The organism is Erythrobacter sp. (genome assembly GCF_011765465.1).
Classification (GTDB): domain Bacteria; phylum Pseudomonadota; class Alphaproteobacteria; order Sphingomonadales; family Sphingomonadaceae; genus Erythrobacter.
The window spans coordinates 1,294,759-1,410,101 of sequence record NZ_CP050265.1; the positions used below are offsets into that span (position 1 = coordinate 1,294,759).

Here is a 115,343-nt window from a genome sequence, read left to right on the forward strand (position 1 = left end):
CCTTCTTGCCGCGATAGAAGAAGCCGTCGCAGGTCGCGCAGGCCGATACGCCCTTGCCGCCCAGTTCCTGTTCGCCCGGAACGCCGAGCCATTTCGCCTGTGCGCCGGTGCAGATCACGAGCGTGTCGCCGATATATTCATCGCCCGAATCGCCAATCGCGCGGAAGGGCGGGCCGTTCTCGAGATCGACCGAGACGATCGTGTCCCACATCATCCGCGCGCCGACGTGCTCGGCCTGGGCCTGCATTTCCTCCATCAGCCACGGACCCTGGATGACCTCGCGAAAACCGGGATAGTTCTCGACGTCAGTGGTGATGGTAAGCTGCCCACCGGGCTGGAGGCCCTGCACCACCATCGGCTCGAGCATGGCGCGCGCAGCATAGATCGCGCAGGAATAGCCCGCGGGGCCGGAGCCGATGATGAGCATCTTGGTGCGGTGGGTAGCCATTTTGCGTCTCTTTCAATCGTGTTCGCGCGGCATATGGGATGGCCTGCGCTTTTTGTCACGCCAGCAAGCGTTCGCGCAGCAGCGCCTTCTTCTTGTGATCCACGCCAAGCGTCAGCGACAGGTAGGTGTCGAGCGATCCCGAAATGCGTTCCACCTCGCGGAAATAGGTCTCGATATAGTCGGGCAGCACGCCCATCAGGTTCGCCATCGCTTCAGGCGCTATGCTGGCATAATGCTTTTCCATGCGCGGGAGCGATTGGCGCTCCAGCACTTCGCGGGTCGGCGCGTCATTGGTGCGAAGATATTCGCCCACCACGTCGTCGCGATGCGCGCCGAGGACATGGAGCAGCAGGCTCGCGGCGATTCCCGTGCGGTCCTTGCCGGCGAAACAATGGACGAGGCTCGCCCCGTCGCGGGTCGCGAGCGCATCGAAATAGCGCGTGAAGATGTCGATCATCGCGGGGTTGACCGGCATCCTCGTGTAGACCGCCAGCATCCGTTCACGCGCGGTTTCGGCAGTCATGTCGATCGCGCCTCCGCCCCCTTCGTGCGGGGGGGAATTGCTCGTCTCCCCGTCATAGGCGATCACGTGCGCGTCGAACTGGGCGTGGCGGCGACAGGGAAAGCGGCTGCGCTCCGACGTGCCGCGCAGGTCGATCACGGTGCGGATGCCGAGCCGCTGGATCGTTTCGAGGTCGCTGTCGGAAGCCTCCATATGCTGGCCCGAACGAAACAGCACCCCGCGCTTCACGCGCGCGCCGTCGGCTGCGCTGTAGCCGCCATAGTCGCGCAGATTGTGGATGCCTTCGGTCGGCAGGAACGGGTCATCGGGGGGAGTTTGCATGGGTTCGCGAATCATTGCCCGCGCAAGGTGGCAGGCGCGCGCAGGCGCGGCAAGCCGGGTGCAGCTTGAGATGGAATTGGGCGCTTCCGGTCGCCATGCACAGGCGCGCCAGGGCGCCGCAAAAAGGGGCGGGCCTACGTATTTGCGCTAGGGGCCGACCAAGGCTTCGCTTTGGCGCAGTGGGATTAGAAGCTCTCGCCTCACGCGGATCACACCTTTGCAGAGGCCCCGATTGGCTCACATCCTCATCGCCGACGACGACGACCTGGTGACGACGATCCTGGCCGAGGCGTTCGCCGAAGCGGGCCATCCCAGTCATGCCGTCGCCAGTGCCGAGGCGGCATGGGAAAGCGTCCATGCGCGGCGTCCCGATCTTCTCCTGCTCGACCGCGATATGCCGGGGATGCCCGGTCTCGCGCTGCTCGCCAAGCTGCGCGCCTCGCCGCTGTTCTACGACCTGCCGGTGGTGATCCTCACCGCCCTGCGCGACGAGCTGGACGAGGACGCGGCGATTAGGGCGGGCGCGCAGGATTTCCTGCGCAAGCCGTTCGATCCCGATGCCCTGGTCGCCCGCGTCGAGACAGCCCTCGCGCGGAAGGTGGAAGCACGCCCCTTCTCCGGCGCATATGCCGAAATCGCGGAGGAAGGCGATTTTCCGGCGAGCGCCGCCTACTGGCAGCGCTACCTGCCCTCGCCGCGCCGGGCCTGATGAAGCGGGCTCAGCCCGCGGCGAGATCCCGGCAGAAGCGCGCGGTCCATGCCTGGACATTGTCGTCGCGCACGGTCCCGATCATCGCCTCGTAGCGGGCCTTGCGCTCCTCGAGTGGCATATCGAGCGCTTTCCCGATTGCGCTCGCCAGCGCATCGGGGCTGTGCGGGTTGACCAGCACGGCACCACGCGCAACGCCGTCATCGTCCTCGCATCCGAGTTGCAGCGCTGCGCCGGCGAATTCGGACAGGATCAGGACGCCGGGATCCTCCGGGTCCTGGGCTGCGACGTATTCCTTGGCGACAAGATTCATCCCGTCGCGCAAGGGAGTGACGAGCCCGATCTTGGCCGCGCGGAAGAAGCCGTAAAGTTCGGCGTGGCTGTAGCCGCGGTTGACGTAGCGGATGGGGACGATGTCGACCTCGCTCCTCGCCCCGTTGATCTGCCCGGTCTTCTGTTCGAGCACTTCGCGGATCTGCTGGTAGCTTTTCACGTCCTCGCGGCTCGGCGGGGCGATCTGGATGAAGACGAGGTCGCGCGTGCGTTCCGGGTGCTGGTCGAAGAAGCGGCCGATCCCGTCGATGCGCTCGGGCAGGCCCTTGGAATAGTCGAGCCGGTCGACCCCGATCATGCCAGTGCGGTGACGGGTGGACGACAGGAAGCGCTGTTCGGCCTGTCGCGCCTCGCCCGTCTCACCCTGCGCCTGGAAGTGGTCCCAGTCGATCCCGATGGGGTAGTCCCGCGCGATCACCTCGCGCCCCTCGAAACGGATCGCGCCCGTCGCGCGGTCGAATTCGGCGCCGAGTTCGGTCTCGCAGTAATGGACAAAGCTCGAAAGCCATTCGCGCGTCTGGAAGCCGATCAGGTCATAGGCCAGCATCGTGCGCACCAGCCGCTCGTGATAGGGCAGCGAGGTGAGCAGGCGCGTCGGCGGCCACGGGGTGTGGAGAAAGAAGCCCATCCGGTTTTTCACGCCGTGGCGGCGCAGCCGGTCGCCCAGCGGGATGAGGTGGTAGTCGTGAACCCAGACAAGGTCGCCCTCGTCGATCAGCGGGGTGACGCAATCGGCGAAACGCTCGTTGACGCGCTCATAGCCCTCCCCCGTGCGCTGTTCGAAGCGGGCGAGGTCGATGCGGTAATGGAACAGCGGCCACAGCGTCTCGTTGGCGTAGCCGTTGTAATATTCGTCGAGCTCGCGGTGGGTGAGATCGATCGTCGCGGTCGTAACCCCGCCTGCCTCGTGGATATGGACGGTCTCGCCCGGATTGTCGTCGACTTCGCCCGACCAGCCGAACCACACGCCGCCGCGATCCTTGAGCGCGGAATTGAGCGCGCCCGCCAGCCCGCCCTGCGCTCCGGCCGCGCCGCGCGCCTTGGGCACCGCGACGCGGTTGGATATGACGACCAGGCGCTGTCCGTCCTCGCTCACCTCACCTCGCTCCAGGGTTTCGAGAGAAGCCCCGCACAATTGATCACCCCTACCAGCGAGTAGGTCTGCGGGAAGTTCCCCCACAATTCGTGCGTTTCGTAGTCGATATCCTCGCTCAGCAGGCCCGATTTGGTGGTGTGGCTGAGCATGGTGCAGAACAGGGTGCGCGCCTCTTCGCGGCGGCCCGCGACCTCGAGCGCCTCGATCAGCCAGAACGTGCACACGTTGAAAGCCGTCTCCGGCGATCCGAAATCGTCCTCCGCATCATAGCGTAGCATATGATCGCCGCGGCGCAGGTGTTTCTCGATCGCGGCGAAGGTGTCCTTGAACCGCTGGTTGTCGGGCGAGAGGAAACGCAGCTCGAGCATCTGCAAGAGGCTCGCGTCGAGATAGTCGCTCTCGAAGCTAGCGCCGTAATGGCTGACGCCGAACTGGCTTTCGCCGTCCTCCTTCCAGGCCCTCTCCTCGATCGCGGTGCGGATGGCGTCGGCCCTCTCGCGCCAGACCTCGGCGCGGTCTTCCTTACCCAGGTGCGCCGCGACATTCGCGAGCCGGTCGCACGCCGCCCAGCACATCACGGCGGAATAGGTGTGGACCTCCGTTCGCGTGCGGAATTCCCACAGGCCGGCGTCCGGCTGGTCGTGCATCGCCCAGGCCATCTTGCCGACCTGTTCGAGATTCTCGAAATCGTGCTCGCTCGCCGGACGCAGCAGGCGATGGTCGAAAAAGCCCTGCGCGATCGGCAGGACGATCTGGCCGTAGCAATCGTGCTGGACCTGCGTGTAGGCCGCATTGCCGCGCCGCACCGGCCCCATGCCGCGATAGCCTTCGAGATGCTGCGCCGTGCTTTCCTCCAGCGCGCTTTCGCCCATCACCGAATAGAGCGGCTGGATCTGCCCCCCGCGCGAGGCATCGACGATATTGCGCAGGTAGCGCAGGTATTTCTCCATGACATCGAGCGCGCCCAGCCGGTTGAGCGCTTGCACTGTGTAATAGGAATCGCGGATCCAGCAGTAGCGGTAGTCCCAGTTACGCTCCGAATGGGGCGCTTCGGGGATCGAGGTGGTCAGCGCGGCCACGATCGCACCGGTTTCCTCGTGCTGGCACAGCTTGAGCGTGATTGCGCAGCGGATCACCTCCTGCTGCCATTCGAGCGGGAGCGCGAGCATACGGGTCCAGCGTTGCCAGTATTTCCGGCTGCGCTGCTCCATCGCGCGCACGTCCTCGCGCAGATTGCCGCCGAACGGCTCGTCGGGCCCGAGGAAGAAATGCGTGTCCTCCTCGATCCGGAAGGTGCGCCCTTCGAGGATGTAGCCGACCGGCGCGTCGGTGGAGAGGCGTAGCGCCTGGTCGCCGAAGAGGTAGCGGATGTGGTTAGTCCCGTTGGTCGTGTCGGCAAGCCGGGCGCCGTAGTCACGCATCGGCTTCAGCACCACGCGCACGCGGGGATTCCCCCGGATGGGACGGACGATGCGGACCCAGGCGACCGGCCGATACATCCGGCCCGAGCGTTCGTAGCGCGGGCAGAAGTCGAGGACCTCGATAGCGTCGCCATCACGCGACTCAAGTGTCGTGACGAGATGCGGCGTGTTGCGGATATATTCCTGCCGCGCAGCGCATTGCCCTTCAAGCTCGAAGCGCCAGATGCCTTCGTCACGCTCCTTCCCGTCGAGCAGCGAACAGAAAATCGGATCGCCATCGACCCGCGGTACGCAACCCCACACGAGCGCGCCGGTTTCGTCGATCAGGCCGGAAACCTGGCAATTGCCGATGGGCCAGAGCTGGAGATTGGGTTCGTCCATGGTCGTCACAGCCCCAGCCAGGAATGGACCTCGGCAACGCCGTCGAGGCGATAGGTCGCCGCCGTCGGCTCGCGCATCCCGACGATGATGCCCGCCCCGCCCATCGCCTCGCACGCCTCGAAGCCGGCCTCGTCGGTCAGGTCGTCGCCGATGAAGAAGGGCCGCGCGCCCGCGAAAGGACCGGAGGCCATAAAGATCTCGACCGCCCCGCCCTTGCTCGCGCCGCGCGCGACGAGTTCGACCACGTCCTTGCCCCCCTGCACCTGCCAGCCATGCTCATCGGCGAGGCTGCGAGCAAAGGCATTGGCCGCCGCACCGCGCTCGGGCGTGGCGCGGTAATGGAGCGCGCCGCCATGGGGCTTCGCCTCGTAGGCCAGCCCTTCGCGCGCGGCGTAGCCTTCGAGTGCGGTCGAAATCGCTTCGGGCAGGCCCGCCGGACCATCGCCCAACGGTTCTCCGTCGGCCGCACGAATATCGGTCCCGTGGGAACCCGCGGCGGCGATATCGAGCGATCCGATGTGGCGCTCGATATCGGCGATCGCGCGCCCGCTGATAACCGCGAGCCGCCCGTCGAGCCGCCCCGCCAGCGCGTGCAGCGCCCCGGCCAGACCTTCGCGCGGGGCGATCGCGTCGGGACCGGGGGCGATCTCCACCAGCGTCCCGTCGAAATCGAGGAAGAGCGCGGTCGGGCCTTCGTCCAGCAGGTCGGCGAGCCGTGGCGGAGAGCGCTGTGCGAGACCGGAATCCATGGGAAGCGTCCATAAAGACCTCACCCCCGCGGTCAACAAGGCGCGCGCCTAGGCGCTTTGCCGGGCAGGCTCCCTCGCGCGCGGTGCGGCCTGCGCGGAGAGCAACCCGCGCGCGATCACCTGCGCCTGGATTTCGGCGGCGCCTTCGAAGATGTTGAGGATGCGCGCATCGCACAGCACCCGGCTGATCGGGTATTCGAGCGCATAGCCGTTGCCGCCATGGACCTGCACCGCGTTGTCGGCGGCGGACCATGCGGTGCGCGCGGCGAGCAGCTTCGCCATTCCCGCCTCGATGTCGCAGCGCGCGCCGCGATCCTTCGCGCGGGCGGCGTAATAGGTGAGTTCGCGGCTCATCACGGTTTCCGCCGCCATCATCGCGATCTTGTCGGCGACGCGCGGGAAGGCGGTGAGCGGTTCGCCGAACTGCTTGCGCCCCATGGCATAGTCGAGCGCGAGGTCGAAGGCGTTCCACGCAACGCCGACGGCGCGCGCGGCGGTCTGGATGCGCGCGCCTTCGAAAGTCCGCATCAATTGCTTGAAGCCCTGCCCCTCGGCCCCGCCGAGCAGGCCGTCTTCGGCTATTGCAAACCCGTCGAAGCCGAGCGCGTATTCCTTCATGCCGCGATAGCCGAGCACCTCGATCTCGCTCCCGTCGATGCCTTCATCGGGGAACGGGTCGGCGTCGGTCCCGCGCGTCTTGGCGGCGAGGAACATGGAAAGGCCCTTGTATCCCGGCGCGTCCGGATCGGTGCGGGCGATAAGCGTCATCAGGTCCGCGCGCGCGGCGTGGGTGATCCACGTCTTCGCCCCGTCCACGCGCCAGCTGCCGTCCGCCTGCCGCCGCGCGCGCGTGCGCACGCTGGCAAGGTCGGAGCCGGTGTCGGGCTCGGTGAAGACCGCGGTGGGCAGGACCGACCCGTCCGCGATGCGCGGGAGCCAGTGCGCCTTCTGCGCCTCGGTCCCGTTCTCGCCGATCAGCTCGCCCGCGATCTCCGAGCGTGTCCCGAGCGATCCGGCGCAGATCCAGCCGCGCGAAAGCTCTTCCGAAACCACCGACATGGCGAGCTTGCCGAGGCCGAGGCCGCCGTATTTCTCGTCGATACACACGCCGAACACGCCGAGCTCGGCCATTTCGGCGATCACCTCGGCGGGGATCAGCGCGTCGGCGAGATGCCACTGATGCGCGCGGGGCGTGATGCGGTCGGCGGTGAAGGCGCGGAACTGCGCGCGAACGAGGTCGAGCGTTTCGTCGCCCAGCCCCTCGTCGGGCCGCGCGCCTTCGGCCAGCAGCGCGGCGAAGCGCGCACGGGTGTCGGGAGTGTTGCCATCGGCAAGGAACCGCGCGACTGCCGGATCTTGCGCCAGCGCCGCCGCTTCGCTCGCAGTGCCAAGCGCGTGGGGCCGTACGATCTCGCCCGCGCTCATCGGCACGCCGAAGGCAAGCTGGGCACAGTATTCGCCGAAACCGATGCGCAGCGCGAGTTCTTCGACCGGGCCGAAATGGCCGCTAGCTGCAGCCCGAGCGCCCCAGTCGGCCGTGGCCCCGAGCGCTGCGGTCGTGGCGGCGATCCAGGCGAAACCGTGGAGTGCGTGCTGCTCCCGCTGGGCGAGCGCGGCGTCGACCTTACCGCCGTCCGCAACTCTCGCGGCGAGTGCCGCCTGCACGGCACCGCAATATCCCCTCGCCGCCGCTGCGGCATTTCTCGCGTCGTCGATCCAGTCGCTCATCGCCGCCGCGCTAGCAGAGCGGGCAGGCACTTGGCACTCCCTTTTGCGCGAATTATTCGACCATGAAGCGCACGCTCAGGGTGAAGGTTTCGCCGCCTGCGAAAGCGCCGCCGGGACGAACCCGGAAATCGGTGATGCCGCTGTCGCAGCCCTCCCCGTCCGCGCTCGGCACATAGCCCCAGGAACCCCCGTCATCGGCCGAGAATTCAAGATCGTCGCTCGCCTGGGCCAGCCCGGCAAAGCTGTAGGTGAGCCCCGATGCCCCACCGGTATCGGCAAAGATCACCGGCCCGCCCGACCGATCGAGCAGGCACATCTTGGCATCGGAAGGACCATTGTCGATCACCACCACGCTGTCGGTATCGGCCGCGTCGGTTCCGGTGTTCGTCACGGTGATGAGGTATTCGACCAACGCGCCGGGAATCGCCTTGGGATTGGCAGTGCCGTTGACCGGGTCCGAGATCACCGAACTCACCTTGCTCACGACCAGCCGGGCGAAGGGATTGCACACGGTGATGTCGTGCACGGCAATCGCCTGCTGGCCGGGATTGGTCGGAGCCGTGGCGGCGTTGCCGTAACGAATGACGATCGTATCGATCGCCTGGGTGAAGGTCACGACCGCATTACCGAGCGCCTCGTCGGTGTCGGACCCGCCATCGCCCGTTATCACGTTCCCGCTCACGAAATTGACATTGCCATTGGTGAGCGTGGGCAGGACGGTCGCGCCGCCCAGCGTGCCGGTCACCTCGACATTGTCGGCGAACTGCCCGCCGAAGAAATCGATGTCGAAGATCGAGAACTGGACCCCGCTGAAAGCGCGCGGCAGCGTGATGACGAGTTCGACCACGCCCGCCCGGCTCGACTGGTCGGCAAGCATGACGAGGCTGTCCTCGGGTATCGACAGCCCGCCGAGGAACGCGTCGTCGACGGTCGGCGACTGACCGCCGAAGGTGGGGTTGCTGAGATAGGCCCCGTCATTGCTGAGCGAGAAACCGATATTGCCGAAACCGGCGAAGGCATAGGCGTTGTTCTCGCTTCCCGGTGTCCAGCCTGCGATCATGTCCCAGTCGAACACCGCGGAGCCGGCGGGACAGGACAGGCTCGGAGGAATACCCGGCGCGCGCCCGCTCTGGACCGTAAAGCTCGAGGCGGCGTAATCATCCTCCGAGACGATTGCATTGCCGGGCGTCGAATCGATGTCAGGTAGCGAACTGGCGATGATTTCGGCGGTGTTGGTGACAACTGTCCCGGCCCCGGAGGTGATCGTGCCGGAAATGGTCAGCACCGCGCTTTGCCCGGGAGCGAGCGTGCCCACCGCCCAGTCTCCGGTCGCCGCGTTGAAACTGCCGTCCCCGCTCGCGCCGACGAAGGAAAAACCGCCGGGCAGGTTGTCCCGCACCACGATCCCGTTCGCGGTGGCGGTCGATGCGGCCGTGTTCGTCACGGTCAACCGCCACGTGGCCGTGCCTCCCGAGACCGCCGGCGCGCCGAGAAGCGACTTGGTCAGCGAGAGATCCGCGAAATTGCTCGGCAGGGAAGTCAGGCGCAGTTCGGCGAAGCGAAACCGGCCATCGTCCGCGCTCGGGAAGATGTCGCACACTTCCATCCGCCACGTGCCCGCACTCGCCACGCCGAAGAATGCGGCAAGCGGCGAATTGGGGCGAAAGGTGTTGGCGAACGGCGGCGGGCTGCCGGTCGGCTGGTTGCCGTTGGGGTCGACCGAATTGACCTCGACCGCCGCATCGTCGTCCAGCAGGGCATTGAGGTTGTTGCCGCTGGTGCTGGTCGCATCCCCATCGACCAACTGGACGCGGGTTCCATCGGGCGCCTGCAAGGTTATGCGCATATCCCCGCGCCAGGAATGCGTCGCGTAGAAGCCGAAATCGACATCGGCGACGGTGAAGCTGTCGGTAACGGTAAAATTGCGCACCAGCGGCGATCCGCAAGGCGTGCCGTCGTCGATATTGCCGTCATTGGTGACGGAATAGCTGAAGACGGCCTGGCCCAGCGCCGGTTGCGCGAACGCGAGGCAGAGCACGGCAAAGGCGAGCCTGGCTGCCGCCTGCACCGCCCCGCTCGCGCCTCTTGCCAGCCTTTCCCATGCCATGCCCCGGCGATAGGCCAACATGGTAAACGCGCGGTTTACCGCGATTCTGCCGACCCGGCCCGTCATCGCCGCCGCCCGATCCCGAGAGCATTGCCGAGCGAGGCGAAAAGGTCGTTGTCGAACTTCATCCGCACCGCCGCGAAAACGCCCTTGTCGGTGTTGCGCACGGCGGCGAAATCGCCGTCGCGGAAGCCCTCGACATTATAGCCCACGGTAAGCAGCATCCCCTCGACCGGGCTGAAGCCGATGGTCGGGCCGTAGGCGAAATCGGTCACCTCGTCCTCGATATTGGTGCGGACGCTAGCACTCGCGCCGAGCTCGAAATCCTCGCCGATCCCAATTCGCGCATCGATCCCCGCGATGAGGGTCGTGCCGGCGAACTCGGTGCCTTCGAAGCGGTCGAAATTGTAGCGCGCGCCGACGAACAGGCTGTATTCGTCGCGCCGGACCTGCTGCTTCAGGCCGCTGTCGTCGAAAGTCCAGCCGCGCGGCGACCAGTTGGTGGACAGGCTCCCGACGAGGCGGCGCGTCACGGCGTCCCCGTCAACCGTGAGCGCGGTCCGTCCCGCCGCACCGGGCTGCCCGGCCACGGCATCCTCGATCCGGTCGCTGCGGAATTCGAGCTTGCCGAGCATCGCGACCTCGGAGGCGTCGGGGCGGTGGGCGAATGCGATGCTCGCATCGAAGATCTCGCTCGCCGCGCCGCCGCGGGTTTCCGCCCTCGTCCAGGTCGCACCGGAGCCGACGATGCTGCCTTCGCCGAGCTGGCGGATCGCCCCGAACGTCGCGCCCATGCGGTCGGCCTGTTCGCCGTCGCGATATTCGCCGCGCGCGACGATGCTCCAGCGATCCTTGCGCCAGGCCCCGCCGAGTGTGACCGCTGTGAAATCCTCGAATTGCTGGCCGCCGGTGAGTTGCCCGCCGCTTGCCGCCGGCTGGAGCGGGTTGACGAGATCGCTGGTATCGGGCGCGCCGTTCAGCGTGCGGTTCCCGTCGATCGTCGCATCAAGCGTGAATTCGCTCGACAGCTGGAGCGTCTGCGACAGCCCGAAGGCGGCGAAGGATCGCACGCCCAGTTCGCCGATGGTCTGCTGCCCGATCGAAGTCACGACCTGACCACCCCGCCACGGGTTCGTCTCGATCCCGCCGAGAAGCTGGCGCGAGCTGATATTCGCGCCGTCGGCAATCTCATAAGTCCCCACGAGGCGCACGTCCTCGGTCACGGCATAGCGCACGCCGACACGGTGGCGCGCAGGCAGGTCGATGCTTTCCGCCTCGTCGAGTGCGATCGCGGTCGCGGCGGACAGTTCGAGCCGGTTTTCCAGAAGCCGCTGCGTCGCGCCCGCTTCGAGCACCGTCGAGGTGTTGGTCGAGCCATCGGCGAGGCGGTCGTCGAAATGGACGATGCCGACGCGCAGGTCGGTCGAGCGCCGCGTGAGGTTGACCTGCGCCTGCGCGGCCCGGCGGCGGCTGGGGTCGACGAGGCTGTCATCCTGCCACAGGCTGGTAAGCAGGCTGAGATCTTCGGCGAGCCGCACGCGCCCGTCGAGCCCGAACTTGCGGCGACCGACCTCGGCCCCGTTCTGCTGGCCGATGCCGTAATCCGCCTCGACCTCGCGAGCATAGGCGAGCAGGTCGAGGTCGCCGGTCTGGTGCTGCGCTTCGACCAGCCAGCCCGTCGCGCTCTCACCGTCGCGCCGGCTGATGCCCAGTTCCGCGCGCAGTTCCGTCCCCGTCCCGATCCGCGCAAGCACGTCGAGCGCGCCGATGTCGGTCCGTGCCTCGCCCGTGCCGCCGGACCCTGCATCGCTGATCGCGCTCGCACCGATCCGCACACGCCCGTCGGCGCTCGTCCAGTCGGCGCGAAGACCCGCATTGAAGCGCGCCTCGCCCGCGCCGCCGGTTTCGTACTCGATGATGATGAATTGCGGATTGAGGTTCTCGTCCCGGCTCAGGATCGGCTCGCGAAAAGTGATCGTGCCCGAAAGAAGATCGATGTCGTAATCGATAAAGCGCGACAATTCCGTCTCGGAAACAATCAGTTCGGAGCGGAACCTGTCACGCACTTGCAAGATCAAGCGCTCGGAATTGGGCAGGATGCGGCGGCTCCCGATCTCGTAAGGCCCCGTGATGCCCTGGCCCTGGATTTCCTCGCGGCGCAGGCGGGTCGCGGTTTCGGCGGCGAAGCCCTGGGCCTTGAACTGGCCGATCCGTGCTTCGCCCTTCACGCCGGTTGCGGTGCGATTGTAGCGGGCGAGCCGGGTCTGGTCGAAGGCGGTCTGGAAATCGCCGTAGAGGGCGTAGAACGTCGCCGTCTCGACCCTCACATAAAGCTTCTCGCGGCTCGCCGCATCGAACCGGCGGGCGGAGGCATCGGCGAAGACGGTGTAATAGGCTTGCGGGTCGAGCGTGCCGAGCAGGCGCTGGTCCTCGCGCTGCTTGGCGCTGTCGTAGGCGAGCGTGAGCAGGTATTTGCCGAGCACCCGCCCCTTTGCATAAAGCGCGACGCGGGCGTTGTTGCCCAGGTCGCTGTCGAAACGCCCGCTGCGCTCCATGTTGTCCGCGACCGAGCGCGCGCCGGCAGTGCCTTCGGCAAGCCCGATGATGGTCCATTCGATATCGCCCGGCTCGATCCACGCCTCGAGTTCCTGCCGCCGCACGATCTCGCCGTCGTCGAAAGTGAAATCGAGCCGCAGCGACCCGCTGACCATCGTCGGTGCGAGTTCGATGCGCGCGATTCCGTCGTCGCCCTCGACCACCCAGCGCGCCTGGCCCGGCGCGATGCCGGTGAGCTGGTTCAACTGCTGGCGGTCGAGCTGGTCGGCGCTTTCATAAGGCGCGTTGAGCGTGAAATTGCCCGAAACGCCTTCGCGCAAGGGGCGATTGTTGCGGTCGAGCACGCGCACCGCCACGACCGGCCGGGTGCGCCCGTCGGCGACAAGATGGGACTGGCCGGGCACAAGCTCGACCCGCGCGGGGCGCGTGGTGAAAAAGACTTCGCGCGTGAAGCTTTTCGAAGGCATTCCGAACGAGTTGATGATCTGCGCCTCCAGGACAGTGCGCTCGTTCACCAGGGGGACGCCGCGCCAGAGGCTAACCGCGAACTTGCCGCGCTCGGGCGTTTCGGTCCCGTCGAAGGACAGCGGATCCACTTCCTTGCCGTCGACTTTCAGCACCACCTTCTGCCCGCGCCTGTGCCGCACCGCGACGCGGATCGCGGGCGCGCGCGGGTTGGCATCGACGGCAGGGGCGAGAAAGCCGTCCTCGCCATCGCCGAGCGCGAGCCACTTCTCGCCCGGCTCTTGAGGCATGGATGTCGGGGCGGTTACATCCTGCGCGCCCCGAGCTGTCGTCGCGCCGCTTTCCTCTCGCACTTCGGCGCGCAGCTGCACCGGCGGAGCCGGCTCTTCGATCGCGCCGGGCGGCAGAACGGCGTGGAAATCCGCCACCACAAGGCTGCCGCCCTGCCCGATCGCGAAGCGCGAGGAGGCGCTTCCGGCGTTACGGGTCGAGCGGCTGCAATCGACCAGTTCGGCGCCTTCAGGCAGCGTCATGCGCGAGACGGCGACGACGTGGGTGCCGGGCACGACGCCTTCGAAATGATAGCGCCCGTCGGCGTCCGTCACGGCGAAACTTCCGTCCTCGAGCATCACGCGAACGCCCGGGATCCCGCGCCTTTCGCGGTCCGGCACGGTGCAGTCGCCCGCGGTCACCCGTCCGATCACCGTCATTCGGTCGGCGATGGTTTCGCGCTCGATATCGACCGTCGCGCTCGCGCGTGCGCTGCGGCCGAGCGCGTCCTCGACCCGCGCCGCGTTGACGGCCCGTCCCGGTGGAGCATCGGGCCTGACGCTCACGGCATAGGTGACACGCGCCGACGCGCCGCCGGGAAGATCGCCGAGAGCGATCGTCAGGGTGCTGCCGTCGGGGGCGAAGCGGACCGCGTCCGGCCTTTCCTCGCCGTTCACACGCACGCTGTCGGGGCGCAGGCGGAGCCAGCGCGACGGGGTGTCGGTCACGACAACATCGCGCTTCACCCGCGCCGGATCGGCATTGCGCACGCCGAGAGTGTAGAACACCACGTCGCCCGGCATCGCCCTCTGGCGCGAGGCGGTCTTGGACAAGGCGAGTTCGAGGCTCGGCGCGTCGAGCGGAATGTCGACTTCGATCGGGATAGGATCGTCGAGCACGAAAGGCGCCCCGTAGGACGCATCGCTCACGACGAAAGCCCGCCCGTCGGGCCGCGCGAGACGCGCGATGAGCTCCGGCGGAACCGCCGAGGGCGCCGAGTAGCGATCGGGCGGCTCGACGACGAGGCGGTAGCGACCGAGGCTGGTGAGCGGGAACCAGTATTCGCCCGGCCCCATCGGCGTCACCTGCCCCGCCCCGTCTGTGACGGGCGCACCCGACACGACGCTGGAAGGCCAGGGCGTGACCCCGTCGGGCCCTAAGACCGTAGCTGGCTGCCCGGTCGCGTCATCGACCAGCGTGACTCTCGCCCCGTCGACCGCCTCCCCGGTCTCGCTGTCGAAAACGATGCCGAAGGGGTCGGCGAGCACCTGCAGGCTGGTCCGAATCATTACGGTTTCGGAGCCCTCGAGCATGGCCGCGATCTCGATCTCGCTTCCGTCGTCGATCGACAGGCGGCAGTCGCCTGCGACCGGCTGCGGGGGCATCCGCCTGGTCGGGATGCTGCCCACGAAGACCCCCGTGTCGGGGCCGGTCTCGAAAAGCGTCTGGCGCTCCATGTCGCCGCTCGAGGAGCTGAGACGCACATCGAGCCGCTCGATCTGGGCGGAATCGGTATTGGCCGCCATTGCCCGGACTTCGAAGAACAGGTCCTGGCCTGCGCGCAGCAGGCTCGTTTGTTCCACATCCGCGCTGAGCGGCGCGGCACTGGCGCTGGCGGACTGCCCGGCCTGGTCGAGGCCGGCTGTGCCCTGGGCCGTCGAAAGAGCGCAAGCGGGCGCCCTGAAGGTCAATTGGAGACCGCTGCCCGAGGAAAGGCGGAAAGCGCGGATCGCAGGCGGCGGAAGGGCGACGTCGAACGACACCTGGTTGCTGCGTGTCTCGGCCCGGACGCCGCGAACGCGCCATGCGGCTTCGGCAATATTGGTAATGGTGCGAACCGTCTCGGCAGGATTGCCGTCGCCGCTTTCCTGCGCGCGCGCCCCCTCCCCGGGCACGATGAATGGCAGCAGCACCAACGAAAGTGCTGCTGCCATTCGCCTCAGGGAGGGAACAACACGCAAGGTCTAGTTCCGGATCGGGATCAGTCGATCGTGACCCGGAAATAGAGCGAGCGCGTCTCGCCCGCGGCGATGTCGCTCAGCGAGCCGGTGACCTGGTCGAGCCCGCCCGGACCCGCCCCGGCGCCGAACGAACCGCCCGACGTGCCGTTTTCGCAGTTGGCATCGCCGTCGATGAAGGTCGATCCGGTGACGTAGGTGACATCCGCCGGGAGGTCGTCGATCACGTCGACATCGGTGGCGGTCGCAGCGCCCGCCGCGTTTGCGACAGTGATGCAGTATTCGATGGTCGCCCCCGGGATCGCCTTGGGATTGGTGGTCCCGTTCACCGGATCGGAAACGACAGTACTCGACTTGGCGACCGTCACCAGCGCGCCGGCGACCTCGTAGGTGCCGAGCGCCGAGAAGGCGCCGTCATTGGCCGCGTCGGTCTCGCCCGCGCCGTCGAACAGAACGGTGTCGATGCCCGCGGTATTCGCGCCGCCCGTGGCGACGAGCGGGTTGCCCGAATCGTCGGTCGCATCGGCCGTCAGGACGACATCGAACAGGTCGCCGTTGGCCGCACCAAGGCCGACATCCGCCACGACGAGCACCGCGACCGTCTGGTCCTCGGCCACGTCGTCGAGCATGGTGATCGCGCCTGCGGTCACTTCGGCCGCGTCGAGCACGCCGTTATCATTGCTGTCGAGATAGATTTCGAAGCTGCCGATATTGCCCGCCGTTCCGCCGGCGAGCGCGGTCGAAAGGTCGAGGTCGACTTCGTCGTTCGAGAGGTTGGTGACATCGAAGGCCAGCACGGCGTTCTCTTCGCCGGGGGTGACCGATGTATTGCCCGTGCCGGTGAAGGCCACCGTGACATTGACCCGGCGGTCGACGGTGAAGGTGTCGGAAGCCGTCTCGTCGGTCTGCTGGACGCCGCCGACCTGGTACTGGACGGTGACGTTGTTGGTGATATCGACGCCTGCCGATGTGCCGGCGGCGATTGCCGGAGCGCTGGTCATCGCGACAAGCGCAAGCGCGCTCACCGCCCCCAGCAATTGGGTGGTGGGTTTCATTTTCCTGGTCCTTTGCGTGTGCCCCGCGTCGATTTTGCCGCCCGCAAGGCTTGGCGGCTAATCTCCGCCCGGATGGACGGAGAATCTCGTTCTCCCCCCTGTCAGCGGATGATCGCCGGATATTCGAGCCGCCCGGTCTCGCCCGGCGCGATGCTCTCGATCGTCCAGCGCACGTGGGTCACGTCGGCGTGGGTCGCGGGCCGCGTCGCACCATCCTCGCCAAGCGCAGTAAGTTCGGAAAGCGTGCCCCAGGTCTTTCCGCCATCGACCGAAACGACGAGGTCCGGGTCGGCGTCCGGCGCGAGGCGGACGGCGGCGGGCACCGGGTTGGTGACCACAAAATCCGACACGGTCTCGCTGCCGGTGTTGGCATAATCCGTGCCGAAGACCAGCCGATCGCCGGGCACGATGACCTCGGGCTCGACCAGTTCGACCGTCTCCACACCTTCAGCGTCGGTCACGGTCTTGACCGCCTTCACGTCCCCGGCAAGCGTTACCGGGCTGCCCGCGCCGGGAGCGCTTTCCTGCGCCGCGACGGGCGCCGGGACAGCCGAGAAGGCGGCCAGTATCGCGACAATTTTTCCAAGCCATTTCATGGTCTCAAGTCCCTATCCTGCAAAACTGCTTCAATTGACGATGACATCGAAGGTGATCGATCTGCTGGTTCCCGCGGCGACCGTCCCGAGATCGACGCTGATGCCGTCCGCATCCGAGGCGCTGCCCGCATCGGCATCCGCCGTATCCGACAGGGTCGCCCCATCGAGCGCGAGCGTGCCGGCGGCATAGGACGTGCCTTCCGGTATCGCGTCGCTCACGACGAGCTCGTCGACCGCGCCGCTGCCCGAAACATTCGCGGTGATTGTGAAAGTGGCGATGGAACCGGGAACGGCGCTGGACCCGCCGAACGGGTCGGCAAGACTGACCGTCTTGGTCAATTCCACGCTGGCAACGCCGACCCGCACCTGCGCGAGGGCGAGCGCCGAAGCGCCGGTGGTCCCGACGATCGCATCACCCCCGCCGTCGCCTGCGCCCGCAAAAAGCGTCCCCGGCGCGCCGGTACCGGTGGTGGCATTGGCGGTCAGTTCGACATCGCTCTCGCTGCCGTCGGCAACCCCTGCCGGAACGGTGGCGAGCACGAAAACGGTCAGGGCCTCCCCCGGTGCGAGCACGCGGGTCGTCTCGGGCGCAGGAAAGATCTCGTCGACACCGCGCTCATAGGTGCCATTGCCGTTCGTATCGAAAGCAAGCCCGTCGATGACGAGGTCGAAATCATTGCCGGCAACCGCCGCATTGGCGATCAATCCGAAGCTTTCGGGACCATTGCCCTGGTTGGTCAGCTCGAAGGCGAAAACCGCATCGCCCGGCCCGGCGTCGAGCGCGCCGGAGTCGAGCGAGGTAAGGGTCACATCGAGCAATTCGTCGACGCGCACGGTGACCGTGTTCGAGCTTACCGTGCGCTGGCCGGATGCATCCTCGTAGGTGGCCTGGGCAGTGTTCTCGATCAGCGTGCCAGCATTGACCCCCTAGGCCATGACAGGCGACGCAAGTCCGAGCGCGACAACCACAGGTGCCGCGAGAGAGGCTGCGAGGACCGAGCGAAAGGCATCCTTGGTATCCATACTTAAGCACGGCTACCTAGAAATGGTTAGCATCCCGTTAGCCAACGCTCGGAAGCCGCGGAATTACGGGTGTTTCGACCAAAGCATTGAGGCTTACGCCTTTGGTTAATCTTCGTTTTTACCGGACAGACGCGAACGCAACGCAAGCGAAGAAAAGCCCTGCGCGGCAAGAGCCGTGCAGGGCATTTTCGAGATCGGCCGGGGTATTACCCCTATTTTGCAATTCTTATCCGCCCGCAACGCTCGGCGTTTCCCAGGGCAGATGCCGGTGCTCCAGCACGACGAGGTTTTCCGGGCGGATGATCTCGCCGCTGGTCTGATAGCCGAGCAGCTTGTCGGCGGGCATATCCTGGTTGTTGATCATCACCCGCGTCTCGTCCGAGGTGAAGTCGGACAGACCGCGCGCGAGCTCGTTGCCTTCGTCGTCATAAATGTGGAGCACGTCGCCGCGCGTGAAATCGCCGTCCATCTCGACCACGTCCTCGCGCCTGATCGGCTCTTCCCGATCGATCCGCGCGGCGGCTTGCTCGGTAATGACGAGCACGCCCGCGCGCTGCAGGCGGTCGGCGAGCCAGGTTTCCCAGAGCGAATCCGGCTGCGAATTGGCGATGCACTTGGTGCAGCGCCGCTCTCCGTGCATGACCGAGGTGATCGGATAATCCGCCTCGCCATTGGCGATGAAGGTGGTGCAGCCCGCGTTCTGCGCCATGTTGGCGGCCTGCAGCTTGGTCAGCATCCCGCCGGAACCCAGCTCGCTGATACCCGAGGCCGCCTCGAGATATTCGTTCACGTCGGTCAGTTCCTCGACGAGGTTCGCGCCCTCTTCGGACGGGTCGCGGTCGTAAAGCCCGTCGACGCTGGTGAGCATGATGAAATAATCCGCCTCGACCATCTGCGCGATCTTGGCCGCGAGCCTGTCATTGTCGCCGACCCGGATTTCCTCGGTCGTGATGGTGTCGTTCTCGTTCACGATCGGCATGATCCGCGACTTGAGCAGGCGGTTGACCGTGTTGCGCGTGTTGAGGAAGCGGCGGTGATCCTCGAAATCCCCCAGTGTCAGCAGGATCTGCGCGATCTCGAGCCCGTATTCGTGGCCGACCTGCTTGTAGGCGTTGAGCAGCAGCGGCATCCCGCAGGCGGCGGCGGCCTGCTTGTCGCTGACCCCGGCATTGGCCCGCGCGACCCCGACCGTGTTGAGCCCTAGCGCGACCGCGCCCGAGGAGGTGAGGATCACGTCATAGCCCTCGTCGCGCAGGCGGGCGATGTCCTCGAGCAGGCGCTGCATGAAACCGAAGCGCGGCGTCAGCCGGTCCTCGTTCGCAAGCAGGCTCGATCCGACCTTGACGACAACTCTCTTTCTTCCTGACACGAATGCCCTCATTTTTGCTTGAAAATCTGCTGTGCCCATCTAGTTACTAATTGTGCAGTGCACAACCTGCCATGCAAAACAATTTTGCAACAGCAGTTTCGGCAAGCGCATTAGACAGGATTTTTTACGAAGCCGTTACCAGCGACTTTTTTCGATGCGGATCGTAAAATTTTCAGACGAATAAAGAGAGGACAGAAAGAACCGTGAATATTTTACTTGTGGGATGCGGAAAGATGGGCGGCGCGCTGCTCGAGAACTGGAAGCGCGGGGACGAGGCTTTCGCCATCGTCGACCCCTTCCTGGAACGCGCCCCGCAAGGCGTCGCGCTGCACTCCGCGCGCGAGGAGATCGAAGGCCGCCGCTTCGATGTCATAGTCGCTGCGATCAAGCCGCAGATGATCGACGAAGTGATGCCCGACTATTCCGAAATGTTCACCGATGACGGCTACCTCCTTTCCATCGCCGCGGGCTGCTCCATCGCGCGGCTGAAGAAAGTCTCCGGCGGCAAGCCCGTCATCCGCGTGATGCCGAACCTCCCCGCTGCGATCGGCGCAGGCGTCAGCGCGATCTGCGCGAGCGAGGATGCGAGCGAGGCCCAGCTCGCCCACGCCCGCGCGATGATGGAGCGCACCGGGACGGTCATCACCGTCGAGGACGAGGACAGGATCGACCGCTTCACCGCGGTCGCGGGCTCCGGACCCGGCTACGTCTTCGAACTCGCCCGCGCCTACACCGAAGCGGCGATGGCGCTCGGCTTCGACGAGGGCGAGGCGCGCGCCATGGTGCTAGGCACGCTGCAGGGCACGGTGGCGATGGCGGCGGGCAGCGACCAGCCTCTCGAAACCCTGCGCGATTCGGTGACGAGCAAGGGCGGCACGACCGCTGCCGGGCTCGATGCCCTCAATGGCAAGGGCGAGCTGTCCGCCCTCCTTTCCGCAACTCTCGAAGCGGCCTATGATCGCGCAGTCGAACTGCGCTGACGACACAAGGCCGCCCCACCCCCGATTGAAGATACAAGGACACACAAGAATGACCGGCCAGGATCTCGACCCCCGCATCCACATCACCCAGCTCGGCCACAACGCACAGGCCGCATCGCGCCAGCTGCGCGCCGCATCGACCGAAGCGAAGAACACCGCCCTGCGCGAGGCCGCGAAGGCTCTGCGCGAAGCGTCGGCAGAGCTGATCGAGGCCAACGCCAAGGACGTCGAAAGCGTGCGCGGCAAAAAGCCCGACAGCTTCATCGACCGACTGATGCTCGACGAAGACCGCATTGCCGGCATGGCGAAAGCGCTCGAGGAAATCGCTGACCTTCCCGATCCCGTGGGCCGCGTTCTCGCCACCTTCGAGCGCCCCAACGGCCTCCATATCGAGCGCGTTGCCGTGCCCATCGGCGTCATCGGCATGATCTACGAATCGCGCCCCAATGTCGGCGCCGATGCCAGCGCCCTGTGCCTCAAGTCGGGCAATGCGGTGATTCTGCGCGGCGGGTCGGAAAGCCGCCATTCCACCCGCAAGATCGTCGCGTGTATGCAGGCCGGGCTCGAAGCGGCGGGGCTACCGGTCGAGGCGGTGCAGACCGTCCAGACGACCTCACGCGAAGCGGTGGCCGAATTGCTGCGCGCGGTCGGGCTCGTCGATCTCGTCATCCCGCGTGGCGGGCGCGGTCTCGTTGAACTGGTGCGCGACCAGGCGAAGGTGCCGACGCTCCTCCATCTCGACGGAAACTGCCATACTTACATACACTCATCCGCCGATCTTGAGAAAGCGGTCGAAGTCACGAAGAACGCCAAGCTGCGTCGCACCGGCATCTGCGGCGCGACGGAAAGCGTGGTGGTCGACGAAGCGGTGGCGGCAAAGGCGATCCCCGCTCTGCTCGACGCCATGCCCGCTTGCGAATTCCGCGGCGACGAGGCCGCGGTGGCAATCGATGCCCGCGTGAAGCCCGCGAGCGAGGAGGATTTCGACACCGAGTATCTCGACCAGATCGCCTCGCTCAAGGTCGTCTCCGGCCTTGAGGAAGGAATCGAATGGGTCGCCTCGCACACCTCGGGCCACACCGACGCGATCATGACCGAGGACGAGGGCGCGGCGCGCGCCTTCCTCACCGCGATCGACAGCGCGGTGGTCATGCACAACGCCTCGACCCAGTTCTCCGACGGCGGGGAATTCGGCATGGGCGCGGAAATCGGCATCGCCACAGGCAAAATGCACGCGCGCGGGCCTGTCGGGCTCGAACAGCTGTGCAGCTTCAAATATATCGTGCGCGGAGACGGCCAGACGCGGCCTTAATCCCCACGCTCGAACGCCTCGAACACCGCCGCAAGGCCCGGCGTCGCCCCCTCGCGGCGCAGGCTTTCGAGCGCTTCGTCTATCGCTATGTCGAATTCGGCAACCTCGCCGCTGCGGTTCGTGACGTGCCCGCCGAGCAAGCGGGTGAGCCGGATCGCCCCGGCATTCTCGGGCAGGATCGAGACCGCGAGCGTCTCAAGCCCCTCGCGCCTGCAATCGTGCAGAAGGGTCGCGGTCAGCAGGCGCGCAAGGCCAAGCCCGTGATAGTCGTCGATGACCGCGACCGAGAATTCAGCGCGGCTCGGGCGCTCGTTATCGCGGAAGGCATGGACGACACCGAGCGCGGGCTTCTCGACGAGGTCGGTGCGGATCGCGCCCCAGGCGATGTGGTCGTGCCCGTCGACATCGAGCAGCGCGTCGATCACTCCCTGCGGCGGCTCGCGCATCCCGGAAAAGAATCGCAGGTAGCGCGATTGCGGCGAAAGGCGGGCGATCCCGGCGCGCAGCCGCGCTTCGTCGTCGCGCCGGACCGAGCGGATGCAGACCGGCGTGCCGTCATTGAGGTGCGTATCGATGATCACCGCGTGCCCAGCCTCCTGCAGGAGCTTGGCGAAGATGCCGCCGCCATGCGCCGGGTTCAAGCGCCGGGGCCGCAGCTAGACGCTGACCCCGAAAAGCGAACCGACCGCGGCGGTCACCGCCATCGCGATCACGCCCCACACCACGACCCGCAGCACGCCGGGCAGGATCGGCGCGCCCCCGGCCCGCGCACCGAATGCGCCGAGCAGGGCGAGAGCGAGCACCGAGACACCGAGCACCACCGCAAGTATGGCATCCGACGGGGCGAGCCAGGCGGCGGCCAGCGGCAGGGCCGCAGCCGAACTGAAGGTGAGGCCGGAGGCAAAGGCGGCCTGCAGCGGACGTGCGCTGAGCGCCTCGGTCAGCCCGAGCTCGTCCCTCAGGTGCGCATCGAGCGCGTCGTGTTCGGTCAGCTCGCGCGCGACAAGGTCGGCGGTTTCCGGCGAGAGGCCGCGCTCTTCGTAGATCGCGCGCAGTTCGGCCAGTTCCTCTTCGGGCATTTTCTTCAGCGCCATTTTCTCGCGCCGGATGTCGGCCTTTTCGAGGTCGGCTTGCGAGGAAACGGAGATATATTCGCCCGCTGCCATCGACAGCGCTCCCGCGACGAGCCCGGCGACCCCGGCGACCAGCACCGCCTCGCGCGCAGGCGAAGCGGCAGCGACCCCGACGATCAGCGAGGCGACCGAGACGATCCCGTCGTTCGCCCCCAGCACGGCGGCGCGCAGCCAGCCGGTTCGGGTGACGAAATGCGGATCGTCGGGATGGCTGCTGACATCGGTCATTGTGTCGCCTCGCGTAGCACGAAGCCGCGCGCTAGAGGAGCCATTCGATCGGCAGCAGGCCGAGCGCGCGCATGAAGGCGCGCTGGGCAAGGCTGCTGTCCGGGTCGGCGTAATGGACCTCGCCCGTCTGCGGGTCTTCCCACACCATCCGCTCCCTTTCGTCGAGCGAGACGCGGTAGGCGATCCGGGTGTATTCCTCTGCCAGCACCCGCTCGATCTCCCGCGCGATGCGCTCGCTTTCGATCACGAGGCCCATCTCCGTGTTGAGCCAGACCGAGCGCGGGTCGAAGTTGAACGAACCGATGAAAACCGTGCGCCCGTCGGCGGCGAACGTCTTGGCATGGAGGCTCGACCCGCTCGACCCCATCGTGCCGGCATCCGAGCGGCGCGCGGGCGGGGAGGAACGCGCCTTGAGCTCGTACAACTCGATCCCGCCTTCGAGCAGGCGGCGGCGATACTTGCGATAGCCGGCGTGGACCAGCGGCACGTCGAAGGCGGCCAGCGAATTGGTCAGCACCCGCACCCGCACACCGCGCCCGGCAAGCCGCAGGAATTCCGCCGTCCCGCGCCTGCCGGGCACGAAATAGGGCGAGACTAGGTCAAAGCTTTGCTCCACTTCGTCGAGCAGGTCGGCGAGCTTGCCCACCAGCAAATGCCCCGCCAGCACGCTGCCCAGCGTCTTATCGGGCACGTCGCTGACCAGCTGCGTGCGCGCCGGTTCGAGGCGCAGCTCGCCTTCACTGATCGCACGGATCGCCGGGTCGCTTTCGAAAGCGCGCGAATATTCTCGGTATTCCTCGGTGTCGCAGACCTGCGCCAGCGCCCGGTCGAGCGCGCCCTGTTGGCGGCGTTCGCCCGGCACCACCCGCTCCAGCCGGAAAGCCGAGCGCGAGGCCCAGTAGGCCGCGAAGTCGTCAGCCACCGCCTCGGCCGCCTCGCCCGCCGCGATCGCGTCGAGATCGACGAAGGCGGGTTCGTCCCCCGTGTCGAAATATTCGTCCCCGATATTGCGCCCGCCGGTGATCGTGACCGCCCGGTCGAACGTCATCGCCTTGTTGTGCATCCGCCGGTTCAGCCGGACGAAATCGAACAGGTAATTGACCGCCAGCGGCCAGCGCAGGCCGAAGGGATTGTAGAGCCGCACCTCGATATTCGGATGCGCGTTCAGCTCGGCGAGGATCGCATCGAGGTCCGACACGCCGAGATCGTCGAGCAGCAGGCGGACCGCCACCCCCCGATCCGCAGCCGCGCGCAACCGCTCGAGCGTGAGCAGGCCGGTGAGGTCGCGATGCCAGATGTAATATTGCACGTCGATCGAACGCTCGGCCCGGTCGATCAGCATCAACCGCGCGGCGAACGCGATCTTGCCTTCGCGCAGCGGCTGGATCGCCGAGCCGTGCATATCGTCGCAGGGGCCGACAAGCCGGTGGAGCGCACCATCCGGATCGCCCGCCGCGCCGGGCCGGGGTGTCTCGGCAGGCCGCTGCGGCAGGCGATAGGCGAGGCGCAGCACGAGGATGCCGACCACGATCGCGCCACCGATGATCGCGAACTTGCCGAGCACGCCTCTCCGTTCCCTTTCCGAGCGGCACGTTACCGCCGCGCAGGTGCTGGTAGACCCTTCGCCGCCCTCCCGCCAGAGGTCCGGCGCAGGCCGGATGCGCGCTGCCTGCCGATGTGCTAGCGCGATGCGAGGGGAGTTCCCTTCGAGGAGAGCCGATGAGCGTCAGGGTGGCGAGCTACAATATCAGGAAGGCCGTCGGCCTCGACCGCCGCCGTGACCCGCTGCGCATCCTGCGTGTGCTGGAGGAAATCGACGCCGACGTGGTCGCTCTGCAGGAGGCCGACCGCCGCTTCGGCACGCGCGAAAGCGTGCTGCCGCAGGTGCTGCTGGAGAACCACACCGACTACGAAGCCGTCCCGCTCGACGTGCAGGTCGATTCGATGGGCTGGCACGGCAACGCGATCCTCGTCAAAAAGGGAATCGCGCTCGAAGAGCACGACATCATCCACATTCCCTGCCTCGAACCGCGCGGCGTGGTGACGGCGAGGCTGTCGGTTCGCGGCCGGAGGCTTTCCGTCTTCGGAATGCATCTCGACCTGTCGGGCCTGTGGCGCACCCGGCAGGCGCGCGCGATCGCCGACCTCGCCGCCGCCGCGAGCGAAAGCCACGCGACCGTGCTGATGGGCGATCTCAACGAATGGCGCGCGCGCGCGGGCACTTTCCGCGAGTTCGCAAAGCACTTTTCGATCCTCGATCCCGGCCCGAGCTTCCACGCGGCGCGGCCCGTGGGACGGCTCGACCGGATCATGCATTGCGAAAGGCTCGCCGCGCGCGACTGCGGAGTTCACCGCAGCGCCCTCGCCGCGCGGGCCTCGGACCACCTGCCGGTCTGGGCCGATTTCGACTTCGCCTAAAGGCTTGCCAGACCCTGTTCGAGATCGGCGAGTATGTCGTCGACGTGCTCGATCCCGACCGAGATACGCACCACGTCCGGCCCCGCGCCCGCCGCGACCAGTTCAGCTTCGCCCAGCTGGCTGTGCGTGGTCGATGCCGGGTGGATGATGAGCGAACGCGTGTCGCCGATATTGGCGAGGTGGCTGAACATCTCGACATTCGAGACGAGCTTCACGCCTGCCTCGTATCCGCCCTTCACGCCGAAAGTGAAGACCGCCCCGCCCTTCCCGCCGAGATACTTGTCGGCGAGCGGCTTGTAGGGGTTGTCGTCGAGCCCGGCATAGGAAACCCACTCGATCTTGTCGTGGGCCTGAAGCCATTTCGCCACGGCGAGCGCGTTGGCGCAGTGCCGCTCCATGCGCAGCGCGAGCGTCTCCATGCCGGTCAGCGCGAGCCAGGCGTTCTGCGGGGCCATCGCCGGGCCGAGGTCGCGCAGGCCGAGCACGCGGCAGGCGGTGATGAAGGCGATCGGGCCGATGGGCTCCAGAGCATCGACCAGCACCGCGCCGTGATAGGAGCCGTTGGGCTCGGTCAGGCTGGGGAATTTCGACCCTTGTGCCTTCCAGTCGAACTTGCCGGAATCGACGATCACCCCGCCGACCGCGTTTCCGTGACCGTTCAGGAACTTGGTGGTCGAATGGGTGACGATGTCCGCGCCGTGCTCGAAGGGGCGGCACAGGATCGGGGTCGCCATGGTGTTGTCGACGATCAGCGGCACGCCGCCTTCGTGCGCGACATCCGCGATGGCGCGGATGTCTGTCACGACCCCGCCCGGATTGGCGAGGCTTTCGACAAAGACGCAGCGGGTATTCTCGTCCATCGCCGCGCGCACGTTTTCGGGATCGTCGGCATCGACGAAGCGCGTCTCCCAGCCGAACTTGCGGAACGCCTCGCCCATCTGGTTGAGCGAGCCGCCATAGAGCTTCTTCGCCGCGACGATGTTGCAGCCCGGCTCCATCAACGTGTGGAACGCAACCAATTGGGCGGCGTGGCCGCTGGCGAGGCCGAGCGCGCCGACGCCCCCTTCCATCGCCGCGATCTTCTTCTCAAGCGCGTCGTTGGTCGGGTTCATGATCCGCGAATAGATGTTGCCGAACTGCTTCAATGCGAACAGGTCGGCAGCGTGTTCGGCATCGTCGAAGACATAGCTCGCGGTCTGGTAGATCGGGGTAATCCGCGCATTGGTCGCAGGGTCGGGCGCGGTGCCGCCGTGGACGGCGAGCGATTCGAGCTTCATGTCGGTCATGATCGGTCCTTCGGTCGAGGGGAAAGCCGCACGCGTTCAAACACGACCGCGCGCTGCACGTAAATCCCAAAAGAAAGGAGGGGACCGGTCGCCCGGCCCCCTCACTCATCACCCGGAGCGAGAGCGCCCCTAGAAGCTCGCGCCGACCGCAACGCCGTAGCGCCGGGGATCGAGCGTGAAGATATTGGTGAACAGCCCCGAACTCGCATCGGTCACGTAAAGGCCCGTGGTCGAGTTGCTGTCGAAGATGTTCTGGATGAACCCGCGCACGAACCAGCCGTCCTCGGAATTGAGCTGGACCTGCGCGTTCGCCTGGACGAAAGGCGCGATGCGGTTGACCCGGCCGTTGAAGACGTTGCCGAACTGCTCGCCCGTCAGCGCCACGTCGAAACGCGGCACGAGGTTGTAGCCGTCGCCGAATTCGGCGGTGTACTGGACCCCCGCCGAGGCCTTGATCGTCGGCGCCTGCGGTAGAGTGTTGCCGCGAAGGTTGACCTCGACGCCGGGGCTCAGCACCTCAACCCCGCCGAAAGCCCCCGCAGCGGGCGAGGCGGCATAGCCCTGCAGCACCTCGCAAATGCTGAACGCACCCGAGGAAGCGATCCCGCCATCGGCCGGAAATTCCGTCGTCCCCTGCAGCGGCGCGGTGGCCGGGGCCGAAAGGCCGGGCACATTGCCCGCGTTGAGCTCGGAATTGACGAAATTGACGAAGCCGTCCGGCCCGCCGGGGGCCTGCCCGGTCACGGCGCACAGCGCGCCGTTGGTGATGTCCTTGACGATGACCGCGTTCTCGTCCCCGCCGCCCGGATCGCGCGGATTGGAGAAGAACTGGTCGCCCGCGACCTCGGCCTTGAGGTAGCTGAAGTTCATGTTGATCAGCCAGTTCGGGGACGGACGGATGATGCTTTCCAGTTCGAGCCCGTAGATATCGGCATCGATCGTGTCGTTGACCGAGGTGCGCGCGATGATGCGGCTGAGCTGCAGGTCTTTGTACTTGTAGTAGAAAGCCGTGGCATTCAGCTGCAACGCCCCGTTCGCGAAGGTGTTCTTGGTCCCGATCTCGAAGGCGTCGATCGTCTCCGGCCCGAAGCTTTCGGGCACGTTGAAGATCGGCTGCAGCGGCGGGTTGATCCCGCCCGACTTGTAGCCGCGCGAATAGGACGCATAGACGAGGTTGTCGGGCGTGATCTGGAAATCGAGCACGGCGCGGCCCGTGATCTCGTTGAAGCTGACCGAACGGTCCTGCGACAGCTGGTTGCCCGGAATACCCGGGTCGGCATCATACAGCCCGACGAAAGGCGAAGTGAACGGGTCGCCGTCGTTCGAGTAGGGGTTGAGGAAGCTCGCCAGCGTCGAGCGTGCGGTGATCGACTTGGAATCGTCGTTGTAGCGCAGGCCGCCAGTGAATTTCAGCCGGTCGGTGATGTCGAAATAGACTTCGCCGAAAATGCCCCAGCTTTCGAGCTGGTAGTCCAGTGTGTTGTTGTGGAAGAACGAGGTTGCCAGGTAGGACGGCGGCAGGCCCGCCGAAAGCGAATTGAACGAGCCCAAAACGCCCGTGATGTAGTCGATCGCGAAGGCATTCACGAAATAGCTGTTGTTGCGGGTGTTGAGATCGGCATAGATCCCGCCCAGCAGAAAGTTGAAGGGCCCGTCGAAATCCGATGAGACGATAGCCTCGACCGACCAGGCTCGGTCTTCCTGCGCCGAACGGTCGAACTGCTGGCCCGCGGGCGAGCAGACCGCGAAACCCTCGAAAGCGCCGCGGTTGTCGAGCCGGGTGTCGGAGGTGCACAATTCGCCTCCCGGTCCATTGGGAATGATCGCATCGACGATCGGCTGGAAATAGGCCGCAGTTGCCGGCCCCACGGCTGCCGGGTTGGCGAAGGTGGAAAGCTGGGCGAGCGCGGGCGCATAGAACGCCGGATCGTTGATCCCGAGGTTGTAGTCCTGCGCCGAATCGACCGAGCTTTCCTGATAGGTCCCGGTCACGCTCAGCGCGATGTCGCCGAAGGACTGCTCCAGATGCGCCTGGAGCTGCAACTCGTCGGCGTAGTATTCGGGCGTGAATTGGGTGCGCACCTGGCGAACGTCATTGGGCTCGTTGAAATTGGCATAGCCGTCCGGGCCATACAGGCTGTTGAGCCCGAAACCGGGCGGCAGGCCGTTGAGCTGGAGAAATTCTTCCGAGCCAAGCGTGCCGGTGAAGGTCGCATTGGCGTTGAGCTGGTCGAAATCGCGCCGGTTGTTGAGGCAGCCGAGCACGCCCGTCGGATCGCGCTGGCACAGCTGCTTCTGGATACGCAAGCGGTCGTCGTCCTCCTCGAAGTAATAGGCCATCAGGTCGAGCGTGGTGTCCGGCCCCGGCTCCCAGCGCAGCGAGCCGCGGATCGCGAATTGTTCGCGCCCGTCGATGTCGTCCCCGTTGAACAGGTTTTCGGTGAAGCCGTCGCGCTTCAGGAAGAACCCCGCCACGCGCGCGCCCAGCGTGTCGCCGATCGGCACGTTCAGCATGGCCTGCGCGCGGATGCTGTCGAAATTGCCGTATTCGAACTGGGCGCTGCCGCCGAAGGCATTGAGATCGGGCTTGGCGGTGACGATGTTCACCACGCCCGAGGTCGCGTTGCGACCGAACAGCGTGCCCTGCGGCCCGCGCAGCACCTCGATCCGTTCAAGGTCGAAATATTCGGTCTCGAACAGGCGGGTATTGAACAGCGGTGCGGAATTGAGCGCGATGCCGGTCGCGCTGTCGCAGCTCACGCCGACGCACAGGTCGCCGATGCCGCGGATGGTGAAGCTGGAGCCTGTGAAATTGCCCTTGGTGAAGGAGACGTTCGGCAGCGTCAGCTGAAGATCGCTCGCGTTCTCGATCTGCTGCGCCTGCAGCGTTTCGGCATCGAAGGCGGTCACCGCAAGCGGGACTTCCTGCAGGCTCTGCGCCTGGCGCTGCGCGGTGACGATGATGACATTGGCCTCGGGCGGGACTTCCGGCAGGTCCGGCATATCCTCGTCAGTCGTTTGAGAAAATGCCGGCGTTGCAATCGACGCAAGGCAGGCACCAGCCATCAGAAAGGTTTTCACCCTCATTTCTCTCTCCCCCATATACTCGGCCGCTTCGGCGGCTCTGGGGCAAGAATATAACGCATTGCGGCGCCAGGCGTAAGAAAAATGTCAAATTGCCTGTGGGTTGCTTGGCATCGGGTCGGCTAACGCCGCGCTGCCACCACCGCCTCCCTCTCACAATCGCCATTGCGGGCAGTCGGCGCGGAGCTTAAGCCTTTATCCCGGAGAGAGGACGGGAATTGCAGAATTTTCCAGACCATGCGGACGCGGTGACGGCCGAGTGGGTGACGCAGCGCCTGCGAGAAAACGGGCTTCTGGGCGAGGACGAAGGCGCGGTCACTTCGGTTACGTGGGAAGCGATCGGGACCGGGCAGGTCGGCGACTCGGTGCGTTTCCATCTTGCCTATTCCAGCGAAGGCGCAGGCCCCGCGACGCTCGCGGCCAAGTTCAGCGCGGCCGATGAGACCAGCCGCGGCACGGCGGCTCTGATGGGGCTTTATGCCAAGGAGGTGTGCTTCTACCGCGAAGCCGCCCCCCTGCTGGGCGTGCGCGTGCCCGATGTGCTCGCCGCCCATGTCAGCGAGGACGGGGCTCGGCAGGTCATCCTGTTCGAGGATCTCGCCCCCGCGCGCGGCGGAGACCAGATCGCGGGCTGCGGGATAGAAGACGCGCGCGCCGCGATCCGCCAGGCCGCCGCGATCCACGCCGGGAGCTGGCAGCGCCGCGACCTTCTCGAAGCCCGCTGGATCGCACCACAACCGGAACTCTCCGCCCGCATCGCCGCGATGTATCCGCAGGCGCAGGCGGTGTTCCGCGAACGCTACGCGGGCACGCTCGAGCCCGAATTCATGGCGCTGTGCGAGGAGCTTGCCACTACGCCCGCCTTCTTCGAGCGCGACAATTCCAATCCCCAATGCCTGGTCCACGGTGACTTCCGGCTCGACAATATGCTGTTCGACATCAAGGGCGGCGCAGAGCCCATCGCCGTGCTCGATTGGCAGACCGTCACCACCGGCAAGGCGATGACCGATGTCGCCTATTTCCTCGGCTGCGGGATCGGGAATGAATTGCGCCGGGCGCACGAGGAGGAACTGCTGGACCTGTGGCTGGCCGAAATGGCCGCGCACGGCGTGGAGCTTTCTCGCGGCGAGATCGAGCGCGACTATCGCATCGGCGCGCTCCATGGCGTCTCGACCGCGGTGTTCAGCGCGGCCTTCGTCGAGCGCACCGAACGCGGCGACGCCAATTTCCTGTCCATGGCGCGCGGGGCGTGCGGCCTCGCGCTCGAACGCGGCAGTATCGCCGCCCTCAAGGAGACCGCCTGACATGGTGCTTACCCGCGGCGACGACTATCCGATTCACCAGACCAGCGAGCCGGTCGCCTATGCCGGCACGGACCGGAATTTCTACGACCGCTATTTCTTCAACGGCTATGCGCCCGACGGGAGCGGGTTCTTCGCCGCCGCCTTTGGGGTCTATCCCCATCTCGACGTGGCGGATGCGCATTTCAGCTTCATCCGCGGCGGCGTGCAGCATTGCCTCCATGCCTCTTGCGAACTCGGCGCCGAGCGCATGGCGATGCGGGTCGGGCCGATCGCGATCGAGGTGCTGGAGCCTCTCCACCGCCTCAAAGTCACGATCGAGGAGACCGAGGGGCTGGCGGGCGAGTTCACCTTCACCGCGCGCGCCGCGCCGATCGAGGAGCCGCGCTTCATCCACCGCACGGGCACGCGCGCCTTCATGGATTACACGCGCATGACCCAGAACGGGCATTACGAAGGCTGGATCGAAGCCGACGGCGTGCGCGAGGAGATGGCAACCGGCACGGTCGGAACGCGCGACCGCAGCTGGGGCGTGCGGCCGGTCGGCGCGCGCGACGCCCAGCCGGTTCCGGGCGCGCCGCTGCCCTCCTTCTTCTGGCAATGGACCCCGATCAACCTTGCGGACGGTTCGCTGTTCTTCCACGTCAACGCCGATCCCAAGGGGCGCGCCTGGAACACGCGGGCGGCCTATGCTCCCGATGGCTGCGGGCAGGAGGCGGTGGCGGAGGGCTTCGGCACGCTTGCAGCCCGGCTCGAACCCGGCACGCGCTGGCCTTCGGGCGGAACGCTGTCGCTCGACGTGCCGGGCGCGCCCGCCGCGCTCGAACTCGAAGCGCTCGCCCGGTTCCAGATGAAGGGCATCGGCTATACCCATCCCGAATGGGGCCACGGCCTTCATCACGGTCCCTTGCGCGTCGCGCGCGAGGACCTTGCGCTCGCCGAACTCGACCCGGCGGCGATGGACAATCTCCACGTCCAGATGCTCTGCCGCGTGACGGGCGAGGCGCAAGGCATGGGCGTGTTCGAACAGCTCGCGATCGGCCCCCACGCCCCGCTCGGCCTTGCGGGACTGACCGACCCCGCCTGAGCCGCCGGCGGACCCGCCCGCCGGAACGGCGGCGGGCCCCCTTGCGTTGAATCAACCAGGATGGCGCGCCGCATTGCGAGCGCGCGCGACAGGAACAACGACCAGGAGGACCGCCATGGCAACCCCGCACGAAAAACCCGAAACCAGCCGCTCGAAATGGCTCTGGCCGCTCGTCATCGTCGGGCTCGGCGTCCTGCTGCTGATCGTCTTCTTCAATCCCTCGGGCGACCGTGACGGCGATGTCGACACCCCGATCGAGGTCGAAGACGTGACCCCCGACGATACGACCGACACTGCTGCGACCCCGGCCCCGGCACCGGAACCCTTTGCGCCCGGCGGGGAATAGGCGCTAGGACAGTGTGCTGGCGGGGCAGTGCCCCGCCCCCGGCCGCACGAGGTGAGGACATTGGCGACGCGCTCCCCGATCCAGCAGAACCCCGACATCCGTTTCCTCGGAAAGCTGCTCGGCGACGTGATCCGCGAACACGGCGGCACGCGCCTGTTCGAGCGCACCGAGGACATCCGCCGCGCCAGCATCTCGCGCCACCGGGGGGAGGACGTGGCCGATCTCGGGCTCGACCGGCTCGACCTCGACGAAACGCTCGCTTTCGTGCGCGGTTTCGGGCTGTTCTCGATGCTCGCCAATCTCGCCGAGGACCGCGCCGCGCCCGTTGCCGAGGGAGCGAGCGACCTGAAAGCGGCCCTGAGAGAACTCGAAGCGGACGGCATCACCCGCGATGAGGTCGCCCGGCTGCTCGAGAAAGCGCTGGTCGCCCCCGTGCTCACCGCTCACCCGACCGAGGTGCGGCGCAAGAGCGTGCTCGACCACCGCGCGCATATCGCCCGGCTGATGCGGGAACGCGACACGGCCATCGCCGCGGGCGCGGAAACGGGACGCATCGAGGCGGCGATCGCGCGCCAGATCGCGTTGCTGTGGCACACCCGCACCCTGCGGCGCGACCGGCTCTATGTCACCGACGAGGTCGACAATGCGATCGACGTTATGGGCGCGGTCTTCCTTCCCGTCCTCCCGGCCCTGTTCGAGCGCTGGGAGGAGGCACTGGGTCGCACCGTCCCCGGTTTCCTGAGGCTCGGCAGCTGGATCGGCGGCGACCGCGACGGCAACCCGCACGTGACCGCCGCCTCGCTCGACTACGCCCTGTCGCGCGGGGCGCGTCTGGTCATCGGAGCCTGTCTCGAGGCGGTCCACGAACTCGGCGCGGAGCTTTCGATCTCCAGCGAACTCGCGCCCGTCGATCCCGCGCTCGAAGCGCTGGCCGACGCTAGCGGCGACACCTCCGCGCATCGCAGGGACGAGCCGTTCCGCCGCGCGCTCACCGGTATCTACGCCCGGCTTGCCGCGACCTATCGCACCCTTGCCGGAGCCGAGCCGCCCCGCGCGCCGGTGGCCGAGCGGCCGGCCTATGGCTCGCCGGAAGAATTCCTCACCGATCTCGAAACCATCTCCGCGGCGCTCGAAAAGCTGGAGGGCGCGGGGCTTGCCAGCGGGGACGCACTCTCTCGCCTCATCCGCACCGTGCGCCTGTTCGGGTTCCACATGGCGACGCTCGACTTGCGCCAGAACAGCGCGGTGCACGAACGGGTCGTCGCCGAACTGCTCGCCGCCGCCGGGGTCGAGGCGGACTACGCCGCGCTAGGCGAGGAGGAGCGCATCGCCGTGCTGCGCGCCGAGCTCGCAGGAGCCCGCCCGCTGCGCATCGCGTGGCACGAATATTCGGAAGAAACCACTGGCGAACTCGCGATCATCGACGCGGTCGCCCGCGCCCACCGCAGCTATGGCCCGGCATCGGTCACGCAATATGTCGTGTCGATGGCGACGAGCGTATCCGACCTGCTCGAAGTCCTGCTGGTCCTGCGCGAGGCGGGCCTCTACCGCGCCGGGGATACGCCCGAATGCCCGGTCATGCCGGTCCCGCTGTTCGAGACGATCGGCGACCTCGAAGCCGCGCCCGCGATCATGGAGCGTGCCCTCGCCCTACCCGAATTCGCCGCGCTCGCCCGCGCGCGAGGCTTTCAGGAAGTGATGCTGGGCTATTCGGATTCGAACAAGGACGGGGGCTATCTCACCTCCTCCTGGCACCTCGCCCGCGCGAGCGAGGCGCTGGCCGAAGTCTTCGCCGAGGCGGGCGTCACCATGCAGCTCTTCCACGGCCGCGGCGGCTCGGTCGGGCGCGGCGGGGGATCCGCCTTCGAGGCGATCCGCGGCCAGCCGCGCGGCACGGTCAACGCGCGCATCCGCATCACCGAACAAGGAGAGGTGATCGCGGCGAAATACGGCAGCCGCGACAATGCCGCGCGCAATCTAGAGGCGATGGCGAGCGCGACCCTGCTCGCAACGCTCGAACCCGAACGCATCGCACCCGCCGACGCGGCGCGTTTCGCCGCCGCGATGGAGGAGATCTCCGCCTCCGCTTTCGCCGCCTATCGCGCGCTGGTCTACGAAACCGAGGGGTTTGCCGACCTGTTCCGCCAGATGACCCCGATTGCCGAAATCGCCGGGCTCAAGATCGGCAGTCGGCCGGCGAGCCGAAAGGGCGGCGGGCGGATCGAGGACCTGCGCGCGATTCCGTGGGTGTTTTCGTGGAGCCAGGCGCGGGTCATGCTGCCCGGCTGGTACGGGGTCGGCCATGCGCTTTCCGCCTTCGAGGACAAGGGCCTGCTGCGCGCAATGGCGCGCGAATGGCCGTTCTTCCGCAACGCACTCGCCAATATGGAAATGGTGCTGGCGAAATCCGACATGGGCGTCGCGCGGCGCTATGCCCAGCTGGCCGAAGACGAAGCGCTTGCAGGCCGGATCTTCCCGCGGATCGAGGAAGGCTGGCATCTCGCCCACGACACGCTTCTTGAAGCGACGGGACAGTCCTACCTGCTCGAGAACTCGCCCCGCCTAGACGCGTCGATCCGTCTGCGCCTGCCCTATATCGAACCGCTGAACCTGCTCCAGGTCGAACTCCTGCGCCGCCACCGCAGCGGAGAGGACGATCCGCGCATCGCGGAAGGCATCCAGCTTTCGATCAACGCGATCGCGACAGCGCTCCGCAACAGCGGCTAGAGCCCGAGCGCGCCGGGATTGATAATGCCGTCCGGATCGAGCTCGCGCTTCAATGCCCGCACCAGCGCGAGATGCGCCGGATCGTGGTCCTCGAGATAGGGATAGGACCGCCCGATCTGGTAATGCACGCCGCCGTGTTCGTGCATCAGCGCAACGACCTCACGCTTCATTTGGTTGACCAGCGCCTCTGCCTCGGGGGCGGGATCGTAAGTCGGAAGGCCCATGAGGTGATCGGGCTCCACGGTCCGCTCGTGATAGGCATTGCGCGCATCGGGCCAGTAGAAGGTCGGCTCGTAGATGAAGACGCTTGTTCCAACCGCCATGAACATCCCGCCGGTGTAGATGCCGTGCGCGTCCATCTGGGTGCGGCGGGACGCCCAGTAGTCCTGTAGTGCGGCGTGAAACGGCCGCGCGGCAGAATGGGGAAGCTGGGCGTGCATCGGCAGCCAGCGCTCGCCTTTGGGCCCCACGACATTGTTGAGCGGCGCAAACGGCATGGCGCGCACGACCTCGGGCACGCTTGGTGCGATTTCCCGGCCGTGTTCGCCCGCGATCCGCCTTATCTCGGCGATGCGGTGCTGCGCGTCCTTGTCGTCGAAGCCCTCGGCGATGAAGTGGCCCGCGAACTTGGCCTTGGCGATGCCTTTCGAGCCAGCGAGCGCCATTTTCGCGACCGTCGTCGCACCTTTCGCGAGCGAGGAGGCATTCTTCATCACCGCGCCCGCCATGTCGATCTTGTCGCTGAGGTCAGCCTCGCCGATTTGTCCCTGCTGCAGCGCTTCGTCGAGGCCAAAATTCTCTTCCGCAAGCCCGCTCGCCGCCACCCGGCGGAGCGCTTCGTGAAGCGCCTCGAAACTCGCGAAATCGAACGAGGCAGCGCCATGTGCCGCTCCCAAGCGTTCGAGCGCGAGCGTGATCGCCACCTTGATGCCGAGAGCGCCGCAATCGCCGGTGAAGATCCCCGTCATATCCGGGCCGTAATGGCGCGAGAACGGCAGCGCCGGGCGCGAGAGCGCGCTTCCGGTGACGATCGTCTCGCCCGTGCCCGTCACCACTTCGATCGACACCGAGCTGTCGGCGGCCGTGCCCTGTCCGTGGCTGATCGCATTCATCGAAACGCCGCCAGCGACCGTCGCTTGAAGGCCCGAATAGCTCCCCCAGAAGCGTGTCTTGAGCCCGCGCGCGGCAAGCGCCTCGCGCAGCTCGGCCCAGGTCACGCCCGGCTCGACCGTGACGAGCGCGTTGTCCTCGTCGATGGAGATCGCCTTCATGCGCGCGAAATCGAGCGTCACCCCGCCAGGCCGCTCGTGCGCATAGGCATCGGTGTAGCTCGCCCCGCCGCCGCGCATGACAAGAGGCATGGAATGCGCACGCGCATGGCGCACGATGTCCGCGATTTCGCGCGCGCTCGCGGGACGCACCACCGCAAGCGGCAGTTCGCAGCGGCGAAACACGTCGGTCGCATAGAATTCGAGCGTGTCGGCATCGGTCAGGACATTGTCGGGTCCGACGATCGCGGCAAGGCCGGCAAGCGCGTCCTTACCATCGCTGATTGCAGTGGCCATGCGGGTGATCCTAGCCCGGCCGCGGCGAAAGCGTAGCGTCGTCGCGGCCCTCTCCGCCCCTCGGATATTCGCTGCCGCCGGCCGATTGCGCTCCTTCCCCCGGCGAAACCGGGCTGGACTCGCCACAGGCCGGTGATAGCTTTCGCACCGGACTGCGGGGGAGACGAAGGGTGCCGACATGGGCGAAATTCGCGGGCGCAGGCGTCGGCGTGCTCGCGCTCGGCCTGTTTGCGGCCTGGGCCAGCGCGCCCGATCCGACCCATAATCCCGCCAGTTTCGAAAACGCGCCGCTTGACCCAGCGATCCTGCCGCTGTCGCAGGGCGTAACGCTCGCCCGGTTCGTAGGCGAGGACGGCGCGGGCGCGACCATGATCGTCCTTTCGAGCGACGGCGAAAGCGTGACCGGCATCGACCTGCGCGAACTCGGCGCGCAGAATGGAAAGGATCCCTTCACCGCGCTTGCCGAGGCAGACCTTGCGCCGCTGCTCGCGGGCGAGCGCGATCGCATTCCCACCGTCACGCGGACGATGGGCGACCTTCTGCCGAGCGCCCCGGCGGGCACGCGCCATATCGGAACCGGCACGAATTTCCCCGAACACGCCGAAGAAGCGAACAGCGCCTCGGTCTTCCAGTTCCCCAAGTTCGGCGGTGCAAGCCCGGCGCGCACCACGGTCCGGGCCCAGCCGGGCATATTGCTCGATTACGAAGTCGAGCTGTGCGTCCGTTTCGACCGCGACATCGCCAGCCTCGCCGATTTCGACGCTGCGGTGAAAGGCTTTTTCCTGTGCGGCGATTTCACGAACCGCAACGCGCTGGTGAACCTCGCCGACCCGGACAACCTCGATTCCGGCAGGGGCTTCAGCGATGCCAAGAGCGGGCCCGATTTCTTTCCTACGGGACCGTTTCTCGTCGTGCCCGGCGACTGGAGGGCGTTCACGCAGGACTTGCGGATGACGACCGAGCTGAACGGCGAACCGCGTCAGGACGCACGCGGAGGGGAAATGACGCTCGATTTCCGCGCGCTCGCGGAAAAGGCGCTCGGCGACATGGACGCGCCCCGGTTCGTGTACGGGGACGCGATGTATCGCCTTTCGCCAGGGGGCAGGATCGAGCCTTCGATGACGCTGATGTCGGGGACCGCCGAGGGGACGATCTTCACCCCGCCGACCCGAGCGGACATGATCGAGGCCGTGCTTGCCTATCTTGCCGGGGGCGGGCCGCTGGGCAGCCGCGACTTCATGACCGCCGCGCGCGCGGAATTCATCGCCAGCGAACTGGAAGGCGGGCATTTCCTGAAAGCGGGCGACGTGGTGCGCCACGGCTCCAACCACCTCGGCGACATCGAGGTGCGCGTCATCGACTGACGCGCGCCCGGCTCACCACAGCACGGCGTAGAGCCCGACCAGCAGCGCCACCGTCAGCATCGCCAGCACGTTGAACAGCCCGCTCGTCGCGAAGGAAATGTCGGACAGCTTCACCGTGCCGCTTTCGTCGGGGGCCTCTGTGAAGCGCGACACCGCCGCCGCCGCAACCAGCGAGACGAGGAAGACGATCCAGATGCGGATGATGAATTCAAGGTCGCTCGCGGCGAACTTCAGCGCGACGTTGAGCGCGACCGATCCGAGCAGCGCGGTGAAAGCCCCCGCGGAATTGGTCCTGCGATCGAAGAATCCGAGCAGGAAGACCACCACCACGCCCGGCGCGATGAAGCCGGTGTATTCCTGCACCGTCTGGAAGGCGCTTTCGAAACTGCCCTGGAACGGCTCTGCGAGCACAAGCGCCGCCACCATCGCCGCGAAGGCCGAAATACGCCCCACCCGCACATAGTGATGCTCGCTTCGGTCCGGCCGAGCGCTGCGGTAGAGGTCCATCGTGAAGATGGTCGAGATCGAATTCATCATCGAAGCGAGCGAGGAGACCACCGCCGCGATCAACGCCGCGAAGACGAGGCCGCGCAGCCCGGCGGGCGCGAAGGCCATGAGCTCGCCATAGGTCCGGTCCGACCGCTCGCCCAGCACCGCGCCGTCGAGCACGCCCTGCTGCGCGAGAATGACCGCTGCGATCCCCGGAATGACGACGATGAAGGGGATGAGCAGCTTGAGGAAGGAGGCGAAAGCAAGCCCCTTCTGCGCCTCGCCGAGATTTTCGGCGCCGAGCGCGCGCTGGATGATGTACTGGTTGAAGCCCCAATAGCTGAAATGCAGCACCCACAGCCCGCCGAGCAGGGTCCAGATGCCCGGCAGGCTTTCATAGCCCGGATCGCCCGGATCGAGGATCATCTCAAAATGGCCGGGCATTTCCCGCCAGAGGTGGCCGAACCCCGCGAGGGCCCCGTCGGCGGGCAGCGCGTCGAGGGCGAACCAGGTGATCGCAAGCCCGCCGATGATGAGGATGACGACCTGGATGATGTCGGTCAGCGCCACCGCCTTGAGCCCGCCGTAGAGCGAATAGAGCGATGCGAAGGCGGCCAGCGCCATCATCGACTGGAGCACGTCCCAGCCCGTCAGCGACGAAACCGCCAGCCCGCCGAGCCACAGCACGCCGGTTAGGTTGACCGCAGTGTAGAGCGCCACCCAGTAAAGGCTCATCAGCGTCTTGACGCCATGGCCGTATCGCTGGTCGAGGAACTGGGGCATGGTGTAGATGCGCCGCTTGAGGAAGATCGGCAGGAAGAACTTGGCGACGATGATGAGGACGATTGCCGCCTGCCATTCATAGGCGGCGATCGCGATGCCGATGGCGAAGCCCTGCCCCGACTGGCCGATGATCTGTTCGGCCGAAATGTTCGACGCGATCAGCGAAGCCCCGATTGCCCACCACGGCAGGGCGCGCCCGGCGAGAAAGTAGTCCTCGGTGTTCTTTTCATGCCCCGCAGGCTCGCGGCTGACGAACAGCGCGATGCCGAGCAGCGCAAGCGCATAGACCGCGATAATCGCGATATCGATCGTCTCGAGTGTCACTCTCTCATCCCCCCTCGGCGACCCGTTCGCTCAGAACGAACACCTCGTATCCTCGGCGAATTCCTCGCGAGCGATGCTTGCGATCCTGATCGTGAATGCCCCTTCGGAGGCGAAGGCCAGCCGGTCCGACATCTCCCCCAGGCATTCGCCCGTCAGCACCATCTCGCGCCAGCCCTTGCCCTCGGCGACCGACAGGTGGTCGGTGATGTCGAGCGGCTCGCCCGCTGCTGACACCGTCACCCGCGCGAGCGGGCGGGCATCGAGCGAGTAGGCGATGCGCCAGCCCGCCTGCGCCTCCGGTCCGGTCAGGACCAGCCGTGCGCCGGGCGCGAAGTCGATCCGGCGCGCGTCCTCCTGCGCCTTGCGGTCGAGCCCGGAAGCCGCGATCCCGCCCGCAGAGCCGCGCAGGTCGGGCAGCGCCTCGCCGCCCGCCAGCGCCGTAATGCCGTCGCCCAGCCGGCCCGATCCGAACCACGTCGCCCCGCCACCCGAGATCAGCGCCTCGCAGGTCTCGTCGAGCGGGGCGAGCGTCCCGTCCTCGCCGAAGGAAAGGCCGTAGCCGAAGGGGAACAGCACGCCCTCGCCCGGGCCGTTCAGCGGCGTCCCCTCGCAGGTCGCGGGCCATGTAAAGGAGAGCCTGCCGGTCGCCTCGCGGCGGCCGAACAGCACGTCGGCAACACCTGCCCCTTCGCTGCCGGGAAGCCAGGCGGCGACGAAGGCGTCGGCCGCGTTGATCTCGCGGTTCACCCAGAGCGGCCTGCCCGACAGGAACACCGCGACGGTCGGGATGCCGAGCGCCTTGTACTTGCGCAGGGCCACCAGACCCTCCTCGTCGCGGAAAGCGAGATCTTTTCGATCCCCGACGAATTCCGCATAGGGCTCCTCGCCGAAGACGATGATGGCGACATCGGGCCGCGCGGCGGGCATATCGCCGCCCGCCGCATGGCTCACGGTCACACCTTGCCCGCGCGCGACTTCGCGGATGCCGTCTAGGATCGAGGTCGCGCCGGGGAAATCGGCTTCGGTAAGGTCGCCCCCGCCCTGCCACGTCACCGACCAGCCTCCGGCCTGCTGCGGAACATTGTCCGCCGCGCTGCCGACGACGTGGACGAACGCGCCCTTCTTGAGCGGAAGGACGCCCTCGTTCTTGAGCAGGACCATCGACTTCGCAACCGCCTCGCGCGCGATCGCGCGGTGCTCGGGCGAGCCGAGCAGCTCCCAGCGCCCCGCCAGCGGTCGCTCGGACGGGCGCACCTCACCGTCGAACAGGCCGAGATCGCGCTTCAGCCGGAGCACGCGCAAGACCGCCTCGTCCAGCCGTGCCATGGGGATCGTGCCGTCCCTCACTTGCGCCACGAGGCTGGCGTGGAGCGCCTTCCAGTCCTCAGGCACCATGTAGACGTCGAGCCCGGCAAGCAGCGCCTCGGGGCAGTCGGAATTGGTGCAACCCGCGATCTGGCCGTGGCCGTTCCAGTCGCCGACGACGAGCCCGTCGAAACCGAGATTGCCGCGCAGTTCGCCGGTCAGGAGCGGCTTGTTGCCGTGCATCTTGCGCCCGTTGATCGAATTGAAGCTCGCCATGACGCTCGCGACACCCGCCTCGATCGCGGCCGGATAAGGCGCGGCGTGGATCGCCATGAGGTCTTCGAGGTCGCCGTTGACGTCGCCCTGGTCGACGCCCTGCTCGGTTCCGCCGTCGCCGAAGAAATGCTTGGCGGTGGCAGCGACCCGGCCCTGCCCAAGGAAATCCGCGCTGCCCTTTTCGCCCTGCAGCCCCTCGACCATCGCCGCGCCGAGCGTGGCGACAAGCGCGGGGTCTTCGGAATAGCTCTCATAGGTCCGGCCCCAACGGTCATCGCGGGCGACGGCGATGGTGGGGGCGAAGGTCCAGTCGATGCCCGTGACCTCGATCTCGACCGCGGTCGCCTGCCCGATGCGGCGGATGAGGTCGGGATCGCGCGTCGCGCCGAGCGCGATGTTGTGCGGGAAGACGGTCGCACCGATTATGTTGGCATGGCCGTGGACCGCATCTGTCGCCCATAACGCCGGTATCGCAGGCTCGCCGCCGGGCAGCGGGGCGGTCGAGGCGTCCCAGAACGCATCAGCGAGCGCGAGCCATTCGGGAGCGGGCGCCTTGTCGTCGCCGCCCGGCCCGGAATTGCCGCCGTTGAGAATGGTCCCAAAGCGATAGCGCGCGACATCCTCGGGCGTGATCGAGGCGATGTCGGGCATGATGAGCTGCGCGACCTTGCGCTCGAGACTCATGCGCGCGAGCAAGTCCTCGATCACGCGATCGGCCCCGTCCGCCTGCTGGGTTTCCGGCGAAATCACGGGCCCACCAGCCTCGCTCGCCGCCGATCCGAGCGACGGTTTCGCACAGCCAACGAGCAGGCCCGCGACGCATCCCAGGGCGACGACGTGCCGCATCCTTGTCCTCATTTCGCCCATCCCTCCCATTATCGCAAATCATCCGCCGGGCGCGCGGATGAGAACGTTATCAACGCTATGCAGGCCCGCGCCGTCTCATGCAAGGGGCTAACGCGCGGCGGGTTGGGAAATCGCGGCGAGCAGGACCGCGGCAAGCATGGCGAGCGCGGCGAACAGGACGAACAATCCGGTGAAGCCGAAGCCGGGCACGAGTGCCAGCGTCAGCCACGGCATGACCATCGAAGGCGCGGTGTTGGTGAGGTTGAAGATCCCGAGATCGCGTCCTCGGTGGCGCGGCTGGGGCAGAACGCGCAGGGTCTGCGCGGTGTGGAGCGAGAGGAAGATCGAAGCCGAGATCCCGAACACGACATAGCCAGCAATCGCGCTACCCATGCCGCCTGCGAAGGCCATCGCGAGCAGCCCCGCAGCAGCACCCGCCGCGCTTGCGGCAAGCGGCAGGATCGGGCGCACGCGGCGATCCGACCAGCGCCCGATAGCGATGGTGAGCGGGACCGATACGACCAGCACCGCGCTGAAGATGTTTGCCGCGGTGTTCTCGTGGAAGTCAGGGTCGAGCGAGCGCAGCCAGAACAGCAGGAAGGCGAACAGGCCCGCTTCGGCGATCTGGACGAGGAAGCGGGCGATCCACATCCGCGCGACCAGCGAACGCTGCCGCCTCGGCGCTTCTTCGTGCATTCGCTCCGTCGCGGCATCGGCCCGCATCAGCGCGGCGCGGCGCCGCCCCCTCCCCGCAAGCAGCGCGGGAACGACCAGCGCGACCACTATCCCGGCGACCCAGGTGAGCCGATCGACGGGCTCGATCCAGCCCTCGAACGTCACCAGCGAACCCGACAGCGCGCCCATCGCCGGCGCAAGCGCAAGAGCCCCCCCGAGCACTCCCTTCTGGCTGTCGGGAAAGCAGTCCCCGGCCCATGCCACCAGCGGCCCCAGCATCATGTTGAGTCCCGCCTGCCACAGCATCACGAGCACGATCGCCTCGCCCAGAGTCCGCGCCTCGCCGATCGCGACGAGAAGCGCGCTCGAGATCACCAGACCGCCGACAATCCATGGAATGCGGCTTCCCGTCCGGTCGCTCAGCATCCCGAAGGCGATGTTGGCGATGCTTGCGACAATCGCGCCGAGGAAGGTGACGAGCGACAGACCCGCAACGTCCTCGCCCCCGGAAATCGCGGCAATCCGTAGCGGCAGCAGCACGGTGAGCAGCGGGACGTAGGCGATCGTGCCACCCGCGACCGCCAGCGCGAACAGCGCAAGGAACCAGGCCGGCTGGCGCTGCGGCGTCTCGTTCAAGCCGATCTCGGCGCGGGCCCGGTCGAAGCGCGCTCGACGATCTGGGCGGGGATGTCGATCACCTCGTCCGGCTGTGTTGAAGCACCTTCGCCGATCAGGTGCTCGACCGCGACCGAGACGGTCTGCGCGATCGGCTGGTCGACCGCCGACAGCGGCGGCTGCGAGAAACGCACGATCGGCGTGTTGTCGAAGGAGATGATCGAGAGGTCGCGCGGGACGTGCAGCTTGCGGTCGCGCGCGACTTCGAGCGCGGCCAGGGTCATCTGGTCGTTGCTGCCGATGATCGCGGTGAGATCGGGATTGCGGTCGAGCAGGGCGCGCGCCGCCTTGGTGCCCGAATCGTAACTGAAATCGCCGCGCTCGCACAGGCCCTCGGCGCTCAGTCCGGCCTCCTCCATCGCCTCGCGCCAGCCGTCGAGGCGCCAAGCGGAAAGCGAATATTCGCGCGGGCCCGAAATCATCCCGATCCGCCGGTGGCCGAGTTCGAGCATCCGCCGCGTCGCATCGCGCGCGGCCTGGCGGTCGCCCATGGTGAGGCGGATGCCCGCGCCTTCTTCGGTCGATCCGATCCGTGCAAACGGGATACCCCGCCGCGCGAGCAGCTGGGTGATCTGGGGGTTCTCCGAATGCGGCGGGGTCAGGATCACCCCGTCGGGCTGGAGCGCGGAAACGGTCGCGGCGAGCTCGCGCTCGACGTGGTCGGCATGGGTATCGACCAGCTCGACCAGCATCCTGTAGCCGTATTTGGAGCAGGTCAGTATCCCGCCCAGCAGCATCTGGTCGACCCAGTCGGTCCCCTGCCGCTCGCGCCAGTCGGCGAGCGTGCGCTCGCGGTCGTTGATCGCGAGGATGAGATAGGAACGGTTCCCGCTCATCCGCCGCGCGGCGAGCGACGGGACGTAGCCGAGGTGCTCGATCGCAGCGCGCACCTTGTCGCGCATATTGGGGCGCACATTCGGCCCGTTGTTGATCACCCGGCTGACCGTGGGGACCGAAACGCCGGCATATTCGGCGACGTCGCGGATGGTCACGGTCTTGCGTCTGTCAGACATTTCCCCTCCGTCCGCTGGCGTCCTATCGCATACAGGCAAGGCCCTTATCGGGATCCTCGGCGCAGCGATAGACCCGTACCCAGTCGATCGCCAACTGGGCCGGAAAGCTCGCTTCGACAAACCCCTTGTCATTGTTTCTTTCGGACAATCCGCCGCCGACCGCAAGATTGGCCATGAGGTAGAAGGGCCGATCGAAGGGCGCATTCGGATTGCCGTCGGCGAGCGGCGAGGCGGTGTGCCAGTCTTCCGGCGTGGCGGTGAAATGGACACGCCCGTCGACGAGGAAGCGGATCAGACCCTCGCCCCATTCGACAGCGTAGACGTGGAAATCTTCCGAAGGCCGGGCGAGGCCGGGCAGCGCGGTGCGGTGATCGACATGGGCATTTTCGGGCGGACGATCGCCGAAATGGAGCGCGCTCAATGTGCGGTTCTCGCCCACGCCTCCCTCGCATTCCTCGCAGGACGCGCCGATATTGACCGCTTCGAGGATGTCGATCTCGCCCGACAGCGGCCAGGGGCCATAGTGGTCTTCTGCAGGCATCATCCAAATTGCGGACCAAGTGCCCTGCCCCTCCGGCACCCTGGCGCGGACCTCGATCCGGCCATAGCGCCAGGCGTGGAGCCCGCGGGTGCGGACCTTGCCGGAGGTATATTCCTGCGTGGTTTGCGGGTTGGGTTCGGCCGCGATCTCGGGCGGGCGGTCGGGCCCGGTGAAGGTCTCGCGCCGTGCCTTCAGGAGCAGCAGCCCGTCCTCGACCGAGACGTTTTCCGGGCGGCCGGTGTAGCATTGCCGCTCGTCATTGCCGCCGCCCCAGCACGAGACTTCGGGCCGCCATTTGGCGGGATCGAGCGTGTCGCCCTCGAAGTCGTCGGACCAGACCAGTTCCCAGCCCTCGCCGGGTGCATCGGCGGCGGAAGCCTGCGCTGCTTCCGGCTCGGCGGCGGTGCACGCGGCCAGCAGTATCGCTGCCAGCGCGGCGGTAGTCGCCTCGCGTATCATTTCGCGGTCCTCCTCGGCTCGCGCGGGGCAGCGCCCCCGCCCGGCTGCTAGAAATCGAACCGGGCGAGGAAAGTGAAGCGCCGGTCGTTCCTGAACGCCGAGCGCGTCACCCGCGTCCCGTCGAAATCGACCACCTGGCTCGTCTCGGTCACTTCGTCGAGCAGGTTCACGCCCTGGATACCCAGCTTGAGGTAATCGGTAACCGAATAGAAGATCGACGCGTCGAGTTGTCCGGTCGCTTCCTGCCAGATCGGCGAGAAGGGGAAGATGTCGTCGCGCGGCGTGATGAGGAATTCCGACCGCCAGTTATAGGCCGCGCGGGTCGATAGCCTGCCCTTCTCGTAGAAGATCGTGGCATTGAGCGTGTGCTCGGAAATCCCCGCTAGCGGCTGCTGCCCGACGAAGGCCCCACCGCCCAGCTGGTTCGATGCGCTGGTGATCGAGGACTGGCCGAAATCCGACAGGTTCGGGTTCGAGAAGTCGCCGCCGTCGATATAGGTGTAGGTGAACTGCGTGCCGAGCCCGCTGAGGAAACCCGGCAGGAAGTCGTAGACCTGCTGGTGGGTGAACTCGAAGCCCTTGAGCCAGCCGTCCTGGAAGTTCGCCGGCCCCTGCACATTGACATCGACGGGACCGTTCGATCCCTCGTAGGCCACGCGCGAGAAGCCCTGGTCGATGAATCCGTCCACGTCCTTGGCGAACAGCGAGAAGGTGACCGACCCGACCTCGGCGAAATACCATTCGACCGAGACATCGTAGTTCCACACCTCGACCGGCAACAGGTTGCGATTGCCCGTCTGGAGCGCGAAGAGCGGCCCGTTGGCGAGCGCATCGGGCCCCGCATTGGCGAGTGCTACCGTGTTGTCACCGATCCCGCCGCCCGCGCGGAACAGCTGCAGGTCGGGGCGCGAGATGTTCTTCGATGCCGCAAAGCGGAACAACAGGCCGTCGCCGACATCGAGCTTGGCGTTGAAGCTCGGCAGCCAGTGCTCGAAGGTGATGTCACGGTCGTCGATCAGCACTTCGCCGGTGAAGGCCGCGGCGAATTCCTCGAGCCGTTCGGGCGAAAGCTGACAGATCCCGGCAAGGCTGATCGGAGGCGTGCCCCCGCCGATGCTGCACCCGGCGGTGATCTCGTCGACCTGGACGATGCCGTCGCCATTGCCCCCGCCGACCTGCACACCGTTCTCGATCACCGGCGTGTCGAAACGCGCCGGGTCGGGAAAGCCGATCCGGCCGATCGTGGAAATCTCGGTCTCGACATAACGCAGACCGATATTGCCCGACAGTTCCCAGCCATTGTCGAAGATCGTGCCGTAATCGAGGCGGCCATAGGCGGCCTTGGTGACTTCGGAGACGATCGAAACCTCGCCCGGGCAGAACACGCCCTCGATGTCGCAGGGCAGGATCTCGCCGGTTACCTCGTCGGGGCGGAAACGGTTGTTGACCCCGTAATTGAAGCGCTCGGGCGACTGGCCGAAGGTCTGGATTTCCTCGAACTGCTGGTCGGTCAGGCCCGAGAGGTATTCGCCGAGGAAATCGTCCCCGCCGAAATACCACGCCCCGCCGTTCTCGATCGGCAGCGGCGCGTTGCCGCGCTGGAACCCGTCGCCGAAGGGATCGCGGTACTGGGCGAAGGCGGGAAACTCATCGACGAAGGCGCCGCCCGCGATGGCGAATTCCTGCCCCGGAAGCCCGGTGTAATAGCGCCCCGGAATGAAGCCGTTGCCGAACGGGCCCGGCCCGTTCGCGCCGCAGCCCGGCCCTTCACCCCACGGCGCGCACCCCGCGCGGCCCGCCCAGGGCGCGGACAGGTTGCCCCAGGTGCTGAAATTGGTGTTGCGGGTCGTCCGGTCGCGCTCCGCCCAGCGCGCACCGAAACGCGCGGCCTTGAAGAAGCCGTCCTCGCTGATGTCGTATTCGGCATCGAAGCGCAGGCTGTCGAGATCGCCCTCGTTGAGCTCGCGGCTGTCGAGGCCGAACCAGTAATAGGAATTGAGCCCCGATGTGAAATAGTCCGCCGGAGCGCCCTCGGGCGCGAGGAACTGGATCTGCGGCGTCGTGCCGGTGAGGTCGAGATCGACATTCGCCCAGGTCGACAGCGCGCCGAATACCGAGTCTCGCGAAAGGTCGGAACTGATGTGCTGGGCCTCGAAATTGACGCGGAAGCGGTCGGTGATGTTCCACTTCACGTCGAACGAGAAATCCTCGGTCGTGGTGTCGCGCGCGCGCAGGAAGCGCAGCGAATCGAGCGGCACCCCGCCGCGCCCGAACGGCGTCGCATAGGCATCGCCCTGGCGCTGGCTCAGGATGCCGCGCTGGAACACCCCGTTCGCGTCGTATTCGAAGCTGGTCCCGGCCAGCGGCTCGGGGAAGAGCGCTTCGTCGTCGACACGGCTGATGAGCGCGTATTCCTCGGTCTCGAAGGTCGCATCGGCGCGCAGCCATTCGAAGGTCGCGATGAAATTGCCCGTCGGGTCCTCGTATTGCAGGATGCCCGAGAAGGCTTCGCGCGTGCGGTCGAGATCGGTTGTGCGGATGCCCGCCCCCTTGGGCACGAGCACCGCGCCGTCGGGCGGGAAATTCGCCGCGTCGAAATTCGGATCGCCGACAAATCCGCCCGAACCCACCGTAAGCGCACGCAGGCACGGCGCATCGAGCGAAGGCGCGCGGTAGCACGGGTCGGCCACCTGCGAGGCATCGGTGCGGCTCTTCAGTTCGGAATAGGCATAGGACGCCTGGATGCCGAAAGTCCCCGCCCCGGTCTCGAAGGTGTTGGAGGCGAGCACGGAGAATTCCGGCGACCATTCCTCGCGCAGGTCGCCATAGTTCGCGCCCAGCGTCCCAGCGATCTTGAACCCGTTGGTGTCGAGCGGCTTGCGCGTGACGAGGTTGACGATCCCCGACGGGCCGCCCTCGATCATGTCGGCGGTGACGTTCTTGAACACCTCGACCCGGCCGAGCAGTTCGGGCGATACGTCGTTGAAGCTGAGCACCCGCCCGCCGGTGGCCGAGAAGATCGCGCGGCCGTTCAGTTCCGACCGCGCGAAAGGCAGGCCGCGGATGATGACGCCCGTGCCCTCGACCGAGAATCGGTCCGGATCGCTCGGCTTTTCGAACCGGCCGATGGTCACGCCCGGCACGCGCTGCAGCGCCTCGGCGACCGATCGGTCGGGCAGCGCGCCGATGTCCTCGGCGGTAATGGCATCGACGAAAGTGTCGGCGTCGCGCTTGATGTTCTGCGCGCTTTCAAGGGCGGCGGAAAAGCCGGTGACGATGATCTCGTCCGCGGTCGTTTCGCCGGCCACCTCTGCCTCGGCCTCGTCCTGCTCGTCCGGCTCGGCGTCCTGCGCGAAAGCCGGTCCGGCGAGCGCCATCGACATGGCAAGGCCGGAGGCCGTGCTGAGAACCCCGAGACGGCGGGCGCGCGCAATGCGGGCATTGTTCATGTGATTTTCCTCTCCCCCGTGGCTGCGGCGGGTTGAGCTCCCGCCTGCATCACTTGGCCTAGCGTGTAGCGATCTTTGATAGCGTTCTCAAGACTTGCAATTTTTTTGTCATCAAGCACACTCGTGAACGCCGGATAGAGAGGGCTTTGCCGGGATGCGGGCGCGATGATAACGTGCCGCAGGGGATGAGGATTTCATGGGAATAGAGCATATTGTCATCGTGGGCGGCGGGACCGCCGGGTGGATGGCGGCCGCCGCGCTGTCGCGGCTGAAGGCCGGACCGCGTCCCTTGCGAATCACGCTCGTCGAATCCGAAGCGATCGGCACGGTCGGCGTGGGCGAGGCGACGATCCCGCCGATCGTCGGCTTCAACGAACTGCTCGGCATCGACGAACGCGAGCTGCTGTCCGCGGTGCAGGGCACGTTCAAGCTCGGCATCCAGTTCGAGAACTGGGGAAAACAGGGCGACAGCTACATCCACCCCTTCGGCGCCTACGGCTATTCGATGGGCGGGATTTCCTTCCACCACGTGTGGCACCGGATGGCGGCGGGCGGGGACAATCGCCCGCTGCAGGTCTTCAACCTCGAGACGATGGCCGCGGCCTTCGGCAAGTTCGCGCGGACCGAGGACTATAAGCGCGACGACCTGCCGCCGATCAACTACGCCTACCACATCGATGCCGGGCGCTACGCCGCCTTCCTGCGGAAATACGCCGAGGCCCGCGGGGTGGTCCGCCGCGAGGGGCGGGTGAACGACGTCGCGCTCGATCCCGAAAACGGTTTCGTGGCCTCGATCGCGCTCGACGACGAAAGCCGCATCGAAGGCGACCTGTTCGTCGACTGCTCGGGCTTTCGCGGCCTGCTCATCGAACAGGCGCTGGGGACGGGTTACGAGGACTGGACGCACTGGCTGCCCTGCGACCGTGCGGTGGCGCTTCCCTGCCTGCGGGAGGACGGCAGCCCGCCCCCGCCCTTCACCCGCGCGACCGCCCATAGGGCGGGCTGGCAATGGCAGGTCCCGCTTCAGCACCGGAACGGCAACGGCCATGTCTATTGCAGCGCCTTCATGGAGGATTCCGAAGCGCTCGACATCCTCACGGGCAATATCGCGGGAAAGCCGCAGGCCGATCCCAATTTCCTGCGCTTCACCACCGGCCGTCGCAAGAAGTTCTGGAACCGCAACGTCGTCGCGCTCGGCCTGTCGGCGGGCTTCATGGAGCCGCTCGAATCGACCTCGATCCACCTCATCAACACCGGCATCGACAAGCTCATCTCGCTGCTCTCGCTCGACGGGGTGACGCAGGCGCAAGAGGACACGTTCAACCGCCTGACGGGCCGCGAATACGCCCGCATCCGCGACTTTCTCATCCTCCACTACAACGCCACCAGCCGCGACGATTCGCCGTTCTGGAACCATGTGCGCACTATGGACGTGCCGGACACGCTCACCGAGAAGGTCGAGCTGTTCAAGGCGAACGGGCAGATCTTCCGCGAGGAGGACGAGCTGTTCACCGAGACCAGCTGGGCGGCGGTGATGATGGGACAGGGCATCAGGATGCGTTCCCATAACCCGATGGCCGACGCGCTCGATCCGGCCACGACCGCGCGCGAGGCGGACGAGATGGAACGCTCGATCCGCTTCCTCGTCCAGCATATGCCGGGCCACGGCGATTACTTGGCGCGCTACTGCCCGGCGAGGGCAGCCGCCTGACGCACGCCCGGCCTTTCCGCAGACCCCGTCCTTTTTCGCAAGCCAAGCGCGCGATCGTGGTCTAAGGGGCGCGTCAGGAGAGGCGAAGCCCTCTCCGGCGCCCCCAACTCAAGCGCTTCCCGACGCCGTTCCGAGCGAACCGGCGCCTCACCCCCTGTCAGGCCATTTCCATGCAATTCCCTCTCCTTCCCGCCAGCCTCGCGGCTGCCCTTGTCGCGCGCGGATACACCTCGGCCACCCCGGTCCAGGCCGAAGTTCTCGCGCCTGCCGCTGCGGGCCGCGACCTCGTCGTCTCGGCGCAGACCGGGTCGGGCAAGACGATCGCCTTCGGCCTTGCCATCGCCGCGCAGATGCTGGGCCGGGACGATTGCCTGCCGCCGCCGTGCGCGCCGCTGGCGCTGGTGATCGCTCCGACCCGCGAACTCGCGCTGCAGGTCAGCCGCGAGCTCGGCTGGCTCTATGCCGAGGCGGGCGGGCGGATCGCGACCTGCGTGGGCGGCATGAACCCACGCGCCGAGCGCGATGCGCTGCGCGCGGGGGCCCACGTCGTCGTCGGCACGCCGGGGCGGCTGCGCGACCATCTCGAACGCGGCGCGCTCGATCTGGCGAAGGTGCGCGCCGTGGTGCTCGACGAGGCCGACGAGATGCTCGACATGGGCTTTCGCGAGGAACTCGAGGCGATTCTCGACGCCGCGCCCGAGGAGCGGCGCACCCTATTGTTCTCAGCGACCATGCCGCGTCCGATCGAGGCGCTGGCGAAGCGCTACCAGCACGATGCGGTGCGGATCGCGACCGCAGGCGATGACCGCGGGCACGGCGACATCGCCTACGAGGCGGTCTGCGTGCCTTCGCGCGAGGTGGAGAACGCCGCGATCAACCTGCTGCGCTTTCACGAGGCCGAAACCGCGATCCTGTTCTGCGCCACGCGCGAGAAGGTCCGTCAGCTCCACGCGGCGCTGCAGGAACGCGGCTTCGCTGCCGTGGCCCTGTCAGGCGAACATTCGCAATCCGAGCGCAACCAGGCGCTCGCCGCGCTGCGCGAAGGCCGCGCGCGGGTCTGTGTCGCGACCGACGTGGCCGCGCGCGGGATCGACCTGCCGACGCTGAGTCTCGTGATCCATGCCGAGATCCCGCGCGATGCCGAGACGCTCCAGCACCGCTCGGGCCGCACGGGCCGCGCAGGGCGCAAGGGCACTGCCGTCCTCCTTGTCCCGCCCGCGCGGCGCAAACGGGTCGAGGCGATGCTGCGTCACGCGCAGGTGGCGGCTCGCTGGAGCGCGGTGCCGGATCGGGCAGCGATCCGGGCGAAGGACCACGCGCGCCTGCTGGCGGACCTGCTCTTGCCCGTTAAGATCGACGAGGACGACCGCGCACTGGCGGAGCGCCTGCTCGCCGAACGCAGTCCGGCCGAGATCGCCGCCCTGCTGGTGCGCACCCGCCGCGCGCGCCTGCCCGAGCCGGCCGATATCGTCGCCATGCCCTCACCATCACCGCGCGGCGAAGGCTCCCGCCCCGGCTTCGAGGATATCGTATGGTTCCGCATGGACATCGGTCGCCGCGACAATGCCGAGGCGCGCTGGATTCTCCCGCTCATCTGCCGCCGCGGGCAGGTCACCCGCAGCGAAGTCGGTGCGATCCGCATCGGTCAGGATGAAACCTTCTTCCAGGTTCCGCGCGCGATCGCGGATGCCTTTGCGACAAGCATCGGGCGCACGGCGCGGGGCGACCGCGAGGACGAAGCCATAGCCATACGCCGCTCCGAAACCGGCCCGCCCGAGATGCCGCGCGGCCATCGTGCATCCGCCCGGAAGTTCGTGAAGCCGAAACCGGGCGGCAAGGGCCCCGCTGCGCGCAGGCCCAAGTCCGCGGCGGACACGCGCCCGAAACGCCGGGAGGCCAAGCCGCACTCGGCCCGGCGCAAGCAGCGGTAGGGCGAACCCGGCTTTCGAAACGATCGGCCTGCCCCTGCATTGCAAGAGAGTATCGCGCGCCTGCGAGCGCCCTTTCACTCGAATTGCAGGATTGCCCATGAAAATTCTCGTTGCAGGCTCCACCGGAAACACCGGCAGCCGTCTCACCCGCCAGCTGGTCGAGGCGGGCCACACCCCCATCGCGCTCCACCGCGCCTCATCCGACACGTCCACGCTGCCAGAGGGCGCGGAGCGGCGCGAGGGGGACTTGACCGACCTCGACAAAGACATATGCGCCGGGGCCGAGGTGGTCGTATTCGCCGCCGGTTCGGGAGGCGATACGGACGCGGAGATGACCGACAAGGTCGACCGCGACGGCGCGATCAGGCTGATCGACCTCGCCGAGAAGGCGGGCGCGCGGCGCTTCGTCATGCTCTCCTCGGTCGGGGCGGGCGATCCCGACCCGTCGAGCGAGCTCACTCATTACCTCAAGGCCAAGCACGCAGCCGACGAACACCTGAAGGCTTCGGACATCGCCTACACCATCGTCCGGCCGGTCGCGCTGACCGACGATGACGGCGATCGCAACGTGAGGCTCGGCGACGAGGTCGATCCCGGCGGCAAGGCCGCGCGCGGCGATGTCGCCGCAGTGCTTGCCCGCGCCGCGACCGACCCCGCGCTCGAAGGCAAGGTTTTCCTGATGGAAAGCGTCGGCTGACCGGAGCCAGAAGCCCGGCCCATGCGGCCTTGAGTCCGTTATCTTCCCTTGGCACAAACTGCCGGAGGTGCGGATCACGGAGCAGCGCATGGCGACATCGGACAACCCGGCTGGCGGCGGACGGACTTTCATGCGGACATCGGCAGGCGCGGTCCGCACCGCGCCGCCACTGGCCTCGGGTGTCCGGCTCGGGCCGTGGGCGGTGGAAGAGCCACTGGCGACCGGCGGGATGGGCCAGGTTTATCGCGCAAGGCGCGCCGACGGCGTCTACGACCAGGCGGTCGCGATCAAGCTCATCCATGACAGCGATCCGGTCCGCGTCGAGCGCTTCGGTGCCGAGCGGCAGCGGCTCGCGGAAATGGACCATCCCGGCATTGCCCGCATCATCGACGGGGGCACGCATGAGGACGGCCGACCGTGGATGGCGATGGAACTGGTCGACGGCGAGCCGATCATGCCGCAGGCATCGGCCCTGCCGCGCAGGGATCGCCTGCGGCTTTTTGTCGCGCTGTGTTCGGCGGTATCGCACGCCCATGGCCGGCTGGTCCTGCACCGCGATCTCAAGGCGCAGAACGTGCTGCTCGATTCCAGCGGCGCGGTGCGGCTCATCGACTTCGGCATCGCCTCGCTGGCCGAGGGCGAGGATGCGCCGAGCGGGAGTTTTACCGCGGCCACCGCAGCGCCCGAACAGCTGCGCGGCGAGGCGCCCACGGTCCAGACCGACATCTTCGCGCTCGGCTGCATCCTTCACGAACTGCTGACAGGCACCGTGCCCGCGCGCAATGACGACCGCAGCGTCCGGCTGGACGCGGGCGCGATCGCCGATCCCGATCTTGTCGCCGTAATCAGGCGGGCGACCGCGCCGCTTCCGCAGGATCGCTATGCCACCGCCGAGGCGCTCGGCGCCGATGTCGCAGCGGTCCTCGAACACCGCCCGGTCGCCGCCCGGCAGGGCGGCGCGCTCTATCGCGGGCGCAAATTCGTTCGCCGGGCGCCCGTGGCAAGCGCGATGGCCGGAGCCTTTGTCGCGGCGCTTGTCGGAGGCATCGCGGTGAGCCTCAATTTCGCCCGGGAGGCCGAGGCCGCAGCCGCGCAGGCGCAGACGGAGCTCGCACGCGCGGAATTCTTCCTCGACCGCGCCCAGGCATTGAACGAGGCCAAGGATGCCTATGGCGACCTGCTGCGCCGACTGACGGCCAGCGAAGCCGACGTGGAACGCGAATCGCGCCTTTTGATGGAGCGCTGGCGCGAAGCGCACGACAATCGCGACATCGCGCCGGGAACCGCGGCGGCGATCAGCTATGCAGTGGGGATGCATTTTGCCCTGCGGCGGGACGAGCGCAGGGCGATCGAGGTTCTCGAGCCTTGGATTTCCGAAGGCTACGGGCCCGAAGGGCTGGTCGATCTGGCACGGGTTTTCCTTGCAAGTTCATACGATGAAACGGGTCAGAGCGAAAAGGCAATCGCCATTCTCGAAGAGCTGGACCGCGAAATGTCCGCCAATTTCGATGCCAATTCGATCAACCATGTTCAGGTCGTCAGCGCTCTTGCAGGTTCCAACAACAAGCCAGAAGCACAGCAGCGCGTCATCGACGTGATCGAAGCCGCGCTGGAGACCGAAGATGCGCCGCATTACCGGGCATTCCTGTGGAACCAGTTGGGCAGTGCGCGCCTTGGCGTCGGCGACCGGGTCGGCGCGACTTCCGCCTATCGCGAAGCGGTGAACACGGATGCGGCGAATCCACTGGCCGATCAGGCCAATCTCGGCACCGCGCGGGTGAACCTGGCAGCGAGCGAGCTCTATTTCGCGGACCGGCCCGCAGCCTCGCGCAAGCAAGCCGACATCGTACTCGGCACGATGCGCGAGGCCATCGGCGAGAATGTGATGACCGGCTTTGCCCATATGCTGCGCGGCGAGGCGAAGCTTGCCGGCGGAGACCGTGCCGGCGCTCTTGACGACACGCGCATCGGGCTGGAGATGATCGCGCGCTACAACAGCGACACCTCCAAGAGCTGGATCAACGGCGCGTGCGCTCACGCTGCGGCGCTGGTGGCCAATGGCGATCTGGCAGGCGCCGACACGCTGATTGCCCGAATGGAGGCCGTCGCCCGCGAGAATGACTATTCCACGACAATGGGCGAACTGGCACGGGCCCGCCTGCTGGCAACGCGCGGCGATATCGCCGGCGCGCGCAAGCAACTGGCGCTGGCGCGCGCGAACAAGGCGGGGCTCGAACGCGGAATGCCCAATGCCTGGCGATTGGCCCAGGCCGAAGCCTGGGTCGCTGCCGAAGCCGAGGCGCTGGCAGGCAGCGAATAAACGAGGCTCCCGGTCAGGCGGTTTCGGTCAACCCGCAGCCATCCCCATCCTCTGGGCCAGCCATTCGCGCGCCTCGCTCCAATCGCGGCGGATGGTGCGCGCGGACACGCCGAGCACGCTGGCGGTTTCGTCCTCGGTCATGCCGCCGAAATAGCGCGCGTCCACGACCTTGAGCCAGCGCGGGTTGCACGCCTCAAGCGCGCGCAGCAACTGGGCGATCCCGACCAGTTCCTCGGGCGTTTCGGAGAATTCGGGGAAGAGCGGCGACCGCTCGTCAAGCGTCACGGCGCTTTCCCCGCCCCCGCGCTTGCCCGCCAGCTTGCGCCGCGCGTGGTCGATGATGACGTGGCGCATCGCCAGATTGGCCGCGCGGATGAAATGCGCGCCATCGTCGAACAGCGCTTCGCCGCCGATGCGGACATAGGCTTCGTGCAGCAGGTCGACGGTGCTCAGGGTGTCATTGAGGCCATTGCGGCGGCGCTTGGCGCGGGCAATGCCGATCAGCGTGTCGTAGTGTTCGGCGATAAGGGCTTCGGCGCGCTCCCGCTCGTCAGGTTCATAGGCCGTCAACCCGGCGAAGCCGTCGCTGTCGCTCGCCCGGTCCGGCCCGAATTCACCCGATTGCACGTCCAGCAAGATCGCCTAGTCCCTTTCGCATCCGAACATGGCGCGGGTCGAACGGCTCCCACCGCCCGGCCCGCGTAATGTCGATGATTGCCTCGCAGGGACACACCCGCGGTGATGCCCCGGCAACAATGCCCCACTGCTGCCGGCTATGCGGAACGCGGCGGGAATTTCTTCTTTTGCGCCATAAACTTGTCCGCAAAACCGCCGGTTTGCAAGAAAATTTGTCCGGTTTTGCCGCGCGATTGCGTCTTTCAAGGTGAGCGCGCGGTTGGCGGGCGATCCGGCAGGAGAGCCGGGCATCCCGCGCCCCTCTTTCGAACTGCGCGTTCGCAACCATCGGCCCTGCCTTGCCGCCTCACCCGCCATTCGGCGGCAGGTGGATCAGGGCCAGCGAGCAGCAGTGTTGGAGGAATGCAGATGCCCGAGCAGGACCGCCCCGACGAAGCACGCCTCGATGCCCGGCGGAGCGCGATCATGGACGCAGGCTTTCCCGAGATCGAATGGCCGACCCTGTCGGGGATGATCGTCGACCTGCCGTGGGTGACGACGCTGATCGGCCTGCTGCCGGTCGCGCTTTTCGCCGCGGGCCTCGCCTGGCTGGAACGCGATCCCTCGGTCGATGCCTTCGTCAGCCACGACCATCCTGCCTGGCAGGCGCGCGAACTGGCGCGCGAAACCTTCGGGCTGGAAGACCCGGCCATCGTGGTATTCGCCGAGGAGCCGGGGACCAGCGCCTTCAACGCCCCGACCCTTTCGGCGGTCGACCGCTTCACCGACGAGGTCGCCGCGCTCGAGGGCGTCGAGCCGGGCGTCATCAGCATCGGATCGGAAAAGGCGATCCTCGCCACGGCGGCGGGCGATCTCGAAGCGCCCGAAATCATCGATCCCTATGCAATCGACCCGCAGGCATCGCTCGAACTCTATCGGCAGATGCCCGCGCTCGCGCAGACTCTTGTTTCGGAGAACGAGGACGCGCTGATGGTGATCGTCCCCGTCACCGATCCCAACCGCGCCGAAGAGGTGACCGCCGCGATGCGCGACCTCGCCCAGGAGCTCGCACCGCCCGGGGTCAGTGTGTACCAGTCGGGCGTTGCGACGATGAATGCGCGGCTGGCCGAGCACATCGCGGGCGACACGCGGGTCTTCCTGCCCGCCGCCTTCGTGGTGATCGGCCTGTTCCTGCTGCTCGCGCTGCGTCGCGCGCGGGCGATCATCGGCCCGATCGTGGTCGTGATCGGCTCTGCCCTGAGCGCGGTCGGGGCGATCGGCCTGTTCGGGTCGAAGTACTACCTCATCACCACCGCCCTGCCTGTCGTGGTCATGGCGATTGCCGTTGCCGACAGCATCCACCTCACGCTCGCCTACCAGCGCGCCCGCGCGCAGGCGCCGCAGGGCACGCGCGCGCAGGCGATGAAGGCCGCGATCGACAAAGTGGCGCTGCCGATTGTCCTGACCAGCGTGACGACCGCTCTCGGCTTTGCGGGCCTTGCGATCGGATCTCCGATGAAGCCGATTGCCGATTTCGGCCTCGTCGGCGCGGTCGGCGTGATGGTCGCCTGCGTGCTCAGCCTGACCGTGCTGCCGCTCATCCAGATGCGCCTTGCCGACCTGCCGCCGGCGGTGGTCCGCGCGCGGCGGCTCGACGACCTGCTCTCCCGCATCGCGCAGTGGAGCGCGCTGCGCCCCGCCCCCGCGCTCGCGCTGTCGGCAGTGGTGGTTGGCGGCGCTATCATCGCCGCCTCCCAGGTCGAATTCGATTACGAGCGGCGCAACTACTTCACGCCCGGCGACGACGTGCTGGTCGCCGACGACCTCATCGCCGAGCGGTTCTCGGGCGGCAACATCCTCGATGTCGTGATCGACAGCGGCGAGGACGAGGCGCTGCTCACCGCCGGGGCCGTGCGCGACATCGTCGGCCTGCAGCAGCGGCTCGAAGCCATGCCCGCAATCGGCAAGGTCACGAGCTACGGCGATGCGATCGGCCTGATGCACGAGAGGCTCAACGCCGCTCCCCCGGGCGCGCTGCCCGACAGGAGGGATGCGCCCGCGCAATATATGTTCCTCTACGAGGCGAGCGGCGATCCCGGCGATTTCGACGCCCAGCTCGATTTCACAAGGCGTTTCGCGATGGTGCGCGGCTATCTCGAGAACGGGGAATATTCATCGACCAAGCCGGTCATCCGGGAGGTCGGCGCCATCGTCGAGGACTGGTCGCGCGAAAGCGGGCTCGACGCTTCGCTGAGCGGGCGGATGGCGGTCAATGACGGGTGGATGGATTCGCTCAAGGCCAGCCACCCCTTCACCATCGGCGCCGCAGTGCTGATGGTGTGGGCCGCGACCTTCGTGCTGCTGCGCGGCTTCGGCCCGGCGATGGTCGCGATGCTCCCGGTGCTTTCGGGCATCGCGCTGCTCTATGCCGCGATGGGCCTTGCCGGGATCGACCTTGCCCCGGCGACCAGTATGTGCGCCGCGATTGCCGCCGGGCTCGGGGTCGATTTCGGGATCCACCTCGTCCAGGAACTGCGCAGCCGGATCGCGCGCGGGGACGACCTGATCGCCGCGCTTTCGGGCAATTACGTCACCGTCATGCGCGCCTGCTTCTTCAGCGCGGTCAGCCTCGGCGCAGGCTTCACCGTCGTCGCGCTGAGCGAGACGCCGGTGCTGCGCTGGTTCGGCGTCCTGATCGCCTTTGCCGCGATGGGCAGCCTGTTCGGCGCGCTCGTCCTCGTTCCCGCAATCGCTTCCATCACCTCGAAAAAATGGAGTTCGACCAATGCATAGGCCCCTGCGCAGGCTTGCACTGATCGCCGTTTCGGCGGCCGCCGCCCTGTCCCTCCCGCTCGCCGCATCGGCGCAGAAGGCCATGACGGGCGAGACAATCGCCCGAAACATCGCCGAGCGACCCAATGCCGACCCGCGCAAGGGCACTATTACGTTCACGATGCGCGACAGGGGCCGCTCGCGCACGCGCGCCGCGAAGATGTTGCGCACCGAAAGCAAGGCGACCCACCGCCTGCTGCTCGCGTTCGACACGCCCGCCAGCATCCGCGGGACATCCTTCCTGAGCTATGATCACAAGGCCGCCGACAAGACGGACGAGACCTGGCTCTACCTGCCCGCGACCAGCCGCACCCGCCGCGTGCCGGCATCCGACCGGGCGGACAGCTTCATGGGAACCGAATTGTCCTATGGCGACGTCAAGGACAGCTTCATCTTCGGCCTTGCCGATTACACTTTCTCCTCCGCAGGCCGCGCGGCCAACGGGCGATACATCCTCAAGGGCAAGGCGCGCGATGCGAAGACGGCGCGCGAGATCGGCTATGGCGGCTTCACCGCCGAGGTCGACCCGGCGACCTGGTTCCCGCGCCGGATCACCTTCACCGATCCTGCAGGCCGCAAGCTCAAGACCATTGCGGTGCGCGATCTGGAAAAGGTCGGTGCTTCGTGGACGGCGACGGATTTCACCGTGACCAATCACCGCACCGGCCGCTCGACCAAGGTGACGGTGACGGGGCTCGCCCGGGCATCGGGGGCGAATGACAGGCTGTTCGACCCGGCGCGGCTCGACCGCGCGGCCGGCCGGATGCCGTGAGGGTCGCCGCCGCATCCTGCGCCCTTGCGCTGGGCCTCGCTGCAGCGGGCGCGAGCGCGCAGACGGTCGATGGCACGCTTGTCGCGGCAGCCGACGAGGACGGGCTCGCCAAGGCCAGCGTGCTGATCGAGCCCGAGACGATCACCTCGCTCGGCCCCGGCGTGGAACTGGTCGCATCGCTGCGGATCGAAGCGGCCGGTTCGGAAACGGGGACGGGGTCGCGCAGCGGCTTTTCCCCGATCTCCGCGCCGCTCGTCAAAGGCGATGATTTCCGCATCGAGCTCGACGAGTTCTATCTCGCGATCCCCGCCGGCGCGCTCGAGTTCAGGCTCGGCAAGCAGGAGATCGCATGGGGGTCGATCGATGGCGCGCGGGTGGTCGATACGGTCAGCCCCGCGCGCCTGACCGAAGGGCTCGCGCGCGATCCACGGCCCGACCGCATCGCGATATGGGCCGCGCGGGTGCAGGCGATTATCGGCCGGGTCGATCTCGACCTCGTTTTCGCACCAGACCCGACCGTGAACCAGCTGGCCGAGCCCGGCGCGGCCTTCTTCCCGCAGGCCCCGCGCTTCCTTGCAGGGCTGCAACCCACCGGCCCCCTGCCGCCGATCCGCCGTGAAGATCGCGGCGACCTTATCGGCGATGCCACCATCGGCGCGCGCGTCTCCTACCGGCTTAATGCGGGCGACCTTCGCGTGTCCTTCGTGCGCGGCATCGACCAGGACGGCGTTCCCGTTTTCGACGGCCGGCAGATCGAGCTGCGCCACCCGCGCAGGCATACGTTCGGGCTCGAATTCGTGCGCCAGTTCGGCGCGGTCGTGGGCAGGCTGGAGGCCGCGTGGACGCCCGATGCGCGCTTCGTGGTGGCAGACTCCTTCGGCAGCGAAGTCGCGGAAGTCGACCGCATCGTCGGCGGCGTGGGAGCGGATTTTTCGGGGCCGTGGGACACCTATGTCAACGTGCAGCTGATCGCCGACCACGTCTCGTCCGACCGCGAACTGGTCCGCCCGCGAACCGACGTGATCTCGACCCTGCGGGTGCAGAAGGACTTCGACGACAACCGCCATGCGCTGCGGGCCGAATGGCTCAATTCGCTGAGCGACGGCGATGGCCTCGTGCGCCTCGAATTGTCGCGCCGGCTCGATGATCGTTTTGCGATCTTCCTCGGCGGCGACATCTTCTACGGCACGGCGCGCGGCATCTTCGGGCAGTTCTCGGACAGCTCGCGCTTCCTCGGCGGGCTGCGCTTCGCGCTCTGATCGAGCAAGCGGGCGCGCGTCGTCAGGGCCCTTCCGCCTCGGTCGGCTCCCATACGAGGATGCCGCCATCGGCCATCAGCGCCATGTTGAGTCGCCCACCCCGGATCACATAGCTGCGCACATAGCCGAGCTGCTGGCCGAGTTTCTCGCTGAGCGAATCCGGCGGGCACATCGCCATGGTCGAGGCGATGTTGCCGAATTGCAGCGAACCCTGGCCCGCGCCGGTGCTTTCGGCCTCGTAGGAGCTGCGCCCGCGATTGCAGTCGAGTTTCATGTAGGCGGTCCCGTCCTCGCCGAAGGTGATCGTGTAGCGGTCGGGATTGTTCGCGCGCGTCGTGCCCTGAGCATCGTCCATCGACTGCATTTCGAGCAGCCGCCAACTCGTGCCGGTCAGCGGATCGGACGGCTCGGGCGTCGTCGTGCAGGCCGCAAGCAGGCTCGCACCGAGAGCGGCGGCTATTGCGGTCTTCATCATTGCTGTTTCTCCCTTGGTGTGAAGGTCGGTCCGTCCGTCATCGTCCCCTTGCATCCTCCGGCCCCTCCGCCGGGATGAGCGCGTAAGTGACGATATAAGCGTCGTGGTCGGACAGGCGCCCGCCCGCATCCTCGCCGTCGAACCACGCCTCGATCCGCACCGGGCGCAGCGCGGTGCGCGCGCCGTCGTCGAAGACCTGCAGATCCTGCGTGTCGAGCCACGGCTCATCCCCGTCGAAGGACAGCGCGATCTCGCACGGCGGGCCGGGCGCGGGGTCGCGGCAATGGCGGCGCGCGAGGTTGTAGCCGTTCAGCCGTTCGAATTCGTCGAAGCGCGCGGGGCTTCGCCGCATATTGAAATCGCCGGCCAGGACGAAAGGATTGGCGGGATCGCTCAGGCGGTCGAGGAAGTCGGCAAGCTCGCCCGACTGGACCTTGTGCGCGGCGAGCTGCTTTTCGACGCTGACGCCGGAGGAGCCTTGCGAATTCATGTGCGTGGTCGCGATCTCGACCGGCTCGGCAAGGCCGGGCAGCGCGATCCGCACCAGCATCACCGACTTGTTCGACAGGCAGTCCCACCCCGCACAGCTCGACGGACCGTAAGGCTGGGCGAACTCGGCGACAATCGGATAGCGCGAGGCGACCGCAAGCCCGCTTCCCATCAAGCGGATGCCCCATTCCCCGCGCAGGTAATTGCGTTTCCTGAGGACGGGATCGCGCGTCTTCTTGAGTCCCGAGCGGGTCGGCGCGCGCGGGCCGAGAGCGAAGGTGGGATGCGGGGTGCTTGCCGCAGTGCGCATGGCATCGGTGCTGAAGGCTTCCTGGAAAACGATCACGTCGGGCAGAAGGTTCGCCCGTTCCATCCGCTCGAATTCGGCCGTGATCGCTTCGAGAAACGGTCCCCGGCCGGTCCGCGCGGGCCAGGTCAGCCCCTCGATATTGTAGGTCATCACGCTGAGCGTCGCAGGCGCGTCGGCGATGGGGGCAGCCGTGGCGGCCCGCTCCTCGGGATAGGACACGCATCCCGCCAGCGCCGCAGCGGCAAGGAGAAGCGCGGGGCTCCTCATGGCAGGGCCGCGAGGATCAGGAAAGCGGCGAAGATGACGAGGTGGATGCCGCCGGGCAGCACCATCGTGCGGCCCATGGCGAGCGTGAGCGAGGCCATGAACAGCGTGCCGCGCACCAGCACGTCGGTCGGTTCGGAAAGGGTTTCGGATGCCCCGTCGAAAACGCGCACATTGCTGAAGAGGATGTCCGCGGGCGGCAGCTCCTGCGCTGCCAATGGCGCACACAGCGCGGCCGTGATCAGCACAAGCAGCCGGGCAAGGCGGCGGGGAATCGAGATTTCATTCATGGCCGACGATCATCCCTCCAGTGCGACCCGAAGGAGCCTCGGCTTCATTGACTGTGGGACTATGACAAGCGCGCCCCGGAAGCGCAATTTTTTTACGCCGTTCGTGAAATGCACGCAATTTTGGGCAGGAGACCTGCCCTGGTGCCAAGTCGCAGTCGCGCGGCCTGCTTCGGAGCGTGCGCAAGGCGCAGCCTGCGTCCGCGCGGGCTCAGGAGACGACCTCGTCCCAGATCTCGGCCCATACGCCCGCCGCCTTGCCGGGATGGCTCACGGCTCTGGCCGCCTCGAGGTTCGCATCGCGCCCCTCTCCCTCGACGATCACGAGGCCGACCATGCCGAGGCCGCGATGGGGCAGGCAGTGATAGCCGTAATAGCCGGGCCTCCCGAAAGTCACCGTCACCGGCTGGCCGATCCGGCCGCGCCAGCTGTTCGCGCCTTGCGGGATCATGCCCGGCGTCGACTGGCAGTTGTGCGGCCCGCCGACCGGGCGGAACGTGACGCTGTCGCCCGGCGCGACACGCAGGACGCGCGGCGAGAACGCCATGTCGCCGCCGGGCGAGCCGGTCATCTCGACCACGTGCGAGGTCGCCTGCGCCGCGACCCGACCGGCAGCGAGCAGCGCGGTCGCACCCGCGCCGAGAAGGATTGTGCGTCGATCGAGCATCAGGTGCTCCCTTGGACTTTCGGGAAAGAGGGTGAGGGCGCGCGGCGGGCACGAAGGCCCGCCGCGCGCCCCCTCATCCGCTCAACGCAGGTCGAAGCGGTCGAGCATCATCACCTTGGTCCACGCCTCGACGAAGTCCTCGACGAAACGCTCCTCGCCGTCGGCATAGGCGTAGACTTCCGCCACCGCGCGCAGTTCCGAATTGGAACCGAACACGAGGTCGACCTCGGTCGCGGTCCATTTCAGATCGCCCGTAGCCCGGTCGCGGCCCTCGAATAGATATTCCTCTCCTTCGACGGGCGACCAGACCGTGCTCATGTCGAGCAGGTTGACGAAGAAGTCATTGGTGAGAGCGCCCGGCCTGTCGGTGAAGACGCCGTGGCGCGCCCCGTCCGCATTGGCATCGAGCGCCCGCATCCCCGCGACCAGCACGGTCATTTCCGGCACGGTCAGGGTGAGGAGATCGGCGCGGTCGACCAGCATCTCGCTCGGCGAAAGCCGGGCGCGTTCGCTGTAGAAATTGCGGAACCCGTCGGCGGCCGGACGCAGGTATTCGAAGCTTTCGGGATCGGTCTGCTCCTGCGTCGCATCGACCCGGCCGGGCGTGAAGGGCACGTCGATTTCGTGGCCCGCGGCCCGCGCCGCGTCCTCGATCGCGACGCCGCCGCCCAGCACGACGAGATCGGCGATCGACACCTTGCGTCCCGTGCCGCTGGCGTTGAATTCGGCCTGGATCGCCTCCATCGCGCCGATCACCTTGGCCAGCGTTTCGGGATCGTTCACCGCCCAGTCCTTCTGCGGGGCGAGCCGGATGCGCGAGCCGTTCGCGCCGCCGCGCATATCGGTGTCGCGGTAAGTGACGGCGGCGGCCCAGGCCGTGCGCACGAGGTCGGCGTTCGAAAGCCCGGCGGCGCGGATCTTGCCTTCGAGCAGTTCGATGTCGCCCTCGGTGATGGTGTCGTAATCCGCGCTCGGAAGGGGATCCTGCCACACGAACTGCTCGGCAGGTGCCTGCGAGCCGGCATAGCGCGCGGCCGGGCCCATGTCGCGGTGGGTCAGCTTGAACCACGCCCGGGCGAAGGCGGCGTCCATCTCCGCCGGGTTTTCCGCCCAGCGCTGGGTGATCGGCCCGTAGATCGGATCATAGCGCATCGCGAGGTCGGTCGTGAGCATCACCGGCGGGTGAAATTTCTCCGGATCGAAGGCATCGGGGACGAATTCGACCTGGTCGGCATTGACCGGGATCCACTGCTTCGCCCCGGCCGGGCTGGTGGTCAGGCGCCATTCGAAATTGTAGAGGTTTTCAAGGTAGTTGCTGCTCCAGGTGTCGGGCGTCGCCGTCCACGCGCCTTCGAGCCCGCTGGTCGTGGCATCGGGGCCGACGCCGGTCCCGCAGGAATTCTTCCAGCCGAAGCCCTGCTCCTCGACACCGGCAGCTGCGGGTTCTGGGCCGATGCAGTCCTTGGGGCTTGCACCATGGTTCTTGCCGAGCGTGTGGCCGCCGACGATCAGCGCGGCGGTTTCCTCGTCGTTCATGCCCATCCGCGCGAAAGTCGTGCGGATACGCTCGCCCGAGGCGAGGATGTCGGGATTGCCCTCCGGACCCTCGGGATTGACGTAGATGAGGCCCATTTCGGATGCGCCGAGGTTCTCTTCGAGCTGCTGCGGCACGGCCTCTTCCCCTTCGGGGCGACCGCCCCCATGGCTGAAGCGCGATGCGGTGAGGAACTTGCTTTCCGGCCCCCAGTAGACGAGCTCGGGCTGCCAGTCGTCGGTGCGGCCCCCGGCGAACCCGATGGTCTCGAGCCCGGCCTCTTCGAGCGCGACATTGCCCGACAGCACGATGAGGTCGGCCCACGAAAGGCTGCGCCCGTATTTCTGCTTCACCGGCCAGAGCAGGCGGCGCGCCTTGTCGAGATTGCCGTTGTCGGGCCAGGAGTTGAGCGGTTCGAACCGGATCTGGCCGCCGTCCGCGCCGCCGCGTCCGTCGCCGGAGCGATAGGTGCCCGCGCTGTGCCAGGCGAGCCGGATGAAAAGGCCGGTGTAGCTGCCGTAATCGGCCGGCCACCATTCCTTGGAATCGCGCATCACCTTGGCGATGTCCGCCTTGACCGCGTCGAGGTCGAGCTTGGCGAATTCGGCGGCATAGTCGAAATCCTCGCCGAGCGGGTCGGCGGCGGCCTCGTTCTGGCGCAGCCGCTCGAGATTGACCACCTGCGGCCACCAGTCCTGCACGTCGCGCGGGGTGGGATCGCCCTCGGCCCGCACCGGCACACGCCCCATGCCCGGCTCGTTGAAGCCCGGAGGCGTCGCAAGGGCGCTGCTTGCAAGGAAGGCGCTGGCCGAAACCAGCAGTGCGGATTTGAGGGTCTTGGTCATCATGAGGTCTCCCGTGACATCTTTGTGCGCGACCGAGCCGCGAATTGCTCGATCAATGCAAGGTCGGTTAATCGGTCGCGGCGATCGGGAAAAACGGGAAATGGCGATTACATAGATTGGAAAATTGCTATCGAAATGCACCTGTCCCGGCGCAGGCCGACCCGGCTGCCAAGCGCGCCGGTCGGGCGGGATCGGCGGAGCCGGCAGGGCGCGTATCCGGCCCGAACGCGACCTTGATCGCCCTGTCGCGCCCATAGATGTCGGGCGCGATTTCAACTCCTCCCTCGCCGTCGCCGAAAGCCGTGAAATAGGCGATGTAGAGCGGGATGGGCCGGTCGAGCGGCAGGGTCGTCGTCTTGCCCGAAGCGACGATCGGATCGACCTCCTCGCGCGTCGCCACGCCTTCAAGCAGAGTCGCGGCGTAACCGATCGCGTCATCGGTCCTGATGCAGCCATGGCTGAAGGCGCGCACCTCCTCGTCGAACAGCGCCTTGGACGGGGTGTCGTGCATATAGATCGAGAAGGGATTGGGCATCACCAGCTTCATCTGGCCGAGCGCGTTGCCCGGCCCCGGGCGCTGGCGATAACGGCCGCCCGACCAGACATAGCCGCGCTGGCGCGCAAGCGCGGGATTGCGCCGCACGAGCGCGCCGACGCTTTCGCGCACGATGCTCGCCGGGATTTCCCACCAGGGGTTGAGAACGACGCCCTCGATCCGGGTGGCGAACGCGGGCGTCGGGGTAGAGCGTTTTCCCACGATCACCCGCCAGCGGTCGTACGGCTCCCCGCCCCGCCAGAGCCGCGCCTCGAACCGGGGGATGTTGACCAGCACGTATTCGCTGCCGAGCGAGCGCGGCATCCAGCGCCATCTTTCCATGTTGCGCGCGATGGCGAGCCGCCTGTCGGGATCGCTCGTCCGCGCAAGCGCCATGCGCAGCGCGGAGTAGTCCTCGTGCGCCGGGCGCTGGAGCGCGAAGAAGGTGTCGATCGTGCCGCCGGCCAATGCGTTGTCGAGCATGGGCGCGAGTTCGACCTCGCGGTCCGGATCGACGATCCGCCATCCCGCCTTCTCGGAAGGCGCGGCGCGGCCCAGCAGATGCATCCGCGCGAGGCTGAGGGCGAGCGCCGTCGCCTCCGCGTCGATCCGCTGCGGCTCCCCCGATGCGATGGCGCGGTCGAGTGCCACGGTGGGCAGGCGAGGCAGCGCATCGTCGGGCGCGGCATCGATCCATCGCTTCAGGCTTGCAAGCTCCGCAGCCGACCATGCTGCGCCCTCGCCACCGGGCGCCTGCGCGACCGCCGGCATCGCCAGGAGCATTGGCAGGAGCATTCCCAGGATCGTCGCAATCAGGTCTCGTCTCATCGCCCGAACCTCATGGCTTGCCTTGCAATCCTACACCCAAGCACGACCTTGCACCACAACCACACAAAACACCGGATCGCACATGACCCTTGACCGCCGCGGCCTGCTTGGCGCCGCGCTCGTCGCCGGGGCCGGCCTCATCGCGCCGGCTCCGCTCGCCAACCCTGTCCTTCGAGCCGCATCGCCGCCGCCCCCGAGCGGACCGGGCAATGCCGCCCAGCCGCTCGCGCTGCGCCGGGCGCTGGCCGCGCTCGAGCGCCATTCGGGCCGGATCGCTGAGCGCGACCGCATCGGGCTGGCGGATTTTGCGCAGCACTCGGGCGAGATGCGTTTCATGCTGGTCGATGTCGCCGCGGGCCGGATCGAGAAGTCCTATTTCGTTTCGCACGGGCGCGGCTCCGATCCGCGCAACAGCGGCTTCGTCCAGCGTTTTTCCAACCGGCACGGATCGCACGCATCCTCGCGCGGCAGCTTCCTGACGGGCGATGCCTATGTCGGAAAGCACGGCCGCTCGCGCCGCCTGCACGGGCTTGAGGAGGACAACGACAACGCCTTCGCGCGGGCGATCGTGGTCCATGGCGCCGACTACGTCGACAGCGACATGGCGCGCCGACACGGCAGAGTCGGACGGAGCCTCGGCTGTTTCGCCTTCGAGCGATCTCAAATCGGCGAGATTCTCGAACGGCTCGGCCCCGGTCGCCTGCTGTTCGTGGCGGACTGACCGGGGCGCGCCCCCTCGCTCATGCGCTCCGGCGCGATCATCGCCCGATCCGCCGCGCTCCGCTCGAACGGCTCGAAACATCGCGCCGCCCGGCCGTTGGGAGGGGAAAGGAGCACGCATATGTATGGATGGGCCATCACCCTCGCACTCGTCGCGCTCGTCGCGGCCATCCTGGGCTTCGGCGGCATCGCCGGGTTCCTCGCGGACCTCGCGCTCGTCGTTTTCGTCCTCGCCCTCATTGGCAGCGTCATACTCTTCGTGATCGGCTGGAAAGCCGGCAAAAGCGCGTCGCGCAGGCTGTAAGGGAACGGGAAACCGCCGAGGCAGGAGCCGTCGCTCCGCCGGGCTGCGCGGCCCCATCCGCGCTTTCATCAGAAATCCGGTTTAAATGCCGATTGCAGATGCCCACTTCGCGCAGGTGATGGAACAAGCATCCGACCAAAATCGCACAATCCCCGCCCCACTCGATCCGGCGCGATGCGAGATCATTCGCAGGTTCGGCGCAGAGATAAGCCCGCTCGATCCGATCGGTGCCGAAGTGCGGGGCGTGGATCTTGCTGCAGAGCCGCCGCCGCGCGATGTTCTCGCCGCGCTCGAAGCGGAAATGGCCAGCCGCGGCTTTCTGGTATTCCGCAACGAACGACCGATCGAGGCGGAGGATTTCCTGCGCGCGAGCTGCTGGTGGGGCGGCAGGGCCTTGCACAGCACCCACGGGGTGCACCCGGCCACGCCCGGCGGAAACCCCCATATCTTCCGGCTTTCCAACGATCGCCGGCACGGCATCCCGGGCGTCGGCCCCCAGTGGCACAATGACGGCAGCTTCCTTGCCGAAACCTTCTCCCACTCGGGCTATCATATCGTCAGGCCGGCCGAGCGCGGCGGCGGTACGCATTTCGCCCACCAGGGTGCGGCTTACGAGGCATTGTCCCCAGAGGAAAAGGAATGGTGGAGCCGCCTGTCCTCGGTGAATTCGAACTCGGGCGTGGTGCACCCGCTGGTCCATCGCCATCCCGTTTCCGGCGACAGCTGCGTGTGGCTGCATCTCGGCATGACCGGTGCGGTGATCGAGAGGGCTCCGGCAAGTGAAGAGGGTTTTCGACTGCTCGGGCCGGACGAGTTGCAACGCCTGTGCCGACGCTACAACGAATTGCTGAACGACGGGCTGGAGCGCGGCTATGCGATCGCGTTCGAATATGAAGAGAACGATTGCGTGTTCATCGACAATCTCGCCGTGGCGCACCGCGCCGCGCCCGAAGCCCATGCTTCGGCGCAGGAACAGGGCCTGCGGATCATGCATCGCAGCACCGTGCGCGGAGTGATGCCGCTCGCCCCTGCGGACGGGCTTCCGCAGTTTCTCGATATCCATGGCCCCAGCCCCTTGCCGTCCACCGGCGTATGGCAGGGCGGCGGGATAGGATTCCGCTGGGACGAACACGCGCCCATGCAGAATTAATGTTTGGAGATGAGCTACCGCGACCCGGCAGGCGCTGGGCGCCGCCTTTGGCCCCTGCGACGGGGAGGCCCCTTTTCGAATGAAGATCATTCAAAAGGCCGGATTTCCGGAGATTTGTGAGAAACTCGCCAGTTTGGCAGACCGTGGTAGCGCAGGAGGGAATGCGATTTATGACTTAAGCAATTGAGTTGCATTGCGAAGATTGTCCCTCAATCAGCAATATACCCCCACCTATACCCCGAATTTAGCGCGATTTTTCCTTCAGGTATCCACAGCCGCAACATCGACCAAAACCAGCTGGGCGAAGTCCGCTTTCGAAGCTTTCCGATCAGGCCGCCAAGGTCGCATGCTGGGTGGTTTCCGTAATGGCGGCTTTCGCGGACCGAATGCGATAGCTGCCATTGATCGTCACCAGATAGGGTTCGCCTATCGATCCGGAAGCGAAGGCAACCTTTTTCGACAGCCTAGATAGAAGGCGCCTATTCGTGGTTCGCTTCCTGAAATCCGGACGTGCACGAACCGCGCCCCAAACCCTCGCCAGAGCAGTTGGATGGATGGGACAGATGCAGACGCTATTTCAGCGTTTGTATCCGGGTTCATGGTCGCATGTCGGCGGCTCCAATCACACAGCTCATGGCTTTGATCAGCGCGAAGGTCAGGCCGCAAAGATTGATCGCGAGGATGATGTTCGATGGGTCTGAGTCATCAAGCCCCTTAAACTGCGCCGGAATCAGCCCGAGCATCTCGCCACCAAGGGCGCACCCTGCAAAGGCGAGTTTGCCACCCGTATCATGCCGCACTTACTCGCGACGCAGCCGCCCATATGTGCCCTTACCCAAAGGCTTTAGCGCATCATTGAGCATCGTAAAGCGCGGATCGTATGGCGGAGGCAGACAGACGCCCTCATTTAACCGTTACCGAGCGCGCCGTGACATTGTTTGTAGCGCTTGCCCGAGCCGCACGGGCATGGTGCGTTGCGCGATCCGAGCGGGGTGATTGTTGTCGGACCCTCATCCGTGGGATGGGGCGCAGCTTGTGGCGCAGTCGTGGTTAAGGCTGGGGCAGGTTGGGCGGCGGGTGCATTTTTGGCGTAATCCGGACGGATCGTGCCGAGGCGCGGTTCGATCAGCGTGCGCACGCTGTCGTCCTCGGCCCATTCGACCTTGCCAAAGGGCCAGCCCTGCTTTTCCTGTTCGGCAAGCGAGAGGTTAGCCTCCGATGCAAGGTCGCCGAAGTCGGCGCGATAGGGGAACAGCTGGATCAGGCGCGCCAACCGCCCGAACCAATAGGGCCGCGCCACATCATCTCCCGCTTTGCGATAGGATATGCTCGCATTGCTCGCCGCCTTCGCCTCCTCCAGCCGAATGGCGGGATCGGAGCGGAGCGCGTCGATGCGGGTGGCTTCGTTGATCAGCATGGCATCGAAGCGCTGGCCCCAGCGTTCGAGCGCGGCGAATGCACCGTCTTGCCCCGCCGCCCCGGCTGTGCCGTAGCTACCAATCGCATTGACCGCTGCTTTGGCCTCGTGCAGCCGAATGGCGGGATCGGAGCGGAGCGCGTCGATGCGGGTGGCTTCATTGATCAGCATGGCATCGAAGCGCTGGCCCCAGCGTTCGAGCGCGGCGAATGCTCCGTCTTGCCCCGCCGCCCCGGCTGTGCCGTAGCTGCCGATCGCATACACCGCTGCTTTGGCCTCGTGCAGCCGAATGGCGGGATCGGAGCGGAGCGCGTCGAGGCGGGTGGCTTTGTCGATGAGCATGGCATCGAAGCGCTGGCCCCAGCGTTCGAGCGCATCGAATGCTCCGTCTTGCCCCGCCGCCCCGGCTGTGCCGTAGCTGCCAATCGCATTGACCGCAGCCCTGGCCTCGTGCAGCCGAATGGCGGGATCGGAGCGGAGCGCGTCGATGCGGGTGGCTTTGTCGATGAGCATGGCATCGAAACGATGGCCCCATTGTTCGAGCGCGTCGAATGCACCGTCTTGCCCTGCCGCCCCGGCTGTGCCGTAGCTGCCAATCGCATTGGCCGCCGCCCTGGCTTCCTCTAGCCGAATGGCGGGATCAGAGCGGAGCGCGTCGACGCGGGTGGCTTCATTGATCAGCATGGCATCGAAGCGCTGGCCCCAGCGTTCGAGCGCAGCGAATGCACCGTCTTGCCCTGCCGCCCCGGCTCTGCCGTAGTTGTTGATCGCATTGAACGTCGCCATGGCCTCGTGCAGCCGAATGGCGGGATCGGAGCGGAGCGCGTCGATGCGGGTGGCTTCGTTGATCAGCATGGCATCGAAGCGCTGGCCCCAGCGTTCGAGCGCGTCGAATGCACCGTCTTGCCCCGCCGCCCCGGCTCCGCCGTAGCTATCAATCGCATTGACCGCTGCTTTGGCCTCGTGCAGCCGAATGGCGGGATCGGAGCGGAGCGCGTCGATGCGGGTGGCTTCGTTGATCAGCATGGCATCGAAGCGCTGGCCCCAGCGTTCGAGCGCGGCGAATGCTCCGTCTTGCCCCGCCGCCCCGGCTGTGCCGTAGCTGCCGATCGCATTGACCGCTGCCCTGGCCTCGTGCAGCCGAATGGTGGGATCGGAGCGGAGCGGGTCGATGCGGGTGGCTTCGTTGATCAGCATGGCATCGAAGCGCTGGCCCCAGCGTTCGAGCGCGGCGAATGCACCGTCTTGCCCCGCCGCCCCGGCTTTGCCGTAGCTGCCGATCGCATACACCGCTGCCATGGCCTCGTGCAGCCGAATGGCGGGATCATCAACGAATGCAGGGGTCGCGCATAGCGCATCCAAGCGTTCTCCCCAAGTTTCCAAAGCGGCAAACGCCGCTGCGGATTCAGACGCATCGCTTGCTGAGGCTCCGACTTCGCCGTAGTGATAGGCAGCCTTGACCGCTGCCTTGGCCTCTGCCTGCCGGATGGCGGGATCAAACGGACGCCAATCGGCTTGTCCGGCGGTGAGCGCAAGGATTCTGTGCGTTTCCGCCAACGGACGAGCGGAATCCGTGTCGGCCAGCCATTGCTCCATCCGTCGATGCGCCGCCTCCACCCGTCCCGGCCAGCGCGTATCGAAGGAATCCTGCAATTCACGCAATTGCGCCGCCAGATCGGCCTGCACCGATCCTTCTTCGGGATGCGCGCCATGCCACTCCACCCAATGAGGATGATCGCACCATATTTCGCCCAGGCTTCGCTCCAGCGCCTCGGGATGCTCTAGCAGCATGGGTAAGGCATCCTGCGTGCGGAATGCCGGGGGCAGATTATCCAGCAGGCGCAAGGCGATGAATTGCGCCAGATTGCGCGGTTGCAATCGCGGGATTTCCTGTTCCAGCTGGCGGCGGCCGCTTCGCGGAAAAAACCGCAGAAGCAGATTCACCCTAAAATCACGATACTGCTCCGTAATAACCATTGACGGAACCGGCCCGATTAAGGCCGCTGCAATCAAGCCGAGCGCCAGTGAACGGTCGACCTCATCATCCCCCTTGGCAAGCTCCGGAAAGGTGCGGCTGGTCCAATCAATGAATGCGCTTTCAAGTGGGGTGGCTTCAGGCGTCTGCGCCATCAGTATGGCATGGCGGGGATTGCCTGCGCTTTCGCGGATGATGTTGGCCGGATCGGCTCCGCGCAGCGCGGCCAGTTCATTGGCCAAATGTTCCAGCGCCTCTCCCTCGATGGCATCAATCGCGATTACTTCCTTTGCGATATAGGGCCGCAGCTTTTCCGGCGCGTTGCCCGCTGCCCAAGGTGTCATCCGCCCGACCAACAGGATACGCACCGGCTTCTTCCTGCTGCTGGCCGAGAGCAGGTTGAGCAACACCTGCTCCAACGGGACGGGCGATCCGGTGCCCTGTAGCACACCATCCGTGTCCGCCTCATCCAGCACGAGCGCGGTGGGGCGACGAGCTTTCCAGCTCTTGATCCTTTCAAGCTGACTCGCGGCGGGATCAATCACGCCAAAATCCCATTTGGCCTGCTTTGCCAGCTCAAGCCATTCGATCGCGAGCCGCGATTTACCATAGCCCGTTGGCCCCGCGATGATCTGCACCTTGAAGCGTTCGGTTGCAGGACGGCTAAGCAAATCGCGCAGCAGCGTCATTTCCGCATCGCGGCCGACCAGAGCCGGTGTCGCCGCGAGTTCGACTTCGAGCATGGTTTCAGCCCGCTCGCGCTCCAGATCGCAGAAGACAAAGCTGGGCGGACCGGGAAACAATCGGTCAAGCCAGCCAGCCACTCTCGAGATCTTGAACACCAATCCACCAAGGATGAACCCCGCGATGAAGTTCACAAGCGGGCGAGGTGATATGAATGATGCAACCTCGGGATCGATGATGTCCTCGATGTCGGAAATCAGGCCCTGAATGACGGCTGACGAAGAGACGTCGGAAATCAGGCCCTGAATGAGCGATGCCATAGCCATCAGGAGATTCCAGAAGCTGATCTCCAGCCATTCGCCCAAAGCGACCATCAGCAGGGCACCACCCAGTGCCCCGGAACCCAATTTCCGCCAGTTCCGGCGATTGAGCTGCTTCACCGTCAGCGCGTTGCGATCCTGTTCGAGCTTTCTCAAGGTTATTACCCCTTTTCGGGAGCGCAGGGTTCCTTACTCCTGCAACGCCCGCATCAGCTGCTAAATCCCTGCGCCAGCTGCATGATCTTCGGAACATCCATCTCCGCGCCATCGCTGATTCAGTCCTTTGGCTGGCTATCCGTCGATTTTTGCAGTTTACGACAGGTTCGGCGCTATATGTTTATGCTCCGACACAAAAAGTCGAGGCTCGATTCATGCATGGCAATTTGCATGGCCAAAACGAGTTGGGACAAAGCGCGTCAACAAGTGGCTTCTCGATTTTTCTGTTTACACAACGGGCAGCGAAATTCTCGCTAATAACTGCCGGTGTCAGGTCAAATTCCCGCTACTGCACCTGTCGGAGAAATGTCAGCAAGCATCTTTGGCCATCTGAGACCTGAGAATTTGAAGCCGACCCATGAGCAGTCATGAGCGGGCCCAGATTTGTTCTGGAAAGCCGGATGGCGGCTTTTGCCGAGATCGGACCATCATTTGGCGGAGGCGAATGACCGGGTCGGGGTCGCTAGCAGAATGGCCGGAATTGTCGTGCGGACAGCAATTCCGGCCATTCAGGACCTGGCTAACATGCGACCGGCAAGCAACCGATCGCGCTCACGGCGATGATGCTAGCTCGCCCCCATAACCTCCGCATCCATCCGCTCAAGCATCTGCTCCGCGAGACGCGCAACTGGCAGCGCCTGGGCGTCTCCTACGATCCGCCGACGCATGCTCCAGTCGCACAGCTGGTAGACCATTGCGGTCTGATCGATCGCAAAGACGCCCTGAGCCCGCCACCAGGTCAAGGCCAACATTGCGGTGAGCACGGTGTCCATCGCAACGTGGCAGCCCAGCTCTTCCCATTCCTGCTTGGTGCGCGGCTTGCCGACGGTCGGCTTGCTCGCGAACAGCGCCGCGGGAAAGCCCATGCGAAGGCCGATCTCGCTGAGATGAGCCCACTGCCGGCCCTGCCCCTTCAGCAGGAGAGCGAGGTCGGTATGCGGTCGCAAGGTTCCTGGGCGCCACCGGGCTTCGGAGGAAAGTTGCGGCGGAAGGACCAGGTCGTGCTGCATGGCGGCAAGGCCCAGCAGCGGAAGTTCAGCCGCGAGACCGCCATAGGTCACGACCTTGGTTTGTGGCCGCATCCGAAGGAAGTTGAACAGCCCGTCGACCACGCCCTTCTCGTCGCCGCGGCCCTGTTCGGTCCAAATACGAATACCGAGCGGGTCGATCTTACCGTCGTTCGCGATCGAAAGGTGCAACGCTGCCGCCGCGTAGATGCGCCTCGTGGCCTGACGGTGGCGTTTCGCTCCGCCGCGCTCATGCTCGCCCGCGCCGACAGGGTCGATCGAGCGGTATGCTTCGTGCAGCTGCTCGTCCCATTCGGACTCGGTATCGATGAAGACTAATTCTGTCATAATCATTTTCCTTTCTGAGGGTTGGACCCGCCAACCCTGCTTCCCCTCATGCTGGGGGACTTCCTGTTCGGTGATGTTGGAAAGGCCTCCGCCGGTCTGGCGCCGTCAGAACGGCAGCGGCCGTGCTTTCTCGATTGCGTGCCAAGCCTGGAACGCGGCGATGAGCGTGCGCGCTTCCTGGATTTCGCAGAACGCGCAGACGAAGTTCGCCCAGAGCGCCTGCGCCTCGGCGGGAGCGTGTCGGCAACGTTCGGCAAGCAATGCGCCTTGACGAGGCAGCCGGAGATCAAGCCGGTTGGCGAGGTTCTCGATCTGTTCATCCGGGCAGTCGATCACTTGTATCGCTACCCGGTTGGTCTGCCGGGCGATGAACCCGAGGTCGGCCTCGCCGTCCGTGCCTGCGGTAAGCGCCTCGCGCAGATCGTGAGAGCCGGGGGCCGAGCCACGGATGATGAGCGTTGCGCCCGCCGGGATCCGGTGGGCGAGGCCGGCAAGGATATGCTTCCGCGGCAGCCCGCGTCCGAAGGCCTTGTGATCGAGTTCGAATTGCAGCTCGTCCTCGCCATGGCGGCGGGCTGTGAACAGGGCGATGGCGCGTATGTCGAAAGGCGCGTTGCTGTTCGCGTCCTCGCGCACGATGGTCGCAGCGCAGAGCACGGGCGGATGATCGGTCGGTGGCATTTCTGTGTGTTCCTTGTCCTGAACGCACGCGGGCGGCGCTCCCGGTAAGGAGCACCGCCCGCGCAGGTCGTGTGATGATGATGGAGGGTTGGTGGCTCTGGTCGGTGCCGTCAGCCCAGCGGCTCGAGGTGGACCTCCCACGAGCCAAGCGGGAAGCACCCGGTGTCCTCGACCAGTTCGGCCATACGGCGCTCGAGATCAGCCCATGCGCGATCGATGCCGCCCCCGTTTCGCGCGAGACGCGGCACGGGCCGTTCGACGAGTTCGCCCTTGCCATCGATACCGAAGGCCTTCGAGCGATCGGTCGCGACGAGGATGAGGGCTCCGCCATCCGCCAGGAGGCACGGCTCGACCATGCCGATCTCGACCCCGGCGGGCACGGGTCGGAACAGGGTCATGCCCGTGCAGACCGGCAGATGGGCATCGGCGAAGCTCACAACGAGCATGGGTCGATCGGCGCTCTGCACGGAACTGGCGAGCACCGGGATGTGCTCGCGCAGCGCCCCGTTCATGGCTGCTACCGCGAAGTTCATGCCTTTGAGAGGCTCGTAGGGGGACGGGTTCGGCAGGACCATGGCCCTGGACAAGACATGGATCAGCGGCCGGCGAGGACAGACCCCGCCGAGGTTCAGGTGACGCATTGTGTATTTCCTTTTTCTGGTGACAGCCCGCCCGGGTGCGGGCGGGCCGGAGCCCTTTTCCATTCTCTGGAGGAGGCTCACTTCACCTGCTGTCAGAGCGGGACGGGGCCGCGCGGACGCGCTGCTCCGCCCTTCTCTTCGACGCGCTCAGCGAACGCGGTCGCAACTACAGGTTCAGCAATGGCGCTCGTGCCAGGTGATCGGCGTTTTGCTCACGCGCACGCGCGGGAAGTGCCGGCTAATCCAGCTCTCCTCGTAGTCGGACTGGAACTCGCTCACCTCGATCGACCAGACCTTGCGAGACCAGTCGAAGCGATAGCCGCGACGCTTGAGCTCGGAGCGCGCCTGGTAGGTGTCGCCCGCTGCATCGACCCGGACGGTCGTCGTCCGCGCGCTACTAAGCGCCTCGGCGAGCACGGTCCGACCATTCGGCAGGCAGGTGGCCGCGAGGTTCACGAGGGCCGTGACATCGTCGCCGGCTGTGTGCGCCCGCGGCGCGAACAGGCCCTGCTGCATAAGCAGGTGCCCGAGCGCGCGGCCGTCGAAGCCGTGCTCGAGCCAGTCGATGTCCACCAAGCTGCAGATCCAGGGCATGTGCGCGATACCGGGGAGCAGGCGGCGGACAAAGCCAGCGTCGAACTTCGCGCCATGCGCGAGCACCGCGTCTGCCCGCGCGATGAAGGCGGTGAGCTTGTCCGCATCGATCGCCTTGCCGGCCAGCCTCTCATCGGTGAGCCCCGTGAGCTTCGTAATCCTCGCCGGCAACGGCCGACCCGGGTCCTGCAAGGCGTAGGCCTTGTCCAGGATCTTCACGATCCGCCCCTCGCCATCGGTCTGCACCAGCGCCACCGCGATCTCGATCACGCTGTCTGTTTCAAGGTCCAAACCATCGGTCTCGGTATCGAGCACGGCGAGCACCGGACCCTCGCCGCCGATCGCGTTCGTGATCGGCCATTCATTGAGCGGCGCGATCCGTCGCAGGATGCGCACGTCGCTGTCCGTCCGATCTTCATCCGGGCGGGATTCGGCCTGCTGGCCAGTTTCGGTATTCAGGCTATTCATTTGCTGCCTCGTTTCAACGAGGCCGGCCGAAGGGACCTTTTCCCTTCTCTTCACCGACCTCGCGATGCGAGGCTCAGGCGATGGCTTTTCCTAATGCGGCTGCATGCGAAGGCGTCCGAGACCAACTACAGCGAGCTCGTGAATTTGGCCCTTTCTTCTGCAGCGCAAATGAGGTGTAATCCCCTTATGCGGTGGCCAACGCCAACCGAGATGGAGTTCGCATTCGTGGCCGTGCTCTATGCGGTAGCGGCGATATCTATCGGCAGCTACGCTTTCTCCGGCCTGCTTTCGTAAGCGCTAGCAAGCGCCAGAACAGGAAATCGATCTACAATGACCATGCTGTTGTTCATCGCCGCTGCGATTGTTCCGGCAGGCGAGAGCTTCTCGTGCACGCCCACTCGGGTATGGGATGGCGACGGCCCAATCTGGTGCGCCGAAGGCCCTCGTGTGAGATTGTCAGGCATCGCCGCGCGTGAGATCGACGGAAGCTGTCGTAGCAACCAGCCATGCCCCGACGCGGATGCGGTCGAAGCACGCGATGCGCTGGCAGCTTTTGTCGGCGAACCCTATGGGTTCAGCTCCCACGGGCACGTTCTTGTGCGCGGTCCAGCTATGACCTGCCGAAGCGAAGGCTCTGGGGGAGGAAACAGGACAGCGGCCTGGTGCTATTCACCGCGCGGAGGCGATCTCTCGTGCGCCATGGTCCGCAGCGGATACGCCTTGAAATGGGATCGCTACTGGCGCGATCACACCTGCTGAGCGAGCATCGCTATGGTGCAGGAATGGGAGATCTGGGCGTGCGCCAACCACTACATCAAGCTCCATGGCGAGAACGCAGCGATCTTTGCCGCCATGCGCTCCGATGAACTGATGGAGGAAGGCGACCTCGCCGGCGCCAAGGTTTTCAGGCGGATCGTGACTGCGATAAACCGCTTGTCGGAAAGTCCGATCGGCAGCGTGCATTGAGCCACTGGCGATACTTGGGCCGATTGCGGAAGGTCTGGTCTTGGTTGAGCTACATCAGAAAGCCGACGTTGGGTTTTCAACTTCGTCTAATGCCTGATTGTATGCCCGAGCGTCGAATTTCCGCTCTGGGCGAAGGTAAACGTTGGCGGTGAAAGTGCTGATCGCGATCGGATCAGTTCGCTCAGCCGGTTTCGACCTCGACAATTGTCGGGATCGTGGCCGCAATCGGTGTGTATAGATCAACCTCCGTCTCGGGCGTTTCGATGCTGACAACGAGCGCATAACGCGCCTTCGCGTTAAAACGGCCCAATCCGACCCGCTCGCGCCACCATCCCGTGATGGGTTTCACGTAAAGGAGATTGCGCGCGGCGAGCTCGACCGCGGCCCCCTCCCAGATATCGACATGCAGAGAGCCGGCCGAGATCGAGCGCGGTCCGAACAGCCATCCCGCATCAGGATCGCTCGCGGCAGCCGCGCCTTCTCCCGCCATCTCGGCGTTGTTGCGCTTATGAAAATTGGCGGCGCTCTCGCGGCTACGCTTGAGATCGAAGCGAAGGCCAAAAGACTGGTAGCGCGCCGGATCGATTGCGCTTGCAAAGCTTGGATTGGGTTCAACGAAATAGGAGAGCGTCACTTTGAGCCGCACTCTCGTATTATCGAGCGCTTCCAGCACGTCGCGTGGCCAGGGCAGCGGATAAACATGCGCTTCGTTGAAGCGAACCGAACCATCCTTGCGAAAGGGTTGGATCGTGTTTTGCGCGACGAGCGCGAGATCGTCTTGGGCTGAAGCGGTCGCCCGGCCCAGATCTGGCACCCCGTAGCCGAACCGCCGCAAACAATCCGCGCGTTCGCTTTTGCCAGCGCAATTCTCAATGGCTGCTAACATGGGCGGTGTCCATCTGGCGCTGTGCACCATTAGCGCCCGCAGCGTTTCAGGCCAATAGTGCGGGAAAGCGGCGGCGAGTTCTGCAGCCATGCGCGCGCCTTGCGCGGTTGCAGCACTCGTCGCCCAAAACGGCGTCAGCGGGTCGGCATCGACGTTCCTCGAAGTCGTCAGGAGCGACAGCGAATCTAGCCCAGCGACCGACTCTTCGCCAGAGGGGCTGAGCGCGCGGTTGCCCGCTTCTAGAACAAGCTCGGGTTTGAACGGCGATTTCGCACGATCCCAGAGATACGAGGTCCGGCTGTATGGGCTGGGCTCACCGACATCGACGGCCGGCGACCAATCCTCGTATCCCGCATCCGCAATCGCGGTCTTTTGTGTGAAGCCGCCTATCGAAAGCGCGTTCCAGGCCTGGGCGGGGTCCTGTGCCGGGAAGGCGTCGACATCCGCGATCTCGGCCGCCACGGCGTTATCGGGCACATTACCCGCAGCAAGGAACATAAGCCGCTTCTGCGCCTCTGTCTCCTCATCGCTGTGCTCGGCTCCAGCGGCAGACTGGTCGATGGCTGCACTCCATGCGCTAGCCTCAGCGCCCGAACGAAGAGTGTTGGTCACCGCCATGCAGAAGATCCGGTCTCGCTCCGGGTTCTGCACTTCAGCAAGCGCGATCGCCGAATGGGTGATCGGCCCATAGGCGTGCGGATCGTTGGCGGGAAAGCCGGTAGGAGGCAGGATCTTGACGGATTCGAGCCGGTGGGCAAGCGTCGGCTGAGACTGGTCGGCAAGCCGTGCGACGAGATCTCCGTGCAGGCTGAGGCCTGCCATCCCCGTCCCATGCCCTGGGCCGGTTTCATGATCATCGCCGCCCCAGGCCGCATTGACCGCAAGCGTATCTTCTTCGGAGAGCGCCGGTTCGATCAAGGGGTGCGCGCGGTTGACGCCGGTGTCGAGCAAGCATACCGCCGGGGCCTCGGCTCCGGGCCAGGTGATGCGTGCCGCGAGATCCTCAATCAGCGCGGGAATCTCATCTCGCAGGTTCTGCGTGAACACCGCTGGATTATCGCTTGCACGGCGCAATTCGGCGATCCCGCCGCTCGCGAAGAGAAGGAGTTCAACCGCGCTGACCCGCCCGAAAATCGGAACCACGACCGTCTCGGGAAAGCGCAGCCAAGTATTTGCTCCGCCGACCTGCATGCCGAGCGTGGCGGCTGCCTCCACGACACGTTCGACGGCGTCTGTGAAACACCATGCTCCCCACCAGATACTCGCTTGCGGGTCGGTCGGCAGCGCGTTTTGATCGTCGCGCCAGAAGGTTCTGAGCCGCGCCTCGCGGAAATGTTCAATCGGTTCGACGCGACTAGCTTTGGGCGGCGTGCCGCGGGTCGATGTAATCTCGCCTTTGCGATAATCTTCGAGGACCGCTTCGATCTTGTCGCGCGCGTCCTCCGGGACGAACAAAGCCAGCGAGCGCGCGCCATTCTCGAGGATCTTTTCGGCGCTCTGTCTTGTTCCTTCGGTCTTGCGCTCGACCATGATCGCGCCACTGCCGGGGGCCAGCTCGACTTCGAGAAAGACCCCGCCAGCAGGCTCGAGCCCCTCGATCTCGGCGATCGGCGCGGCTTGTTCGGCGTCGGCGCGCGCGAACGCCTCGTGCAGCTCGGTAGCGAGCCGCTGCCCGTGATCGGCGCGGATGCGCTGGACCGCGGTGCCCCTCGCATTGGATGAAGGGGACTTATATTCGCCGCGCGCGACAAGCGCCGAGATATCGAGATGGGGCTTGTCGTAGTCGCTCACGTGTTACGGTTGGGCTGAAAACACCGTGCGCATCGCCTGACGTTCAGCGAGCTTGTCCGTCAGCTGCTTGGTCGAGATCGTCTTGCGCTGCGCGAGGATGGCGTTCTTGACTGCTTCGTTCGCGGCGCGCGCGATTTCAGCCTGGCTCAGCCCGCTGGCCGCCTCCTCGACATTGCTCCAATCGATCCGCGGATATTTCATTCCGCGCAGGTTTGCCTTGATAACCGCGCGAACCTGCTCTGCGCTCGGCAGGGCGAATTCGAGCACTTCGTCGAAACGCCTGAGGAGCGCGCGGTCGAGAAGTTCGGGGTGGTTGGTGGCTGCGACGATCGGGCTGTCGGTCGCGCTTTCCTCCTCCATAAATTGGAGGAAGCTATTGAGAACACGACGCATCTCGGCAACGTCGTTCGACGCGCTGCGCCGCCCTCCGACCGCGTCGAACTCGTCGAACAGGTAGACCGCACGCCTTCGCAAAGTTTCATCAAAGACGAGCCTGAGCTTGGCCGCGGTCTCGCCCATGTAGCGGGTAATCAGCGTGTCGAGACGGATCACGAACAGGGGCAGCTTTAATTCGCCGGCGACCGCTTCGGCGGTCATGGTCTTGCCTGACCCGGGAGGGCCTACGAACAACAGTCGATGGCTGGGAACCTTCCCGTGTTCGCGCAGCCACTCACGCTTGCGCTGCTGGAGCAGAAGATTTTTGAGCCGCTGCTCTATCGCCTTCGGCAGAACGACATCGGACAGGCGAATGCGCGCCTCGCGCAGGTCAAGCAGACCTTCAAGATCCCCTTTGGGCCGCGAAAAGGCGATAGGAATGCTAGGCCGAACACCGCGGCCTTCGCGTGCGGCATCGACGGCGGCGCGAATCTCGTTAGCCGCGTCGCGCCGACCGCGCCTTGCCTCGGCAGCCGCCACCTGCAGCGCGATCGAGAGGAACTGCTCCTCGTCGCCCTCTGCCTGACTGCGCAGCATTGCAGCGATCTGTTTCGCGTTAGACACGGATACTCTTCACTTTTGGCCAGATGCCCTCCGTAAGATGAAAGTAGCTGCAAGAGAAGCCCTTGTCATCGGCCTTGCGATATTTACGAACATTCTGTGGGTGTCAGATTCGCGTTGACATCACGCTATCAAGAGGAATGGGGAAGAGAGACCGCCGGCAAGTCGCTTGGCATTGAGCTCAGCGCGCCGCCTGCCGCAATTCGTAGAAAGGCCCGATATTGCCGTCCTTCCACGCTAACATCGCCGTGTATAACGTCCGCTTACAGGACTTAAGGAGCTGGACGGATACGTCTTGGATGGGGCGCAAAGCCGACGCCCCATGAAAAAGTGCGGGGCGTCGGGGTTCACGAGCGTGACAATAGCCACGAGACCTTAATGGGGCTTTGCGGATCGAGCTAAAAAGGATTCGGCTTGATCGATACCCGCGATCGCCCCGGATAAGCCGAAGAACTTTAGGGATTTTCTTACGGGTCGCGCGATACACTCCGCATCGAAACCTCGAGACGCACAAGGGTGAGTGACCATGGATGAAGCAGCCCTGCGACGGCTATCGTCTGACTGGTATCAACTGGTCGTCTCGCAAGGGGTCGATTTGGAACGGCCGGGCCTTTACGAATGGCGGATTGGTGAACGGGCTTGCTACATTGGCCAGTGTTCATCCTTTGCGCGACCACGCCGCCATTACGCGCAAAATCTACGGCGGCTCCTGCAGGGACTTCCATACCGGCCTGGCAACCCCGACGGTTATCGCCGAGTGCACAGGGAACTAGCCAATGCCCTTCGTGACGGCTTTCCGATTCGGCTAATTTGCCTTGAGAACGTCGACGGGCGCGAAGAGCGGAATCGACGAGAACGAGAACTGATCGCCGAACGATTGGATGCAATGAGGAGGGGTGGACCGCTCGTCCTCAATGATGCTGCCCGAAAGGATCGACTACCAGAGGCGGAGACGACCGACTATCGGATTCAGTATTGTTGGCGATGCGGGGTGGACGTTCCGGTCCTGACCCGGTCGGGTTGGGAGAAAATCGCAGCAGCTGGCCCCGAGGTTCGTGCAATGCTCGATCGCCACAACGAGATAACTGGCATTGACGAGACCAATTTCGCCGCTGTCATGCACCATCGCACGATCGATTTTGGGCCTCCCTGCGAGAGGTGCGGAAAGCCCCTGCGAACGCCGCAAGCTAAGCTCTGTGCAGCTTGCGGGCATAGGCCATCTGGCATCAGCACTGCACTGGGCGAGACGCAACTGACGGACTAGGTTCTAGATCAGCGCAGCGCCCGCTCTTGCCCTGCGTTCATTCCGGCTCCGTATATCTCTCTCCGGTGCACACTGGGAGATCAGCACGGCCGATTTACTCACCAACCAAAGTCAAATCCCGGTGGAGGCATTTGAGGACGCGAGTGCCGCGGCCGGCTCTCCGCCTCCTTGTTAGGAGACTCTGGTTTCGATTGGACGTTCCTAGCTTTCGCGGCGGCCTCCTTCTTGGCGACAATCTCCTCGCGCATGGCGTCGACCCTGCGTCTAACTTCCGCCAGGTGTGCGATCTCCTCCTTCGATTTGTTCGGCGACCCTTCACGGACGAGATCCGAGCGTCGAGATGGGCCTCGAGGGCTTTCAGGAAAGCTCCGGTCAGGCAGCGGACCTCGATCCGAGCAACCTCCTGTCGTCGCCTTCACCGCGGCCTTTCCGCCCTCGCCAAGTTGATCACCCGAGGGAGACCGCGGCCTCTCCTCGGTCCTTGGATCCTGACGCGATGCCACAAGCGAGGCCTCTGAGGGCAGCTGGGTCGGTGTTGGTTTCGCTCCACCGCGCTTCGCTTGCATTTCTGAGGGGCTGGACGCTCGCACATTCCCCGTCGACGGATCGGCGACTTCGCCAGTCGTCTTGGGCTTCTCAGAGTGGAGCCGCTCAAAGGCTTCTCCGACGCTGCGAAGCCTCTCGACCGCAGCCGTAGAGATTTTCCGCGACGATATCCCGTCCTTGACGACATTCGGGATGGCGGCATCGCCTCCGCTCTGACCGACACGATCTTGATCGACCGCATTGCGATTTGGTTCGGCGCGGACTGTGGTTTTTGGGGGCGAGCTGGCTTCCGCTGCCTCGGAGGGGGCGCCTTCAGTTCGAGCCACTATGGCACGCGACTTCCCGCCACCTTGTTGTGCTGCACGACTTTGCGGTTCGACCTGCGACAGCGGTGGCTCATTCGTGGGCGGCATCGGTCGTTCAACACCGTCACGCTTCTCCTGCACTGTCTCGGTAAGAAGGGGCCTCGCAGGCGGATTTGTTCCGCTAGGAGCATTCGCGCTTGCCATCGCTTGATCACCTGACTGCGGCGTGAAGGGTTGGTCGATGTGCACCGGACCGTTGCGCTCCCCTTCCTGCTTCGGACCAACTGCGGTTGGAGCATCGGCGGGAGCAGATTTCGGTATTGATCCCTGACCGTCGGCCGAAACGGTAGGACTTGGCTGGCGGTGCGAGGCTGGAACCGATCTGCCGCCTAGGTCCTTCTTGATCTCACTTCCGCCAGCGTGCGCTCCAGTTCGCGAATGCCCGCTCGCACGTTCCTGCTCGGCCTGCGCCTGATCCTGAGCAGGTGCTCCGGTCGAGGAGACTGTGGCGGATTTCGCGGTATCATGGGCGGTGGATACCAAGGACGGATTGGCTCTTGATAGAGACCAAATCTGTGCCCGCGCAGCCCGCTTCGCTGTGATGCCTTCGAGCCTCTTCTGCTCGTGATTGGTGAAGCCAACGATGCGCTCCGGCAAGCCGTGCCGCTGCGCCTCCTCCGGCGTGAGGACGGCGACTTTGACGGCCCGGCCATTCACAGTTTGGTCGGTGAGTTTGAATGCAGCCCCCGATTTCGCGAGCTTTCCGATGTGCTGGCTCGCCTCCCTCTTTCTAATAGCTTCCCGCTGAAGAAGGCGCTGGGCGCTAGACGTCTCTTTGGTAGAAGGAGGCTCGACTCCTTCCTGAGGCAGCTCGAGCTCGTGTGTATTGTGCTTCTCGCCGTTGCCAAGGCTGGTGGGCGGGGAGGTGGGCGCAACATCACGAGAAGCTGGCAGCGGGTTGGTCTTGGCACCCGCTCCGGCGTCAAGGTTGACGACGGATCGCGACGCAGTGTGGGCTCGGATGGTCTCAGCAGTCTCCTCTCTGGTCGTCGCGCGGACCTCACTCGCTTCACGCCTGAGGTTGTTTGAACTTTCCGGGCTTGCGACCGCAGTGACATCCGAAACTTCCGTAGGCTTCGCATAGGTATCCAGAGACTCATCGATGTCAAAGTCGAACACGCGTTCGCGACGCAAGCCCGCCTGCTTCTCGAGCGTCTCGACCTCTCGCTCGAGCTCGACGATCGCGCTCTTCGCATCGCGCTCGATATGATAGAGATCGCCGCCGAGAGTTTGCATCGCTACCAAGTGTTCGGCCGCATGATCTGCCTGGCGTTCGAAAGTCCGCAAACGGTCGCGATCGACTTTCTTCTTCCCGCCTTCGGCGATCATGAGATTGACGTTTCTTTGCTCAACCGCGGAAGGACGTGAGCCGAGGCGATCGATGATCTCCCTGGCGCTCCTTGCAACCCATTTGAGCTCGGCAATTTCTTTCCGACGCGCCGCCAGCGCATCGATCAAGGCCCACTGCTCTTGTCTGTCGGTAATCCTCACCCGGATAGTGCGCTTCTCTTCCTCGGTAACGTAGGTCTGCATCACGACTTGGACTTCCTCCAAATCGAGAGCGTCGCGGCGCGCTTTCCATTGATAGGATTCGTTCCGTGAGCCCTCTTTGGTTGGCAGACCGGACAGTTCCTCAGCTTGAAGAACCGCGCCGAGCTTCTCTCCCGCAATCTGTTCCCGTCCAGCTTCGGTATGCTTTAGCGGGTCTACACGGCGACGATGTCCAGCGCGCTCCAGCTCGGCGTTGGTGAGGTCGCATAGCTTCGCCCGCAAGCCGGGCACAAAATCCTCCCTCGTAACCGAACGATCCTTTCTGCGTCGAAAGGGATGCTTTTCGATGCGCGTTCGATTTTTGTAGGTGTGGGTATAGGCCACCTCGAAGTCCCACTTGCCGATCTGAGCTTGGACCGCAGGATCGGCGAGCGCGAGCCTCATCATCTCGACTTTGTTGGCCGGAATTTTGCCGTTCGAATCTTCCGTGATGAAGTGGCTTGCAGCGGTGCCGTCGAACCTCGCTACGGGCCGGTCGTGAGCTACAAGGTGGAAATGCCAATTGCGATCGTGGTTTTCAGGACCCGGAGCATGGATCACGCCGATGTATGGCAAGCCCCGCTTCTCGAATTCTTCGCAGACACCTTTGACGATGCGCACTCTCGCCTCAGGGGAAACGTCATGGGGAAGTTCACCAACCAGCCGGATTTGACAGGTGCCGCTTTTCCCGGGATCGAAACAGACGCCCGAGCTGTCCATTTGCCGTTTCTGCCTCGCCTTCTTTTTTCGGTCGTCGCGCCATCCCATCTTTCCGATCACGCCAGCGAGAAGATACGCCTCAGCATCCTCGACGACCAGCGATCCATTGTGGACGCGCGGTGCCCAGCGTTCCAGCTCCCCGCCCTTGACCAATTCGCGCCGGATTTTTTGCATCGTGCCTGACGGGTGATTGAGGTCCAGCGTGAGTGAGGGTCGACGATCCAATCGCTCGAGCTCAGCGAGCTTTTTGAACACATCGACACGGTCGGCCTGATCGCCACGGATGTTCGTGAAGATGGACGTGCCCGATGCGGACTGCGACGGAGAGCCGACCGCTCCTGGTCGCTCATTGTATTCGATCATCGTGTCGATGGGAGCCGGAGCAAATTTCCTGAGGGCTTCGACCGACTCGACTTGAGCTTCAGCTCGCTCGATATATTCAACGTGTGCGTGCGGTGAGACCTTATGTCCACTGTCACTGGGAAGCCCCAACTCAAGCTGGGCCTTGTCGATCGCCTCGAACGCGAAGTGGATGGCGGTCGACCCTTTAGAGTTCACCGGCCGGCCTGGACGCGTAATCGGCTGGTTGTAGCGAATCTTCGGCACGTGCCCCGCGTCGTCGATCCAGATTTTGATGACGCGCGTCCGGCGCTTTTCGAGCCCGCCCACCTTGCCAGTGATGTGGCTGTCATCGCCGACCTTGCGTGTATGCGGATCGGCCTTCCCGATGAGGCCATTCATGCTTGCGCGTGCTTTCGCAACATCGTTCCCGTGCCGCTCGATATGGGCACGAACCTCTTTTACCGAGAGGGGCGGCAGGTTCCGACTGTCATCGGCGAATTGTTCAAGAGCCGAAAGTCGTCTCTTGAGTTCACCAACAGTCTGTCCGCCCTTCTTTTCCATGACACAAATTGTCTCATAATCAGAAGGATCGTGGGAAGATGCAAAATCGCGATTTTTAGTTGCAAGTCCTCAAGTGAAACCTATTCGGCACTTCATCCAAGGCGCGATGAGCGCCGCACCGGATACCTCTTTGGTATCCGGCCAAAGCAGGCCTTCGTGCCGGTTCAGGCATAAGTGTGTGCTGCCAACGGCTGCCCACACTTATGCGATGTTGCGCCAAGTTCCTGGATTCATGGCTATCGGGAGCGATCGAGGGAGTAGGCCCCGTTTTCGGCGGTGACGCGAACGTCCATTATGAGACTTCATCCGCGTTTCGCCACGTAGCCGCGAGATGAGGCCTGAAATGCGCCATCAGCCCGTATGGCACTCCATGCGGGCATAGCGAGGGTGACGCGCAGATCTTGCCATCCGTGCTGCTTGAAAACCTTGGAAATTCGGGCTTTTTGCTCGTCTATGGCACCTTATGCACGATTTGCCGCGGCGCCGGATCTCCGCCATCTGGAAGTCCCAAACGCCACTTTAGGCGTGCTTATGGCGGTTGTGCAGCAGGATGGGCAAATCCACCTCAATATTGATGGTTTATGGCGGTAGTGCAGGGTTTGGACACTGAAAAAACCTAGGAAATTCAACGCCGCCAGAGCCTTATGTAAGTAGCGCAGCCTTTGGACACACGAGCGTGATACGGCCGATTTCTCGTGTCGGACGAAAAATCGTGCCAACATACGGCTGTTGGCAAGCGTTTATGGCGGTAGTGCAGCCTTCGGACACTCCTGCGGCTTTGGTCACACCGGCGTTTTTGCCGAGCGCGAGCGGCTGATTTCGGCCCTTCGAAAGGGCAAAAGAGCCGGCCACAAGCAAACTTATGTGAATTGCGCGGCGGCATGGCCCATTCTGCCCCGAAAATCGCCGGTTATGTGACTATTGCAGCCCTGTCACGCTCTTGAAAATATGTTCAATTCGAGCGTTTAGTAATTTTATGTGACTATTGCAGCCGTGTCACGCTCTGGGGAGAAAGGAAGATTTGAGTGCTGGGTCAAACAATGGCTACAAATGCGTCCGTCAGTCCGCGTATGAATAGCTAGTGCAGCCCTTGGACAGGGCGGCAGATGGCGCTGACCATGAGTATTCACCACGCAGAGTCGTTGTTCGAGCGGGTCGTTGGAGCGGGTTTGTGCCTCACGATTCACCTGCGGACACGCTCAGCCAAGCGTCGCAGCAATAGGCGCTCGACTCTGCACAGAGAGGGATTCGAAACGACGATCCGCCACTTCCTCACGCGGAAAAGAATTCGATATCGAACGTCGTTCTGAGGGAGAATTGGCCTGGCGAGCATTGCCGAAACGCGCGAACAGATGGCATATCAAAGGCCTGTGATTCAGACTGAATCTGAAGAGGGGGGACGCGTGGCTGAGGCCTTTTTCGAGAGCCCGATATTGAATTCGCCGTATGCGCGGCCGGACCGCCATTGGGAGCTGGACCCGAACGGGCAACCCACCGGAGCGATCCTCGAAGGGCGTCGACGGAGCGACCTTACGTCGCCGATTCCGAAGGCTCGAGCCTCCCGAAAGAAGGCTGACAGCCAGGCCGAATTCTTCGCCGACGAAGCCGGGGACGTCTACGATCCCACCGAGATCATCAATGGGATCAGGCAGGCTGTAGACGCTTGGCGCGAGCTTCCGGAGAGCCAGTGGCAAGTCACACCGACGACGGCTCGCTTGCTCCGGCACTGGCGGTCTGGCGATATGCCTCTGCCCCCATTCTTCTGTCAGATCGAGGCAGTCGAAACCGTCATCTGGCTGACCGAAGTGGCCGGCAAACCTGCCCACAAGGGGCGCAAGGCGAAGCTCGCAACAGCGCAGCGTTATTGGGAGCATCTCTTCGCTGCGAATGAGGCGTCCAACCCAGATCTGGTGCGCCTGGCGCTCAAACTCGCGACTGGCGCGGGCAAGACAACCGTGATGGCGATGCTCATTGCCTGGCATACTTTGAACGCTGTTCGGCACCCCAATGCGGAGAAGTTCTCGAAGGGATTCTTGATCGTCGCGCCGGGCATCACGATCAAGGACAGGCTCCGTGTTCTGCAACCGAATGACGCCGAAAGCTATTATAGCACGCGCCAGATCGTGCCGGACGATATGCTGCGCGATCTCGGCCAGGCAAAGATCGTCATCACCAACTATCACGCCTTCAAGAAGAAGGACGAGCTGAGCCTGAACAAGGTCCAGCAGGCGGCGCTTGCCACCTCCTCCAAACCGGAAAGCGATGGCGCGATGCTGCGCCGCGTGGCTGGTCCCTTGATGGGCATGAAGAACGTGGTGGTGCTCAACGATGAGGCCCATCATTGCTACCGCGAACGGCCCTTGAGCGAAGAAGAAAAGAAGGAGCTGAAAGGCGAACTCAAGGAAGAAGCGGACAAGGCAAACGAAGCTGCGCGGCTATGGATTTCGGGCCTTGAGGCCCTGAAGCGCGTGCTCGGCATCAACATGGTTTATGACCTGTCGGCCACCCCGTTCTTTCTGAAAGGATCGGGCTATCGCGAGGGTTCGCTATTCGGCTGGGTGATGAGCGATTTCTCGCTCATGGATGCGATCGAATGCGGCATCGTGAAGCTCCCGCGTGTGCCGATCATGGACAATGTCGAAGGCGGCGACACGCCGATGTTCCGCAACCTGTGGGAGCACATCGGCAAGAAGCTCCCCAAGAAGGGGCGGGGCAAAAGCGGCTTCGACGATCCGCAGAAGCTGCCCAACGAGCTACTCTCGGCGATCGATGCGCTCTACGGGCACTACGAGAAGACCTTCGACCTGTGGAAGGCCAATAACCTCGGCGTCGAGCCCGTCTTCATCGTGGTTTGCAACAACACCGCGACGTCGAAACTCGTTCACGATTACATCGCAGGATACCACGTCGAGAACAAGGATGGCGGCCAGGAACTGATGGCCGGCAAGTGCAATCTGTTCCGCAATTTCGACCCGGACGGCATTGCCCTTCCGAAGATGCGGACGCTGCTCATCGACAGCCACCAACTGGAAAGCGGCGAAGCGGTCAGCACCGATTTCAAGGCTGCAGCAGCGGATGAAATTGAGCGGTTCCGCGAGGAAATCGTTCAGCGCGAGGGTTACGGTGCGGCTGACAAGCTTACGGACGAAACGATCCTGCGCGAGGTGATGAACACCGTCGGACGGCCCGGGAAACTCGGCGAATCCATTCGCTGCGTCGTGTCGGTTTCGATGCTTACTGAAGGCTGGGACACGAACACCGTGACGCACGTGCTCGGGGTTCGTGCGTTCGGAACCCAGCTGCTTTGCGAGCAGGTGATCGGACGCGCGCTGCGGCGTGTTTCCTACCAGAAGAACTCCGAGGGCAAGTTCGACGTCGAATACGCGGACATCTTCGGCATTCCGTTCGACTTCACCGCGCAGCCCGTAAACGCCAAGATCAAGCCTCCCCCGCCGATGGTCCGCGTCGAGGCGGTCAGCCCGGAACGCGACCAATCGGAGATCCGGTTTCCGCGCGTCGAGGGCTATCGCACCGAGCTTCCGCGCGACACGCTTTCGGCGGAGTTCAGCGAAGACTCGACGCTCGAACTCACCCCCGATCTTGTCGGAGCCACCGAGACGATCCAGTCCGGCATTATCGGTGAACAGGCCGAGATGACGCTCGAGCATTTGGCCGATACACGGCCTGCAACCATCCAGTTCAAGCTGGCCGACCGCATCGTCCGTCGTCGTCTCACGGAGGACGGTGAGGTGCCGAATGCGGCGCTGATCATGGAGATGCGCAAGATCGTCCGGCGCTGGATGGCAGATCATCTCGTCTGCAAGGGCAACACCCAGCCGGCCCAATTGCTCTACCACGAAATCGCGGACCGCGCCGCCGACCGCATCATGGCTGCGATCACCCGCGGGTCGGTCGGCGGAAACCGGGTTCTGGCCATGCTCGACCCCTACAACCGTGAAGGCTCCACCCGTCACGTTGGCTTCAACACCAGCCAGGACCGCTATGCGACGGGTCCGAAATGCCACGTCAATTACGCCGTCACCGACAGCGATTGGGAGACCGAATTCTGCCGCGTTGCCGACAGTCACGAAAGGGTTCTTGCATGGGTGAAGAACCATAATCTTGGCTTCGAAGTGCCCTACCGGTCGGCTGGCGAGGCGCGCCGCTACCGGCCCGATTTCATCCTGCGCATCGACGATGGGCGAGGAGCCGAAGACCCGCTCAACCTTGTGGTCGAGATCAAGGGCTTCCGTGGCGAGGACGCGAAAGACAAAGCCGAGACCATGCGCACCTACTGGGTCCCGGGCGTGAACAACCTCGGCACAATGGGGCGCTGGGCCTTCGCCGAGTTCACGGACAAGTGGACGATACAGAGCGAGTTCGAGGCTTTGGTTCGCCTGTGGATCGATAAAGCCGAAGAGGCAGCGGCATGAAGCAGACAAACGAGAATCTCGCGTCGGACAAAGCCACGATGGCTCTGATGCGCTGGCTCGTGGCGGCCGCGCTAGACAACTCCTTCCTGACGTATGGAGAGGCTAAGGATCGCTTGGAGAAGGAAGTAGGTTTCGAACGAATAGCTCGCGCAGGTCGCACTGGCTTAACGGCGGGGACGATGATTGATCGCCTTCTCGAAATTGATCCGACCGCCCCGCTCTTGAACGTCCTCCTCGTGGAACGTGCGACCGAACTGCCAAGCGACGGTGCTGGCTCATATCTCGCTAAAAGATTCAACGAACCGCGATTGAGGCGAGAAAACGCGAAAGGACGATACCCGAAGCTGTGGAGGCGCGCCTTCGATGCTGCTGCCGGTCAGGTCTACAGCACAAGCGAGGAAGAGTGGCAGCAGCTTTTTGAAGCGGCATTCGGGCAGGCACTCGACCCGCAGCAGATCGAGCGCGACCGTGGTCACCGAAAGCAGGGCGCAGAAGATGACGGTTTGCGATATTCGAGGAAAGGCGAAGGTCCCAACCACAAGGCACTGCGTTTGTGGGTCTGCGAGAACCCCGGTGCCGTCAAGCGTCGCTTCGCAGGTGCCACTGCTGAAACCGAGGTCATCCTCGACTCGGCGGACCGAGTAGATGTCGTGTTGAACCTTAAGGATGAAGTGATCGCGGTCGAGGTGAAATCGCGTGATTCCAACTTGATCGACCTGCGGCGTGGGGTCTTTCAGTGTATCAAATATCGGGCTGTCCTCGATGCAATGGACATTCGAGATTCCGACAAGGTTTCAGCAATGCTCGTCTACGAAGGAAATCTGCCGGCTGAAATTAAGACCATGCTGAAATTTCACGGCATTGCTTGGTTTGAAGCCCCACAGGATCGCACATAATGGCCAAGAAACCCCTCACCGTCGACACGCTCACCCATGACGAGGCGACGCGGAAGAATGCGCCCACGGCGGAGCTTGAGACCTTTCTCGAGGAAGCGGTCAAGCGGCCGATCGAGGTCGCCTATGAGCGGCGCAATCGCGATCTCGATCCGCAGCTCGTCTGGCGGGGGAAGGACGTGGCGGACTGGTCGGACCTCGTGGTCGAGGCGCCGCCGCTCTACATTCAGGAGAAGATCCACCCCAAGGCGCTGATCGAGGATCTCAAGCGGTCCTCGAACCGCGCCGATGCAGGCGATGCGCCCGATCTCTTCGCCGATTTCAACGGCGTCGATCCGGAGGCGCGGACCGAGTTCTACGCGCATGACCAGCACTGGTCGAACCGCATGATCCTGGGCGACGGCCTCAAGGTGATGGCATCGCTGGCCGAGCGCGAGGGGCTGAAGGGCCAGGTGCAGTGCATCTATATCGACCCGCCCTATGGCATCAAGTTCAACTCCAACTTCCAGTGGTCCACCACCAGCCGCGACGTGAAGGACGGCAAGGCCGATCACCTGACGCGCGAGCCGGAGCAGGTGAAGGCGTTCCGCGACACCTGGCGCGACGGCATCCACTCCTACCTCACCTACCTGCGCGACCGGCTGACGGTGGCGCGCGACCTGTTGACCGAGAGCGGGAGCGTCTTCGTCCAGATCGGCGACGAGAACGTGCACCGGGTGCGTGCGCTGATGGACGAGGTGTTTGGCGAGGAGAATTTCTGTTCCGAAATTACTTTCGTGAAGAATAGCGGTCAGACAAGCGGGCTACTTTCCGGAAACTACGACATCCTGATTTGGTTCGCCAAGGATAAGGAAAAAGTGAAATTCCGCCGTCCTCTCGTTGAAAAGGTAGTCGGTGGAGAGTTTGGCGGACGTTACAACAAAGCTTATCTACCCGGTGGCGTGGAACAGTCACTCTCGACTGAAGAGCGCGCCGACCCGTCCGGTTTGCCCGACGACTGGCGCCTTTACACGGAGCAACCGTGCCTATCGCATGGCTTCAACCCGAACACGACTGTTGAGTTCTATCTGAACAAGCGGCGTTACCACCCAGGGCAAAAGCGCCAATGGAAATGCACTATCGCTGGGATGGAACGTCTATCGAAGAGCGACCGGCTGATCGGACTCCCAAAGATGATCTATTATCGCCGATTTATCGACGACTACCCCGCGTTCGCAATTGGCAATAACTGGAATGACACCCAAGACCGCTTGGCGAAGGACTATGTGGTTCAGACTGTTCCTCTTGTCGTCCAACGCTGCATCCTGATGGCCACCGATCCCGGCGATCTGGTGCTCGATCCCACCTGCGGTTCGGGCACCACTGCCTATGTTGCCGAGCAGTGGGGGCGGCGGTGGATCACGATCGACACGAGCCGGGTCGCGCTCGCGCTCGCCCGGGCGCGGATCATGGGCGCCCGCTATCCGTGGTATCTCCTCGCTGACAGCCGCGAAGGCCAGCTGAAAGAGGCTGAGATCACCCGCTCGCCCCCGCGCGACACGCCGACGCAGGGCCGCGTGCGGCAGGGCTTCGTCTACAAGCGCGTGCCGCACATCACCTTGAAGAGCATCGCCAACAATGCCGAGATCGACACGATCTGGGAGGAGTTTCAGGAGAAGCTCGAACCGCTGCGCGCGAAGATCAACGCGCTGCGCGGCCGCGATGGCTCCGACCCCGACCTGCCGCCTTTCGAGGAATGGACCATGCCGCGCGAACCCGGCTCGCCCTGGCCCGAAAAGGCCGCTCAGGCCCTCGAAAAGGCGCGCAGCGAGCGGGCGAGCGAGGCGACGCGGACCAAGTGGCTGGCCACGCTCAACGCCGAACTGGGCCGTGACTACACACTCGAGACCCTGCCCGAACACGCCGTCGATCCTTGGAACGATCCCGAGTGTGAGAAGCTTCACGCTGAGTGGTGGGAATTGCGGATCGCGCGGCAGAAGGAGATCGACGCCAGCATCGCGGCGAAGGCGGACACCGAATATCTCTACGACCAGCCCTATGAGGACAAGTCGCGGGTGCGGGTCGCGGGGCCGTTCACGGTCGAAAGCCTCTCCCCCCACCGCGTGCCCGCGGTCGATGTCGACGACAGCCTGTTCGACGAGGTCGAGGCTGCCGAGGGTCGCGCGAAGAAGGGCGGGAGCGGAGAGCGCGCCGACTTCGCCGAGATGGTGCTCGAGAACCTCAAACGCTCCGGCGTCCAGCAGCGCGCGCGCGACGACAAGCTGGTGTTCGAGACGATGAAGCTGTGGCCAGGCGAGAGCATCCTCGCCGAAGGCACGGTGCGCCAGAAATCGCTGACCGAGGCGGAAGAGGAAGAGGCGAGCGATGCGGGACCGACGCGCCGCGCCGCGATCTTTGTCGGCCCCGAATACGGAACGGTCTCCCGCCCTGCCCTGACCGCAGCGGCGCGCGAGGCAATGGATGCGGGCTTCGACCTGCTGATCGCGGCGGCCTTCAACTTCGATGCCCATGCGGGCGAGCTGACAAAGATGGGTCCGCTGACCGTGCTGCAGGCGCGGATCAATCCCGACCTGCACATGCCCGACCTCGCCAATACGGGCGCGGGCAACCTCTTCACCGTGTTCGGCGATCCCGACATCGTTGTGCACGACGAGGGCGACGATATGGTTAGCATCGAGGTGCTCGGCGTCGACATGTATAAGGGCGGCCAGATCGAAAGCGGCGATGCCGACGACATCGCGGTGTGGTTCATCGATACCGACTACAACTACGAAAGCTTCTTCGTGCGCCACGCGTATTTCCCCGGCGCGAACGATCCCTACAAGGCGCTGAAAACGACTTTGAAAGCAGAGATCGATAGCGAGGCGTGGGACTCGCTCAACCGGACGCGCTCACGCCCGTTTGAACGGCCGAAGGACGGGCGCGTGGCGGTTAAGGTGGTGAACCACCTTGGCGATGAGGTGATGAAGGTGCTGGAGGTTTAGGATGTCGAGCGGTGAGAGTGGGAAAATGATCGATTTGCTCACTGAGCTCGTGGAAGAGATCCGCGGGCTACGGAAGGATTTCGATGATTTCACAGGCTGCAATGTGGACAGCATGGACGCCATTGCAGACCGGATCGTCGAAGGTATCACCGGTCAATCGGAGGGTGGCGGCGGCGCTGACCTGGGCGACCTCTATAGGCGTCTAGAGGCAATAGAAGAGGATATCGGCAGGACACGAGGATTCGATCCTGATACGATCACAGGTCGTTCAAATTTAGGCAAATTCGGGAAGGACTTGGAGGATATCCATACCGCAATCGTTGAGTTAACATTAACGATTAGAGGGCAATGAGCCTCCTCTACGCCTCAACCTTCGCCGACGCTCTCGGCAAGCTCACCCATCAGGAGCAGAAGCAAGTCAAGATCACGACGGTCGACCTGCTGATGGACCCAAAAGGCTCGGGCCTCAGCCTCGAACGCCTGACCCGCGCAGCCGATGACAAGATCTGGTCGGCGCGTGTCTCTCGCGATCTGCGGATCATCATGCGGCGCGACGGCGAGGATACGCTGCTCGCCTATGTCGGCCACCATGACGACGCCTATGGCTGGGCCGAACGAAGGAAATTCTTGAAGCACGAGCGCACAGGCTCGATGCAGATCGTCGAGGTGATCGAGAAGACCGGCGGCGAGGACGGACACTTCGACTGGTCGGCGGGAAGGCAGACCGAGGAGCCGACGTCGACCGACAAGGTCCAGCCCTTCTGGGCGCTGAGCGAGGACGACCTGTTGGACGTGGGCGTGCCGCGCGAATGGCTCGATGCGGTGCGGGAGATGGCGGAGGAAGACCTCGATCGCCTGTTCGACCACCTTCCAGCGGAAGCGGCCGAGGCGCTTTACGACTTCGCGACTGGCGGGAGCCTGGAGGACCACAAGAAGCTCTTGTCACGTGCTTCCGTCTCATTTGCAGAAGAAGTTGGACACTCAGGTTCCAAGGATGCGCTCGCCTTTGGTTTTGTGAAGCACATGTCGGAAGGCTCTGACACTTCAGCCTACACGCATCCGGACGCCCGGCGTCGCTTCCGCGTTATCGAGAACGTCGAAGAATTGATCGCGGCGCTCGATGCGCCCTTCGAGAAATGGGCGGTGTTCCTTCACCCGGCCCAGCGCGCGCTGGTCGAGAAGCGGGCGACCGGTCCGACCCGCGTGACCGGCTCGGCCGGCACGGGGAAGACCATCGTCGCGCTCCACCGCGCCGTCCACCTTGCGCGATTGTCCGAAGACGCCCGAGTGCTGCTGACGACCTTTTCGCAGCCCCTTTCCGACGCGCTCGAACGCAAGCTCGAGCTGCTAACGGAAGCTTTGCCTCAAGTGCGAGAGCGGATTGCCGTCAAGCCGATCGATGCAGCCGCGATCGCGATCTATTCCGCACGCTTTGGAAAGCCGGTAATCGCCGATGACGACCTCATCTCCAAAGCCATCGAGACTGCCTGCGAACAAGGACTAGGTGGCGACCTGTCGAAGGAATTTCTCGCCGAGGAATGGTCCGAAATCGTCGATGCGTGGGGCGTGGAGGATGCGGAAACCTATGCCAAGCTCCCTCGGGTCGGTCGGAGAACGAGGCTCGGTCCGAAACAGCGCGAAGCCGCGTGGGCAGTCTTCGAACACCTCCTCGCCTATTTAGGCGACAACAATCTCGTGACGCCGTCGATGATCTACCGACGACTGGCGGACGATCCGACCGAGATGCCTTTCGACCACGTCGTGGTCGACGAGGCACAGGATCTGACGGTTGCCCAAGTCGGATTTCTCGGATCGCTCGCAGGGGTTCGAGCCGACGCGGTGTTCCTCGCCGGAGACATCGGCCAGCGCATCTTCCGCTTGCCTTTCAGTTGGACAAGGCTCGGCCTCGACATCCGTGGTCGGAGCCATTCGCTCAAGGTCAACTACCGCACCTCGCACCAGATACGCGCGACCGCCGACAAGCTGCTCCCACCCTCGATCACCGACATGGACGGGGTTGAGGAAGGGCGCCGGGGGACGGTCTCTGTGTTCGATGGGCCGGAGCCCCAACTCATCATGGCGGGCGATGAGGAAGAGGAACGGCGCATGGTTTCGAGTTGGCTGGCCGACTGTCTTTCGACCGGGATCAAGCCGATCGAGATCGGCATCCTTGTTCGAAGCGATGAGCAGATTGATCGTGCGCGCAGGATCATCGGAGAAGTCAACGCCGATCAGGGCAGCGAGAAGGTTCAGATTGCGACGATGCATGGCGCGAAGGGTCTCGAGTTCAGGGCCGTCGCTGTCGTCGCCTGCGATGAGGATGTCCTACCGGATCAGCAACGAATGGCCAGTATCGGCGACATCAACGAGCTCGAAACGGCTTATGAGACAGAGCGGCACCTGCTCTATGTTGCGTGCACGAGGGCCCGTGACAGGCTGCTTGTGAGTTGCGTCTCGCCAGGCTCAGAGTTCCTTGATGATCTCAGGCCTAAGCCCAGACCATCGACTCCGTAAGAAGGGCTAATGCGTCAACTCGACGATGGAATCCTGCGGACGTCGACATAGCCTGCGGCACGTGCAAAGCGACAGTTAGCCACCCAGAACGCATTACAGCTCGACTACGCATCCATGGGTAATCATGCTTCTATCGAGCAAGAATTTCTGGGATACTCTCGACGAAACAACATGAAGGAAGGTGGTAAGCTTCGATGCCGACGAGACCGTGGGCTGCGTATGCTGTCCAGGAACCGATCGTTTCTGCTGGACGATGCTCGCTGATCGAAGCTTTCGGCGATCTCGTCCGCTGCCAAGCTGGCTTCCAGCCGCATGAACTTCCGGAGATATTTGAAGCTCCGACCGATGAGGGCGAGAACGATGTTTGCCGGCGCTTAGTCCAGCTCGACGCAGCGTTCCTTACCAAGCAGTTTGTCTTGGGCAAAATCGCCACTTTCGCGCGTCCGATAGGTGGAGGCGAAACCGTCGCCATTCCCCCTGAGCATTGGGAAATCGACGACCCCCTTCCGCGGTTCGCGACCGGGACTTACAACGCCGCTGATTGGGCGAACGTGCAAGCACCACAAAGTCATCGGATCTTCGTCGATACAGCGCGCTTCGAGGAATGGCTCGCCGGCTTGAAGCCACCCGGCCCGCTCAATGATCGCGAATTGGATGAGGCGCTCGACCCTCAATTACGCGCTTCCCAAGCGGTCGCAGCGCGGAGGGTCAAAGCTGTCCTTGAGCCCCAAACGAAACGAGCCGAGCCTGATGCCGCGTTAAGCCTATCACAGTCGCTTACGGCTGGAGACGAATTGCTCACGCTGCCGCAGGTCGAGGCACTCATCAAACTCAAACGCAGTTCCATCTATGCCAAGATCGAAAGTGACGGCTTCCCGCAAAACATCCTGCTCGGCGGCAGGGCTGTTTGGAAGAAAAGCGCCGTCCTGGCCTGGGTCGAGGAAAAAGCGGCACGGGGCCGCAAGCCAATAGATTAGCGCCGCTTGCGACGAGGGCTGTCGATGATTTCTTCAGGAGGGAGCGCGCCTTCCATGATCATATCCGCCCATCGCTGTGCCAACTCCCGCCGACGGTCCATGTAGCGGGCCCGGTTGTAGCGCAGTTCGGTCGCGCTCATTCCGGCGGGTGTATGCGCCAGCATGAGATCGATGATAAGACGGTCGGCGAGCAGCCTTAAGTCGGTTCCCAGTTCCCGTTCGCCCTGCTCATTCATGATCGTCGAGAAACTCGAGCGCCAGCCATGCGGCACATGGCGCCCCTTGTATCCCTCGCGATTGTAGAGATAGCCGATCGCATTCTCGGTCATGGGTGCCGTTCCGCTACGGGCATTGGGAAAGACATAAGGTGCACGACCCGTAAGCAGCCGGACGGCTCGCAGCGTTTCGACCGCCTGCCGTGACAGCGGGATCTTGTGCTCGAATGCCTCGTCGCTTCGCAGTCGTAGCTCTTGCTTGATCTTCTCTGCCGGGACGGTCCACATCGCTTCCCCGACCGGCTCCCCGGGTTCTCCCCAGTCAACGCCGCTGATCTCGCCCCATTCCATGTGCCGGACCATGCCAGGGCGTTGGGCCGTGAGAGCCAGGAAGCGGGCTCCCAGCCGCGTAACTGGTGAGGCCCCCGCTCGATCAATGTCGCCAAGCATGATTTTGATGGCATCGACTTCGAGGAGGGCAGGATACCGCTTTGACGGCGGCAAAGGCGCGAGTGCGTCATTGATGTCGATGGCCGGGTTTTCGAGCTTAGCCCCGTGTGCATTGACATATTTGTAGACCGACGCGACGCGCTGTTTGATCCTGCGGGCCGTTTCGATCGCACCGCGCGCCTCGATCTTCTTCAGCACCGACAACAGGAGCGGCTTGTCGATTTCATCCATCGGCATGTTGCCGAGATGCGGGAAGATGTCGCGTTCGAGACTGGTGATGACATCATTTGCATGGACCGGCTTCCACGACGGCAATCGCTTCGCGTGCCACTCACGGGCTGCGTCCTCAAACGTGCTGAACCTCCCGTTGTCTCCAACGAGCTTTGCACGTTTGGCTGCATGACGTGGATCTCGACCATCGCGCAGCAACTTCCTGGCGTCATTGCGCTTCTCGCGTGCTTCGGCCAGCGAGACCTCCGGATAGGCGCCAAGGGTCAGAAGCTGTTCCTTGCCATCGTAGCGAAACTTGAAACGCCAGCTTTTGTGATTCTTGGGGCTGACATGAAGGAACAGACCGTTGCTGTCCGAAATTTTGTAAGCCTTTTCCTTGGGCGCGGCTGCGCGCACTGCCTTGTCCGTAAGCATCCAATACCCCCAACCGTGAGAAAACGTTACCCCCGATCTACCCCTAGCTGCGTTTGGCTAGGGTCGGATTGGGTTGGAAAGGATAAGAGGAAAAATCGCGCTTTTGTAAAGGCTTTGAAGCCCATTCGGAGCAGTTTGGACAGCTCTGGACGGGAAGCTGGCGGAGCAGGAGGGACTCGAACCCCCGACACGCGGATTATGATTCAAGTGGGAATGAAGGCATAGACGTGTCTACGTGGTTGCCGCAGGTGATTGCTTTGCCGGATAGCGCCTGCCGCGCGACGCCGACCATACTTCATTCGGCAGCGACACGGCCTTGGCCGCCTTGCTCCTCGATGACTCGACACAGCGCGGTCAGGTAGTCGAGCGAGAACTGCGTCATCGGCTCAAGTTCCTGTGTGCCGCTCTCGGTCACTTTCCAGTATCCGCCCGCTCCCCGTTCGATCCATCCGCGTGCATGAAGACGCTCCGCCTTGCGCCTCACGGTTTCGCGGGGGATCCCGGTGATCTGGGCGATCGAGTGCGTGTTGAGCGGGACGTCGAACCCCTTGGGCCGCGTCATGTTGACGAATACTTCATAGCTCAGATCAGGAGGCACGCGGTCGCGCGGGAGCGCTGCCGAGCCGATCACCGCCATGATAAGCGCCGCGTCGAGATCCCCGCCGAAAGCCGCTCGCAAGCGGCTCATCAGGACGATCAGGGCATCGACATGGACCGGCCAGATCTGTCCGAAGCGTTCTTCTGCCGTCTTCATATTACCCTCTCCCGCACGAAGCTTACGCGATGCGCCCAATTTGGGCAATCTACGGATTGCAAGCTGCCGGGCAGATCGTTGATTTGTCGTCAGGGATTTTGCCGGGCGGAGGGCATCTTGAAACACGATCAATCTGGCCGGGGCACCGTGACCGGTGGCCCGGCTGTCGCACCGGCTCCTGCGGCACCCGGCAAGACCCCGACCTTTCAGAATGTCTCGCCGCGTGCGAATGGCAGGCATCGCGCAGCAACTCTTGCTCCCTCTTCATGGCAGCTCGAATTCCGTTTCATGCCCGGCGCCCGTTTCGAGGCACGCACCGTCGAGGCTGCTTCGGTTCAAGCCGGGCTGCCGGGCGTCGGTCTCTCAAGCGATGGGACCGACGCCGCCAGCCCTTGTGCGCCTGCAGCGCGAGCCGCCGGAAGCGAGCGGCCGGTGGCCCGGCGGCGCACCGGGCTCGCGCTGCGAGCCGCGCTCGCCGGACTGCTCGCTTTCGTTCCCGCAATGCCCGGCGCGGTGCTTTCTGCGCAGAACGTGGCAGGCACCGACCCTTACACCAACGAGGTGATCGAGACGGTCCAGATCCGGATCGCCAACCCTTCTCAAGACGAGGCGCTCAACGATCGTATCGAAGACGGCGTCCGGCGCGCCGTGTCGGTGTTCCCGGGCGAGCGGTTCTCGCAGCAGAAACTCGATTTCCAGCTCGCCCAGGCCCGCCGTATCCGCGATGTCGGCGGGCTGAAATACGATATCGAGCCGGCCGCGACCGGCGGTCTCAACATCATCGTCGAAGTCACGATCGGCGAAACCGCGGCGCCCGAGGGGCGCGGCATGGCTTTCGGCGGAAAGTTCCCGACCCTTTACGAAAAGGACGGGACCTATGTCCGCTTCAAGCTCGACCTGTTCGGGCTCTACTATTCGAACAACAACGCCTGGTATGGCGAGCCCGACCAGTTGCTCGCGGGCAATCCTCTCGTCGCCGGGGAGCCGGCGGGCGAAGGCTATGACGACTGGGTCGAAGCCTATGCCCATTACGGCATCTACGGGATCACGCCTCTCAACGAGGGGACCTATGTCTATGCCGGGGTCAGCGCGATCACGGCAGCCTCGGTCGGGCAGGAGCTGTTCAGCGACGAAAGCCGCAGCTTTACGGGGATCGAAGACGCCTATGTCGGGATCGTCGGCGGGAACACGGACGAGGACGGCAACCGGTTCTCCTACAATGTCACCGCCGGCCGGCAGCGCTTCACCCTTGCGAACGGGTTCCTGATCGCGAACACCGCCGCCAACGGATCGGACCGGGCCGCGCTTCAGGCGAACGCGCGCTGGGCCTCCGACTTCCTCGGCCTGGCGCGGCTGCGCTGGAACAACACGATGCTCGAGGTCTTCTACCTCGATCCGGACGAGCTGCCGATCGTGGATTCGCGGACGAGCTATGCGGGCGTCAATCTCGAGTTCCAGCCTAGCGCGAACCTGACCGTCGGAACGAGCTTCGTCACGTCGCCTGAATCGGACTTCAACTATTTCTCGCCCGTCGGAGGCATCGCGGGCACGCGCGAAGGGCTGCGGGTCTATGATGCGCGCTTCAATTATGTCCCCAATGGTCCCGGCGCACAGGGCCCGTTCTTCGGCGGGGAGATCGCGTTCCAGGACAACGCCAATTTCGACATGAGCGCCCATGCCGGGTGGGCCGAGGTCGGTTACAGCTTCCCGCGCGCGAAATGGTCTCCGGCTATCAGCTACCGGGTCTCCAAGTTCAGCGGCGACGATCCCGACACCGCCACTTTCGAACGATGGGATCCGATGCTTTCCGGCGGGACGGGCGAACAGTGGGTGCAGGGCGCGAACCACTTCAAGGTGGTGCAGAACAGCAATGTCATCGCCCACCGCATCCAGGGCCGCCTGCGGCCGATGCGGATGATCGAACTCGTCCCGCAATTATGGGCTTTCCGTGCCGACAGCCTGAACAATATCGGCGGCAATCCGGCGCTCACGTTCCTCAGCGACAAGGAATACGGATACGAAGCGAACATGACCGCGAAATGGTTCGCGAGCCGCAATCTCTATGTCCACGGCCACGTCGCCTACACCTGGCCCGGCGATGCGGTCGAAGCGGCCCTGGCCGGAGCCGAGAAGGGCTGGCTCAGCACCATGCTGTTCGTGCGTTACGCGTTCTGAGGAGGGGGCGATGGACAGGCGCGATCTTCTCAAGTCGGCAGGCGGGATCGCGGGGGGCGCGGTTCTTTCAGGGATCGCGGCGGCGCCCGCGTCCGGGAAAGGCACTCCTGATGCGATGACGAGCGGCCCTTATGGCGAACCCTGGCCCGACGGCGAGAGCGCGGTTCCGGGGCGCTGCGACATCGCCCCCCTGTCCGAAGATTACTTCACCCCCGGCCGGTTCGCGGGAAAGACCGTGCTGGTCACCGGCTGCGCGCGCGGCATGGGCCGGGGCGCCGCGTTCAGGCTGGCGCGCGAAGGGGCAAATGTCGTCGGCGTCGACTGGCTCGAGGAGGAAGGCCGCGCGACGATGGCCGAGATCGCGCGGGAAGGCCACGCGACCCGCTTCGTCGCCGGGGACGTCGGCGAGGATAGCACCTGCCGGCGCATGGTCGAGGTCGCGGTCGAAGCCTTCGGCGGGCTCGATGCCGCGCTCAACAATGCGGGCGTGATGGACGGTGTCTTTTCAGGCGAGCCGATCGATTACGCCGCGCAGAAAGACCTCATCTTCGCCCCGCTCCACGAAGCGACCGAGCGCTACTGGGACAATGTCTTCCAGACCAATGTCAAGGGCGTGTTCTTCTCGATGCGGCACGAACTGCGCCGGATGCTGGCCCAGGGGCGCGGCGGCGCGATCCTGAATGTCGCTTCGATTGCAGGTCTGACCGGCCTCCCGGGGAACCCGGCCTACGTCGCCTCGAAGCACGCGGTGAACGGCATGACCAAGAACGCGGCGATCGATTACGCGCCATATGGGATCCGGGTGAACTCGGTGAACATGGCGGCGACCGATACGGACATGATCGCGCGCGCCGGGGCGCTGGTCGCCGCGCAGAACCGCAGCGGGGCGCCCAATCCGGGGATGGGACGGATCAAGATCCAGAGCACGCTTGCCTATGCCGACCGGGAGCACCGCCCGGCCACCATCGCCGAGCAGGTCAGCATGATGTGCCTCCTGCTTTCGCCCGAGGCGGGCAACATCACCGGCGCCACGCACGCCACGGATGGCGGCTGGACCGCTTATTGAGCCGGGATCGGATCGGACAGGAGGAGTGACATGAAAAGAAGGGACATGCTCAAGACGCTCGGGATCGCGACGGTCGCAAGCGGGACGGGCGGCATCATGCTGACCGAAGCCGAGGCTGCGGAACTGAACGATGCGCTCAACATCGCGCTCGACGAATACGCCTTTCCCTGGGACCCCGCCGACCCCGACGTGCCGGGCAGGATGAACATCGCGCGCGTTCCCGACGATTATTTCATGCCCGGCCGGTTCGCTGGCAAGAACGTCATCGTCACCGGCTGCGCGCGCGGGATGGGGGCCGACGCGGCGCGGCGGCTTGCGCGGGAAGGCGCCAATGTCGTCGGCCTCGACATTCTCGAGGAACTCGGCGCGGAAACGATCGAATCGATCCGGGCCGAGGGCCTGAACGCGGCTTTCGTCCCCGGCGACATCACCAGGGATTCCGACTGCGAGCGGATGGTCAGCTACTGCGTCGAGACCTATGGCAGCCTCGATGCGGCGATCAACAATGCAGGCGTGATGGACGCGCTGCATCCCGACGAGGAGATCGACTACCCCAACCAGCGCGACCGGCTCATGGCGCGCATCCACGAAGCGGGCGATCCCTACTGGAACCGCGTGATGGAGGTGAATGTCACGGGCACCTTCTATTCGATGCGCCACGAACTGCGGCAGATGATGAAGCAGAACACCGGCGGTTCGATCGTCAACATCGCGTCGGTCGCGGGCATTCGCGGTTTCGGCGGGACACCGCCCTATGTCGCTTCCAAGCACGCGGTGCAGGGCCTCACCAAGAACGCGGCGATCGATTACGCGCCTTACGGGATCCGGGTGAATTCGACCGGCATGGGCACGACGATCACTCCGATGTTCAAGCGCGCCTTCGAGATCATCCGCCAGCGGATCGGCACCGGGTTCAAGGACTCGGGCATCTCGCTCGCCAAGATCGAGAGCCTCCTGCAGTACAGCGACCAGAACAAGATGGGTTCGACCTCGGCCGAACAGGTCGCGATCATGCTCTTCCTGCTCTCGCCCGAGGCATCGAACATCACCGGGGCGACCTACAATACCGACGGCGGGTTCTCGGTCTACTAGTCGGGCAACCGCAGACCTCTTTTGGAAACGCGCATCCATCGAACACACGGCATGATGAAAGGTCACGACATGAACAAGTTTCTCACGGCCGGCATAGCCAGTCTCGGGCTCCTCGCCCTCAACGCCCCCTCGGCCGCCGCACAGACCGCCTATGCGCCCGCGGAGATGCAGCAGGGCGTCGACGACCGCGACGAGCTGGAGGCGCGGATCGACAACGGGCTCAAGAATTTCGGATACATCGCCGGGCTGTCGCGCGGCTGCGTCGCAGAGGATCAGCAGGTCGCCTTCGAACGCGACGTGCTCGAGATCAATGCGTCGATCGCACGCCTCCTCGGCGTCGACCGCGCGTTCCTGTTCTCCTCCGCATTCGGCTACGGCACCAGCGTCGAGATCGAGCGGGAGAACTGCGCCGAAGTCCTGAGCCAGTACGAGACCCGGTCGGCCAAGTATCGCAGCGCAGTGGAAGGAGCCTGAACCATGCAGGCGAAAATCGCCGGCGCATTCGCCGCCATCACGCTCCTCGCCCTCGCCGCTCCGCACGAGGCCAACGCGCAGGCGCGCGGAAGCTGGGAGATCAGGGAGGAAATCCGCGAAGCCAACCGCGAGGTCGCCCGCGAACGGCGCGAAGCGGCGCGCGAGATCATGCGCTGCAAGACCCGCAAATGCGCCGAACGCGAGTATCGCGAGGCCAATCGCGAAGTCGCCCGCGAACGGCGCGAGGCAAGGCGCGAAGTCAGCCGGGAAATCCGCGAGGAATATTACGACCGGTTCTATCGCGGCAATGGCCGCTGGTATCGCGACGGACGATACTGGGGGAGGAACGACTACCTTCGGCGCTATTACCGGCGCCGCGACAATGACGGGGCCGACGTGCTGAAAGGCGCGCTGGTCGGCGCGGCTGTCGTGGGCGTGATCGCCGCGATCACCGACGACGATTGATCCCATACCGAAAGGATGATGATGCCCAGGTTCGCCAATCTTCCCAAGCTCGGCCCCAGGCTCGGTATCGTCGCGGCGATTGCCGCCGCGCTCGCCCTGCCTGCCGCCGCGCAGCAGGGCCAGCCGCCCCTTTCGGCGCAGGAATCCGACCCGCGCGTGATGGGCTGGATGGAGGGCTTTCCGCCGCCCGCGGACAAGATCATCACCCAGCCGGATTCGGTCTATTTCAGCTTCCCGCGCCTGCGCTGGTCGGTCTGCCACCTGCGCGAGTTCCTGCCGACCGAACAGATCAGCCGCGGGACCGGCGCGCCCTCGCCGCTCGCCTATCCCTCGCCCGCCGAATTCGCCGAGGAACGCGCGCAGATCGACGCACTCACGTTCATGCCGATAAATGCGAGCGAGCCGATGACGTGGGAGCAATCGCTCTACGCCAATTACACCGACGGGATGCTAATCCTGCACAAGGGCGAGGTCGTCTACGAACGCTATTTCGGCTGTCTCGAGGAAGACGGAAAGCACGCGGCGATGTCGATGACGAAATCGGTGACGGGCCTGCTTGCCCAGATCCTCGTCGCCGAGGGCAAGCTCGACGAGACGAAGCTCGTGCGCGAGATCATCCCGGAAATCGGTTCGAGCGCCTTTGCCAATGCGACCGTCAGGCAGGTCATGGACATGACTACGGGGGTCAAGTATTCCGAGGATTATTCGGACCCAAACGCCGACATCTGGCTCTATTCGAGGGCGGCGAGCCCGCTGCCCAAGCCTGCCGATTACGAGGGGCCGGACGGCTATTGGGAGTATCTCCAGCAGGTCGAGCCCGAAGGTCGCCACGGCGACAGCTTCCATTACAAGACGATCAATTCCGACATGCTCGGCTGGATCATCTCGCGTGTGAGCGGGAAATCGGTGACCGAACTTGCTTCGGAGCGCCTGTGGAAACCGATGGGGGCCGAACAGGATGCCTACCAGACGGTCGACGGCAAGGGCGTTCCGTTTGCGGGCGGCGGCATTTCGGCGGGACTGCGCGATCTCGGTCGGCTCGGCCTGCTGATGCTCAACAAGGGTGAGGCGAATGGCGAGCGGCTGTTCCCCGCCTCTGTCGCGGAGCGGATCGCGAAAGGCGGTGACCGTTCGAAATTCGCCGGTTTCCCGACCATTCCGGGCGGCAGCTACACCAGCCAGTGGTGGGTGTTCCATAACGAGCACGGCGCCTATGCGGCACGCGGGGTCCATGGGCAGACGATCTATGTCGATCCGACCGCCGAGATGGTGCTGGTGCGCTTCGCCTCCTTCCCCGCCGCGCAGAACGGGCGGATCGATCCGACCTCGCTGCCCGCCTACCAGGCGGTGGCGGAATACCTGATGAGCAAGGAATGAGGCTCCACAAAGGCATGATGACGCGTCGATTGCTGGCCTTGATGGCGGGCCTGTGGCTCGCTTTGCTGCCCGGAACCGCGTTCTCCCAGGAAGCCGTGGAAGCGCCCCCCGAGACGGTTGGGGCCGAGGCCGAGGCCGAGGCCGATGCAGACGCGGGCGAGCCGTCCTCGGCTGTCCCCGATCGCGTAACCGATCCGTCCGTGACCATAGAGGAACTTTCGCACCTGCTTATCCCTCTGACCAAGGAGGAACTGGCACAGGTCACCGACGCATGGCTCGCCAATGTGCGCGCCGCCACGCAGGAGATCGCCGATGTGCAGGCCGATATCGCCCGCAACCCGGCCGAAAAGGGCGATCCCCGCTTCGAACGCCTGGTCGATCTGGTCGGAAAACGCGCCGCCTTGCTGACCCGGTTCACGATGGCGATCGATTCCTTCGAGCGGAAGGGCGGCGACGAAGCCCGCGTCGCGGACCTGCGCGCCTATCGCAAGGCCGTGCTGTTCGAGGAAACTTCGCAGGCCAGCACCACCGCGCTCGTCGGCTCTTTCATCACCTGGCTCGGCCGCGCAGACGGCGGGATCGCGGTGCTGGTGCGGATCGGCATCGCTCTCGGCGCGCTTGCCGGGATCGTGCTCGTCGCCCGGATCGCGCGGGGTATCGTCCACGTCTGGCTCGGCCGGTTTTCGAAACTGTCGAAACTGCTTCAGGGTTTCATCGCCGCGGCGTTCTTCTGGCTGTTCATCGTCATCGGCCTTCTGGTGGTCCTCGCCTCGGTCGACATCGATGTGACCCCGCTTTTCGCTGTTATCGGCGGGGCTTCGTTCATTCTTGCCTTCGCCTTCCAGGACACGCTCGGCAATCTGGCGAGCGGGCTGATGATCCTCGTCAACCAGCCCTTCGATGAAGGCGACTATATCGATGTCGGCGGGGTAAGCGGGACGGTGAAGGATGTGAGCATCGTCGCCACCACCATCGCCACTCTCGACAACAAGATCATCATCGTGCCCAATCGCAATGTCTGGGGCAACGTGATCGTCAACGCCTCGGTCAGCGACGTGCGGCGGGTCGATCTCGTCTTCGGCGCATCGTATGACGACCCGATCCAGGAAGTGCTCGACACGATCAACGACATCGTCGCGGCGCACCCGAAAATCCTCGCGGAGCCCGCACCGCAGGTGGCGGCGAACGAGCTGGCCGCCAGCTCGGTCAACTATGTCTGCCGTCCGTGGGTGCGGGCCGAGGATTTCATGGATGTCTACTGGGACCTGACCCGGCAGGTTAAGGAGGCCTTCGACAAGCGCGGCCTTTCCATGCCTTTCCCGCAGCAGGACGTGCATATAAGATCAGCCCAGCCCGCGCCGCAAGGCGGCTGAGGTCGCGCGGCCCGGCGACCGGACCCGTGACCGCGAACCCCTTCAGGTGACGATGACAACTTCCCCAACCGCCATGGCCCTGCCCCGCCGGGCGCGCTCGACCCTTCGCGGCGCAAGATCGCCGCTGCTCGGCCTGCTGTGCATCCTCGCATCGGCCTGCGCAGGGATGGAGCGCATCGAATACACCGAGCCCGCCTCGGCCAGCGCGGCGATCCTGCCCGGCGAGGACGATGCCTCGGCCGTCCGCTTCTGGGCCGGGAACGACCGGGCGCGCTACGATGCGTGGATCGCCGAGGTCTATTCCGACCGCAAGGCGAGCGGGCTGCCCGAGCCGGAGAACATGCTCGTCATATCGGGCGGCTCCGACAAGGGCGCCTATACGGCGGGGCTGCTCAATTCATGGAGCGAAAAGGGCTCGCGGCCGCAATTCGATCTCGTCACCGGGGTAAGCACGGGCGCGCTGATCGCGCCCTTCGCCTTTCTTGGGTCGTCGCAGGATGCGACGCTCAAGGAGATCTACACAGGCATCGGGCCGGGCGACATCTATCGCAGCCGCCCGTTCGGCATCCTGTTCGGCAAGTCGGCCCTCGCCCGGACCGAGCCGCTGCAGGAGCTGATCGCGAAATACACCACGCGCGATTTTCTCGAACGCATCGCGGCGGAACATCGCAAGGGGCGGCGCCTGCTGGTGATGACGACGCAGCTCGACAGCGGGCGCGGGATGATCTGGGACATGGGCGCGATCGCCGCGCGCGGGACGCCGCGGGGCGATGCGCTGTTCCGGCAGGTGCTGCTCGCCTCGGCGAGCATTCCGGGGGTCTTCCCGCCGGTCTTCATCGAGGCGAACGACGGCACGCGCAGCTTCGAGGAAATGCACGTCGACGGCGGTGTCGTCAGCAGCTTCTTCGTCCTGCCGCTCGAACTACTCGAACGCCGGCTCCATTCCCGCGCTGGAAAGCGCAACATCTGGATCCTCTACAACGGGCGGCTCCAGCCCAAGTTCGAGGTCGTCGGGGCGGATGCCCTCTCGATCCTCCAGCGCTCGATCGATGTGACGCTGACCTCGCATGACCAGACCTTCCTCACCGGCCTGCGGCTTTTCGGCGAGCGCAACGGCGTGCGGGTCGCGCTGTGCGGGATCGAGGACGACATCGCGGCCGAGGACGCGGAAATCTTCGATACCGAGCGGATGAACCAGTTCTACGAGATGGGACGCGACAGCGCCGCCGAGGACGAGGGATGTCTCGACCGGGAATTCGAATTCTAGGTCAGAAGCGGTAGGCGAAGCCGATCAGCGGGCCGGTGATCGTGATGTCGAGATCGATCGGCGGGCCATTGCCGATCGCCGGGCTCTGCCGGTCGACGCTCAATGTCTTGTAGACCAGCTGGAGCGAGGCCTTGTCGGAAAGCGAATGGGACACCCCCGCGACCGCGTTCCAGCTGAATTCCGATCCCGCTCCGAAACCGCCGATATCGCCCTGCACCAGCAGCCGCCAGTCGCGCGCGAATTCGTGCTGGTAGCGCGCGCCGACGATCGGATCGGTCCATTCGTCGCCGGTGACGATGGTGTCGTCGAAGAAGAAGGTTTCGATCGCGATCGCGACATCCGCGTCCCAGCGCCGGATACCCGCATAAAGATCGATCGCATCGCTGCCCGCGTCGATCCGGCGGACCAGCGTCAGCTCGAGCACCTCGGCATCGATGTCCGCGTCCACGTCGCCGATCACGATATCGACCCCGGCCCCGAGATTGGCGAAGATGTAATCGGTCGAGATGCCCCAGCCTGACTTGTGGCGCGCCTCACCGTGGATCAGCCCGCCGAACTCGAACACGTCGAGCAGGTCGCCCGCATCGAGCGCGAAGTCGAGCCCCTGCGCCGAGGTGCCGATATTGCCGGTCACTGTCGGTATCCAGACATAGGGGCTCACTATGAAGGTGAGGTCCTTGTCGCCCTTCGGCGGTGCCGTTTCGACGCTGCCGCGATCCTGCCGGGGTGCGGCATCGTCCGCCCCTTCGATCCCGGCCCCCGACGACGGTGCCGCGAGCGTCTCGTCACCGGAGGACGAGGTCGCGGCCAAGGCCCGATCGAGGGGCTGCGGGGCGATTGGCGATCCCGAAGCCGCTGCCGGGAAAGCGGTGCACAGGATGCTTGCGACAAGTGCGGAACGGCCGACCCCGCGCAGTCTTGGCGAAGGACGGCCCATCTATTCGCCCCCCCGCTCGGCCTCAGGCTCCGCGGGCTCCCAGACGTAGCGAACCGTGCCTTCGGCGTCGGCGGCTCCAACGAGAAGCACCACCAGCGGCAAAGCAATCGATCTCATCTGCGCCTGCTCCCAAACATGCACGGGCCAGTTCAGAATGAGAGCGATGGCACAGGCTGTGCAAGATCGGTCATGCCCAATATGGGGCGGCGGCGGAGCGGAGTCCGACTGGTGTGGCTCTCGGGGTCGTTATCGGATCAGCGGTTTTTGGCCAGCGCGAACCGTTTCCAGACCGACACCCGGCAAGCCCGTCGCCGGGGCAGGCCTACCGTCCCTCACCCACCAGTGCGAAGGGCGCCCAGACCGCCGGGTGCGCAGCGTCCAGCTTCGGGTCCGTCCGAACCTGCAGAATGCTCTCCTGCAGGGCGCGCGCGCGTGTGAGCCCCTGCGCGTTCATCCGCACGGCGCGCGAGGCGAGTTCCGCAGCGACGTCGTCGTAGACCGGCCAATGGCTCACCAGCAGCGTCGACGCCCCCGCCATGAAGAACGAGCGCACCAGCCCCGAGAACCCGCCTTCGCCCGCGCGGTCGGACGGCGCGGCGGTGTTGCAGGCGGACAGGATAGCCCAGCGCACCGAAGAAAGGTCGAGCCCGATCACCTCGGCCGCCGAAAGATAGCCGTCGTCAAGCTCGCTCGATTGCGCGGGCGGCGTGAAGATGAGGCCTGGCTCGGCCAGGCCCTGGCTTTGCGCGGCAGTCACCCCGTGGGTCGCCAGATGGAGGATTTCCACGCCGGTAAAGTCGGTTCGCTTGATCCGGGCCTCGGTCATCGAGTCGTCGTAGAATACCAGGTCGCCCGGAGCGTCGAGCCCGCTGCGCACCGCTTCGACTTCGCGGCGCGTACCGGGCAGGCGCGGCATCGCCCGCACGAGTTCGGGATCGATGGTGGAGCGGGCCTCGACGCCTTCGCCTGAAGGAATGAAGGCGGCCGGATCGATCGCACGCAACACCGCTCCGCCGACCCCGCGCAAAGCGGCCTCGCCTGCAAGCAGGGGATCGCCAAAGCCCGAATAGGCCGGATTGCCGGAACCGGCGCCGCCCTCTTTTTCCTTGAGCCTGCGCCGCAATGTGTCCGAACCGCGCAGCAATTCAAGGGTTTCGAGCGTCGGCAGCTGGATCAGCGCGAAGGCGTCGGACAGCCACGCCGCCTCTCGCAGGACCGCCGGATCGTTGTAATCCGCGCCTTCAGGCGGCGCCTCGGTAAGCAGGACCGCGGGAGGCAGCGTCGAGAGCGATCCGTGCGCGATGTAATAGAGATGGGTCTGCCCATCCATCGCGTGCGCCACCGGTTCGATCAGCCGCGTGTAAAGCTCGTGCGAAAGGGCCATGTCGAAATAGCCCAGCCGACCCGAGCCATCGACGCTCAGCCCCGCGCGCAACTCTTCGACGATGGACTGCACTTCCCGGGCGGTCATGTCGGAACGGTTCCAGGCGATGGAAGCGTTGCTCCAGGCCACGACATGCGTGGCGGTGGGACCGGGCACGATCATGAGCACGACTTCGTCATCCTCGAGGAGGAAATCGAGCACGTAGGATTCGACCGCGCCCTTGTTCAGCACGTTGAAAAAGCCCGGCGACGTCATCTCGATCAAGGCCTGGTCTTCCCGGATGAACGCTTCTGCCAGTTCCAGACGGTAATGCAGGTTCGCCCTTTTCCTGATCGCTTCGTCCGACCCGCCGAAGGTCTCGAACAGCCGGCGCTCCAGGTCGAGGCGCTCGGCGGATTCCTTTTCCCAGGATGCAAGGAGCGCCTCGTTGCCGTCGAGCGCCGCGCGCAAACGGGCCTGCGCCAGCGCGACCGGACCGGAAGTCGGCCTACGCATCGCGTCCTGCAGCGCGATCAGCGCGCTCTTGGGACCGGTCGGATACGGGCGATCATAGGCATCGGACCCTTCCGGTTCAGTCCTTCGCGGGTTGAACCACATCGCCTCGGCGCGCAGGAAATTGGTTTCGAAGAAGGGCAGATCGCGCTGGTCGGCGCGCCTTGCGGATACCCCCTTGCCCAGCATCAGCATCTTGAAGCGATGGGAAGCGGAGCCCCGCACCCGCGTGCGGGTGAAGGGGCGATGCGCGGGCTCGAGCTTTTCGAGCGAAAAATTGGCCCTCCACAGCCTCTTGACCAGATCCTCGCTCGATCCCTCGTGCCGCAGTTCCAGCTCGTAGGCCCGGATCCGCGCGTTGACGGTTTCCGGGTCGTCGTCGCCGAATGTCCGGAATGCCGTGCGATAGAGCCCGGTCGCAATCCGCAGCGCACGCTCGGGTTCGCCGGTCTTCTCCAGCACGTCGACATAGGTCTGCGCAGCGGCGATCGTATCGGGGTGCTGAAGTCCGACCTTCTTTTCGTACGCGCCGATGAAGTACTCTATCTGGCGGCGCGCCTCTTCGTAACGCCCCAGCGATGCAAGCAGGCTCGCGTAGTTGTGCCACAGGGCCAGCGTGCCGAGATGGGCGCGTCCGAAAGCCTCGTCATGCGCCAGAAGGGCTTCCTCCGTGTACCTGAGCGCCTCTTCGTCATTGCCCTGCTGGAAATGAGCGACGCCCAGATTGGCCGCGACGGGGATCGTCAGGGGCGATTGCTGGCCATGGGCCGAGATGGTCAACTCGAGCGCTTCGAGCAGCAGGGGGATCGCTTCGGCTGCGCGGCCCGTGAAGAGCAGTCCTTCGATATAGCGTTGCCGCGCGGCCAGTGCTTCGGGATGGGTGAGGCCAAGGGCGCTGTCGAGAATGTCCATCGCGCGCGCAAAGCGGAACATCGCCTTCTGGCCTTCGCCGTGGGCGAGCTGCGCGGCGCCGGCCATCTCGAAGGCGCGGCCGGTGCGCACGTCTTTCTCACCGAAAGCGGCGATGCTGTCCTTGATCAGCGCGTCGCTGTCGGCCTGCGTCGTGTTGAGATATCCCGCTTCGAGCCGGGCGCTGAGATCGACCAGCCTTGCCTGAAGCGCGTCGGGGTGCGTCGCCTTGCGGACGGAGAGGACGTAATCGCGGTAGGCCCGCGCGTGTTCATACGCGCCGCGCGGATCGAGCGCTGCGTTCGCTTCGCCGATCCGGCGGGCAAAGTCCTCGACGCGGGCCTGGAAACCTGATCCGCCATCCTGGGCTTCTGGTCCCGTGTCGCTCGCGTCCTGCGCGAGCGCCGGTGCGCCCCATCCGGCCAGGCACAAAACCAGTGCCAACAGGGCCGTGCGCCATGTCGCAAAGTCCATTTGAGTGCAGCCCCCGATGAAACACGCCGCGATCTGGCGATTACCTTGCGGCGATAGGCCTACCGATTCCCGTATGCAAATATCGGGACAGGGCGATCCCGAAGCTTCTGGTTGGTCAAGCTGTCGAGCGCAACGGATCGATCGATGGCGCTCACTGGCATCATGCCGAGTCTTCACCCAATCCGTGACGTAGGATCCTTCAGAGGAAGCAGCGTAAAGCAGTCAGTCCGCAACCCAAAGCATCGCTCCGAGAGCGGGCTTACGGCCAACGACCCAATGGTAAGGTTGGGCCGAGCGTGATGTCAGGATAGGGCCTTTAACGGATTGACCGCTTTCAGCGGTCCAATGCCCACTAG

The 115,343-nt window shown here is 65.1% G+C and carries 79 protein-coding genes (1 of these 79 running past the window's edge); 35 read left to right on the plus strand and 44 right to left on the minus strand.

The window, feature by feature from the left end; all coding sequences use genetic code 11:
* On the minus strand, nucleotides 1-448 hold the beginning of the coding sequence (trxB, locus tag G9473_RS06270) for a thioredoxin-disulfide reductase (RefSeq protein WP_291137356.1). Its footprint begins 533 nt before the window's first position; the window shows 448 of its 981 coding nt (coding positions 1-448); its start codon is at nucleotides 446-448; its stop codon lies beyond the left edge, outside the window.
* A 55-nt stretch (nucleotides 449-503) separates the two neighbouring features.
* Nucleotides 504-1,292 (minus strand): tyrosine-protein phosphatase, encoded by a 789-nt coding sequence (locus G9473_RS06275; RefSeq protein WP_291137359.1) that lies wholly within the window; start codon nucleotides 1,290-1,292, stop codon nucleotides 504-506.
* A gap of 232 nt (nucleotides 1,293-1,524) precedes the next feature.
* On the opposite strand from G9473_RS06275, the gene G9473_RS06280 reads away from it, so the two are divergent.
* A complete protein-coding gene (locus tag G9473_RS06280; RefSeq protein ID WP_291137362.1) occupies nucleotides 1,525-2,001 on the plus strand; it encodes a response regulator in 477 nt (158 codons plus the stop codon).
* Nucleotides 2,002-2,011: 10 nt separating this feature from the next.
* Here the strand turns inward: G9473_RS06280 and G9473_RS06285 are convergent, their stop codons facing one another.
* The 10 genes from G9473_RS06285 to proB form a co-directional block, all read right to left on the minus strand.
* A complete protein-coding gene (locus G9473_RS06285) occupies nucleotides 2,012-3,430 on the minus strand; it encodes a trehalose-6-phosphate synthase (RefSeq protein ID WP_291137365.1) in 1,419 nt (472 codons plus the stop codon).
* The gene (locus G9473_RS06290; RefSeq protein WP_291137369.1) at nucleotides 3,427-5,232 is read right to left on the minus strand and encodes a glycoside hydrolase family 15 protein; all 1,806 of its coding nucleotides are present in this window, start codon (nucleotides 5,230-5,232) and stop codon (nucleotides 3,427-3,429) included. Before G9473_RS06290 ends, G9473_RS06285 begins: the two co-directional genes overlap by 4 nt.
* Before the next feature lie 5 nt (nucleotides 5,233-5,237).
* Nucleotides 5,238-5,981 (minus strand): trehalose-phosphatase, encoded by a 744-nt coding sequence (otsB, locus tag G9473_RS06295; protein ID WP_291137372.1) that lies wholly within the window; start codon nucleotides 5,979-5,981, stop codon nucleotides 5,238-5,240.
* Between the two features lie 48 nt (nucleotides 5,982-6,029).
* Nucleotides 6,030-7,709 carry an acyl-CoA dehydrogenase family protein gene (locus G9473_RS06300; RefSeq protein WP_291138288.1) on the minus strand — a complete coding sequence of 560 codons (1,680 nt, stop codon included), beginning with the start codon at nucleotides 7,707-7,709 and terminating at the stop codon, nucleotides 6,030-6,032.
* A 52-nt stretch (nucleotides 7,710-7,761) separates the two neighbouring features.
* On the minus strand, nucleotides 7,762-9,882 hold the full coding sequence (locus G9473_RS06305) for a proprotein convertase P-domain-containing protein (protein WP_291137375.1): 2,121 nt from the start codon (nucleotides 9,880-9,882) through the stop codon (nucleotides 7,762-7,764).
* Nucleotides 9,879-15,041 carry a hypothetical protein gene (locus G9473_RS06310; RefSeq protein WP_291137378.1) on the minus strand — a complete coding sequence of 1,721 codons (5,163 nt, stop codon included), beginning with the start codon at nucleotides 15,039-15,041 and terminating at the stop codon, nucleotides 9,879-9,881. Before G9473_RS06310 ends, G9473_RS06305 begins: the two co-directional genes overlap by 4 nt.
* Before the next feature lie 47 nt (nucleotides 15,042-15,088).
* The gene (locus G9473_RS06315) at nucleotides 15,089-16,120 is read right to left on the minus strand and encodes a hypothetical protein (RefSeq protein WP_291137381.1); all 1,032 of its coding nucleotides are present in this window, start codon (nucleotides 16,118-16,120) and stop codon (nucleotides 15,089-15,091) included.
* A gap of 101 nt (nucleotides 16,121-16,221) precedes the next feature.
* Nucleotides 16,222-16,716 (minus strand): hypothetical protein, encoded by a 495-nt coding sequence (locus G9473_RS06320; RefSeq protein WP_291137384.1) that lies wholly within the window; start codon nucleotides 16,714-16,716, stop codon nucleotides 16,222-16,224.
* A 30-nt stretch (nucleotides 16,717-16,746) separates the two neighbouring features.
* Entirely contained in the window at nucleotides 16,747-17,550 is an 804-nt protein-coding gene (locus tag G9473_RS06325; protein ID WP_291137387.1) for a hypothetical protein, read from the minus strand.
* A 415-nt stretch (nucleotides 17,551-17,965) separates the two neighbouring features.
* On the minus strand, nucleotides 17,966-19,108 hold the full coding sequence (gene proB, locus G9473_RS06330; protein WP_291137390.1) for a glutamate 5-kinase: 1,143 nt from the start codon (nucleotides 19,106-19,108) through the stop codon (nucleotides 17,966-17,968).
* Between the two features lie 203 nt (nucleotides 19,109-19,311).
* Here proB and proC point away from each other — a divergent pair, with 203 nt between their 5' ends.
* Together proC and G9473_RS06340 are read left to right on the plus strand one after the other, a co-directional pair.
* Nucleotides 19,312-20,088 (plus strand): pyrroline-5-carboxylate reductase, encoded by a 777-nt coding sequence (proC, locus tag G9473_RS06335; protein WP_291137393.1) that lies wholly within the window; start codon nucleotides 19,312-19,314, stop codon nucleotides 20,086-20,088.
* A gap of 49 nt (nucleotides 20,089-20,137) precedes the next feature.
* On the plus strand, nucleotides 20,138-21,400 hold the full coding sequence (locus G9473_RS06340; RefSeq protein WP_291137396.1) for a glutamate-5-semialdehyde dehydrogenase: 1,263 nt from the start codon (nucleotides 20,138-20,140) through the stop codon (nucleotides 21,398-21,400).
* Here G9473_RS06340 and G9473_RS06345 read toward each other — a convergent pair.
* Genes G9473_RS06345 through G9473_RS06355 form a run of 3 tightly spaced genes read right to left on the minus strand, consistent with a single transcriptional unit; the run spans nucleotide 21,397 to nucleotide 24,325 of the window.
* Entirely contained in the window at nucleotides 21,397-22,041 is a 645-nt protein-coding gene (locus G9473_RS06345; RefSeq protein ID WP_291137400.1) for a GNAT family N-acetyltransferase, read from the minus strand. The two genes, G9473_RS06340 and G9473_RS06345, sit on opposite strands and share 4 nt — an antisense overlap.
* Before the next feature lie 15 nt (nucleotides 22,042-22,056).
* Nucleotides 22,057-22,761 carry a VIT family protein gene (locus tag G9473_RS06350; RefSeq protein ID WP_291137403.1) on the minus strand — a complete coding sequence of 235 codons (705 nt, stop codon included), beginning with the start codon at nucleotides 22,759-22,761 and terminating at the stop codon, nucleotides 22,057-22,059.
* 31 nt (nucleotides 22,762-22,792) lie between these two features.
* Entirely contained in the window at nucleotides 22,793-24,325 is a 1,533-nt protein-coding gene (locus G9473_RS06355) for a phospholipase D family protein (protein WP_291137406.1), read from the minus strand.
* A gap of 155 nt (nucleotides 24,326-24,480) precedes the next feature.
* Between G9473_RS06355 and G9473_RS06360 the strand changes: the two genes are divergently transcribed.
* On the plus strand, nucleotides 24,481-25,179 hold the full coding sequence (locus G9473_RS06360; protein WP_291137408.1) for an endonuclease/exonuclease/phosphatase family protein: 699 nt from the start codon (nucleotides 24,481-24,483) through the stop codon (nucleotides 25,177-25,179).
* Here the strand turns inward: G9473_RS06360 and G9473_RS06365 are convergent.
* Nucleotides 25,176-26,465 carry an O-acetylhomoserine aminocarboxypropyltransferase gene (locus tag G9473_RS06365; RefSeq protein ID WP_291137410.1) on the minus strand — a complete coding sequence of 430 codons (1,290 nt, stop codon included), beginning with the start codon at nucleotides 26,463-26,465 and terminating at the stop codon, nucleotides 25,176-25,178. The two genes, G9473_RS06360 and G9473_RS06365, sit on opposite strands and share 4 nt — an antisense overlap.
* A gap of 129 nt (nucleotides 26,466-26,594) precedes the next feature.
* Nucleotides 26,595-29,468, minus strand: coding sequence for a TonB-dependent receptor (locus G9473_RS06370; protein ID WP_291137412.1), 2,874 nt, complete (start codon nucleotides 29,466-29,468; stop codon nucleotides 26,595-26,597).
* A 299-nt stretch (nucleotides 29,469-29,767) separates the two neighbouring features.
* Between G9473_RS06370 and G9473_RS06375 the strand changes: the two genes are divergently transcribed.
* The 4 genes from G9473_RS06375 (at nucleotide 29,768) to ppc (ending at nucleotide 35,010) form a co-directional block, all read left to right on the plus strand.
* On the plus strand, nucleotides 29,768-30,853 hold the full coding sequence (locus G9473_RS06375) for a phosphotransferase (protein WP_291137414.1): 1,086 nt from the start codon (nucleotides 29,768-29,770) through the stop codon (nucleotides 30,851-30,853).
* 1 nt (nucleotide 30,854) lies between these two features.
* Nucleotides 30,855-31,937 carry a hypothetical protein gene (locus G9473_RS06380; protein ID WP_291137417.1) on the plus strand — a complete coding sequence of 361 codons (1,083 nt, stop codon included), beginning with the start codon at nucleotides 30,855-30,857 and terminating at the stop codon, nucleotides 31,935-31,937.
* A 115-nt stretch (nucleotides 31,938-32,052) separates the two neighbouring features.
* Nucleotides 32,053-32,283, plus strand: coding sequence for a hypothetical protein (locus G9473_RS06385; protein WP_291137420.1), 231 nt, complete (start codon nucleotides 32,053-32,055; stop codon nucleotides 32,281-32,283).
* Nucleotides 32,284-32,343: 60 nt separating this feature from the next.
* Nucleotides 32,344-35,010 carry a phosphoenolpyruvate carboxylase gene (gene ppc / locus G9473_RS06390; RefSeq protein ID WP_291137423.1) on the plus strand — a complete coding sequence of 889 codons (2,667 nt, stop codon included), beginning with the start codon at nucleotides 32,344-32,346 and terminating at the stop codon, nucleotides 35,008-35,010.
* On the opposite strand, the gene G9473_RS06395 is transcribed toward ppc, so the two are convergent.
* Nucleotides 35,007-36,575 carry an FAD-binding oxidoreductase gene (locus G9473_RS06395; RefSeq protein ID WP_291137425.1) on the minus strand — a complete coding sequence of 523 codons (1,569 nt, stop codon included), beginning with the start codon at nucleotides 36,573-36,575 and terminating at the stop codon, nucleotides 35,007-35,009. The genes ppc and G9473_RS06395 overlap by 4 nt on opposite strands.
* 170 nt (nucleotides 36,576-36,745) lie before the next feature.
* Here G9473_RS06395 and G9473_RS06400 point away from each other — a divergent pair, with 170 nt between their 5' ends.
* Nucleotides 36,746-37,939 (plus strand): fumarylacetoacetate hydrolase family protein, encoded by a 1,194-nt coding sequence (locus G9473_RS06400; RefSeq protein ID WP_291137427.1) that lies wholly within the window; start codon nucleotides 36,746-36,748, stop codon nucleotides 37,937-37,939.
* A 12-nt stretch (nucleotides 37,940-37,951) separates the two neighbouring features.
* On the opposite strand, the gene G9473_RS06405 is transcribed toward G9473_RS06400, so the two are convergent.
* The 6 genes from G9473_RS06405 to G9473_RS06430 form a co-directional block, all read right to left on the minus strand.
* Complete coding sequence (locus G9473_RS06405; RefSeq protein WP_291137430.1) at nucleotides 37,952-39,535, minus strand: sodium/solute symporter; 1,584 nt, start codon at nucleotides 39,533-39,535, stop codon at nucleotides 37,952-37,954.
* Between the two features lie 30 nt (nucleotides 39,536-39,565).
* The gene (locus tag G9473_RS06410) at nucleotides 39,566-41,974 is read right to left on the minus strand and encodes a glycoside hydrolase family 3 N-terminal domain-containing protein (protein WP_367159681.1); all 2,409 of its coding nucleotides are present in this window, start codon (nucleotides 41,972-41,974) and stop codon (nucleotides 39,566-39,568) included.
* Between the two features lie 96 nt (nucleotides 41,975-42,070).
* Complete coding sequence (locus G9473_RS06415) at nucleotides 42,071-43,273, minus strand: MFS transporter (protein ID WP_291137433.1); 1,203 nt, start codon at nucleotides 43,271-43,273, stop codon at nucleotides 42,071-42,073.
* Nucleotides 43,270-44,325, minus strand: coding sequence for a LacI family DNA-binding transcriptional regulator (locus G9473_RS06420; protein WP_291137436.1), 1,056 nt, complete (start codon nucleotides 44,323-44,325; stop codon nucleotides 43,270-43,272). Before G9473_RS06420 ends, G9473_RS06415 begins: the two co-directional genes overlap by 4 nt.
* Before the next feature lie 22 nt (nucleotides 44,326-44,347).
* On the minus strand, nucleotides 44,348-45,325 hold the full coding sequence (locus G9473_RS06425; RefSeq protein WP_291137439.1) for a glycoside hydrolase family 16 protein: 978 nt from the start codon (nucleotides 45,323-45,325) through the stop codon (nucleotides 44,348-44,350).
* 47 nt (nucleotides 45,326-45,372) lie between these two features.
* A complete protein-coding gene (locus G9473_RS06430) occupies nucleotides 45,373-48,774 on the minus strand; it encodes a TonB-dependent receptor (RefSeq protein ID WP_291137442.1) in 3,402 nt (1,133 codons plus the stop codon).
* Nucleotides 48,775-48,970: 196 nt separating this feature from the next.
* Between G9473_RS06430 and G9473_RS06435 the strand changes: the two genes are divergently transcribed.
* The 4 genes from G9473_RS06435 (at nucleotide 48,971) to G9473_RS06450 (ending at nucleotide 55,433) form a co-directional block, all read left to right on the plus strand.
* The gene (locus G9473_RS06435) at nucleotides 48,971-50,485 is read left to right on the plus strand and encodes a tryptophan halogenase family protein (protein WP_291137445.1); all 1,515 of its coding nucleotides are present in this window, start codon (nucleotides 48,971-48,973) and stop codon (nucleotides 50,483-50,485) included.
* Between the two features lie 170 nt (nucleotides 50,486-50,655).
* On the plus strand, nucleotides 50,656-52,416 hold the full coding sequence (locus tag G9473_RS06440; protein ID WP_291137448.1) for a DEAD/DEAH box helicase: 1,761 nt from the start codon (nucleotides 50,656-50,658) through the stop codon (nucleotides 52,414-52,416).
* A 97-nt stretch (nucleotides 52,417-52,513) separates the two neighbouring features.
* Nucleotides 52,514-53,113 (plus strand): SDR family oxidoreductase, encoded by a 600-nt coding sequence (locus G9473_RS06445; protein ID WP_291137451.1) that lies wholly within the window; start codon nucleotides 52,514-52,516, stop codon nucleotides 53,111-53,113.
* A gap of 88 nt (nucleotides 53,114-53,201) precedes the next feature.
* The gene (locus G9473_RS06450) at nucleotides 53,202-55,433 is read left to right on the plus strand and encodes a protein kinase (RefSeq protein ID WP_291137454.1); all 2,232 of its coding nucleotides are present in this window, start codon (nucleotides 53,202-53,204) and stop codon (nucleotides 55,431-55,433) included.
* 27 nt (nucleotides 55,434-55,460) lie between these two features.
* Here the strand turns inward: G9473_RS06450 and G9473_RS06455 are convergent, their stop codons facing one another.
* Nucleotides 55,461-56,060, minus strand: a complete 600-nt coding sequence (locus tag G9473_RS06455) for an ECF-type sigma factor (protein ID WP_291138290.1) — start codon at nucleotides 56,058-56,060, stop codon at nucleotides 55,461-55,463.
* 417 nt (nucleotides 56,061-56,477) lie between these two features.
* Between G9473_RS06455 and G9473_RS06460 the strand changes: the two genes are divergently transcribed.
* From G9473_RS06460 to G9473_RS06470, 3 genes are read left to right on the plus strand one after another with little or no spacing between them, the layout of a single operon-like run.
* The gene (locus tag G9473_RS06460; RefSeq protein ID WP_291137456.1) at nucleotides 56,478-58,841 is read left to right on the plus strand and encodes an MMPL family transporter; all 2,364 of its coding nucleotides are present in this window, start codon (nucleotides 56,478-56,480) and stop codon (nucleotides 58,839-58,841) included.
* Nucleotides 58,834-59,652 (plus strand): outer membrane lipoprotein-sorting protein, encoded by an 819-nt coding sequence (locus tag G9473_RS06465; protein WP_291137459.1) that lies wholly within the window; start codon nucleotides 58,834-58,836, stop codon nucleotides 59,650-59,652. The genes G9473_RS06460 and G9473_RS06465 overlap by 8 nt, the downstream gene beginning before the upstream one ends.
* Nucleotides 59,649-60,911: a hypothetical protein gene (locus tag G9473_RS06470; RefSeq protein WP_291137463.1), complete on the plus strand. Its 1,263-nt coding sequence runs from the start codon at nucleotides 59,649-59,651 to the stop codon at nucleotides 60,909-60,911. The genes G9473_RS06465 and G9473_RS06470 overlap by 4 nt, the downstream gene beginning before the upstream one ends.
* Before the next feature lie 22 nt (nucleotides 60,912-60,933).
* Here the strand turns inward: G9473_RS06470 and G9473_RS06475 are convergent, their stop codons facing one another.
* The 6 genes from G9473_RS06475 to G9473_RS06500 all read right to left on the minus strand — a co-directional run bounded on the left by G9473_RS06475 (nucleotide 60,934) and on the right by G9473_RS06500 (nucleotide 67,100).
* The gene (locus G9473_RS06475) at nucleotides 60,934-61,386 is read right to left on the minus strand and encodes an META domain-containing protein (RefSeq protein WP_291137466.1); all 453 of its coding nucleotides are present in this window, start codon (nucleotides 61,384-61,386) and stop codon (nucleotides 60,934-60,936) included.
* Nucleotides 61,387-61,423: 37 nt separating this feature from the next.
* A complete protein-coding gene (locus G9473_RS06480; protein ID WP_291137469.1) occupies nucleotides 61,424-62,452 on the minus strand; it encodes an endonuclease/exonuclease/phosphatase family protein in 1,029 nt (342 codons plus the stop codon).
* Nucleotides 62,449-62,739, minus strand: coding sequence for a hypothetical protein (locus G9473_RS06485; protein ID WP_291137472.1), 291 nt, complete (start codon nucleotides 62,737-62,739; stop codon nucleotides 62,449-62,451). The genes G9473_RS06480 and G9473_RS06485 overlap by 4 nt, the downstream gene beginning before the upstream one ends.
* Nucleotides 62,740-62,947: 208 nt before the next feature.
* Nucleotides 62,948-63,403 carry a plastocyanin/azurin family copper-binding protein gene (locus G9473_RS06490; RefSeq protein WP_291137475.1) on the minus strand — a complete coding sequence of 152 codons (456 nt, stop codon included), beginning with the start codon at nucleotides 63,401-63,403 and terminating at the stop codon, nucleotides 62,948-62,950.
* Between the two features lie 81 nt (nucleotides 63,404-63,484).
* The gene (gene katG / locus G9473_RS06495) at nucleotides 63,485-65,686 is read right to left on the minus strand and encodes a catalase/peroxidase HPI (RefSeq protein WP_291138291.1); all 2,202 of its coding nucleotides are present in this window, start codon (nucleotides 65,684-65,686) and stop codon (nucleotides 63,485-63,487) included.
* 223 nt (nucleotides 65,687-65,909) lie between these two features.
* Nucleotides 65,910-67,100, minus strand: a complete 1,191-nt coding sequence (locus G9473_RS06500) for a L,D-transpeptidase family protein (protein ID WP_291137478.1) — start codon at nucleotides 67,098-67,100, stop codon at nucleotides 65,910-65,912.
* 127 nt (nucleotides 67,101-67,227) lie between these two features.
* On the opposite strand from G9473_RS06500, the gene G9473_RS06505 reads away from it, so the two are divergent.
* The 3 genes from G9473_RS06505 to G9473_RS06515 all read left to right on the plus strand — a co-directional run bounded on the left by G9473_RS06505 (nucleotide 67,228) and on the right by G9473_RS06515 (nucleotide 69,319).
* Nucleotides 67,228-67,866 carry a murein L,D-transpeptidase catalytic domain family protein gene (locus G9473_RS06505; RefSeq protein WP_291137481.1) on the plus strand — a complete coding sequence of 213 codons (639 nt, stop codon included), beginning with the start codon at nucleotides 67,228-67,230 and terminating at the stop codon, nucleotides 67,864-67,866.
* Between the two features lie 120 nt (nucleotides 67,867-67,986).
* A complete protein-coding gene (locus tag G9473_RS06510) occupies nucleotides 67,987-68,169 on the plus strand; it encodes a DUF1328 domain-containing protein (RefSeq protein WP_291137484.1) in 183 nt (60 codons plus the stop codon).
* A 244-nt stretch (nucleotides 68,170-68,413) separates the two neighbouring features.
* Nucleotides 68,414-69,319, plus strand: a complete 906-nt coding sequence (locus G9473_RS06515) for a TauD/TfdA family dioxygenase (protein ID WP_291137487.1) — start codon at nucleotides 68,414-68,416, stop codon at nucleotides 69,317-69,319.
* Nucleotides 69,320-69,915: 596 nt separating this feature from the next.
* Here the strand turns inward: G9473_RS06515 and G9473_RS06520 are convergent.
* From G9473_RS06520 to G9473_RS06545, 6 genes are all read right to left on the minus strand, one after another.
* Nucleotides 69,916-70,062 carry a hypothetical protein gene (locus G9473_RS06520; protein ID WP_291137490.1) on the minus strand — a complete coding sequence of 49 codons (147 nt, stop codon included), beginning with the start codon at nucleotides 70,060-70,062 and terminating at the stop codon, nucleotides 69,916-69,918.
* 164 nt (nucleotides 70,063-70,226) lie between these two features.
* The gene (locus tag G9473_RS06525) at nucleotides 70,227-73,871 is read right to left on the minus strand and encodes an SEC-C metal-binding domain-containing protein (protein WP_291137493.1); all 3,645 of its coding nucleotides are present in this window, start codon (nucleotides 73,869-73,871) and stop codon (nucleotides 70,227-70,229) included.
* Between the two features lie 626 nt (nucleotides 73,872-74,497).
* Nucleotides 74,498-75,286 carry a hypothetical protein gene (locus tag G9473_RS06530; RefSeq protein ID WP_291137496.1) on the minus strand — a complete coding sequence of 263 codons (789 nt, stop codon included), beginning with the start codon at nucleotides 75,284-75,286 and terminating at the stop codon, nucleotides 74,498-74,500.
* 105 nt (nucleotides 75,287-75,391) lie between these two features.
* The gene (locus tag G9473_RS06535) at nucleotides 75,392-75,967 is read right to left on the minus strand and encodes a hypothetical protein (RefSeq protein WP_291137499.1); all 576 of its coding nucleotides are present in this window, start codon (nucleotides 75,965-75,967) and stop codon (nucleotides 75,392-75,394) included.
* A gap of 110 nt (nucleotides 75,968-76,077) precedes the next feature.
* On the minus strand, nucleotides 76,078-76,500 hold the full coding sequence (locus tag G9473_RS06540) for a hypothetical protein (protein WP_291137502.1): 423 nt from the start codon (nucleotides 76,498-76,500) through the stop codon (nucleotides 76,078-76,080).
* A 282-nt stretch (nucleotides 76,501-76,782) separates the two neighbouring features.
* On the minus strand, nucleotides 76,783-77,670 hold the full coding sequence (locus G9473_RS06545) for a 3'-5' exonuclease (RefSeq protein ID WP_291137504.1): 888 nt from the start codon (nucleotides 77,668-77,670) through the stop codon (nucleotides 76,783-76,785).
* 330 nt (nucleotides 77,671-78,000) lie between these two features.
* Here G9473_RS06545 and G9473_RS06550 point away from each other — a divergent pair, with 330 nt between their 5' ends.
* Together G9473_RS06550 and G9473_RS06555 are read left to right on the plus strand one after the other, a co-directional pair.
* Entirely contained in the window at nucleotides 78,001-78,429 is a 429-nt protein-coding gene (locus tag G9473_RS06550; protein ID WP_291137506.1) for a hypothetical protein, read from the plus strand.
* Nucleotides 78,430-78,441: 12 nt separating this feature from the next.
* Nucleotides 78,442-78,636, plus strand: a complete 195-nt coding sequence (locus G9473_RS06555; protein ID WP_291137510.1) for a hypothetical protein — start codon at nucleotides 78,442-78,444, stop codon at nucleotides 78,634-78,636.
* Between the two features lie 181 nt (nucleotides 78,637-78,817).
* Here G9473_RS06555 and G9473_RS06560 read toward each other — a convergent pair whose 3' ends face one another.
* The 3 genes from G9473_RS06560 to G9473_RS06570 all read right to left on the minus strand — a co-directional run bounded on the left by G9473_RS06560 (nucleotide 78,818) and on the right by G9473_RS06570 (nucleotide 87,637).
* Nucleotides 78,818-81,313 carry a S8 family peptidase gene (locus tag G9473_RS06560; protein ID WP_291137512.1) on the minus strand — a complete coding sequence of 832 codons (2,496 nt, stop codon included), beginning with the start codon at nucleotides 81,311-81,313 and terminating at the stop codon, nucleotides 78,818-78,820.
* Between the two features lie 3 nt (nucleotides 81,314-81,316).
* Nucleotides 81,317-82,312 (minus strand): AAA family ATPase, encoded by a 996-nt coding sequence (locus tag G9473_RS06565; RefSeq protein ID WP_291137514.1) that lies wholly within the window; start codon nucleotides 82,310-82,312, stop codon nucleotides 81,317-81,319.
* A gap of 1,359 nt (nucleotides 82,313-83,671) precedes the next feature.
* Entirely contained in the window at nucleotides 83,672-87,637 is a 3,966-nt protein-coding gene (locus G9473_RS06570) for a MobA/MobL family protein (protein WP_291137517.1), read from the minus strand.
* A gap of 1,403 nt (nucleotides 87,638-89,040) precedes the next feature.
* On the opposite strand from G9473_RS06570, the gene G9473_RS06575 reads away from it, so the two are divergent.
* The 6 genes from G9473_RS06575 (at nucleotide 89,041) to G9473_RS06600 (ending at nucleotide 99,438) form a co-directional block, all read left to right on the plus strand.
* Nucleotides 89,041-92,070, plus strand: a complete 3,030-nt coding sequence (locus tag G9473_RS06575) for a BPTD_3080 family restriction endonuclease (protein WP_291137519.1) — start codon at nucleotides 89,041-89,043, stop codon at nucleotides 92,068-92,070.
* Nucleotides 92,067-92,966: a hypothetical protein gene (locus tag G9473_RS06580; RefSeq protein WP_291137522.1), complete on the plus strand. Its 900-nt coding sequence runs from the start codon at nucleotides 92,067-92,069 to the stop codon at nucleotides 92,964-92,966. Before G9473_RS06575 ends, G9473_RS06580 begins: the two co-directional genes overlap by 4 nt.
* Nucleotides 92,966-95,947 (plus strand): site-specific DNA-methyltransferase, encoded by a 2,982-nt coding sequence (locus G9473_RS06585; protein WP_291137525.1) that lies wholly within the window; start codon nucleotides 92,966-92,968, stop codon nucleotides 95,945-95,947. Before G9473_RS06580 ends, G9473_RS06585 begins: the two co-directional genes overlap by 1 nt.
* Nucleotides 95,948-95,972: 25 nt before the next feature.
* Nucleotides 95,973-96,299: a hypothetical protein gene (locus G9473_RS06590; RefSeq protein ID WP_291137527.1), complete on the plus strand. Its 327-nt coding sequence runs from the start codon at nucleotides 95,973-95,975 to the stop codon at nucleotides 96,297-96,299.
* Nucleotides 96,296-98,461 carry a 3'-5' exonuclease gene (locus G9473_RS06595; protein WP_291137529.1) on the plus strand — a complete coding sequence of 722 codons (2,166 nt, stop codon included), beginning with the start codon at nucleotides 96,296-96,298 and terminating at the stop codon, nucleotides 98,459-98,461. Before G9473_RS06590 ends, G9473_RS06595 begins: the two co-directional genes overlap by 4 nt.
* A gap of 194 nt (nucleotides 98,462-98,655) precedes the next feature.
* A complete protein-coding gene (locus G9473_RS06600) occupies nucleotides 98,656-99,438 on the plus strand; it encodes an AlpA family transcriptional regulator (protein WP_291137531.1) in 783 nt (260 codons plus the stop codon).
* Here the strand turns inward: G9473_RS06600 and G9473_RS06605 are convergent.
* Together G9473_RS06605 and G9473_RS06610 are read right to left on the minus strand one after the other, a co-directional pair.
* On the minus strand, nucleotides 99,435-100,748 hold the full coding sequence (locus tag G9473_RS06605; protein ID WP_291137533.1) for an integrase arm-type DNA-binding domain-containing protein: 1,314 nt from the start codon (nucleotides 100,746-100,748) through the stop codon (nucleotides 99,435-99,437). The genes G9473_RS06600 and G9473_RS06605 overlap by 4 nt on opposite strands.
* Before the next feature lie 295 nt (nucleotides 100,749-101,043).
* Nucleotides 101,044-101,502 (minus strand): helix-turn-helix domain-containing protein, encoded by a 459-nt coding sequence (locus G9473_RS06610; RefSeq protein WP_291137535.1) that lies wholly within the window; start codon nucleotides 101,500-101,502, stop codon nucleotides 101,044-101,046.
* 432 nt (nucleotides 101,503-101,934) lie between these two features.
* On the opposite strand from G9473_RS06610, the gene G9473_RS06615 reads away from it, so the two are divergent.
* The 8 genes from G9473_RS06615 to G9473_RS06650 all read left to right on the plus strand — a co-directional run bounded on the left by G9473_RS06615 (nucleotide 101,935) and on the right by G9473_RS06650 (nucleotide 110,791).
* Entirely contained in the window at nucleotides 101,935-103,677 is a 1,743-nt protein-coding gene (locus G9473_RS06615) for an alginate export family protein (protein WP_291137537.1), read from the plus strand.
* Nucleotides 103,678-103,792: 115 nt separating this feature from the next.
* Nucleotides 103,793-104,743: an SDR family NAD(P)-dependent oxidoreductase gene (locus G9473_RS06620; protein ID WP_291137539.1), complete on the plus strand. Its 951-nt coding sequence runs from the start codon at nucleotides 103,793-103,795 to the stop codon at nucleotides 104,741-104,743.
* Nucleotides 104,744-104,773: 30 nt separating this feature from the next.
* On the plus strand, nucleotides 104,774-105,835 hold the full coding sequence (locus tag G9473_RS06625; protein WP_291137542.1) for an SDR family NAD(P)-dependent oxidoreductase: 1,062 nt from the start codon (nucleotides 104,774-104,776) through the stop codon (nucleotides 105,833-105,835).
* 69 nt (nucleotides 105,836-105,904) lie between these two features.
* Nucleotides 105,905-106,309: a hypothetical protein gene (locus tag G9473_RS06630; RefSeq protein WP_291137544.1), complete on the plus strand. Its 405-nt coding sequence runs from the start codon at nucleotides 105,905-105,907 to the stop codon at nucleotides 106,307-106,309.
* A gap of 3 nt (nucleotides 106,310-106,312) precedes the next feature.
* A complete protein-coding gene (locus G9473_RS06635) occupies nucleotides 106,313-106,774 on the plus strand; it encodes a hypothetical protein (protein ID WP_291137546.1) in 462 nt (153 codons plus the stop codon).
* A 15-nt stretch (nucleotides 106,775-106,789) separates the two neighbouring features.
* Nucleotides 106,790-108,151 (plus strand): serine hydrolase, encoded by a 1,362-nt coding sequence (locus tag G9473_RS06640; protein WP_291137549.1) that lies wholly within the window; start codon nucleotides 106,790-106,792, stop codon nucleotides 108,149-108,151.
* Nucleotides 108,148-109,524, plus strand: a complete 1,377-nt coding sequence (locus tag G9473_RS06645) for a mechanosensitive ion channel family protein (RefSeq protein ID WP_291137552.1) — start codon at nucleotides 108,148-108,150, stop codon at nucleotides 109,522-109,524. The genes G9473_RS06640 and G9473_RS06645 overlap by 4 nt, the downstream gene beginning before the upstream one ends.
* Nucleotides 109,525-109,576: 52 nt before the next feature.
* On the plus strand, nucleotides 109,577-110,791 hold the full coding sequence (locus G9473_RS06650) for a patatin-like phospholipase family protein (RefSeq protein WP_291137555.1): 1,215 nt from the start codon (nucleotides 109,577-109,579) through the stop codon (nucleotides 110,789-110,791).
* A gap of 1 nt (nucleotide 110,792) precedes the next feature.
* Here G9473_RS06650 and G9473_RS06655 read toward each other — a convergent pair whose 3' ends face one another.
* Together G9473_RS06655 and G9473_RS06660 are read right to left on the minus strand one after the other, a co-directional pair.
* Nucleotides 110,793-111,602 (minus strand): hypothetical protein, encoded by an 810-nt coding sequence (locus G9473_RS06655; protein ID WP_291137558.1) that lies wholly within the window; start codon nucleotides 111,600-111,602, stop codon nucleotides 110,793-110,795.
* A 448-nt stretch (nucleotides 111,603-112,050) separates the two neighbouring features.
* Nucleotides 112,051-114,987, minus strand: coding sequence for a CHAT domain-containing tetratricopeptide repeat protein (locus G9473_RS06660; protein ID WP_291137561.1), 2,937 nt, complete (start codon nucleotides 114,985-114,987; stop codon nucleotides 112,051-112,053).
* Nucleotides 114,988-115,343 lie beyond the last annotated feature (356 nt).

Excerpts from the sequence above, each read along its gene's own strand:
- G9473_RS06275 (WP_291137359.1), bottom strand. The coding sequence starts at position 1,292 with ATGCAAACTCCCCCCGATGACCCGTTCCTGCCGACCGAAGGCATCCAC.
- G9473_RS06290 (WP_291137369.1), bottom strand. The coding sequence starts at position 5,232 with ATGGACGAACCCAATCTCCAGCTCTGGCCCATCGGCAATTGCCAGGTT.
- otsB (WP_291137372.1), bottom strand. The coding sequence starts at position 5,981 with ATGGATTCCGGTCTCGCACAGCGCTCTCCGCCACGGCTCGCCGACCTG.
- G9473_RS06300 (WP_291138288.1), bottom strand. The coding sequence starts at position 7,709 with ATGAGCGACTGGATCGACGACGCGAGAAATGCCGCAGCGGCGGCGAGG.
- G9473_RS06305 (WP_291137375.1), bottom strand. The coding sequence starts at position 9,882 with ATGACGGGCCGGGTCGGCAGAATCGCGGTAAACCGCGCGTTTACCATG.
- G9473_RS06310 (WP_291137378.1), bottom strand. The coding sequence starts at position 15,041 with ATGGCAGCAGCACTTTCGTTGGTGCTGCTGCCATTCATCGTGCCCGGG.
- G9473_RS06315 (WP_291137381.1), bottom strand. The coding sequence starts at position 16,120 with ATGAAACCCACCACCCAATTGCTGGGGGCGGTGAGCGCGCTTGCGCTT.
- G9473_RS06320 (WP_291137384.1), bottom strand. The coding sequence starts at position 16,716 with ATGAAATGGCTTGGAAAAATTGTCGCGATACTGGCCGCCTTCTCGGCT.
- G9473_RS06340 (WP_291137396.1), top strand. The coding sequence starts at position 20,138 with ATGACCGGCCAGGATCTCGACCCCCGCATCCACATCACCCAGCTCGGC.
- G9473_RS06350 (WP_291137403.1), bottom strand. The coding sequence starts at position 22,761 with ATGACCGATGTCAGCAGCCATCCCGACGATCCGCATTTCGTCACCCGA.
- G9473_RS06360 (WP_291137408.1), top strand. The coding sequence starts at position 24,481 with ATGAGCGTCAGGGTGGCGAGCTACAATATCAGGAAGGCCGTCGGCCTC.
- G9473_RS06365 (WP_291137410.1), bottom strand. The coding sequence starts at position 26,465 with ATGACCGACATGAAGCTCGAATCGCTCGCCGTCCACGGCGGCACCGCG.
- G9473_RS06370 (WP_291137412.1), bottom strand. The coding sequence starts at position 29,468 with ATGCCGGACCTGCCGGAAGTCCCGCCCGAGGCCAATGTCATCATCGTC.
- G9473_RS06380 (WP_291137417.1), top strand. The coding sequence starts at position 30,855 with ATGGTGCTTACCCGCGGCGACGACTATCCGATTCACCAGACCAGCGAG.
- G9473_RS06385 (WP_291137420.1), top strand. The coding sequence starts at position 32,053 with ATGGCAACCCCGCACGAAAAACCCGAAACCAGCCGCTCGAAATGGCTC.
- G9473_RS06395 (WP_291137425.1), bottom strand. The coding sequence starts at position 36,575 with ATGGCCACTGCAATCAGCGATGGTAAGGACGCGCTTGCCGGCCTTGCC.
- G9473_RS06410 (WP_367159681.1), bottom strand. The coding sequence starts at position 41,974 with ATGAGGACAAGGATGCGGCACGTCGTCGCCCTGGGATGCGTCGCGGGC.
- G9473_RS06420 (WP_291137436.1), bottom strand. The coding sequence starts at position 44,325 with ATGTCTGACAGACGCAAGACCGTGACCATCCGCGACGTCGCCGAATAT.
- G9473_RS06425 (WP_291137439.1), bottom strand. The coding sequence starts at position 45,325 with ATGATACGCGAGGCGACTACCGCCGCGCTGGCAGCGATACTGCTGGCC.
- G9473_RS06430 (WP_291137442.1), bottom strand. The coding sequence starts at position 48,774 with ATGAACAATGCCCGCATTGCGCGCGCCCGCCGTCTCGGGGTTCTCAGC.
- G9473_RS06435 (WP_291137445.1), top strand. The coding sequence starts at position 48,971 with ATGGGAATAGAGCATATTGTCATCGTGGGCGGCGGGACCGCCGGGTGG.
- G9473_RS06440 (WP_291137448.1), top strand. The coding sequence starts at position 50,656 with ATGCAATTCCCTCTCCTTCCCGCCAGCCTCGCGGCTGCCCTTGTCGCG.
- G9473_RS06445 (WP_291137451.1), top strand. The coding sequence starts at position 52,514 with ATGAAAATTCTCGTTGCAGGCTCCACCGGAAACACCGGCAGCCGTCTC.
- G9473_RS06450 (WP_291137454.1), top strand. The coding sequence starts at position 53,202 with ATGGCGACATCGGACAACCCGGCTGGCGGCGGACGGACTTTCATGCGG.
- G9473_RS06460 (WP_291137456.1), top strand. The coding sequence starts at position 56,478 with ATGCCCGAGCAGGACCGCCCCGACGAAGCACGCCTCGATGCCCGGCGG.
- G9473_RS06465 (WP_291137459.1), top strand. The coding sequence starts at position 58,834 with ATGCATAGGCCCCTGCGCAGGCTTGCACTGATCGCCGTTTCGGCGGCC.
- G9473_RS06475 (WP_291137466.1), bottom strand. The coding sequence starts at position 61,386 with ATGATGAAGACCGCAATAGCCGCCGCTCTCGGTGCGAGCCTGCTTGCG.
- G9473_RS06480 (WP_291137469.1), bottom strand. The coding sequence starts at position 62,452 with ATGAGGAGCCCCGCGCTTCTCCTTGCCGCTGCGGCGCTGGCGGGATGC.
- G9473_RS06485 (WP_291137472.1), bottom strand. The coding sequence starts at position 62,739 with ATGAATGAAATCTCGATTCCCCGCCGCCTTGCCCGGCTGCTTGTGCTG.
- G9473_RS06490 (WP_291137475.1), bottom strand. The coding sequence starts at position 63,403 with ATGCTCGATCGACGCACAATCCTTCTCGGCGCGGGTGCGACCGCGCTG.
- katG (WP_291138291.1), bottom strand. The coding sequence starts at position 65,686 with ATGGGGCGTGTGCCGGTGCGGGCCGAGGGCGATCCCACCCCGCGCGAC.
- G9473_RS06500 (WP_291137478.1), bottom strand. The coding sequence starts at position 67,100 with ATGCTCCTGGCGATGCCGGCGGTCGCGCAGGCGCCCGGTGGCGAGGGC.
- G9473_RS06505 (WP_291137481.1), top strand. The coding sequence starts at position 67,228 with ATGACCCTTGACCGCCGCGGCCTGCTTGGCGCCGCGCTCGTCGCCGGG.
- G9473_RS06510 (WP_291137484.1), top strand. The coding sequence starts at position 67,987 with ATGTATGGATGGGCCATCACCCTCGCACTCGTCGCGCTCGTCGCGGCC.
- G9473_RS06520 (WP_291137490.1), bottom strand. The coding sequence starts at position 70,062 with ATGCTCGGGCTGATTCCGGCGCAGTTTAAGGGGCTTGATGACTCAGAC.
- G9473_RS06530 (WP_291137496.1), bottom strand. The coding sequence starts at position 75,286 with ATGACAGAATTAGTCTTCATCGATACCGAGTCCGAATGGGACGAGCAG.
- G9473_RS06535 (WP_291137499.1), bottom strand. The coding sequence starts at position 75,967 with ATGCCACCGACCGATCATCCGCCCGTGCTCTGCGCTGCGACCATCGTG.
- G9473_RS06540 (WP_291137502.1), bottom strand. The coding sequence starts at position 76,500 with ATGAACTTCGCGGTAGCAGCCATGAACGGGGCGCTGCGCGAGCACATC.
- G9473_RS06545 (WP_291137504.1), bottom strand. The coding sequence starts at position 77,670 with ATGAATAGCCTGAATACCGAAACTGGCCAGCAGGCCGAATCCCGCCCG.
- G9473_RS06550 (WP_291137506.1), top strand. The coding sequence starts at position 78,001 with ATGACCATGCTGTTGTTCATCGCCGCTGCGATTGTTCCGGCAGGCGAG.
- G9473_RS06555 (WP_291137510.1), top strand. The coding sequence starts at position 78,442 with ATGGTGCAGGAATGGGAGATCTGGGCGTGCGCCAACCACTACATCAAG.
- G9473_RS06570 (WP_291137517.1), bottom strand. The coding sequence starts at position 87,637 with ATGGAAAAGAAGGGCGGACAGACTGTTGGTGAACTCAAGAGACGACTT.
- G9473_RS06580 (WP_291137522.1), top strand. The coding sequence starts at position 92,067 with ATGAAGCAGACAAACGAGAATCTCGCGTCGGACAAAGCCACGATGGCT.
- G9473_RS06585 (WP_291137525.1), top strand. The coding sequence starts at position 92,966 with ATGGCCAAGAAACCCCTCACCGTCGACACGCTCACCCATGACGAGGCG.
- G9473_RS06590 (WP_291137527.1), top strand. The coding sequence starts at position 95,973 with ATGATCGATTTGCTCACTGAGCTCGTGGAAGAGATCCGCGGGCTACGG.
- G9473_RS06595 (WP_291137529.1), top strand. The coding sequence starts at position 96,296 with ATGAGCCTCCTCTACGCCTCAACCTTCGCCGACGCTCTCGGCAAGCTC.
- G9473_RS06600 (WP_291137531.1), top strand. The coding sequence starts at position 98,656 with ATGCCGACGAGACCGTGGGCTGCGTATGCTGTCCAGGAACCGATCGTT.
- G9473_RS06605 (WP_291137533.1), bottom strand. The coding sequence starts at position 100,748 with ATGCTTACGGACAAGGCAGTGCGCGCAGCCGCGCCCAAGGAAAAGGCT.
- G9473_RS06610 (WP_291137535.1), bottom strand. The coding sequence starts at position 101,502 with ATGAAGACGGCAGAAGAACGCTTCGGACAGATCTGGCCGGTCCATGTC.
- G9473_RS06620 (WP_291137539.1), top strand. The coding sequence starts at position 103,793 with ATGACGAGCGGCCCTTATGGCGAACCCTGGCCCGACGGCGAGAGCGCG.
- G9473_RS06625 (WP_291137542.1), top strand. The coding sequence starts at position 104,774 with ATGAAAAGAAGGGACATGCTCAAGACGCTCGGGATCGCGACGGTCGCA.
- G9473_RS06630 (WP_291137544.1), top strand. The coding sequence starts at position 105,905 with ATGAACAAGTTTCTCACGGCCGGCATAGCCAGTCTCGGGCTCCTCGCC.
- G9473_RS06635 (WP_291137546.1), top strand. The coding sequence starts at position 106,313 with ATGCAGGCGAAAATCGCCGGCGCATTCGCCGCCATCACGCTCCTCGCC.
- G9473_RS06640 (WP_291137549.1), top strand. The coding sequence starts at position 106,790 with ATGATGATGCCCAGGTTCGCCAATCTTCCCAAGCTCGGCCCCAGGCTC.
- G9473_RS06645 (WP_291137552.1), top strand. The coding sequence starts at position 108,148 with ATGAGGCTCCACAAAGGCATGATGACGCGTCGATTGCTGGCCTTGATG.
- G9473_RS06650 (WP_291137555.1), top strand. The coding sequence starts at position 109,577 with ATGACAACTTCCCCAACCGCCATGGCCCTGCCCCGCCGGGCGCGCTCG.
- G9473_RS06660 (WP_291137561.1), bottom strand. The coding sequence starts at position 114,987 with ATGGACTTTGCGACATGGCGCACGGCCCTGTTGGCACTGGTTTTGTGC.